This is a genomic window from Yoonia maricola, assembly GCF_002797915.1.
Lineage (GTDB): Bacteria > Pseudomonadota > Alphaproteobacteria > Rhodobacterales > Rhodobacteraceae > Yoonia > Yoonia maricola.
This window is the reverse complement of sequence record NZ_PGTY01000004.1, coordinates 224,527-329,373: the sequence shown is the minus strand read 5'-3', so window position 1 is coordinate 329,373 and position 104,847 is coordinate 224,527. Positions and strand designations below refer to the sequence as shown.

Genomic DNA, 104,847 nt, shown 5'->3' with positions numbered 1-104,847 from the left:
CGAGATCGTGATACCACGGGCTTTTTCTTCGGGCGCGCCGTCGATCTGGTCATAGGCCTGGAAGTCACCAAAGTACTTCGTGATCGCCGCTGTCAGCGTCGTCTTGCCGTGGTCAACGTGGCCAATCGTGCCAATGTTCACGTGCGGCTTGTTACGTTCAAACTTTTCCTTAGCCATGAGAGGCCTCCTTCAATTTTATCGGGGCGGTGGGTTTCACCCACCCTACGGGTTGTGGTGGTAGGGCGGGGCCTGCCCCGCCGCACCGCTTATGCGTATTTCGCTTGGATCTCTTCCGAGATGTTGCTTGGCACTGGCTCGTAGTGGTCAAACTGCATCGTAAACTGCGCGCGACCGCTCGACATGGAACGCAGCGTGTTGATGTAGCCGAACATATTCGCCAACGGCACCATTGCGTCGATTGCAATGGCGTTACCGCGAGTGTCCTGACCCTGCACCTGACCCCGACGCGATGTCAGGTCACCGATGATGCCACCGGTGTATTCTTCAGGTGTGATCACCTCGACCTTCATGATGGGCTCAAGCAGTTTCGCACCAGCCTTGCGCATACCTTCACGCATACACATACGGGCTGCGATTTCGAACGCCATGATGGACGAGTCAACATCGTGGAACTTACCGTCGATCAAAGCCACCTTAAAGTCGATCACGGGGAAGCCAGCCAACGGGCCGTTATCCATGACAGACAGGATACCTTTTTCAACGCCCGGGATGTATTCCTTGGGCACAGAACCACCGACGATGCGGCTTTCAAACGAATATCCTTCGCCCGGCTCTGTCGGGGAAATGATCATCTTCACTTCGCCGAATTGACCAGACCCACCAGATTGCTTCTTGTGGGTATAGGTGTGTTCAACTTCGTGGCCGATAGTCTCACGATAGGCCACTTGCGGCGCACCGATGTTCGCCTCAACTTTGAACTCACGCTTCATGCGGTCGACAAGAATGTCGAGGTGCAATTCGCCCATGCCCTTCATGATGGTCTGACCGCTTTCAAGGTCAGTTTCCACGCGGAAGGAAGGATCCTCGGCAGACAGACGCTGCAACGCGATGCCCATCTTTTCCTGGTCACCCTTTGTCTTTGGCTCAACGGCGATCTCGATCACGGGATCAGGGAACGTCATTGTTTCAAGAACCACAGGCTCGGCAACGGAACACAAAGTGTCACCTGTCGTTGTGTCCTTCAGGCCGCCCAGCGCGATAATATCGCCAGAAAACGCTTCCGAGATTTCATCACGGTCGTTGGAGTGCATGATCATCATACGGCCAACACGTTCTTTTTTGCCTTTGGTGGAGTTCAGAAAGGTATCACCCTTTTCCAGCTTACCAGAGTAGATCCGTGTGAATGTCAGCGAACCAACAAACGGGTCGTTCCAGATTTTAAACGCCAGCGCAGAGAACGCCATGTCATCGTCCGCACGGCGGGCGATGTTACGCACTTCGTCTTCGTCGCCGGGCTTAAAGCCCATATAGTCAACCACGTCGAGCGGGCTTGGCAGGTAGTCAACAACAGCGTTCAGCAGTGGCTGAACACCTTTGTTCTTGAACGCAGAGCCACCCAGAACAGGTACGAAAGACATGTTCAGTGTCGCCTTGCGGATCAAGCTGCGCAGGGTTGCGACGTCAGGCTCGTTGCCTTCCAGATACGCTTCCATTGCATCGTCGTCCTGCTCAACCGCACCTTCGATCAGCTTTTCGCGCCATTCAGCCGCAGTTGCCTGCAGGCTGTCGCGGATAGGAGCTTTGGTCCAAGATGCACCAAGGTCTTCACCCTGCCACAACCACTCTTCCATGGTGACGAGGTCAACCAGGCCTTCCAGCTCGGTTTCCGCACCAATTGGGAATGCGATTGGCAGTGCGCGTGCGCCTGTGCGGTCTTCGACCATTTCGACACATTTGAAGAAGTCAGCGCCAATTTTATCCATCTTGTTGACGAAAACCATACGCGGAACTTTGTAGCGGTCAGCCTGACGCCATACAGTTTCTGTCTGCGGCTCAACACCAGCGTTGGCGTCAAGAACACATACAGCACCGTCAAGCACAGCCAAGGAACGCTCAACTTCGATTGTGAAGTCAACGTGGCCGGGTGTGTCGATGATGTTCAGGCGGTGCTTTGGGCTGTCGGCAGTTTCACCATCTTCTGTGCGTTCCCAGAATGTGGTTGTCGCAGCGGATGTGATTGTAATGCCGCGCTCTTGCTCTTGCTCCATGTGGTCCATGGTCGCCGCACCATCGTGCACTTCGCCGATGTTATGCTCTTTACCTGTATAGTACAGGATACGCTCAGAGCATGTCGTCTTACCGGCGTCGATGTGCGCCATGATGCCGAAGTTGCGGTATAGATCGAGGGGGTACTCGCGTGCCATCTTGATACTTTCCTATTACCAGCGGTAGTGGCTGAACGCTTTGTTCGCGTCGGCCATCTTGTGAGTGTCTTCACGTTTCTTAACGGCTGTGCCGCGGCCGTTGACCGCATCCATCAGCTCGCCTGCAAGACGCTCTTCCATTGTGTTTTCGTTGCGCTTTTTCGCAGCAGCGATCAACCAGCGGATGGCCAGTGCTTCGCGGCGCTCGGGGCGCACTTCAACAGGCACCTGATATGTCGCACCACCAACGCGGCGCGAACGCACTTCGACGGCTGGCTTGATGTTATCAAGGCTCTCGTGGAAGACCTCAACCGGGGACTTCTTCAACTTGTCTTCAACGCGGTCAAAGGCGTTGTAGACGATCCGTTCGGCGACGGATTTCTTACCGTCAACCATCAGGTTGTTCATGAATTTTGTCAGAACCAGATCACCAAACTTGGCGTCTGGCAGGACTTCGCGTTTTTCAGCGGCGTGACGACGTGACATCTAATCTCTTCCTTACTTAGGACGCTTCGCGCCGTACTTCGAACGGCGTTGCTTACGGTCTTTGACACCTTGTGTATCAAGCACACCGCGCAGGATGTGGTAACGCACACCTGGAAGGTCTTTGACACGGCCGCCACGGATCAGAACCACTGAGTGTTCCTGAAGGTTGTGGCTTTCACCTGGGATGTAGCTGATGACCTCAAAACCGTTTGTCAGGCGCACTTTGGCAACCTTACGCATGGCCGAGTTCGGCTTCTTAGGTGTCGTTGTATAAACGCGCGTACAGACGCCGCGTTTTTGAGGGCAGCCTTCCATATGCTGCGACTTCGACTTTGTGACTTTTGGCTGGCGCGGCTTGCGGATCAGCTGCTGAATCGTTGGCATCGTTTGATGTTCCCATCTATTCACATGTTGCGTCCGGCAAACGCGGGTTTCAAAAATGCTTCCAATTCGGAAAGCACAAAAATTCCGCAGTCGAACCCTTACCGGAGGTTCGGTGCGGTGAGCTCCAGAGGAACAAAGCTATAAAAGCGCTCGGTTCTTGGCCACGACGTGGTATGATATCGGGACGGCGAGGGTTCCCCCTCAGCCCGGATGAGCGGCGTATAGGGGGAGTCTTTGAGCCTGTCAACAGCAGGCCGAAAGACCAATTGCAGCATTACTGCACTTCTGCCGATCACCCCAATAATACCAACCGATATCCTATAACAAAGAGCTTTTATTGCTTAACAGCGGTGCCCTGCCCCACCTGTTGATCCCAAGGCGTCAACCCCACGCCACCCCATGAAACCCATCAAGATGGAAACCCCCATGACCCGGATCACACTCAGCATCATCACGCTGGCCGCTCTGTCAGCCTGTGCGACGACACCCAATGAACCCACAATCAGCGCTTCGGATGTAAACCGGGCCTTTGACGAAGCCACAGAAATCAGCAACCTGCCACTCACCGCCACCGCGAACCTGCCAACCGGAGCGGTCACCTACACCGGTCAACTCGGCGCAGATGTCAGCGGTGATGCGCAAGGCAGCATCCTTGGCGACATGACCATGCGGGTTGATTTTGCCGATAATGACATTGATGGCAGCGTGACCAACATCAACCTGATTGATCCCAACGGCATGCCAAACCAGCGTTTCGACGGCAGGCTTGATATCGACGGGGTGGAAAGCAGCGGGCGGCTGGATGCCTTTGCATCGGGTGAAATCACCGGCGTGGATAACGATGGGTTCGAGGTGGACAGCCAGATGCTGCTGACGCTGGACGGCGATGTTTACGATGATTTCGACAATGGTGACGCGGTCTTTGGGTCAGCCGAAGGCACCGCGCGGGGCGATTTCGATATGAACGTTGATGGCGTCTTTTTCGGCACCGCCGACTAAGCCTATCTAACCCGGTCCGGTACAACACTGTGCCGGACCTTCAACTGCGTCTCGCGGTAAAGGGTGAAAAGTCCCGTCGCCACAACAACAGCACCCCCCGCAAGCGCCAGCGCATTGGGCCATTCACCAAAGACCAGCACACCCAGCACCAGCGCCACCAGCAGGCTGGTATAACGGAACGGGGCGACAAACCCGATTTCGCCAGAACGCATCGCACTCACCGAGGCGATATAACCAAAAATCAGAAAACTCATCGCACCTGCCAGCTGCAGACCCGATGTGACGGTAAAGGGCTGCCAGTTGATAAACAGCGACCCAACGCCACCAAGGCAGGTCACACCCACGGCGGCGACCAAGGCCACAAACACAGACGGCACCTCGCGCGACATGCGGCGCACGGCGATGTCACGCATCGTGATGCAAGCGACCGCACCAACGGCATAAAGGCTGTAGATACTGAAGTCCGCGCCACCGGGTTGAATGATCAGGATCACACCGACAAAGCCCACAAAAATCGCCGTCAACCGGCGCCAGCCCAGCGCCTCGCCCAAAAACAAGGCGGCGGCAAGGCTCACGCTCAGGGGCAGCACCTGCAAAATCGCACTGACATTGGCGATAGGCATATTGAACAGGGCCGTCAGGAAAAAGAACGTGCCACCCAACTCACCCGCCGTGCGCAGCAAAAGAAAGCCCCAGTCACGCACCGCAAACCGAAATCGTAGCTGGCCCAGCACCCGGCACATCAGCGCCAGAAAAATGACGGCGCCGACACCGCGAAAAAAGATCGCCTGAAACAACGGAATTTCATCAGACAAGGCCTTCATGAACGCGTCGTTGACCGTGTAGGCGCACATCGCACCCATCATGAAAAGCGCACCGCGCATATTGTCTGAAAGAACTGGCATTGCTGAGGCGTATCAGCGTGCTCTTGGCAAGGCCAGTGCTAGCGCAAAACATGCACCGCGCATTTCGCGTGTCTTACCACCTTGGCCGCAGTCGACCCTAATAGATAATCCTGCATACCGGGCTGGTGACTGGCCACGATGATCAGATCAATATCGTTATTATCGGCATGGGTCAGAATAGTGCGGGAGGAATGGCCTTCGACAACGCGGGTGGTGGCACCGTCAACACCTTCCACCAGCGCTTTCAGGCTCGCGACGATATTGGCTTTGGCTGCTTCCAGATGACCTTCCGGCAGATATTCAGTGGCATATTTTGGCAATTGCTCCATCACATGAAGGCAGGTGATTGAACCGCCCTCCGTACAAAGTGCCTTGGCAATCTCCATGGCACCTTGTGCGTTCCGGTCAGCTTCGTATGAAACGGGAACGAGGATATTCTTGTACATCTGAGACTTCCTTCTTTGGTTGTCCCAAGACTATTCCAATGACCGCCCTCGCGCTTTGATCTACGTCACTCTTTTCTAATGCTGCTCCGGCACCAAAATCTCGCGCTTGCCAACATGGTTCGCCGAACTCACAACACCTTCATCTTCCATCTGCTCCACCAGACGCGCGGCTTTGTTATAGCCGATCGCCAGTTTGCGCTGGATGTAAGAGGTGGAACATTTGCGATCCTTGATCACAATCGCCACAGCGGTGTCATACAGCGCGTTTTCGCTATCGGATCCATCACCAAGACCCAGCACCAGATCAATGCTGCTTTCCTGATCATCAGCCGGGCCTTCAACAACGCCTGACATATACTCAGGCGGACCAAAGCCTTTCAGATGGTTGACGATCTCCTCAACCTCTTCATCGCTTACGAACGGCCCATGCACGCGGGTGATCTTGGAGCCACCAGCCATATAAAGCATGTCACCCATGCCCAACAGTTGTTCGGCCCCCATTTCACCCAAAATCGTGCGGCTGTCGATTTTTGAGGTCACTTGGAAAGAAATCCGGGTGGGGAAGTTCGCCTTGATCGTGCCGGTAATGACATCCACAGATGGACGCTGTGTGGCCATGATCAGGTGAATACCCGATGCCCGCGCCATCTGTGCGAGGCGCTGAATACAGGCTTCGATCTCCTTGCCCGCAACCATCATCAGGTCGGCCATCTCATCTACGATAACGACGATGTAAGGCAGGATTTCCGGCTGGAACTCTTCGGTTTCAAAGATCGGGTCACCGGTTTCATCGTCAAACCCGGTCTGCACCGTCCGGCTGAACATCTCATTCTTGGCCAGCGCATCTTTCACCCGGCCATTGAAACCATCAATGTTACGCACGCCCATCTTGGACATTTTGCGATAGCGTTCTTCCATTTCGCCCACGACCCATTTCAGGGCAACAACCGCCTTTTTGGGGTCAGTCACAACGGGCGACAGAAGATGCGGAATGCCGTCATAGACGGAAAGTTCCAGCATCTTGGGGTCAATCATGATCATCCGGCATTCTTCCGGCGTCAGCTTGTAAAGCAGCGACAGGATCATCGTGTTGATCGCCACGGATTTACCCGAACCCGTCGTACCAGCGATCAACAGGTGAGGCATCTTGGCAAGGTTCGCCACAATCGGATCACCGCCGATATCTTTGCCCAGCGCCAATGGTAGTTTCTGATTGCCGTCGCCGAAGTCACGGTGGGACAAGATCTCGCGCAAGACGACCTTCTCACGATTCTCATTTGGCAATTCGATACCAATAACGGACCGGCCGGGCACGGTGGAGACACGTGCAGAGAGGGCCGACATCGAACGGGCGATGTCATCCGACAAACCAATGACACGAGAGGCCTTCAAACCGGGTGCAGGCTCCAGTTCGTACATCGTGACCACAGGACCCGGACGGACAGAGACGATCTCGCCCTTCACGCCATAGTCATCCAGCACGCTTTCCAGCATGCGGGCGTTTTCTTCTAACGCTTCATCACTCAGATGATGGCGCTGAATATCGATCGGGTTCGACAGCAGGCCCAGCGGCGGATGCTCGTAGGACGCATATTTATCTTCAAACTTCAGCGCAGGCTGCGCCTCGGCCTTGGCCTGACGCGACGGCGCAGGCGCCCGTTTCGGCGGGTGCTGCACCACACTGCGCGGCTCTGGTGCCGGGGCCATGCTGGGCGGCGTAGGCACATTGACCTCTGGGATCGGCGTATGTGGCGCTGCCATACGCGGGGCCTCTTCGATGCCCTCGACCAGTGGTTCATCCTCATCCAACGGCTCAAACACCAATGGCGCAGGACCGCGACCTGCAGTCAACGATGGTTCAATCCGCACACCCGTAGGCGATGGCGGCACCGAGCGGCTCTTGATTGCATCCGCAATACGCGCACTCACGCGATCAGTATCCGCAGGCAGCGCATCAGCAACAGGCTCGGGCGTCACCAACTCTGGTTCAGGCATCGCCTCATTACGCTTAAGCAACCCGGACAAGAACCCAGCCTGCGGTTCAGGTGTTGGGGTCCGCGCAGGTGCAGAAAGCGGCGGGGCGGGTGGCATCTTAGGTGCGGTCAACGGCGGTTCACTCGTTGGGACAACAGGGTTGGCACGCACAACCGCTGCGGCGCGGGTGCGGGGGTCTTCCTGCAATGGCGGCACAGTGAAAGCATCTTCGAAAACAGGCTCGTCTTTGCGCGCTGCACGCGTTTCAGCGAACTGTTCACGCCGTGCCTGAACAGTCGCGTTCATGCCCTGAGCGGCTTGTGCTGACATCGCAGCCCCTTTGCCCAGAAGGCGCAATAGCGTCGCATAAAGCATCACCGTACCAAGCAAGATGAAGCGCCCTGCAACCCTCATCTCAGGCTTGGTAAAGCCCAACACAAACGCCATCAGCGCAAGCAGCCCCACACCCGTCAGCAAGGAAAAAAGCTTCACCCCAAAAATCGGGCCCAACGGCACAACCGTCAGGATCACCCCCAGAACAGTATCGCCAAACAGGCCACCCAAACCAAAGTTAGCAGGCCAAGACAGGCCGGGGGTCAAGGTCGCGGCATGCACCGAGGCCAAAATGATTGCAACGGGGGCGAAAATCAAACGACCAATGGCGCGTTCCTGCCCATGATGCAGCACAAAGCGGGCACCCCATGTCAGCAACACGACAGGCACAACCCAGATGCCCAGACCAATGACCATCATCAAGGGTGCTGCAGCCGAAGCGCCAAAATGCCCCAGCCAGTTCTGCACAGGGGCATCCGTCGCGGAAATCCAGCTTGGATCGTTGGGGGAATAACTGCCCACCATCGCGGCAATCAGCAGGCCGACGAAAATCAGACCAAGGCCCAAAAGCTCTTTGGTGCGTTTTTCAATCGCTGCCTGCGTTGTGCTGTCCAAAAGCGGGTCGCGCCGCCGGGATTGGTAAGATGCCATACTGCTATTCCTCAATCGTACAAACAGTCGCGGATCAAGGTCAGACCGCGCTGCATTTCTTGTGTTGGGGCCACCATGGCGACCCGAATGTAATTCTTGCCGGGGCTATGCCCGTCTGTCTCTTTGCTTAGGTAGGCACCGGGCAGCACACGCACGCCGGTGTCCTGCCACAGCTTGACGGCTGCCGTTTCACCGTCCGCGACAGGCAACCACAAAAAGAACCCCGCCTCGGGGGATTTGTAGCCAGCGACGTGACCCAGAATATCGTCCGCAATCTCATACTTGCGATGATACAGGGCACGGTTTTCCACAACATGCGCCTCATCATCCCAGACGGCCGTCGCGACCGCCTGCAAAGGTGCGGGCAGCGGCGTACCGGCAAACGCCCGCAACTGACGCATCCGGGCGATAGACTGCGGACCACCGGCACAAAAGCCAGAGCGCAAACCGGGCAGGTTTGACCGCTTGGACAGAGAATGAAAAATCATCACCCGCTCAGGATCGGCACCCATCTCGGTCGCGACTTGCAAAGCACCCGGTGGTGGCGTCTTGCGGTAAATCTCGGAATAGCATTCATCGGCGAAGATGATGAAATCATGCTTCTCGGCCAACGCGATCAGGTCACGCCAGTAGTCTTTACTGGCAACCGCGCCCTGCGGATTGGCTGGCGAACAAGCATAGGCAATCGCAGTTCGGTCCAGCACATCCGCTGGGAGCGCATGGTAATCCGGTAAATGCCCGGTCGCTTCGGTCGCAGGCACAAAGACAGGTTCCGCGGCAACCGAAAGGGCCGCCACTGCATAGACCGGGTAAAACGGATTGGGGGTCAGAATAACAGGCTTGCTGTTCTTTTCTTCGGGGCAAAGCGCCATCGCCGCATTATAAAGCCCCTCGCGGGTGCCATTGAGGGTCAGGATTTGTGCGTTGGGCACATCCAGCCCGTAACGACGGTTCAAAAACCCACCAATCGCGGTCAACAAAGGCTCTTGCCCGTTGTTGTCAGGATAGTTGCCAAATCCGGCCAGATTTTCCGCCAGAATATCCCCCACAAACGCAGGAAACGCATGGCGCGGTTCGCCAATCGTCATGTTGATCGTCTCGGACGCTTTCGTCGGCACGTCCAATAGTGCACGCAAGCGTGGCCACGTCGCTGCCGGAAGGTCCGAAAACCGCTCAGGAAATACCATAACTGCCTCAATACGCCGGATCATTTGCGCCCGGCTTTTTTACAAACTAGCGCGGGAGAGGCGGGCCTGTCCAGAAGAAGGGGCAGGTCAGGGGGTTTTTGTGGCTTTTTGGCCAGTTACCTAAGGGTTGCGGCATTGGTCATGGGCTGCAATCATTCACTATCAAAAGGGGACAAAGATCAATTGCCAACAATTGCATCCAGTGCTGACGATATGATTCCAAATATGTCGCCTGAGGTTCAACCGGGCGAGTATGCCTTCATCTCGACGCAAGACGCGGGCTTGATTGCCAAACTATCGCCCGAAGCCGTAGGCACATTCAAAGAAGCTGAAGGCCTTTCGATGCTGGTACCCGCGGCCTTTGCCGATGATACATCCGTGCCGATGAAGTGCATCACGCTCAACGTCTATTCCTCGCTTGAAGGCGTGGGGCTGACGGCAGCAGTGTCATCAGCTTTGGGCGAACATGACATTCCGTGCAACATGGTCGCTGCCTGCCACCACGACCATGTATTCGTGCCTGCGGATAAGTGCGATCAAGCAATGGCAGTGCTTACGGCATTGCAACAACGCGCGGCGAACAAAGCTTAGGCTAGCGCCCGCTCCGCTGCAGCAGCGACTCTTAACAACGCCTCCTCTGTCCCATTTTGCCCATTCAGCATGATCCCACACGACGGCACCCCAGTCGGCAGCGTCACCGAACACACATCCATCAGGTTCGCGACCCGCGTGTTGCGCAGCGCCAACAGATTCTCGGATTTGTAGTAGTCGTCATCGTTCAACAACCGCTCCGCATTGGGCGGCAGGATCGGCGCTGTTGGCATGATCACCGCGTCGAATTGCGCAGTCTCGGCATGGTACTGTTTGCGGATGTCGCGCAGCAGGTTCCAGCCTGCGCAATAGTCGGCCCCGCCAACCGATCTGCCTCCCCGCACCCGTTCCAAAATCTGCGGGAACATTTTTTCGGGATGCGCCTCGACCAGATCACGCCACCAGCCATAGCTGTCGGCGGCATAAAGGTTACCTGCCTGCGCGAAAGCATCAAAGAACTGCGCAAAGTAGCGATGTTCGATCTGCGCGCCCGCCGCTTTCAGGCGCGCCACGGCCCCTTCAAACGCCGCGCGCGGGGCCTCGCGCACATCGTCGGGCACAATCGTATCCAGCACCATCAGACGGACACCTTCGAGGGAGTTACCAGTCAAATCCGCAAGCTTTCCACCCTCCAAGATCGCCAACAACAGGTTGGCATCCTCGACCGAGCGGCACAAAGGCCCGACCGTATCAAAGGTCAAACACAGCGGCACGACCCCATCCAAGGACAACCGCCCATGCGTCGTCTTCAACCCCACCAGATCATTCCAAGCTGACGGTATCCGCACCGACCCGCCCGTATCAGAGCCGATCCCAGCGGCGGCCAATCCAAACGCGACCGAGGCCGCGGCCCCGGACGACGACCCGCCTGGCACGGCATCATGATCATTCACGCACGGGGGCGTCGCGGTGATCGGGTTCAGGCCCAGCCCGGAAAAGGCAATCTCGGACATATGCGTTTTACCTAGACAAACCAGCCCCGCAGCCGTTCCAGCCTGCAACACCACTGCGTCATGCTCGGGCACACGACCTGCCATCAACGCCGTCCCGGCTTCTGTCCCTATACCAGCCGTATCGAACAAATCTTTCCATGACACAGGCACACCATCCAACGGCCCACGGCGCAGGCCCGCTTTTGCACGTTCTGATGCCGCCTTTGCCTCGGCGCGTGCCCGCTCATGCGTCACGCGCGCATAAATCCGGTCGCGGAATTCATGGGCGTCGATAGCGTCCAGATACACCTCTGTCAGCGCAACAGGATCAATGTCCCCTGCCCCAATCCCGCGCCCTAGGTCCGCGGCTGTCATCCATCGCCAGTCTTGCATGTCATTCTCCCGGTTCGCGCATGACGGTAGCGGCCATGAGGCGCATGGACAATCCCGCCCGGGCGCGCATATTGCGACGTATGAACACAGACCTGATCATCGTTGGCGGCGGCCTGAACGGACCCGCCTTGGCACTGGCCGCAGCGCAAGCCGGTTTCACAGTGACCATCATCGACAGCTTGCCGCTGGACACCCGCAAGCGCGTCAACTTCGACGGGCGGTCATATGCGCTCGCCCACGCGTCCATGCGGCTGCTGCGCGGGATCGGCGTCTGGCCCAAGATCAGCGACAAGGCCCAGCCGATGCTGGAGATAAAAGTCACCGACGGGCGCGCAGGTGAAGGGCCTTCGCCTTGGATGATGCACTTTGACCATGCCGAAATCGAAGAAGCTCCTATGGGCTACATGGTCGAAGACCGGCACCTGCGGCGCGCCTTCCTTGATGCGATGGCGAAAGACAAACGGATCACCCATCTGTCTGGTGAAACGGTTGTGGCGCAGTCGGTGGATGCAGCCGAGGCCACAGTTACACTTGCCTCTGGCAAAGACATCTCCGGCAAGCTTCTGATTGGTTCCGATGGACGCAAAAGTGGCACGGCGGAACGTGCCGGGATCAAGCGTACCGGCTGGGGCTATGGGCAAACAGCCGTCGTCTGCGCGGTCAAGCATGAAAAACCACACGGCGGCATCGCGCATCAGTTCTTCATGCCGGGTGGTCCGCTGGCCATCCTGCCCCTGACCCAAGACCGCAGTTCCATCGTCTGGAGCGAGACTGACACGCGGGCGCAGGCCCTCATGGCGATGAGTGATACAGATTTTCTGACCGCCCTGCGCCCCGCCTTTGGCAGCTTCCTCGGGCAGATCAGCCTCACTGGCGCGCGGTTCAGCTATCCCCTCGGCCTCACGCTGGCCAACAGCTTTATTGCCGACCGCGTGGCCTTGATCGGTGACGCCGCCCACGGCGTGCACCCTATTGCCGGACAGGGGCTGAACGCCGGCCTGCGCGATGTAGCGGCCTTGGCAGATGTGCTCGAAAACGCACGCGGACGGGGCGAAGACATTGGCGGCGCGCAGGTGCTCGCGCGCTATCAGCAATGGCGGCGGTTTGACACAACGACGCTGGCATTGGCGACCGATACGTTCAACAGGCTCTTTTCGAACGACAACCCGTTGCTACGCGCCGCGCGCGACATTGGCATGGGGTTGGTCAATGCCGCACCGGGGTTGCGGCGCACGGTCATCCGCGAAGCGGCCGGGCTGACCGGAGACTTGCCCCGCTTGATGCGTGGCTAACCGCACGCGTCGAATCGGCGGTCGTTCACAAGCGCGCGGGGCAGAAAACCACGCGCAACGCATGTGTTGCGCGCTTTGACTATGCGAACAAGACACCATTACGCATCGCAACCAGCAACACGTAAATGACACCAAAGCACTGTTGAATAAGGCGAAATTGCGGCAGATATCGCAATATTAACATATCGCCCATGTAGATTGTAATTTTATTTACATTAAAATCAAGCATGTTCATATAGTTGCGAAAAGTTCTTTCTGTATACAATAGAATAAATTTACAAATCTATTAGTGGCGCGCTGGTCGGGATAGGTGACCGCCGCGCCGCGCAAACACAGTGTGGTTGCCGCCCACAGGCGCCCACACCTCAGATAGCAATACAATAAGGAGGAGCACCACATGGCAGAGGAAACAACAAACGCAAGGGCTGCAAAGGCTGGGGCGGACTATTGGAAGGCCAATGTCCGCATCATTCTGGTCAGCCTCGTCATATGGGCCGTCGTGTCCTTTGGTTTTGGCATCCTGCTGCGCCCGATGCTGTCCGGCATCGCTGTGGGCGGCACTGACCTTGGGTTCTGGTTTGCCCAACAAGGCTCTATCCTTGTCTTTCTCGCGCTGATCTTTTTCTACGCTTGGCGGATGAACAAGCTCGATCGCGAATACGGCGTAGAGGAGGACTGATCGCATGGAACAGTTTACCATCAATTTGCTGTTTGTCGGCGCATCCTTCGCGCTCTACATCGGCATCGCGATTTGGGCCCGTGCGGGGTCCACGTCAGAATTCTATGCTGCGGGCCGGGGTGTACACCCTGTCACCAACGGCATGGCCACCGCGGCAGACTGGATGTCTGCGGCATCTTTCATCTCGATGGCGGGTCTGATCGCTTTCACAGGCTATGACAACTCCACCTATCTGATGGGTTGGACGGGTGGCTATGTGTTGTTGGCACTGCTACTGGCACCTTACCTGCGCAAGTTTGGCAAATTCACCGTGTCCGAATTTATCGGTGATCGTTTCTATTCCCCAACAGCGCGCATGGTTGCTGTGATCTGTCTGATCGTGGCCTCGGTCACTTACGTGATCGGTCAGATGACGGGTGTGGGCGTAGCCTTTGGCCGCTTCCTTGAAATCTCGAATACGGCTGGTCTGCTGATCGGTGCTGCCGTGGTTTTCGCCTATGCGGTGTTTGGCGGCATGAAAGGTGTGACTTACACCCAAGTGGCGCAATACGTCGTGCTGATCATGGCCTACACGATCCCTGCTGTGTTCATCTCACTACAGCTGACAGGCACCCCAATCCCGGCGCTGGGTCTGTTCTCTGAGACCGCATCGACAGGGGCGGAAGGCAGTGTTTACCTGCTAACCAAGCTTGATCAGATCGTCACCGACCTTGGTTTTGCAAGCTATACTGAGGCACATAAAGACAACCTCAACATGGTTCTTTTCACGCTGTCGCTGATGATCGGTACGGCGGGTCTGCCGCACGTCATCATGCGCTTCTTCACCGTGCCAAAAGTGTCTGACGCACGTTGGTCTGCCGGTTGGGCGCTGGTGTTCATCGCTTTGTTGTACCTCACAGCCCCTGCTGTTGGTGCCATGGCGCGCCTGAACATCACCGAACTGATGTGGCCAAACGGAACGTCGGGTGAGCCGGTATCAGTGCAAACGATTGAAACCGCACCAGAGTACGACTGGATGCTGACATGGCAGAAAACCGGTCTTCTTGATTGGGAAGACAAGAACGGCGACGGCCTGATCCAATACTACAACGACGAGACCGATGCGATGGCTGAAACGGCTGCTGCAAACGGTTGGGAAGGCAATGAGTTGACCAACTTCAACCGTGACATCCTTGTGCTCGCGAACCCGGAAATTGCCAACCTGCCGGGTTGGGTGATCGGTCTGGTGGCCGCTGGTGGTCTGGCGGCAGCGCTGTCCACGGCTGCCGGTCTGCTTCTGGCGATTTCCTCTGCGGTCAGCCACGACTTGCTGAAAGGGCAACTGACACCAAACATGTCTGAAAAGGCAGAACTACTGTCAGCCCGTATCGCCATGGCAGTCGCCATCGCCGTGGCAACAGTCCTTGGATTGAATCCCCCGGGCTTTGCCGCGCAAACCGTGGCGCTGGCCTTTGGTCTGGCGGCAGCGTCGATCTTCCCCGCCTTGATGATGGGTATCTTCTCAAAGCGCGTGAACAACGTGGGCGCTGTTTGCGGGATGCTGTCGGGTCTGATCTTCACACTGGTCTACATCTTCCTGCACAAGGGGTGGCTGTTCATCGCCGAAACGAATTCCTTCCCCGACACCGTTGATGGCTCCCTCTTCGGGATTCAGTCCACTGCGATCGGCGCGATCGGTGCTTTGATCAACTTTGGTGTCGCCTACGGTGTCTCGTTGATGACCAAAGACACGCCGCAAGAGATCAAGGAACTCGTCGAAAGCGTCCGGATCCCCGCGGGTGCCGGTGGTGCCGTCGATCACTAGGACAAGCGGGCCAGCAGCGCATGTTGCTGGCCCATCTCCGTTATTGCGAGGCATCTGAATGGCCGACACAGCACTTGCCTTCCTCAAACAACTGCACCCTTACGACGCCCTGCCTGAGCGGGCGTTTCATGCGTTGTGGAAAGAGGTGATGTTTCGGACGTATCCCAAGGGTACAGCGATATATGACCTTGGCGAAGAACTTGACGGTCTGTTCATCATCGAAAGCGGTCAAGTCACAATCCGCGACGAAAACGAAAACCAGATTTCACAGCTTGGGCGCGAAAACTCCTTCGGCGAACGTGGGCTGATGAAGGGCGGCATCGCCGTGACCTCCGCCCGTGCGCAAGAGGATGCGCGCCTGATCTGTATTCCACCCCCCGTGTTCCACAAGCTGCGCGCGGACCACAAGGCCTATCGCCGCTTCTTTGACCGGACCCGCGAGGCAGAGACAACAGATGCACTCAGCCAGTTTGACCTGACACGCGTGCAGGTCGAAACGCTGATGGTGCCGAACCCGGTGACCTGCGCACCAACCATGACCATCCAAGACGCTGCGCGAAAGATGCAGGAAGATCGCATTTCCTGCCTTTGCGTGGTCGAGAAGAAGAAGCTGACAGGTATTCTGACCATCCGTGATCTGTCCGGCAAAGCACTGGCCCAAGGGTTGGCCCATGACACGCCGGTCAGCGAAATCATGACACCCGACCCTCGGGTTCTGTCGCGATCGGCCATCGGCTCTGACGTGCTGCATATGATGATGGAATACCGCTTGGGCCACCTGCCTATCGTCGAGGCGGGCAAGCTGGTGGGGATTGTCACCCAAACCGACTTGACGCGTTTTCAGGCGTCCAACACCGCTGGCTTCGTGTCCGAGGCCGCGCGCGCCAAGACCGTTGATGACCTTACCGCCGTCACCAAACGCATCCCCAACCTGCTGGTCCAACTGGTCTCTGCCGGCAACCGGCACGATGTCGTCACACGCATGATCACCGATATTGCGGACGTCGTGACCCGGCGCTTGCTGGCGTTAGCGGAAGATAAATACGGCCCACCCCCGGCCCGCTATGTCTGGCTCGCTTGCGGGAGCCAAGGGCGGCAGGAACAAACGGGGGTGTCCGATCAGGACAATTGCCTGATTTTGGAGGACGATCTGAGCGAGAAAGAACTGGCTTACTTTGAACCTTTCGCGCAATTCGTCAGCGACGGCTTGGACGCCTGCGGATACGTCTACTGCCCCGGCGACATGATGGCGACGAACCCGCGCTGGCGGCAGCCCGTTTCAGTTTGGCACGACTACTTCCAGCACTGGATCAGAAGTCCCGGCAAAGAGGCGCAGATGCTGGCCTCGGTCATGTTCGATTTGCGGCCCATCGGGGGCGACTTTAGTCTGTTTGATGGGCTGCAGGCGGAAACGCTCAAAGCTTCCGCCGCCAATTCGATCTTTACCGCCCATATGGCCACCAACGCGCTGACCCACGGCACACCGCTGGGGATGCTCAAAGGGCTGGCGACCATCCGTTCAGGCGAGAACCGCAATACGGTGGATATGAAACTCAGCGGCGTCGTACCCGTAGTGGACCTTGGCCGCATGTATGCCCTGCAAGGTCAGCTTGTCCCGGTCAATACCCGCGCGCGTTTACAAGCGGCTATCGCGGGCCGCGTCATCAGCGAAAGCGGCGGGCGTGACCTGCTGGACGCCTACGATCTGGTCGCCCAAACACGGCTGGAGCATCAGGCCCGCCAGATCAAACAGGGCAAAGCGCCGGATAATTTCTTACCACCAGCGGACCTGTCCGCCTTTGAACGCAGCCACTTGCGCGATGCGTTCGTGGTGATCAAAACAATGCAATCGGCCTTGATGCAGGGACGCGGCGTTTTGGGCTAACATGAAAAACAGGGAGGAGACCTGATGTTTTTCGAATTGATCGGCACCATCGTGGCCGGCGCTACCGCCGCGTTGCTGGTGTGGGCGTTAAACAGAACGCTGAAAGGGCGACTGCCGAAATGGCTGATCCCGGCGTCGGCGGGTGCTGCGATGCTCGCTGCGACGATCAGCAGCGAATACAGCTGGTACGACCGGACCGTGGCCACCATGCCCCAAGGCATGGTCGTCGCGCAAACAATCGAAGAAACCGCGTTTTACCGTCCGTGGACCTACACCGCGCCATTCGTTTCGCGCTATGTGGCGGTGGACCAGCAAAGCACCCGCACGCATCCCAACCAACCTGACCAACGCCTTGTTGATCTGGTGTTTTACGGTCGCTGGACGCGCACCGCCAAAGTGCCCATGCTGTTCGACTGCGCCGAAAGCCGCCGCGCCGATGTGGTTGATGGGATCATCTTTGCCGAAGATGGCACAGTAACTGACGCAACGTGGTTCCCGCTTGAAGCGACCGACCCTCTGCTGAAGGTCGCCTGCGAGGAGACGTAACATGACCCACCTTAGTCTGCGCTTGCGCGTCTTCCTCTTCTTTGGCCTCATCGGCATCGGAGGCGGTGTCGTTATTCTTGGCGCATTGGTTCTGGGGTATCGGCAACTGGGGATGCCAGAAGCGTTTTCGTCTTTCACGACCGTCGGGGTTGTCGCGTTTCTGGGCGTTTTGGCGCTGGTCACCTTTGTCTGGCGGTTGTTCGACGAAAACATCAGCAAACCCATCGAAGCGTTAGCCGCACAAATCCGGGTGCGCGCGGATTCCGGCATTGAGACCACGCTGGATGAAAAAGCCGCCCGATACCTTGGTGACCTTGCCCCTGCCGCTTGCGCGATCAGCGACAAGCTGGGCCAAGCATCGCTGGCCACAGCCGAAACCGTGGCGCAAAAGACCGCCCGCCTCGAACGTCAGCGCGCGCAGCTTTTGCGCATCCTGTCGGATATACCCGTCGCAGTGATCGTCGCGACGCAGGACGACCAAATCGTGCTCTATGACGGGCAGGCCGCCGACCTGATGGAGAACGAGGCACCCGCCCGATTGAACGCCTCGGTCTGTGACTATCTGGATGAAGGCACATTGCACGCCACGCTCGCCAAGATGAAAAAGCAAAAAGAGATGCGCCGCCCGATCACCATCAAGGGTAAGTCGGAGGCGATTTACTCTGGCCACATCCGTGTCTTTGACGACAACAGCGGGTATATGGTGATGCTTGAACCGCTGGACCCGGATGCAGCGCGCCCCTTGGTCTATGACTTTGATCTATTCGATCAGGTGCCAGCCACCGACATCACCGAAACCGCCCTGCGCGATCTGACGTTCGTTGTGTTTGACAGCGAAACCACCGGGCTTGACCCGCAGAAAGATGATGTTGTGCAATTGGGTGCCGTGCGGATCGTAAACGGGCGGGTCATCACCTCAGAGACGTTTGACGCGCTCGTTAATCCGGGGCGACCTATTCCTGCGCAATCAACCAAAGTGCATGGGATTACTGACGAAATGGTCTCAGACGCACCCGCGTTTGGCGTCGTCCGCGAGAGCTTCCAAAGCTATGCGGCAGATGCTGTTCTTGTAGCCCATAACGCACCATTCGACATGGCGTTTCTCAACCGTGGTGAAACGACTTTCCAGAACGCCGTGATGGACACGGTGCATTTGTCAGCCATCGTCTTTGGCGGATCGGCGGTGCATACGCTGGATGCCCTGTGCGACAGGCTTGAGGTCATTATTCCTGAAGACTTGCGGCACACTGCATTGGGCGATGCGATGGCAACCGCCAAGGCTTTTGCCGCCCTCTTGCCCATCCTCGAAGCACGGGGATTCCAGACGTTTGCTGAAGTGCGTAAAGAAGCGCTCAAGCATCGCCGCATTCTTGAGGTGCACGCATAAAGCAGCGCAAAGTGCCCGGCGGCCCATCTGGGGCGGCCCGGCAATCGGCTATAGAGAGAGAGGAAGATCAAGGGGGGCGGGCCCGCCTGCACGGTTCTCACTCTCGGCATGCCATCACTGACTTGCCGAAGCGTTGCTGTGGCCCTGCACCCTGTTGGGGGTGGTCTGTGGGCCAACGAAAACCTGATCTTGACCGGGGCGGTGTGACGCGCCCCGTGGGTGGATATCCGAAGATGACATTACCCGCACAAGGCTTGCGAAAGCGTGACGTGACCGTGCGGTGGGGTCAGGTGCCGGGTAGCCCCAGATCGAAACCATCCAGCGATTTCATCATCAGAAGGTCAGTGCGCGGCTGATCTGCGACAATGACCGATCTTGGACGCCGCCCAAAGGTCTGAAAGCCAAGGGACTGATAAAGGCCCAGCGCCGCCGCGTTCGTTTCGTCCAAAGTCAACTCAACCTGAGAAACGCCATCATTTACCAGCCAGTCAAGTGCGGCTTTCATCAAGCTGCGACCAACGCCGCGGCCTTGCATCATGGGTACTACGTAAAGCGGGCCAATGTCAGCGGTATGCCGGAGCCTTTCGACACTGCCCCGACGGAAAACAACAAAGCCTTGCAGGATGTTCCGCTCAAAAGCACCGAGGTAAACCGCGCCACAAATACGTTGTGCAAAATCTGCATCAGAGATCGCGCGCAGCTCGTCTTCGGTCAATAGAAACAAGTCCGGGGTCCGCTGTAGACCGTCAACCCAAAGGGTGCGCAAGAGGCTTGCATCATCAGGTGTCAGGCGGCGCAGCTCCAGGTCAGGCATCACCCCAACGGGCGCGCCTCATCCATCAGCATTACTGGAATACCATTGCGGATCGGAAAGGCGACTTTGCCCGATTTGCTGATCAGTTCCTGCTTATCTGCATCATAGGTCAGCGTTTCTTGGGTCATCGGGCATACCAATGCCTCAAGCATCTTGGGGTCAAATGCTGTTGCGCTCATTGCATCACCTCTTCACCTGATCCGCCACGCAGGGCGAATTCGATCAATGTCATGAGCGTTTCGCGGCGGGTGGTCAAGGACGGGGCCTCGAGCAGCGCCTGCTTATCCTCAGGTTCAAACGGACAGAGCATAGACAGGGAATTGATAAGCAACTCATCCTCGGCCTCGCCCAGGCTTTCCCAATCTGTGGACAGCCCTTGGTCAACCAGATAGCGGCCCAGCGCCTCCATGAATTTTTCACGATCAAAGCTGGTGTCTTTTTCAACCGGTCCCAGATCGCGTTCGAACCCACTCCAATCCACATTGCAGCGTCGGTAAGGCGTGAACCCTTCCACCTCTTGCGTGATGCGAAAACGCGAGGCACCGGACATGGTAATCATATAGCGCCCGTCCTCGGTTTCCGAAAAGGCAGTTACCTTGCCCGCGCAACCGATGGTATGCAGCTTGCTGTCCCCACCGGGCGCATCATAGGGCTGCACCATCCCGATCAGCCGACATGGGGTTTTCAGGACATCATCCAGCATTGCCAGATACCGCGGCTCAAACAAATGCAGCGGCAAGCGGGCACGCGGCAAAAGCAGCGCACCGGGCAACGGGAAGACCGGAATAGTGTCCGGCAGATCGGTCTTTGATATCATATCAGTGAACGTAGGTCGAACCTTTGATCAGGCAAATATCATTGACGAGAGCTTGCGACGGCCATTGAGCACAATGGGGTCTTTGGCATCATGTGCATCGAAAATGGTGAAAAGCTGGGTCTTTGCCGCGCCATCATTCCACTCGCGATCCCGGCGGAACAGTTCGAGAAGTTGGTTAACAGCCTCCTCGGCCTGCCCACTGGCATGCAAGGCTGTCGCCAAATCAAAGCGGGCTTGGTGGTTGTCTGGATCAGCCTCAACCGCATCCTGCAATTCAGTGACGGGGCCAGCGTTTGCGGCCTCGCGGGCAAGCGTGATCTGTGCATGGACCGCTTCCAGCAAAGGATCGGTCGAAATCTCGGCAGGGGCGCCGTTCAGGATCGCCTCGGCCTGATCCACATCATCAAGTGCCAGATAAGACCGCACAAGGCCCGCATAGGCGGGAGCATTGTTGGGTTCTTCCTGCAAAATCGCAGCAAAGGTTTCTGCCGCATCCGCAGCGGCCCCTTCTTCCAGCATCTGATCTGCCGCTTCAATCGCCGCACTCAGTCCTTCTGCCTCTGGATCACCGGCAAGGGCAGCAATCTTATCGACAAAGGCGTCAATTTCGGACGGCGGCAAAGCCCCCTGAAAGCCATCAACAGGCTGGCCATTGAAGAACGCATAAACTGTCGGGATCGACTGCACCTGCAGCTGGCCCGCATAGGCCTGGTTGGCATCAACGTCGATCTTGACCAGCTTGACCCGGCCTTTGGCTTTGGTCACCGCTGCTTCAATGGCTGGACCCAGTGTTTTACAAGGGCCGCACCACGGTGCCCAGAAATCCACGATCACCGGTACTTCTTTGGACGCTTCGATCACATCTGCGGCGAAGCTTGCGTCGGTGCCATCTTTGATCAGATCAGCGGCGGCACCTGCGGTTGCATCCAATTCCAGCATGTCTGTCTCCTTCAACATCTCGTTGCGTCCTATATGTGCGCTCAAGACGGTAAGGCCAAGGGGCAAAGCGGCTTTACCATTGCGCAAACGCCACATAGCGTGGCGGCATGACAAAAACACTGCTCACTTTCGGCGACAGCAACACCTATGGGACACCACCGGCACAGGTCCACAGCGAATATCGGCGCTGGGGGCCAGAGACGCGTTGGCCAACTGTGATGCAGGCCGCACTTGGCGCGGATTGGGCTTTGGTTGAAGAGGGCTTGCCCGGACGTACGACCAATCGAGCGGACCCTGTGATGGGCGCGCATATGGACGGGCAGTTGGGGCTGCGGATCGCGTTGGAGAGCCACGGACCGATTGATCTATTGACGATCATGCTGGGTACAAATGATCTTCAGGCACATCACGGCGCGACGGTTAATCAGGTGGTCGGCGGCCTTGCAGGGTTGCTCGCCATTGCCCGATCAGAGCCTTACCAACTGCGCCACAAAGGGTTCGACATTCTGCTGATCGCACCGCCACTGGTTCTGGAAGAAGGAACCTACCGCGATACGCTGCTGGGCGCCCACGAAAAGTCACGCAATCTGCCTTTTGCGATTGCGCAATTGGCCGATCATTGGGGGATCGCGTTTCTGGATGCGGGTGCGCATGTCAAACCCAGCCCGATCGATGGGCTGCATCTAGCGGCAGAGGACCATGTGACGCTTGGCCAAGCCATCGCCGCGAAAATCGAGGCGATGTGATGCAGCCCAAACTTGGCGCCATTGCAGTGGTGCAGCACGAAGAACGGTTTCTATTGGTCAAGCGCAAGAAGGAACCCAACGCCAAGACCTGGGGCTTTCCCGGCGGGCATGTGGAATTGGGCGAGACCGCGCTTGAAGCTGCAGTGCGCGAACTGGCGGAAGAGACCGGCGTGGTTGGGCGTGCAGAGCGCTACCTCACCAATGTTGATGCGATTACACGCGATGACGATGGGGAGATCCTGTTTCACTACCTTCTGGCAGTGGTGATCTGCACTTATCAAAGCGGCGCGCCGGTTGCGGCAGATGATGTGAGTGATGCGGGCTGGTTTACGCCTGATCAAGCTGCCAAGCTAAAGCAGAGCCCAAACCTGCAACAGATCATCGCGCAGGTCGTCGGCACATGATGGACCCAAGACGTGGTCAGCCCCTGCACAAACGCCCGGAATGTGGACTGACAGTATGACTACCTAGGTCACAATCGGTAGGGAACGGTGATCGGACCGGAGCCAATGATCGGCCTTGGCAGCACGTCTTGCAGGTTTTCAGGTGGCAACCACTGTCAGGCGCCCCGCACCTCAGCAATAGAAGTCTCGCCCAATCGCTGGACCAAGTTCTCTTCAATCTCCTCAAGAACGCTGGACACGCGTTTATGCAAGGCATGTTCGACAGAACAGGCCGGCGCTTCGCTTTTTTCTTGCGTTGCAACCATCCGTTCGTCCAAGGCGAGGTAGACATCTGCCAGAGTAATGTCCTGTGGTTGGCGCGCTAAACGCCATCCACCGGCATGCCCTTTTTCGGATATCAGCAGGCCCGCCTTTCTGAGTTTGCCCAAGACACGACGCACGACGACAGGGTTGGTCCCTGCGTGGTCAGCGATGTCGGATGATGTGCGCAGCCGATCAGGGCCCCCGGCCATGTGGCTCAGGGTATGCAGGGCGAGGGACAGACGCGAGTTGCGCTTCATGTGCAGTTTTTCTCCATACGACTATCATCTGTAACTTTTGCGGTTGCATTAGTAAAGTAACTGCGTAAGTTACGTGATCTAACGGATCAGATCAGGAGAGAGCTATGTCAGATAACCGACTTCCCGTCACAGTGCTTTCCGGCTTTCTGGGCGCAGGCAAGACGACGCTCTTAAACCGGGTTTTGAATAACCGCGAAGGCCGCCGCGTCGCGGTCATTGTGAACGACATGTCTGAGGTGAACATCGACGCCGATCTGGTGCGGGCGGATACGGCACTCAGCCGCACGGACGAAACGCTGGTGGAAATGTCGAACGGCTGTATTTGCTGTACGCTGCGCGATGACCTTCTGGATGAGGTCCGCAGGCTTGCCGCCGAGGGTCGCTTTGACTACCTGCTGATCGAATCTACCGGGATTTCTGAACCGCTTCCGGTCGCCGCCACCTTTGATTTCCAAGATGAACTTGGTGACAGCCTTTCAGACGTTTCGCGGCTCGACACGATGGTCACCGTTGTTGATGCAGTGAACCTGTTGAATGACTATTCAAGCCATGATTTCCTGCGTGACCGTGGCGAAACACTCGGGGAAGCGGATGATCGGACACTGGTCAACCTGCTTGTGGAACAGATCGAATTTGCCGATGTAGTGATCCTGAACAAGGTGACGGATGCAGGTCCAGAGCGCACGGACGCCGCCCGCAAGATCATTCGCAGCTTGAACGCTGACGCAAAGATCATCCAGACAGATCATTCGGATGTTGCTGCCGCGGCAATCCTTGATACCGGCATGTTTGATTTTGAGAAAGCGCATGAGCACCCGATGTGGGCCAAGGAACTCTATGGTTTCGCCGATCACACCCCCGAAACAGAGGAATATGGCGTTGCATCTTTCGTATATCGTGCACGGCTTCCTTTCATTCCGGAAAAAATTCTCAGTGTTCTGAACGGTGATCTGCCCGGTGTGATCCGCGCCAAGGGCCATTTCTGGATTTCGACACGGCCCGGCTGGGTTGCCGAATTCTCGCTCGCCGGGGCCCTGTCCAGTGTCAAACCGCTGGGCACGTGGTGGGCCTCGGTGCCCAAGGACAATTGGCCTGACCACGAAAGTGCGCGCGCCTATATGCAAGAGCATTGGCAAGAACCCTGGGGCGACAGACGGCAAGAGATCGTCTTTATTGGTGCCGGAATCGACTGGCCAGCGCTGAAAGAACGCCTTGATGGCTGTCTTGTCCCTGCGCTGGTCGCCACCGGGATTGATAGCCTGCCAAACTATCCCGATCCGTTTCCTGTCTGGCGTCGCGCGGAGCAAGCGGCATAATGCTCGCGCGCACTATGGTCAGGGACGCAACCGCCGGTGTTGCGATCGCTGAGACGCCAGAAGACCTGACAGCGTTCCTGAAACCCGGCTGTGCCGCCGCGATCTGGCGCAGGCAACCGGCACCTGGATTCCAGAACTGGATCGACACCCTGGATCCCACAAGGCTGCCACAAGGACGCATCATCTTGCGCCCCCACGCGGTGACCATGGCAGTGACGGAGCTGTGCGACATCGCCAAGACCCCGGCAGGCCCCGAACGTGAACAGCTTGTCGGCGATATCGGGGCGCTCGCGGATATCTTTGCGGGGCTCATACAGGCGTCTTATCTGCGCCTCAGGCTACAGCCTGTTACGTCAAACACCTGTCGCAAATTTCATATCGACGCTATTACAGCACGGCTGGTTTGCACCTATCGTGGCCAAGGCACGCAATACGGGATTTCGTCCGCTGGGCAGGACCCTACCCGCATCTTTTCCGTAGCGACTGGCGCACCGATCCTGCTGCGCGGCACGCGATGGCCCGCAACACCCGCCACCGGTCTGCTACACCGGTCTCCGCCGATCGAAGGCACGGGCGAGACACGGCTTGTGCTGGTGTTGGACGCAGTTGACCGCATGGAGGATGCGATATGAGCCGCAACCTTGGTGCGACCTCTCTGCGCCGTAAACACCGTGCGGCTGATCCAATGCGCAGCTACGATGCCTTGCCTGCGCCGTTGCGCCGCTGGCTGGCTGAGGCGGCTTTGCCGTGGTCGCCAGCTTCGGCGCGTCGCGTTTGGAACCGGGCCTGCGCAAGGGGCCTTGACCCCGAAGCCGCGCTATCTGCTTTGTCAAAGGCCGAGGCGCGCACGCTTTCGCGTGACCGTTTCGCAATCACCAACCAACTTCCAACGAAGACCTGAAGGACCTGTTATGTCACGACTGACCCGCATTGCCGCTGCCGCGTTGATTGCACTTGGCACAACGCTGCCCGTTGCAGCACAGAACGAGACGTTCACCATTTCCGTTACCTTTGATCCCACGGCCGAGGTGCCAAACCCGCGCGTGGGGTACAATGGTTGGATGTCCAACCAGACCGGCGTGACCGAGACCCTGATGGGCATTGATTATGACCTCAACCTCTATCCCCGGCTAGCCGAAAGCATCGCACAGACCGCGCCGACCACGTGGCAAGTCACATTGCGTGAGGGTTTGACATTCCATGACGGCACGCCTGTGACGGCGCAGGCTGTGATCGACGCCATTGCACCGATCTTTGATGAAAACCATCCAGCCCATAACGCGCGCATTGCGGGTGTGCTCGACCTCGCGGATATGTCCACGGACGGCGACGGCGTTGTCGTATTCGAAACCAACAGCCCGAATGCAGCGTTCCAATGGGGACTGTCCGACCCCGGTGTGGCCATTCTTGGCGTCCCTTCGAACGCTTTCCCGATCAACGCAACCGGCCCCTATATCTTCCGCGAGGCTGTGCCGGAGCAACTCTACCGGGTTGAAGCGGACATAGATTACCGTCAAGGCGCACCAGGGTTCGCGGAAGTCCGCGTTGTTGCTTCTCCTGATCCGGCCTCTGCCGCGCTCGCGTTTGAGGCGGGCGATGTTGATATGGTCATCAACTATCCTGAAAGTGATTTCGCGCGTATTCAGGAAACTGGCGCACTCGGGTTCACGGCGCCGACGGCGCGGCTTTATTTCTACTCGATGAATACTGCATCGGGGCCGTTGGCAGAGCCGCTCATCCGACAGGCGGTTTCATTGGCGATTGACCGTGACGGCATTGTCGAGGCTGTGCTCTCTGGGGTTGGTGGTGTCCCCGCAGGTACGGTATATCCGGCAGGTAAAAGCTGGGCTGCCGACATCGCACCCACCTATGATCCCGTGCAAGCAGAGGCGTTGCTGGCTGAGGCGGGCGCGGTCAAGCAAGGGGGACGCTGGATGCTGGATGGCGCGCCGCTTGAAATTGAAATCTTGACCTATTCCTCGCGCGCGGCCCTGCCGCCAACGGCCGAGATCACGCAAGCGTTCCTGCAGCAGATCGGCATTACGTCCAGCGTCCGCGTGGGGGAATACGGGGCCAGCAATGAGGCGCTGATGGCAGGCGACGGGGATATGTTCCTGCAGGCCTGGGTGATGCTGCCGCAGGGCGACCCAGGTTCTGTTCTAGGGTTCCTTCTGGCCAGTGACGGTGGATCAAACGCGGGCCGCTATGCGAACCCCGACATGGATCAGCTTTTGGTACAAGGGCAGACAACTTTTGAGCCGGCAAAGCGCGCGGCGATCTATGATGAAATCCAACAGATCATTGCGACGGATGTACCGCTGATGCCGGTTTTCCATGTCAGCCAGCCTGTGGTGGCCCGTGCCGGTCTCATTGGTTATCAGGTGCATCCGACCGAAACCTATTGGATCACACACGAGACACGCTTCGCTGAATGACAATCACGGCATATAGCCTAAGCGTGCAGCGCGCGGGTCGCACCATCTTGCATCCCACGACTGTAGACATCAGGCCCGGCGAACGCGTCGGGCTTGTCGGCGCTTCGGGGTCCGGCAAATCGACCCTTGGGCATGCGTTGATTGATGCCTTGAGGGCTGCAGGCACGGGCGTTGCCCACGTCCCGCAAAGCCCTGATGAGGCGCTGGACCCACTGCGATCGATGGTATTCCACTGGCGTGAGACCGAGCAGGCTTTGGGCCTTGCCGCAGATGATGCCCGCAGGAAAGACCTGTTTGATGCGCTGCATATTGGCACCGGCGACTTACGTAACCGCCCGTGGGGGTGGTCACGCGGCATGCAGCAACGTTTTGTTATTGCAATGGCTTTGATTGGGTCGCCAGACTTGCTGGTCATGGACGAACCTACGTCTGCTCTAGACCCGGTTGTGGCCGCAGACACCATGGATTTGTTGGACACCTATCTGAAAACGCGCAAGACCGCTCTCTTGCTCATTACGCATGATCTTGGGCTTGCTGCCCGTCGGGTATCACGACTGCTTGTCATGGATGCTGGACGCATTGTCGAAGATGCCCGCACAGCACGCATTCTGTCCACGCCGGAAACGGCGGCGGCCAAGGCGCTTTGCGCCCATCGCAATTGGTTGGAGTTGCCATGCTGAGGGTCGAGAACATCTCGGTCAGGTGCGGTGTCGCGACCACCCTTCAGGATGTGTCGTTCTCGCTGGGGTCAGGCCGGGCATTGGCCGTCGTCGGAGAAAGCGGTGCGGGCAAATCGACGCTCATCGGTGCAATCCTTGGGCTGGTGCCCTGCGCGTCAGGTCAGATAAGCTGGCATGGCGCGCCGGTGTGTCAGTGCCACCCCGCACTGGTGATGCAAGAGCCGCGCGCGGCTTTTAACCCGCGTCTTTCCCTCAGACGTTCGGTGATGGAACCCGTTGTGGCGCAAAAGATGCAACCGGACCTCAATCGACTTGACCAGCTTTGCCAAGGTCTGGAGCTCGACACCGGCTTGCTGGATCGCCATCCATCCGAGGTATCCATTGGTCAGGCGCAACGCGTCGGCATCCTGCGTGCGCTGATCGCCGCACCGCCGCTGGTCTTGTTTGACGAACCGTTGTCGGCCTTGGACGCAGTCACGCAAAAGCATACCGCCCGCCTGATTGCCCAGATGCAAATGCAAGAAGGGTTTGCTGCACTGATCGTGACACATGATTTGGGTTATGCTGCCGCCTTTGCGGACGACATTGCCGTGCTGCGCGCAGGACAGGTCGCAGAATACGGTGCGGCGCATGCTTTTGTCGCAGCCCCGCAAACCGCTTATGGGCGCAAGCTACGCGATGCGGCATTCGCCCTAGGCGCGTTGGAGCATGTCGCGTGATGCGTATCTTTGCCGAGCTTGTGTTGCGCGCTGCCGTGGTCCTGACGGGTGTGGCGTTGGCAACCTTTGCACTTTTGTGGCACGCCCCCGGTGATCCCGCTCTTGCCATCGCCGAGGCACGGCACGGTACGGTGGTCTCGAAGGAGGTTCTGGATCTTATCCGCGCCGAAGCTGGCTTCGACACAGGGTTCTGGACTGCCTTTTGGGCATGGCTTTCACCGCTCCTGATCGGTGATTTTGGCCAGTCGTCCGTCACAGGTCGCCATGTCTGGCCCGATCTTGTCACTGCGATGTCATACACGTTTCCCCTTGCACTCATCAGCCTCGCAATCGGATTGGTCGTTTCCGTGCCACTCGCCCTGGTTGCGACGCGCAAGCCCGGCAGTTGGATGGATCGCGGGGCAGTGGCGCTGGCCTCCATCGGTGTTGCCATACCGGCCTTTTGGCTAGGCTTGCTTCTGATCCTGCTCTTTGCGGTGCACCTTGGCTGGCTGCCCGCGATGGGCGCCCAAACCAAGGCACATGCCGTTCTGCCAGCGCTCACGCTGGCACTGGGCATTGCGGCGTCGCTCACGCGCATTCTGCGCTCTGGTATCCTTGAGGCGCGTACGCAAACCTTCTTACCGGCCTTCTACAGGCGCGGTGTTGCCGCCGGTGATGTCGCGCGAGATCATATTGCCCCCCATGCTGCCATTCCTGTTGTCACAGTCCTTGGTCTGGAACTTGCCTTCTTGCTGGAAGGCTTGGTCGTCGTCGAAGTCATTTTTGCACGCCCCGGTCTGGGCAGTTTTCTTGTTAATGCGATCTACGCCCGCGATTTTCCCAAGGTACAGGCGGTCGTGATCATTGCCGCCGTGATCTTTGTAACTGTGAACCTGTTGATTGACGTGATCTATCGCAGCCTTGATCCAAGAATGGACCGGCGCGATGCGTAGCGTTGGTGTTCTGGTTGTGCTGTTTTTGCTGCTGATGCTGTTTGGCCCGATCATGGCGCCGCATGACCCGACAGCCATCAACATTCCAAACAGGCTGCGCCCACCTGGCGACGCATGGATGCTGGGGACAGACGCCCTTGGCCGCGATATCCTGTCAAGGTTGTTGCATGGCGCGCGTTGGTCGCTGGGGCTGGCCTTTGTCGTCTCGGTTCTGAGCCTGATCATCGGCACCTGCATCGGCTTGATCGCGGCACAAGGCGGCAGGCTGGCCGACTGGATTGCAATGCGCACCACCGATACATTTCTGGCCTTTCCCGAACTGATTGCCGCCGTCGTGATTGCGGGTGTTCTTGGCGCTGGCACAGGAACGCTCATCTTTGCGCTGACCGTGACCGGATGGATGCGCTATGCCCGTGTGGCGCGCGGCATTGGTTTGTCGGTCGGCACCAGAGGATACGTTGTGCAAGCCCGACTTGCGGGCCTGTCGCCGTTGGCGATTGCACGGTGGCACTATCTACCGTCGCTTTTGCCGTCGCTGACAGTGGTATGGACCGGGATGTTCGCACGCGCGATCCTTGGCATTTCCACACTTGGCTTTCTAGGCTTCGGTGTCCAACCGCCACTGCCGGAATGGGGCACAATGCTGCTGGACGCACGCATTCACATGCGCTCTACCCCGCTGCAAATGATCTGGCCGGGCCTTGCCGTTGTCGTGTCAGTGCTGGCCATCAATCTTGCGGGCGATGCCTTGCGCGACGCGCTTGCCGAACAGAAAGAGACCGCATGACACGCGTTGATCGTCCAACGCTTGGGACTGCCTTGCGCATTCTGTCTGGCGTCTTGTTCACCGGGATGATCGTCTGCGTCAAAGCCGTGAGCGAAGCCGCGCCCCTTGGACAGATTGTCTTTTTCCGGTCCGTCTTTGCGCTCATTCCGCTGTTGATTTTTCTGATGCTGCGGCGCGAATTTCCGACCGGTCTGCGCACGAAACGCCCGCTTGGGCATCTTGTACGCTCTGCCTTTGGTGCTGCTGCAATGTTTACATCATTCGCGACGGTGGCCTTGTTGCCGCTGGCAGAGGCGACGTTGCTCGCACAGCTTTCCCCTGTGCTGACGGCGATCATAGCGGTGCTGGTCTTGTCGGAACGTTTAACCAAATGGCGCGTCTTGGGACTTGCCCTTGGCCTTGCTGGCGTCATCGTGCTGGTATGGCCGGACCTTGGTGGTGGGGCCGTGGATCAAGCGCGTTTGATTGGCATTGGTCTTGGGCTTTTGACCGCGCTCCTCACGGCTTTCGCGCTGATCATGGTGCGCCGCCTGACACGCACCGAAAGTCCGGGTGCGATTGCCTTTTATTTCGTGGTCGCATCCATGGCTAGGGGGCTTTTGACGCTGCCTTGGGGCTGGGCGCTGCCTGATGCACGGACGCTGATGTTGCTTGTGCTCGCGGGGCTTTTTGGCGGTTTTGCTCATATTGCGATGACAGTGTCGTTCAGCTACGCCGAAGCCTCGCGTCTTGCGCCCTTCGAATATGTCGCCCTGCTTTGGCCCATCATCGCAGACCTGCTCATCTTCAGATTGCCGCTTTCGACCAGCTTTTTGTTCGCGCTCCCCCTTGTCTTGGCGGGTGCCGCCGTTGCAGCGTTAGAGAGCAAACAAAGGGCCCGAAATGCCGCCTGAGACCGCGCAACAGCTTTCGACCGTGTCCAGCCAATTCATTGCGGATTGGCTTACAGCGTTGCGGCCTTTGTGCAGTGACGACCATTATCGCTCTCTTTTGGCGCGGTCGGACTTGCAGGACCAACCCCGGTCCCATGGTCGGATCACCCTGAATCAAATTGTTCGCCTGTACCAAATGGCAGCGGTCGAAACCGGGGATGAAATGATGGGCCTGTGGTGCCGTCCTGTGCGCCCTCGTGCGCTGCAGCACCTGTTGACCTCAGTGCGTGAGGCGACTTCATTATCCTCGGCACTTTACCGGTTCTCCACCTTCTGGAACCTGTTGCTTGATGACTACCAGTTTGCGCTGACGCAAACCGACGGTGCCTTGGTATTGCAGCTTGTGCCGCATACCGATCAGGCCGCACAGCGGTTTGGCCACATGCTGATCCTCAAGCTGGCCCATGGTCTGATTTCATGGTTGGCGCGGTATGAGGTGCCCGTCAAAGCCGTAGACTTTGTTTTTGAGCGGCCCGCCTTTGAGGAAGACTATGCCGTGATCTTTCCTGTGCCTGTGCGCTTTGGCCAATCCGAAACCTCGATTACCTTCGACGCGAATGTGTTGGGGCCGGTTCAAGTTCGGAGTTCTGCCGATCTGGATCTCTTTTTGGAAACCGCACCGCGAGACTGGATCTTTACGCGGTCCAGTGAGCACACCCAGTCTTTGCGGGTCCGCAATTACATCAGCCAAACGGACTGGCGCATCGCAAACCTGACAGAGACCGCGCGCGCCATGCACATGACCCCGCGCACCCTGATCCGTAGGCTGGACGCGGATGGCACATCGTTTCAGGCGATCAAGGATGCCCTGCGCCGGGATATTGCGATCGGTCACTTACAAACAGGTCGGCAGAGCATTGAGGCCATCGCGCATGAGGTCGGTTTTTCCTCAGCGGCCAATTTTCACAAGGCCTTTCAAAGGTGGACAGGCAATAGGCCCAGTGCATATCGGCGCGGGCCCGCCGCTGATGGATGATCTGTCACTTTCGGACAGTAAACTGTCACATCATGAGATGGAACAGATAACGCCAATATACTAACCTACCCTCAACAATATAAATTCAATCTGGGCGCAAGTCAGCTTCTCTATTTTACCGGCCGTTTACTTGAAAACGGCAGGATACGACAATGCGCGCGCATCCGAAGGATCAATCATATGTCAGACAAGTTGAACATCATCCTCACCGCGGCTCAGGATCATGCAACACAGATCGTTGCCCCAAATGTCGATGCTTGGAATGCAGCAAAGGCATGGCCGCGTGATGCGTCTGACAAGGCAGGCGTTGCAGGCCTGACAGGTCTTTATGCCCCCGAAGAATGGGGTGGTCAGGGGTTTTCGCTGGCGGATGGCATTCAGGTGTATGAGCAATTGGGTTTTGCGGATGGCGCTTATGCCTTCGCGCTGTCCATGCACAACATCTGCACCTTTGCGGGGTGCGGATACGGCACCGAAGCCTTCAAAGAAACATGGGCGCGTGATCTAACGTCGGGCCGCAAGCTCGCGAACTTTGCACTGACAGAGCCGCAATCAGGCTCTGACCCGATCAAGATGTACACCCGCGCCACAATCAATGGTGATGGTACTTGGACCATCAGCGGATCAAAAGCGTGGGTAAGCCTTGCGACTGAAGCCGACGTTTATTTTACCGTTGTCAAAACCAGCGACGCGCCAGGCCACAAGGATATGGCGATGATCGCCATTCCCGCAGATGCGCCGGGGATCAGCTTTGGGCCGCTTTACGACACACCGTCATACAACTTTCTACCTATGTCCGAGATGTATCTGGATAAGGTGGTGGTGAGTGAGGACAACATCATCCTGCCTATTGGTCAGGGGCTTCAAGGGTCTTTGATGGCCATCGACATCGCGCGCGTTTCCATCGCGTCAGGCTGTTGCGGGTTGATGCAGGCAGCACTTGATACCGCATTGTCCTATTCCAAAAACCGCAAGATGTTTGGCGGCAAGAACCTTGATCTGGACGGCATCCAATGGATGCTGGGCGAGGTGGCCACCGATCTTGAGGCATCCAAACTGCTCTATCGCAAGGCAGCAGAGGCGCTTGGGACGCCAGAGGGTCCGTTGATGGCGGCACATGCAAAGCGCTTTGTCCCAGATGCGGCCGTGAAAGCCGCCAATACCTGCACGCAGGTGCTGGGCGGCATGGGGTTGTTGCAGCCTTATGGCCTTGACCGTTTGTCACGCCTTGCACAAATGCTGCGGATCGTCGACGGCACAACGGAAATCAGCCGCGTGGTCATTGGGCGTGCCTTACAAAAACGTGCAGCGGGTTTGCCTGACCTGCCTGTCCCCAAAGGATTTGGCGAAGCCGATCAAGACACCGCTGCTGTAGCGGCTGAGTAAGTCAGTTGCTTGGCTGGTTACGCGCGTCACCCAAGCGACACTGAGGGGCTGTTTCGTCCACTCAGACATCCTGATGCCCGCAGGCCGGCATATATTGCGCGGCAATGGCCTTCTTGCGCACTTGAAGTCCGCGCGCGCGTGTAACAGGTTGAGGCGAACAGTGCGCTTTGATCCGGACACCCTTCGTCGATGAACTTAAAATATTCTTTTGCTGGTCTTGCCCTTATCGGCACCGTTGGCATGGCTGCGCTGCTCATTTTGCCTATGCAGAATGCGGTGTCAGAGACCGAAAAATTTAACGCACCCGGCCTTGACCCCATGACCATCGAAGAAGCCCGCACCGAATTCTGGCGTTTGACCCCTGCGCTGCTTTTGGTTGTGTACGAGGCATTCGGGGAAACCGAAGAAGACCGAATTTACGACACTCTGGCCAGCGTCACCTATGGGGACGCATTGGAATACCTCTATCTGGAACGGGTTGGCGCGATGGCTGGTGGCGGGCTTGAGGAGGCGGACCAGACCATCCACGAAATCAAGCTGTTGAATACCCGTGTATCGCGCGACGGTGGAACGCTTGCGATCGACGCATCATGGCAGGTTATCGGCACGGTCGGACATGCCGAACACCTTCACGTACGCGGCAACACATACAGCGCTGATCTTTCGGTTTCGCCGGTTGAGGGGGCTTGGCGCATCACCGACTTTGAACTGCTGGACGTTAACCGGGATACAGCGGGCGAAACCTTTCTTGCACCGCAGACAAACTGATGATCACAGTCGAAAACCTCACCTTTCGGTATAGCGCGACAAGCTTTCAGTTGCGTGTGCCTGAATTCACCCTGCAAGACGACGAACGTGTCGCCATTGTCGGCCCCAGCGGGAGCGGCAAGACCACGTTACTGAACCTGATCGCCGGCATTCTGACACCGGAGGCCGGGCGCATAGATGTCGCTGGCACCGATGTTGCTGCCCTGTCAGATGCGGCGCGCCGCCGTTTCCGCGCCAGTACCATTGGCTTTGTCTTTCAGGATTTCGCACTGCTCGACTATCTGTCGGCGCGGCAGAACATTCTCTATCCCTACCGGATCACACCCGCATTGGTTTTGGATGCAGAGGCCAGGGAACGGGCCGAAGCACTGGCCCGGTCATGCGGGATTGGCGACAAACTGGACCGGCATCCTGCGGCGCTAAGCCAAGGGGAACAGCAGCGTGTTGCAATCTGCCGGGCGCTTGTGACGCAACCAAAGTTGATCCTGTCGGACGAGGCCACAGGCAACCTCGATCCAGACAGTAAATCACGCATACTCGATTTGCTGTTTGAACAGGCGACAGAAGCTGGCGCCGCCGTTCTGGCGGTGACACATGACCATGAATTGCTACCACGGTTTGGACGCGTGCTGGATTTTGCACAGTTCCGCGAAGAGGCCGACGCATGAACGCTCTCTACCTCGCCTTCGCCTATCTGCGCTATCACTGGGCGCGTAGCCTTGTTCTGACATTGGTGGCAGCTCTGATCCTGTTTGTCCCGGTCGCAACACAGATATTGCTATCAACCAGCGAACGCGCGCTTGTGGCCCGTGGTGATGCGACACCGCTCTTGCTGGGCAGCCGTGGGTCGCAGCTGGATCTGACCATGGCCGCCCTTTATTTTTCCGATGAACGGCCCGATCCGGTGCCAATGCACGAGGTCGAAACGATCTGGGACAGCGGCTTGGGCATACCAATCCCGGTTCATACGGCCTTTTCATCCAGCGGGTTTCGGATCGTTGGCACCACATTGGACTATTTCGATTTCCGTGACCTGACCGCTTCCGAAGGGCGCGGCCTGTCAATGCTTGGCGATGCGGTCATTGGCGCTGACGTCGCTGAAACACTCGGCAAGGGCGTTGGTGACACATTGGTCTCATCGCCTGAAAACCTATTCGACCTTGATGGTGTCTATCCTTTGGAAATGCCCATCGTCGGCATCCTTGCGCCAAGCAATTCGCCCGATGACCAGGCGATCTTTGTTGATATCAAAACGGCCTGGGTCATTCAGGGGATCGGTCACGGGCACGAGGATGTTGTGACAGCCGCAGAGGTCGCCGCAGGCAGTGAAGCCGTCGCCAATGCGGCTGTTGTACAATACCAGCGGATCACAGACGAGAATATCGAGAGCTTTCATTTTCACGGAAACCAAGATGACTTTCCCGCCTCTGCGGTGATCGTGGTGCCGAATGACACGCGGTCTGGCACCATCCTCAAGGGACGGTATCTTGACAGCGAAAACCCGACCCAACTCATCGAACCGGCTGGTGTGATCCAAGGGCTGGTTGACCGCATCTTTCGGATCAGGTCGCTCTTGGATGTTGTTACGACAATCATCGCTGTTGCAGCGCTGGCGGCGATCGGGTTGGCGATCTTTCTCAGCTACCGGTTGCGGGCGCGTGAAATTGCCACGGCGGTCAAGTTGGGCGCGCGGCGCGGTATGGTCCTGCGCCTGTTGTCGGCCGAGACAATTACATTACTATCTTTGTCAGGAATCATCGCGGGGCTTGGTGCCGCCATCGTCTCGCGCAATGCCGATGCTTGGGTAAGCTGGCTGCTTGCCCTTGGTTCATAATCAACAGGAGGTCTTATGAAACGTCATTTTGTTACTGCATCTCTGGCCGGTCTTATTGCTGCAACACCAGCACTGGCACATTACGGGATGATTATTCCAAACGATCCGATGATCAGCCAGGAAGACGGACGCAGCGTCGCGCTGACCATGTCGTTCTCGCACCCGTTTGAAATGGACGGGATGATGCTGGACACGCCCGTCGCTTTCTCTGTCACGCATGAAGGCACTACGACAGATCTTTTGGGTGATCTGCAAGACGCCACCGTAATGGATGATCAGGGCTATACCCTTGATTACCCTTTGGACCGCCCCGGCACCTATATCTTCGCGATGGAGCCGCAACCCTATTGGGAACCGGCAGAGGACGCCTTTATCATCCACTACACCAAAACCTATGTGACCGCTTATGGTGACGATGAAGGTTGGGACACCGAACTGGGTCTGAAGACCGAGATTGTCCCGCTGTCCAAGCCCTTTGGCCTGTGGGAGCACAATGTGTTCCAAGGTATTGTGAAGATGGACGGTGAGCCGGTGCCCTATGCCGAGGTTGAGGTTGAGTTCTTTAATGATGGCGCGGGAGCGACGGCGCCAGATGATCTGATGATCACTCAGACCGTGAAGGCAGATGCCGATGGTGTCTTTACCTACGCACCGCCCTCGGACGGTTGGTGGGGCTTTGCTGCACTGAACACTGCTGATTACACCCTGCCGCAAGATGGCGCAGACAAGGCCGTTGAGTTGGGTGCCGTCATCTGGGTTCACTTCGAAGAGTGGACCGGACAGTGATCCGGAAAATCGCCTTGGCTGGCCTTATTGCTGTCGCCCCAATAGGGGCGTCGGCACACCAGTTGATCGTCTTCGCATCGGTCGATTGCGAGGCAGTGACAGTCGAGGCGAAGTTTTCCAATGGCAATGCCGTCCAGCAGGCGGATGTGCGGGTGCTGGATGGCCAGAATAACGTGTTGACGACCCTACCGATCAATACAGACGGCACCGTAACCGTACCACTTGACAGCGTAGACCATTCCGAAGGGCTGGTGATCGAGGTCGATACCGGCAGCCACGACAATTATTGGATCGTGACACCCGATGATATCACGCGGAGTTGTCAGAGTTGACTATACTGCGCACCTTTCGAACACTGTTTGCCGCTGGGTTAATCCTGTTTGTGGCCGGTGTCGCTATGGCGCAGGACCGCCCCCGCGTCGTTGCTGTGAACTATCCGCTACAATACTTTGCCGAACGTCTGCTGGGTGACGCGGCAGAGGTCGTATTCCCGGTGCCAGCGGACGTCGACCCCTCGTTCTGGCGCCCATCCATCTCTGATGTCAGCATGATACAGTCAGCTGACCTGATCTTGTTGAACGGTGCCGGTTTTGCCGCTTGGGTTGATCGTGTGTCCTTGCCGCGGTCCAAACTGGTCAACACGTCCGATGCGATCGAAGAACAGTTCATTGTCACTGAAAGTATGACACACAGCCATGGCGATGGTGGTGAACATTCTCATGAAGCGCTTGCCTCATACACTTGGCTGGACCCGACCTTGGCAACCTCTCAGGCAGATGCAATCGCGGCGGCAATAGTCTCGCGTGGTCTTGCGTCACAAGATCAGGTCGATGCCCGGTTAGAGATACTGCGGGAGGATTTTCAGGCTTTGGACACACAGGCAGCGACCGCATTAGGCGCGCTGGAAGGCACTGACATCATCGCGACGCATCCACGGTATCAATATCTGGCCAGACGCTATGACCTAACGATCGCATCACTTGAGTGGGAAGCTGGCGCCATGCCAACAGACGCCGAGATTGCTGATCTTCAAGCACTTGTAGACGAAACAGGCGCCCGCATTCTGCTATGGGAAGCCGATCCGCCTGATGCAGCATTCGAGATCACCGCCGCTCTTGGCCTGAAAAACGTGGTATTTGCACCGCTTGCGCATGGGGTTGAAGGGCACAGCTATTTTGAATCCTTCACGGATGCGCTTTCTGAGATGGCGGAGGCGGGTGTCCCGTAGCCAAGGCAACTCTTTTTGCCATCTGGCTCTTCCGCCAAAAAGATTTGTCAAAGTATGCACGACGCGTAAAGACCCACTTTCCGCCTGCCTGACCTGCTGCGTCGACGTTTCGACGGACGACGGCTCATTCTATCACAGCTACCATCGGCCCCAGTTGAAAGCCAAAATCGCTCCGCCCTTGATCATGGGCATGCAAGCGCGAGACTTTGCCGTCAAAATAAAGTGCGCTGGGCAGATCAAGATAATCCCGGAAAAAACTACCGAATTCATGAAAGGTCACGCCGCCGTTGGAAATCACGAAAACCGCCGTAGTGCCATCGGCACTGGTCCCCACCCCGTTGCGGATAAACCGCGAGGTGCTGTCGATCAGGAAACGGGGGTGTAACGCCCCATCAATCACCAGCATCGGGCCTGATTGTGTCGCATCGCGGCAGGCAGGCGCGCGCGCCACATAGTCCAATGTCTCATATACCTGCGCTGATCCATCATTGATGCAGAACACCCCGTTTGGCAGCAGCCCGAAATTCCCCGGCCCGGCATTGGTGATCACGCGCATCACCTCGGTCCCGTCTTCAATGTAATGCCCCACGGGCGAACGATCGTCGTGATACATCCCCGCATTCATCGCAAAGGCCAGCCGGTTCACCCCCGGCTGGCTTGCCAGCCTTGTAAAGCCGCCGATTACCGCGCCGTCGGCATCTTGGTAAAACAGGCGCAGGTTCTCAGACGTCGCATCAACTGTGCAGGCGGTATAGCTGCGACCCAGATAATCCACATCCTCGCAGGTCACCGCCGCTGCAGGCACAGCCCAAAACAGCAGCGCGACCAGACGCCAGCGCATCAGTCGTCCAGATCCTGACGCACATGATCCTCCGCCAAAAGCGCGCGTGTCGCGTCGATCTGATCAAACGTCCCGTCAATTTCGAACCGCAGTTCAGGCGCGAACTTCATCGTCCCACCTTTCACCACCAGATGCCGGATTTCGTGCTTATTGCGGCGCAGCGCCTCTAACGCCTCTTCCTTGCCCTGCCCACCCAGTGGCAGCACAAAGGCTGTCGCGATGCGCAAATCAGACGTCATACGCACTTCGCCCACAGTGATGGACATGCGTGCCAGTTCATCATCATGCACGTCGCCACGTTGCAGGACTTCGGACAGGGTCCGGCGGATCACCTCGCCCACGCGCAGCATGCGCTGGGTGGGGGCCTTGCCGTCTCGGTTTGATTGCTTTGCCATATGGGTCATTTAAGCGCTATGGCGCGCGATGCCAAGCAAGGCTTTGCGTCAGCGGCGATCCGGCGCTAAACGGGGGGCAAGACAAAGGGAAATGACATGACAGAGACACCAGGCATCGTGATCACCGGCGGTTCGGGGCGGATGGGGCAGATGCTGATCAAATCAGTATTGGCGTCCGATAAATGCCGTCTGGTCGGCGTGTTGGAACGGTCTGGCCATGACTGGATTGGCCAAGATGTGGGCAACATGATGGGAGGCCAGCCCGCTGGTGTAGATGTGACGGGCGACGCGGTTGAGGTATTCGCCAGGGCACAGGCGGTCATCGACTTTACCTCACCTGCCGCAACGGTCGGATTTGCAGGCCTTGCCGCGCAAGCGCGCGCTGTGCATGTGATCGGCACGACCGGACTGTCTGACGCTGATCTGAAAGCGATTAACGCCGCATCACGCCATGCCGTGATCGTGCGGGCAGGCAATATGTCATTAGGTGTGAACCTGCTGGTGCAACTGACCAAGAAGGTGGCCGCCGCCCTTGACGATGATTTTGATATCGAAGTGATCGAAGCGCATCATAATCAAAAGGTCGATGCCCCCTCAGGCACAGCTTTGATGCTGGGCGAGGCTGCGGCCGAAGGGCGCGGTGTTGCTCTGGCGGACGTTAGCGACAGCGGGCGTAACGGGATCACAGGCGCGCGCAAACGGGGTGATATCGGTTTCAGCGCCATTCGTGGTGGCGATATCGTGGGCGAACATGACGTGCTATTCGCTGCAGCGGGCGAGCGGATCGTGCTCCGCCATCTTGCGACGGACCGGGCGATCTTTGCCCGTGGTGCGCTGAAAGCCGCCCTTTGGGGGCAGGACAAAAGCCCCGGTGAATACGACATGATGGATGTTTTGGGCCTTTGATCCCAGACAACACAAGGACAAAGAATATGACCAACAAACGCATCGTCCTGTCCAGCGACCACGCCGCGATTGAGCTGCGTCAGCAGATTGTCGATCACGTCACGGCGAAAGGGTGGGAGGCCGTCGATATCGGCCCCAAGGCCGGTGAAAGCGCAGATTACCCGATACAGGGTGATGCAGCCGCACGGCGCGTTGCTTCGGGCGATTGCACTTTCGGGATCATCCTTTGCGGCACCGGTCAGGGGATCATGATGGCAGCCAACAAGGTCAAGGGTATCCGCTGTGGTGTCTGCTCTGATGTGTTTTCGGCGCAGATGATCCGCGAACATAACGACGCCAACATGCTGGCGATGGGCGCACGCGTCATCGACAGTGCCAAGGCGATTGAGCTTGTGGATGCCTTTCTTGACACCGCGTTTGGCGGCGGACGGCATGCACCGCGGGTCGAGATGATCAAGGCACTGGAAGGCTAGGGGCAGGCCCCTAGCAAAAAAGCGCCAATGGGTCTGGGCCATATGCGTCCTAAGTGAACCAAAGCCTGTATCACCGCGTAAGAAGGGTATCCTGCTGAAAACGGAGGCCCAGATGAAACACGTGATCCTGTCTTTGATCTTTGCGACTGCTGCCGCACCAGCAGCGGCTGAAAGCTATGTTCCCGTGAAAGATCAGGCGACGTTTCTGTCGCTGATTGAAGGGAAAGAACTGCGCAATTTCCTTTATGGTGTCCGGCTTGAGGTCTTTGCTGATGGCGGCATTGACGGCTCTGCCGTCGGGTGGGACATCGACGGCAACTGGAGCTGGCAGGATGGGTACTTCTGCCGCGAACTGAGCTGGGGTGGTGATCCAATCCCCTATAATTGCCAACTTGTCGAAGCACGTGGCGACGACAGGTTACGCTTCACGGTTGATCAGGGGGCGGGCGACTCAGCTTCGTTCCGGTTGCAGTAAACACTGTCGACGATAGACATATTCTCGGTTTTGGCCTGGACCTGAAGCGCAACAAAGCGTCATTTCGCCGATCATAATACGTAATTTCTAGTGTGTTTGGCCTAGGTTTTGGACAAGCAATGAACTGTCGTGGGGTCAGCGTGCGATTGGCCTTGCCAATCTGACTTTCACGTCAAAAGATATCTCATCAACGCAAAATGCGTCCTTTAGCCAATGATTGTATCGTCATCAGATACAACAACAGGGAGATATTACATGACATTCAGATCCAGACTGCTCATCACCACCTCGGTCGTGCTGATCGCGACCAGCGGTATGCTGTCGGCCAACACACATCCTGTGACCGGCGAAACGCTCGCCGCGGATCAGTCTTTTACCTATCGTGTCGGTGACGAAAGCCCATCGATTGATCCGGGTCTGGTTGAGGACACGGATGGCGCAGATGTCGTGCGCGATCTTTTTGAGGGGCTTTATAATCAGGATGCCACAGGTAATCTTGTGCCCGGTGTCGCACTTAGCCATGATGTGAGCGATGATGGCCTGATCTATACCTTCAACCTGCGCGAAAATGCGAAATGGTCGAACGGTGATCCGGTCACGGCTGGCGATTTTGTCTATGCTTGGCAGCGCGCTGCATCGCCTGAACTGGCATCCCCGTACAGCTGGTACATCGACCTGATGTCGATTGAGAACAGCGGCGCTGTCATCGCAGGTGACATGGAGCCGTCCGAACTTGGCGTGACCGCCATTGATGACCTCACGCTTGAGGTGCGTCTGTCACAACCATTGCCGTATTTCCCCCAAATGCTGACGCATGGCACCACGTTCCCGGTGCATCAGGCAACGGTCGAAGAACATGGCAGCAACTGGGTTTTGCCTGCAAATATGGTGTCCAACGGTGCATATGTGCTGACCGAATTTGTCCCGCAAGAGCGGCTGGTGCGCACCCGGAACCCACTGTACTGGGACAACGAAAATACGATCATAGAAACGGTGACCAAGCTGGTTATCACCGATGAAAACGTCGCCTTGACCCGCTATCTGGCTGGCGAATTGGACCGCACGGATGTGCCTGCGGGACAGTTCCCGCGCCTATCAGCGGAATTCCCTGATCAAGCTGTTTCGGTACCAGAGGCATGTTCTTACTACTACATGTTCAACCTGCGTGATGGCGCACCGGAAGAGCTGCAAAATCCCGATGTTCGCAAAGCACTCAGCCTTGCTGTTGATCGCGATATCATTGTGGAAAACGTCCTCGCTGCCGGTCAGAAAGCGGCATATACGTTCACGCATTGGGCCGTGGCCGGATTTGAAACGCCCGATATTCCCATGGCGTCTATGACCCAAGAGGAACGCAATGCAATGGCACAGGAGCTGCTGGCCGGGGCGGGTTACGGCCCTGATAACCCGCTCAGCATTGATTTGGTCTATAACACCGATGACGGCCACCGCGCCGTGGCAATTGCGATAAGCCAGATGTGGAAGCAAACGCTGGGTGTGGATACCTTACTATCAAATCAGGAATGGCAAACATTCCTAGACGCGCGCCAGAACGGCGACTTTGATGTCGCCCGCGGTGGTTGGTGTGCAGACTATAATGAAGCGTCAACCTTCCTTGACTTGATGCAGTCACAGTCAGGTTACAACGACAGCAAATACAACAACCCCGAAGTTGACGCGCTATTGGCTGAGGCCCGGACATCTGACAACCCACAGGCCAACTATGACCGGGTCGAAGAGTTCATCGCCCAAGATACGCCGATCATCCCAATCTATCACTATGCGGCCGACGACATGTTTGCAGAAAACCTTGAGGGTTGGCCCTATGAGAACTTCGAACAGCAATGGTACTCAAAAGATCTGTACAAGGTCGCTGAGTAATCACGTGACATGATAGGCCGCGCCCTTAAAGCGAGGGCGCGGTTTTCCCATTCTGTAAGGACACCTGACAAATGCTGAGCTTTGTTATCCGTCGCCTTGCCGTCGCCATACCGACCCTTTTGATATTGGTCGTGCTGTCGTTCATCCTGATGTACGCAGCCCCCGGCGGCCCGTTCAATTCCGAACGTCCCTTGCCGCCCGAAGTATTGGCGAATATCGAAGCGAAATACGGGTTGGATCAGCCGTTCTGGCGCCAGATCGTCAACTATGTTGTCAGCGTCGTGACCCAATTCGATTTTGGTCCTTCATTTCAATATAAAGACCGCAGCGTGAATGACGTCATCGCGCAGGGTTTTCCGGTAACGCTGACCTACGGTTTTTGGTCCTTCGTTGTCGCCGTCACTGTTGGCGTGTCTCTTGGCGTCGCAGCGGCCATCAAGCAGAATTCGTGGATCGACTATTTCGCCGTCGGCGTCTCGATCGGCGCGCAGGTGTTGCCGAACTTTGTGATGGCACCCATCCTCTTGCTGATCTTCACGCTTTGGCTGGGGTGGTTGCCGGGCGGTGGTTGGAACGGGGGCCAATGGCAGTTCCTGATCATGCCGGTGATCGCACTTTCCACATCCTATATGGCCTCCATCGCGCGGATCACGCGGTCGTCGATGCTTGAAGTCCTCAACACCAATTTCATCCGCACCGCGATAGCAAAGGGCCTGCCCATGCGCCGTGTGATCTGGCGGCATGCGATGAAGCCAACGATCCTGCCGGTGCTGTCCTACCTCGGGCCCGCCTTCGTGGGCATGATCACCGGGTCGGTCATTATTGATGTGTTCTTTTCCACCGGTGGCATCGGGCAGTTCTTTGTGAACTCTGCCTTTAACCGTGACTATTCCGTTATCATGGGGATCACCATTCTGGTGGGCACCCTGACAATCCTGTTCAACCTTGTGGTCGATATCCTCTACGCATGGATCGACCCCAAAATCCGTTACTAGGGGGACGCGCGATGTTACCGAACAGAGCAGCCGTCGAAGGTGCCGCCGACCAGATGGCCCTAGCCGAGGTCAAGGGCCGGTCCCTTTGGGCCGATGCCCGCATACGGTTCTTCCGCAATCGCGCCGCCGTCATTTCCCTCATCATGCTGGGTCTGGTGGCCGCATTCGCCCTCTTCGGCGGGATGCTCGCACAATACGAGCCGGATTTCGTGAACTTCAGCCTGATCGGCAGCAACGCCTATCTGGGCGTGCCATCGATAGAAACCGGGCATTACTTTGGTACTGACAGCAACGGGCGCGACCTGTTTGCGCGGACGGTGATGGGCACCGGCATATCGCTCATGGTTGGCGTTGTGGGGGCTTTGGTCGCCGTGATCGTCGGCACGCTTTACGGGGCAACGGCGGGGTATTACGGCGGCCGCGTCGATGGGGCCATGATGCGGATCGTGGATGTGCTGATGTCCATCCCCTTCATGTTCGTCCTGATCCTGATGCTGGTGATCTTTGGCCGGTCAATCTTTATGCTTTTCCTCGGGATCGGGCTGATTTCATGGCTAGACATGGCGCGGATCGCGCGTGGGCAGACATTGACCATCAAGAACAAGGAATTCGTCGAGGTCGCGGTCGCCACAGGTGTGCGCCCAAGCAAGATTATCCTGCGCCATATTGTGCCGAACCTGTTGGGTATCGTAATCGTTTACGCGACCCTGCTGGTCCCAAATATGATCATCTTTGAAAGCTTCATCAGCTTTCTGGGTCTCGGCGTTCAAGAACCTGCCACATCGCTGGGCGCGCTGATCAACGAAGGATCACGCACCATGCAATTCGGGTTCATGTGGCAAATCTCTTTCCCGCTTTTCTTCTTCGTCGTCACCATCTTTGCCTTCTTCTTTGTGGGCGATGGTTTGCGCGACGCGCTAGACCCCAAGGACCGCTGACCATGCCCCTTTTGGAAATCGAAGACCTGATGGTCACCTTTGACACAGCCGACGGCGACGTACATGCGGTGAATGGGCTGACGTTCAACATCGACAAGGGCGAGACCTTGGCGATTGTCGGCGAAAGCGGATCGGGCAAAAGCCAGACCGCCTTTGCCGCGATGGGTCTGTTGGCTAAGAACGGGCGCGCCACTGGCGTCGCGCGCTTTGACGGCAACGATTTGTTGGCGATGTCTCAGAAGGATTTCAACAAGATCCGCAGCAAAGACATGGCGATGATCTTTCAAGACCCCATGACATCGCTGAACCCCTATCTGCGGGTCAGTGATCAGATGGCCGAGGTTCTGATGTTGCACAACGGGATCAGCAAAAGCCAGGCGGTGACAGAGGCTGTCCGTATGCTCGATGCGGTGCGCATCCCCGACGCTCGCGCACGGGTCACGATGTACCCACATGAGTTTTCCGGCGGTATGCGCCAGCGGATCATGATCGCGATGTCGCTGCTCTGTCAGCCCCGCCTGCTGATTGCCGATGAACCCACGACCGCGCTTGATGTGACGGTGCAGGCGCAGATCATGCAGCTTTTAGGCGATATCCGGCAGGACTTCGGCACAGCCGTTATTTTGATCACCCACGACCTGGGTGTTGTTGCCGGTTTCTGTGATCGCACGCTGGTCATGTACGGCGGTCAGATCATGGAGGAAGGGACGACCGAAGGTATCTTTGGCAATCCGACGCACCCTTATACCAGCGGATTGCTCAAGGCTGTGCCGCGACTGGACGTAGATGAAGGCGAGTTGGTGACCATCGCGGGTGAACCACCCGATATGTCCAACCTGCCCAAAGGCTGCCCATTTTCCCCGCGCTGCCCTGTACAGCTGGAGAATTGTCGCGGGGAACGACCACCCCTTGAAACGCATGATGGCCGCCGCCGGTCGTGCCATTTAGCCGTCAGCGAGGTGGCGTGATGAAACCGCTTTTATCCGTTCGCGATCTATCGGTCACTTTCGACGTCCGTAGACCGGGATCATGGCCATGGACGCCGCCGCGCAAGCTGCATGCGGTGTCGGATGTATCATTTGATATTCAACCGGGTGAATGTCTTGGGATTGTCGGCGAGAGCGGGTCAGGCAAATCCACCATCGCCCGTGCCGTCGTCGGCACGATCCCGTCTTCTGCCGGGAACATCATGTTCGAAGGGCATGATCTGGCCAATATGAGCACAAGCGAACGCCGCGTGCACCGGCGCGACGTGCAGATGATCTTCCAAGACCCGCTTGCCGCGTTGAACCCACGCATGACAGTGGGCGAGATCATTGCCGAGCCGCTGATCACACATGAACCACATACGCCCCGCAAGGACGTAAAAAAACGGGTCGGTGCGCTAATGGAACGGGTCGGCCTGCTGCCCAACCTGATCAACCGCTATCCGCATGAATTTTCCGGCGGGCAATGCCAGCGGATCGGGATTGCGCGGGCGTTAATCTTGAACCCCAAACTGATCATCTGTGATGAACCTGTCTCAGCTTTGGACGTGTCGGTGCAGGCGCAGGTCATCAATCTGCTGATGGAATTGCAGCGTGATATGGGGCTGTCGATGATCTTTATCGCCCATGACCTGAGCGTGGTGAAACACATCAGTGACCGCACGTTGGTGCTTTATCTGGGGCGAGTCATGGAAACAGCGGATAGTCATAAGCTAACCACGCTGCCAGAGCACCCCTATAGTCAGGCGCTGATCGCGTCAGTACCGATCCCCGATCCTATCCTTGAAAAAGCACGTCCACGTCCCATTCTGAAAGGGGAACTCCCTTCACCACTCGCCCCGCCATCGGGCTGCGTGTTCCGCACGCGATGCCCCAAGGCGCAGGCATCCTGCGCACAGGCCCGGCCCGTGTTAGAGGATATCGGCGGCAACCATCTGGTCGCGTGTCCTTTCCATCAGGCAGAACATGTGCTGGCAGTGGGCACATGATTAAGGCCAACTAGCGTGGATATTAGTAATGCAAGCTACATACTCTTTTCGCTGCTTTGAAGCGGTCCGACTATGACGCGAAATCTTTAACTCCTGCATATGGGAAACTTTTACTCAAGCGGCCTGCGCGGGCGGTAAAAAGTAAAGCCGCCACTCTCACATGGTAAGAGCGGCGGCCTTTACGGGAAATCAAAACGACGTTCAGGCGATGGCGGCTTGCCGGCGTTTGGGCAGATCAAACACCAACCCACGCATCTCAATCACTGCGGCGGCGACTACCGCAAAGACGATATGGCCCCAAAGTGCGACCCATGTGATGCCCGAAAACCCAAGGAATGCTGGCATACCCGCAACCAAATGCGCCATGATGTAAAGTGCAAAGACCCAAAGCACGACACCGTATGCCACGGCTGTCAGGCTCCAATGTAGCTGGGGCAATACGGCGCGCTGCACTGGACGGGCAATCAGGAAGTAGCCTAACGTATAGAACACCAGCCCGGTCATGGAATGCAGAAGGTAGGCCGCCCCAGGGGGATTTGCGCCAAAGACAGTTTGTAGCGTTGACCCGGCCAACCCCACGGGAGCAAGCTTGGCGTAGCCAAAAAGCGGACTAAGCGCCTGACCAAATGTATCGAAGGCGACGGTAGCCAATGCGCCCGCGCTGAGAAGGGTGAAGAGAGTGCGTTTCATGAGAAAAACTCCGTAAAGTGTGACGACGTATTGCGCCTAACATGCAGGTTTCGCGCCGGTTGCGGGAGTAGCCTCACTGACAGGTGACGGCATAGGCCGAAATTGAAGCATTCATTGAAACACTGCCGCTGATTTGGTGACGCCAGTGTGAGAAGGGTGTCACTTTGAAACATTGGCGGGTGTATCGCATTGCGTCATGATTGCTTTAGCTCTTGGATAGACGCGGTGACCATTTTGTTTCTTGCCACGTCCCTGAATCTGAACGCGCGCTTGGATCATCCGATACAAAGAGCGACGGAAGTTCCGTTACAGCCCGTTAGACTCTTATCCAAGCAGCCGGAGGATATTATGAAGACATTGGGAACGACGCTCGCTCTCACGCTTTTGACCGCTAGTGCCGTTCAGGCGCATGTTACGATCACAATGGAAGGGGGTCAGCGCTGCATCACATCTGATGGTGTGCCCGATCACGATACAGGCCCATGGCGAGAAGGGGCCACGGTGGAAGCACAAGACCACAGGTTCTGCATGGACGCCACGCCAGAACTGACCGACACCGTCACCCAAAGGGTTCGTATCTCGGGTATTACGGTGACGGGAATTCCATTGCGTCCGGGCACGGCAGAATACTATGACCCATCTTCTGATCGTGGCTACTCGCGCGATCCGTCTTCGGGATGGAACGTCGAAGGGATCGGCGGGCTCATCATGGATGCACAGAACGCACATGTGGACGGTAACGGGATGTACCACTATCACGGCATTCCTTCTGCAGTGACCGGCGAACTCGACAGCACCCTCTTTGGCTATGCAGCCGACGGGTTTGAAATCCACTATATGGGCGATCAAGCGCAATCGTCATGGCAGCTGAAAGGTGGCGAGCGCGAGTCCGGTCCCGGCGGACCACATGACGGCACCTATGTACAGGACTACGAATTTGTTGCGGAATCCGGTAACTTGGACGAATGCAACGGCGCAATGCTCAACGGGCAGTATGTCTATTTCGCAACCGATACCTATCCGTTTTTCCCGCGCTGTTTCAAAGGAACGGTGTCGCCCGACTTCATCGGCGGACGCGGCGATCGGCCACCAAGGGAATTCATCGGCGGACGCGGCGATCGGCCACCAAGGGAAGACGGCTGAACGATAAGATAAGTATCTGGTTTGAAAAAGACTGCGTGGTACGTCCCATCGATACGCCCACGCAGTCTGCCGCACACTGCTACGCGACCGGGATCCACAGTTCGACAACGCCACGCCCTGTCGTCACATCAAACCGGTGGTCGTAGAGTTCGAACTCCGGCGCCTGACGCGGGGTCAGCCCTGCATCTGGCAATGCTTTGTTCCAGACAGTATAAACCGTCTTGGGAAAGTCGGCGATATGTCCTTTATGGACAAACACGGCGTATTTGCCGGCAGGGATCATCACATCATCCATGCCCTTCGGAATTGCTGTGTTCGCGATACCCGCAAACCCCGCAACATAGCGGAAATTGCCGTGCCCATCAGCATCGCAACACACGCCATAGCCCACGGCGAGGGCACGTTCATCAAACGCCCCCACACGCGCATTCAGCGTTTGCCAAAGCGGAGGGATAGGGGCGTTGTTGCCAAAACTACATCGTGCGCTCATTCCGATCACACGAAACGCATCACGCGTCTTCAGTTCCGGTGCGGGTACGTCGACGATCATCTCTTGTTGCATTTTCAAGGGCTCCATCAGGTTCAGGTTTTGCAAAGACCGCGCCTTGCGCACGCTATTGGGCAAGACCCGGAAATAGCTTGCAAAAGCACGGGTGAACGCCTCGTGAGAATTGTATTGCGCATCCAAGGCGATGGTCAGGATATCCCGGTCGCCATCCGCCAGTTCTGCGGCTGCGACAGACAAGCGCCGCGCCCGCAGATAAGCCATTGGCGACAGACCCGTCGCCTGCCGAAAGCTGCGCGCCATGTGGTAGGGGCTGACGGCGCAGACGTTGGCCAAGACCTCTAGTTGCACGGGTTCGTGTAGGCGCAGTTCCATCTGCCAGATGAGTTTATTGATCAGTGACAATGCCGTCTCCACTTGGTGTTCACATGGCACATGTCATACCGACCTGACCCACCGATACTTGATCAAGATTGCGGAACTGGATCGGCGTGGCGTCTATGGGTCAGGGAGGTCTAGTAGTCCCGTTCAAAGAACAGACCGATCCCAGTCTCACCCTCCTGATCCACGCTGCCTTTGGCTGTGATCTCATTGGTGATATCGAGGTTGAGGTTGATCTCGGTGTCGCCTTCGCTGGTGACAGTCACGTCCGTATAGACGTTTTCGGATAGGTATGCGCCTGCCCGCACCGCAGCATTGCCTTCGTCATCAGTCGTCACGTCAAAATCATCCAGACCGATGCTTTCACGCAGATTATTCAGCGTACCACCACCGCGCCCCGCCAATGTGCTGATCGCCGAGGCCAGTTGCACCGCCTGCAAGGGGCTGATGCTGTCCAGATCACGTCCGAAGATCAATTGCGATAGGACCTCATCCTGCGGCAGTTCAGGGATGGAAGTGAAGGTCACCTCTGGCTCGCCTGCAGGACCTTCAACGATGATGCTGATCACCGTGCCCGTGTCAGTTTCGGTTGTGGCAACCAGCCGGATGAAAGGATCAAAATCCCCCTGAAGGGTCGCGATCCCTTCGTCCAGTTCGAACCGTTGTTGCAGAATATCAATCCGCCCGCGCACCAGTTCAAAGCGGCCTACGGGGATCACATTGTCGCTTGTTCCACCGATGGTCAGCCGCCCGCCCAGTTCCGCATCCAGGCCGCGCCCGCGAATAAAAATACGCGAAGGTGCATCAATGACGATATCCAGCGGAAAGGCCCGTCCACCGCTGCTGCCACTGCTGTCACCATCATCGCTATCGCCCCCCAGAAGTCCGGCACGCACCAAAGTCTGTCGCACCCCTGCCGTTTCCCCCACATGGGTCACATCCGGCAAATCGCCCAGCGCGCTGATCGAAGAGGACGGCACCTGCACATTCGTCTCACCCAATTCCAGCCGTCCCGCAATGCGCGCACCCCCTTGCAACGGTCCATCAAGGTTGATCGTGCCGCTGATCTGCGACGAATAAAGCTCTGGATCCTGCAACACTACGTCATCCACGGTCACGCTGATATCAGCCTGATTTTCACCAGTCAGCGCCACTGGCCCGTTGATGCTGATCCGGCCACCGCTTTCCACGCGGGTGCTGAGGCCGATTTGCGCATTGCCGTTCGTCAGGCTGATCTGACCGCCAATATCGGTCAAAGCCTCGCCTAACGTGGGTGCGGCCAGCCGTCCGTCTGTAAAGGTCACGTTACCACTCAGCGATGATAATTCGGGCGGACCATTCACGCTTAGATCAAAGTTTGCCAGTCCGTTGAGCCTGCGCGGATCAAGTGCCGCGTTCGCCAGCGCCAGCGGCGCGCTGCCGTCCACATCAACGGCCAAGTTGCCCTCTTGGCTGACAGTCCCCACAATCTGCGCGGCCAGCCCACCGGGGCCAGTGCCTGTGGCGTCAATCCCCCAGTTTCCGTCTTCATCAAGCGATGCCGCCCCATTTGCGCGGATCGGCCCGCTGATCTGGTCGGTCAGGACACCCACATCGCGCAAACTGGCGTTGAACCGACCTTGCCCAAAACCAGAGGCCCCGTTCAAAGCCCCCACGATCGAGACTTCACGCGTGGATACCTCTAGCGTGCGCACGGCCAGTACCTCATCGGCAAGACCAATCGTGGCGTTTACCCGCCCGGTGCCTGCAAGTAACGGATCAAGCGTCGGGTTCCCGATGCTAAGGCTTTCGCTGCGCAGGTTGACCTGCGTGTCAAAGCGGCTCAGATCCGGCAAGAGACTGCCCGAAGCGGTGAGGTCAATGCTGCCCGCAATGGTCTGCCCGATCAGCGGGGCAAAGGTGGCCAGGCTTTCAACCTGTGCAGTCAGATCGCCCGTCACTTCGCGATCATCGGCAGGCGATGCAACACGCGCATTGAGTGCGACATCCGTCCCCGGTCCTTGCACGCGCAAGGAGACATCCGTCGCCTCCGCCTCTGCCGGGGCGGCGTCCAGATCAAGTGTGATCGGCCCGCTCAGGCTGGGGTCAAGCAATGCCGCATCATTGATGCGGAACGATAGATCGGCGGTGTTCGCACCTTCCAGAGACACATCTGCACCACCCCGCAGCGCCATTGCCGGTGTCTGCATCAGCAGATCAGCAACATTCACGCGCGTCGCACTGACGCGCGACACATCGGCGGTGAAAACGCCGTCACCCGCCAAAAGCGGATCAATCCGGGGCACCCCTGTGACCAGATCCTGCGTTTCACCGCTGAGATTGACGACAAAACGCTGACCATCCCCAAGTAATACGCCGTTCGCCTCTAGCTTCGCGGCCCCCGATAAGGGCTGTCCGGCCAGTGCGGCATAGCGGCTGAGGTCACGCACGTCGGCGGATACAGCCGCGTTCACGGTGCGCCCGGTATCAGATGCGTTCACCGTGCCGGAGGTATCAAAGGTCACAGCCGGACCAGTGCCGTTGAGCGCAAATTCAATCGTCCCATCCGTGCGCTGAGTCAAGTCACCTGCCACAGCGGCAGGGCCAGACAGATCGGGCAGAACCCTTGCTACGTCGCGCAGGCTGGCGTTCAGACTAGCTACGGCACCATCGTTTGTCAGATCGGCACTGGCCCGGACGCTGGCCGCATCAGTCTGCACGCGCAGGTTTTCCAGACGTGTGCCATCGCTATCGCGCACTGCCGTTGCTGCGATTGTACCGCGCCCGGCCAGCACGCGGTCAGCCTCGGGAACGCCCACCGACAGATCGTTGGTTTGACCAGACAGAACAACATTGAACAACCCATCAAGCGGTGTGGCATCGGCCTGCATAGCGACCTCGGCCCCGCCGCCAATATCCTGACCAATCAGGGTCGCGAACCGTGCAAGGCCTGCAACCTCTGCTGTCACATTTGCCTGCGTTCTAAATCCTGCGTCAGGCCCTGCAATCGTGGCTTCGGCCAGCGCGTCCAGCCCGGCACCGCGCAGGGTAAATCGCGAAATATCGGTCGGAGCGCCTTCGTTGCGAGACGCCACAAACACACCCCCAATGTCATTGCCAAAGGCCTCTGACGCGCCGGTCGTCGTCAATGCAAGGCCAGAGGCCCCGTATTGCAGGTCAACCGTGACCAGCCCCTCTTGTGCGCCCTCGCCGGATCGCAGGATACCACCACCCGCAAGGCGCAATTCTTCAATTCCAAGGCCGGGGCGGTCAAAGCCGTCTACCCTGATATCGGCTTGCCAATCTTCTGACAGAGCGGCGTCATAGGTGATGGCGATATCCATCCCATCGACAAAGGTGCGCGGCCCGGTCAACGGCAAAAGCACCGGTTCATTGCCAAGCGGCGTGATGCCCCCCGTCAGATCAATCATTGTGGGCCAGCCTTGGCTGCCAATCTCAACCGCGCCGTTCAGGGATACCCGGCCTGCATCCAAGGCCAGTTGCGGAATATCAATGCGCCCATCGGCGGTTTGCACCACGCGGGCGGCCAGACTGGCGTCGGTGCCAAAGAACCCTTGGTATTCAGGTGTAAACAGGGGTGACACATCGCCGTTCACATCAAGCGTGATCTCTTGCTCACCGTCGCTATTGGTCAGGCCGAATGTCCCTGCAAGCCGGTCTTCGCCGTCAGTCGCGACGGCCAATGTTGCCTCAAAGTTATCCAAGGGCGCGTTGCCCGCGACCTCTAGCTGCACCGCAGGCGCACCGGGAAGATCAAGGACACGTGCGGCAATGCCATCGGGGCCTTCTTCGAGGTTTAGCAACAGATCAAGCACACGGGTTTCATTGACAAAACTGCCATTTATTTCAAACACGCCCTCTTTGCCGCCGATGCGTTCGGCGATCACATTCGCCGTACCCTCTCCGCCACCCAATTGCGCAGAACCGTTGAGCGAGACCACAACCGGCTCGCCCAGAAACGCCTCGCCCAGTTCCACACGGTCGATGCGCAGCACATCAAGGGCGACACTGACAGGCAGTTCCGGTAGGGAAAACGGCGTTGCTTCGGCGGATGGTCCGGTATCTTCGGACACGGGCGCGCGCGATACGACAATGCGCGCCGCACTCAATTCCTCAACATCAATGGCGCCGCGCAGCAAAGCGCCCCGGTTCCAATCCAGCACGATATCTTCAAGGGTCAGCCACACGCCCTCGGCGTCAGCCACCGTCAATACATCAATCGTGGCCTCAGAGCTAAGCGCGCCTTCAAACCCCTGAACGGTGACTTCGCGGCTGACGCCAGAAAGGTTGTCTTCGATCAACCCGGTCAGATAGCCCCTGTCCTCATCCTCTTGCGTTTGGGCCGTCGTCATAACCGGCGCAAGGCACAACGCACCTATGATCAAAAACTGTTTCAAAACGCCTGTCCGATCCCGATGTAGACTTGCAGATCATCGCCCGCATCATCACCGCTGGCCTGCGTACCCAGATCAACGCGGATGGGCCCGATGCCTGTATCATAGCGCAGGCCGAAACCGGCACCGGCATGCCATTCTGCATCCTCGCCCGGTACGGCCGTCGCGCCAACCTGACCCACGTCATAAAAGCCCACCAAGGCGATGTTGTCGCGCACGCTATAGCGGGCCTCCAACTGCGCGCCGAGGAATGAAGTCCCCCCCGTTGTCACCGTCTCACCCGCTTCGGTCGTATCGATACCCAGCGATTGATACGGTTGCCCGCGCACAGTGCCGCCACCACCTGAGTAAAACAAAAAGTCGGCCGGTGCTTGTGATATGTCAGCCCCCATGACGCTGCCAACCTGCACTCGTGCGGCGAAGGTCAGTGCCTCTTGTTCGCCCACGGTCACATATCCGCGCGCATCGCCAAAAAGGCGCGCGCCACTGATATCACCGTCCGTGCTGATAAAGGGCGTCGCATCAAGATCGATGTAGTAACCATTGCTGGCATTTGTTGGTTCATCACGCCGGTCCAATGTGGCCTCAATCGGCAGGGTCAGCAGCGTATATTCGCGTGTTTCAAGCTCTGTTTCTTCGCGCGCGCGAAGAATACCGACACCGGCGCGGACCGTCAGATCATCGCTGAGGATACGGGAAAAACCGGTTTCCAAGGCGATCTTGTCCAGCAGATACTCTGGCTCATCCTCGCGCGAAATTTCACCGGTCAGGTAATACTCGGTATCCGGGCCAAAGCTGGCGGGCCGGGTGAAGGTCGCACCCAACGAATAGTCGACGCCCCCGGTTTCACCCGTGATCCCCGAGACTTCGCCATCGACGCGAAACCGTTCAGCACCACCCAGAAAGTTCCGGTGCAGCCAAAAACTCGACACTGTCAGACCCTCAATGGATGACAGTTCCAGCCCAAAGCCGAAGCGGCGCGGTCTGATCTCTGACAGTTGCGCGTTGATCGGCAGCGTATCATCCGCACCGATCGTATCACTTTCGGTCAGAGCCACGCTTGCAAATGTGCCGGTGCGCCGCAGCCGCCTTTCCGCTGCTTCAAGTTCAGACGGGCTGTAAACCTCGCCTGTGGGCAGGCCTGCAATTTGTCGGATGCGGGCATCACTGACGTTTTCGTTGCCAGAAATGGTCAAATCCCCAAAGCGCAGGCGTGGGCCGGTATCAAGTGTCACATCCACATCAAGCTTCGCATCCGCGTGGCGGGCGATGATGGATTCATTGCCGACGCGGGCCTTTGCATACCCCAGATCACGCCAACTGCTCAGGCTGCTGGAGACGGCTGATTGAATCCGCGCAGATCGCGCTGTACGGCGTGGCCCCACATCTTCAGGAAGGATGGTTTGTGGCGGCAGTGGCGCGATCTGGACTGTCCCAAAAGTGAAACGCCGCCCCGGATCAACCCTGATCACCACCTCGCCAATGGTGTTGGGGGCCGCAAGCGGTGCGATATTCGCGGCTTCGACTCCATCCACTGTGATCGAGATTTCGCCTGCGTAATATCCCGCCGCATAAAGCGCTGTCAGCAGGCGACGATAATCTGCGCGCGCCGCAGCAACATAATCTTGCGGCGCGGCCGTATCATCGAGCTCACGCAGCAAGGATGCATCGCTTAATTCATCACGCACCACATCAGATATCAAACGCACGTCTTGTGCGGCAACAGGTGTGGCGCTGATAAGCAGTGCAACGCACCAGCGTTTGAACATTTAATCGCGCCTCCTTTTACCGACAACGCATGCGAACCGGTTTTGTTCCCCAGTGTTTATCCAAGCCATCCGGAATTTACTAATCACTTCCTCAACCTGCGTCGTTTTTGTGCTATGTCGCCAACGCGCTACAGGCTAGATTGTGCTTATGAAAGACACCGTGCCCCCGCCACAGATGCCCCTGCGCCCGCCATCAGCAGTGATGCGCTTGCGCCGGATGGGTGCTGCCTTTCCCACCCGGTTGTCGTTCTTGCGCACGTTGATGCGCGCCCTTGCCACCGATAACGTGAAAGTTGCCCGCCCGGTCTGGCACGTGGACGAGGCTGGGTTTGGCCATGCCGTCTATACCCTGTGCTTTGGTGGATATGATTACGCATTGGTTGCCGTTTCAACGGATCTGCCCCCCGATATGCGCACCGACCGCGTGATCGCGACCGCATGGGACACGGCCTATGTGCTTTATGATGGTATTCCTGACCAAACCGAGATCGACCGGATCGTCGCCACTGCACCCCTTCAAGAAGCCGCCCGCTTTACGGCCCGTGATCTGGTGTTGAGCCGTGCAAACAAATCAGTTCGACTGTTTGACCATGTGACCGATGCGCTCAAGGCAGGCAAACAGCCAGACCCGACCAAGATCCGCGACACCGGCTATCTGATGCGCACTACAGCCGTTTATGGCAACGGCAAATTCGGCATTGCTGATCGGGGGCATATCACCGACCGCCCCGGTATGGGTGGCCCCTTCATGGCCGAGATGCTGACCGTGTGGCTGATCCGTGGATTCACCCATGATCTGGCCGAACATGTCGGCGGCGGCACCCTGTCGCGCGAGGCAAAGCGCCACCTTGGGATCGGCAATTCCACCGGTCTTGGCATGGCACCTTTCTTGGTGAACCATCCGCTGTTACTTGATGCTTGGATGTCTGTCCGGGAAACCGCCATAGCGCGGGTCCGGGCGATTAAACGGCTTAATGAAGATCAGATTGGTCGCATCTATGATTTGGTTATCCGCACCGCACAGTATCTGGCCGAATGGAATGTACCCGATAAGATCGCAGCCGACCGCATCGATATAATGCGCCGTGAATGGCCAGAATTTGCGGCGACTTTGACGCCAGAGGCGCTATCAGCCGACCAGCCCATAGACCGGATTATCACCGAAAGCGCGCGGCGGTCCATTGATACGCAAGAGCTGATCGCAGCGCTCATGTTGGAACCCTTTGGTGATCTGATTGACGGGCTGACCGAATGTATGGCGACGCCTTTTGTGCCGGAGTTGGACCCAGCGATGTCCTGCGCGGACCTCGCGACTTTGATAGATTGCGATTGGGATTGGGCATGCGACGTCGACTATGACGCCCCTGCGGAATGCGCCCAGTTTTGGTACGTGTCAGAAGAAAAACTGGAACCGCGTTTGGGCAACCGCCACGCAGAGCCGGGGGCAGAGCTTGAAACACCACTTGATATTGGGCGACAGGTAAAAGCCTTGGCCGGTGAACTGACCGCCGATAACACCCTCGTCGGCCAATTCTTGGCCCAGCATCCACAGCACCGCGCCGCTGCCCGGCGCGTGCAATCACTGGCCAAGCATCCTTATGGCGAAATTCGCGATAACCTGATCGGCGCTGACTGCCTGCCCATCGATATCCTGCGCTGCAAACTTGCGTTCTTTGGCGCGGGCAAATTTGACCCCAAGTCGGACCGCTGGACCCGGATTACGTTGGCGCAGGGTGCCCCGCTCTTTGATGAGTTGGACAATGCCGACGACTGCTGGCTACCGATCGCAACCATCTGATGCGGGCGCTGAACGAAGTGGAAGGGCTGGTCAAAAAGGCCGCACGCGGTGCGGGCTTTCCTGTTGGACAGTCCGAAGATCTTGGGCAGGTGGCAGCTTTCCTCGCCGGGACTGGGGGGAGCGTCGCGCCGGTCACCACTGCACTGCAAGAACCGATTTGCGAAGTAGATGTCAGATGGCGAGACAACGGTGTTGAAGTCATTCAAGGCCCCGCAGCCCTGATCGCCCCGATCATCAGTGATGCCTTTGCGATGGGACGCACGACCGCCACTTTGGCTGACTTGGCACACGCCCCTTTGGTCAGTGCGTTTTTGGCACACTCTGGCATCGCACAAAGATGGGACGGTCCAAGCGTCATCCCCAGCGATACAACAGTCCTGAGGCCTACCTGCAACGCAGTCACAATTCCAGAAGCCGATTGGCAGATATGGCTGGAACTGGCAGGAAAAACCTACGTGCCAGAGACCAACGCTTCACGTCTCGCGGGCGCGGGCGCTGGTTTGACTGACAACGACTAGGTGAACGGGTCGGTCGGGTATTTGACGCCCGCCAGATACAATCCCTGCGGCGGGCACACCGGACCACAGGCGCTGCGATCTTTCGCCGCCAATGCCTTGCCTACATCATCGGGGGTCCATGCGCCTGCGCCGACACGTTCCAACGTACCGACAAAACTGCGCACCTGATTGTGCAGGAACGACCGGGCGCGAACGTGGAAACGGTATTCTGTGCCGCTGGCATGCGGTACCGCCTCGACCTGCAACGCATCCAGCGTTTTTACCGGGCTTTTTGCCTGACAGATGGACGACCGAAAGGTCGTGAAATCGTGGTTCCCGATCAACTGATCCGCCCCGGCCTGCATTGCGTCTGCATCCAGCGGATGGTTGACCCGCCACATCTGCCCTGCCTCAAACGTCAGCGGCGCGCGGCGCGACATAAGGCGAAAAAGGTACTGCCGTTCGACCGCATCAAATCTGGCATGCCAGTCGTCTGCAACCATCGCACAATCCAAAATCGCGACGGGTGCGGGTTTGAGATGATAGTTCAGCGCCTCGGACAGCCGAAAAGGATCCCACTCTTTCTCCATATCGCAATGGGCGACCTGCCCTTTCGCGTGCACACCTGCATCTGTACGCCCCGCGGCTGCAATCGTGTGTTCGCGTGGTTCCAGTTTCGCCAATGCCGCCTCAATCGCGCCTTGCACGGAGGGCTGATCATTTTGCCGCTGCCACCCTGCAAAGGGCGCGCCATGGTATTCAATAAGAAGGGCATAACGAGGCATCCGCCCCGATTAGGGGGAGCATCGCACAAAATCAATCCCTACACATCCTGAACGACCGCACCTATCTTGCCATAAAGCATTGAAAGGGCCCGTTTTGGTCATCTCTACCATAGCCGACCAGATCACCCGTACGGTTGAGGGGATCAGTGACACGCTAACATCACCCTTCACCGATCCGGTGATCCGACTGGGCGTGACAGGTTTGTCACGAGCGGGCAAAACGGTGTTTATCACCTCGCTCGTTGCCAATCTGATGGACCGGGGGCGGATGCCGCAACTGGAAGCAGCGGCGACCGGCGCGATCCGCACAGCGTATCTGCAACCACAGCCCGACGACACGGTGCCGCGGTTCAATTACGAGGCTTATCTATCGCAACTGACTGCGCCAGAGCCGACGTGGCCTGACGGCACGCGTCAGATCAGTGAATTGCGCCTGTCTTTGCGTGTTCAGCCCAGCGGGCTGCTGTCTGGTATTTCCGGCCCGCGCACGGTGCATATCGACATCGTCGATTATCCCGGTGAGTGGTTGCTAGATTTGGGACTGCTCGACCAAACCTACGCGGAATGGTCGGAGGCGGCGTTGAGCCGTGCGCGCGGGCGACCCGGCGGCGAAGACTATGTAGCACTCGTTGCTGGCGTTGACCCAACTGTCCGGCTTGACGAACCCGAAGCGCAGGTACTGGCAGAACGCTTTACCGCGCATCTGCGCGAGGCACGCGAGGCCGGGTTTTCGGACTGTTCACCGGGGCGGTTCCTGCTGCCTGGCGATCTTGCCGGCTCACCAGTGCTGACCTTCGCCCCGCTGCCTACGACCCGTTATCCCCGCGGATCATTGGGGCGCGAATTCGAGCGGCGTTTTGAAAGCTATAAACGCAATATCGTGCAGCCTTTCTTCCGCGATCACTTTGCCAAGATCGACCGCCAGATCGTGCTGGTGGATGTGCTGGGGGCGATCCATGGCGGCCCCGCGACGCTGGACGATCTGCGTGGTGCAATGGCGCGTATCCTTGGGACGTTCCGTCCCGGCAAGAACGCGTTTCTGACCCGCATTTTCCAAGGGCGCAGGGTTGAAAAGATCCTCTTTGCCGCCACCAAAGCAGACCATTTGCACCACAGCCAGCACCCGCAATTGACCGCAATCACCGAGGCGCTGTTGCGCGAAGCCAAGGACCGGGCCGACTTTGCCGGTGCACAGACAGCCGCCATGTCGATTGCGGCCTTGCGCACAACAGTTGAGGAAACAGTGGATCACAAGGATGGCCCGTTAGACGTCGTGCGTGGTCGTTTGCTGGATACCAACAAACAAGCCGCCTTTTATCCCGGCAAGTTGCCGTCCGATCCCGCGCATTTGCTGGCTCCGGCGCGCGAAGGCTCGGACAGTTGGCTGGACGCGGATTACAGCATCATGAATTTCGCCCCCGCCCCGCTCACCCGCAAACCGGGCGACGGGCCGCCGCATATCAGGCTCGATAAGGCGGCACAGTTTCTGTTTGGAGATAGGCTATGACACGCGGCCCCGTTCTGATTGATCTCGAAGGCAGCGAGGCGGCGCAGCCTGACACGGCACCCGCCGTGCGGGATGATATCGATGCGCCTGAGGGCGTGGCCATGCAACAGGTTGCGGCTATTGCTGCACGCCGCCCATCGCGTTTGGCCCGCTGGTTTTGGTCCATCATACTGACGCTGATTGGCTTTATCGTCTCGCTTGCGGCATGGGATTATGTGACGGGGCTGTTGGCACGCTCGCCCGTTTTGGGCGGAGTCGCAACCGCGTTGATTGGTTTGTTGCTGTTCGTTTTGCTGATCATCGCCTTGCGGGAATTGGCGGCCTTTGGACGTTTACGTAAGCTCGACACTATCCAGCATCATGCGAAAGAGGCGCTGACTTCGCTTGATCTGAAACAGGCGCGAAATGTCGTTGGTGACCTTGAAGCACTTTACAGCAATCGCGAAGACACAGCATGGGGTCGGGCTGAACTCAAATCGCGTCAAGGCGACGTGCTGGATGCAGATGGGTTACTGGGCCTCGCAGAAACCGCGTTGCTGACCCCGCTAGATGCACGTGCCCAGCGCGAGATCGAAGCCGCTGCGCGGCAGGTGGCGACAGTGACAGCCATCGTGCCTCTTGCATTGGCTGATCTCTTTACGGCCCTCACTGCCAACCTGCGCATGATCCGGCGGATTGCCGAAATCTATGGCGGTCGGTCGGGTGCTTTGGGCAGTTGGCGGCTGACGCGCAGTGTGCTGACACATCTGGTCGCGACCGGTGCGGTGGCGGTCGGAGACGATCTGATAGGATCGGTCGCAGGTGGCGGGGTATTGTCCAAAGTCTCGCGCCGGTTTGGCGAAGGCGTGATCAACGGCGCATTGACCGCGCGCGTTGGCGTTGCGGCAATCGAAGTCTGCCGTCCCTTACCCTTTCATGCCGTCAAGAAACCATCCGTCAGTGGGCTTGTCGGCCGCGCGATGAGCGGGTTGTTCAACAGAGGCTAGTCAGCCCGCTTTGCTGAGGCGACGGGCAAACGCATCTGCACCTTCAGCCCCCCCAATGCATCATCTTTTGCAAGCTGGATATCTCCGCCATAGGCGTGGATCAGATCATGTGCAATCGCCAGCCCAAGGCCCGTCCCCGGCTTGGAGGTATCAAGACGCTGGCCGCTTTCGGTGGCCTTTGCGATCTCCTCTTGCGCGATGCCGGGGCCGTCATCGGCGATGGTGATCATGATCTGGCCCGCGGCACATTCTTCCGCGTGAAGCCGCACCTCTGAGGCAGCCCATTTCAGGGCATTATCCAACAGGTTCCCCAGCACTTCTTCAAAATCACTTTGATCCATACGGACACGCAAGCCTGCCGTAAAACTGGCCGAAAATGTCTTGCTCTCATTGCGGGCAAGCGCGTTAAACGCGCGTTCCATCCGGCCCAAGGCGGTATCCAGCTCGGTCACGACACCCGTGGATGCATCAGTCCCATCGGCCCGCATCCGCGCGAAAGACCGCTTGAGCTGTGCATCAAGCCGATCCAGCGCATCGACCGCATCCTGCACATCTGCGCCTTGCGTCATCAGATTGTCCAACTCATTACGCATGATCGCGGATGGGGTTTTGATCGCATGGGCCAGATCAGCGGCCTGACGGCGCGAGCGGCGCATGATATCGCGGTTTCGCTCCATCAGTGTGTTGATGTCATTGACCAGCGGAGCCACCTCAATCGGATAGCTTTGCACCTCAAGCCGGTCATCTTTTTCCCAACGGCCAGTGACTTCGTGCCGTAACTTGTTCAGCGGCTGCAAGACAACGGCAACCTGGGTCAAAGCGCCCAAGACACCAATGAAAGACACGAATGCAAAGGCAGTCAGCAGGGTATTGCGCAGGACGACCTGATCTTCCTCAAAGCTTCGCAATGATGACGCGACCTGAACATGCCACGTTGCACCATCGGAGACGGTCACCCATTGTCCGATGGTAAAGACAGATTCACCGTTCGGTCCAGCAATTTCACGCATCTGCCGCTCTTGTATGCGGATGCGGGGCCTTGGAAGCTGATCTTTATCCAAAGAAGGCGATCTGATGATGGTGCCGGTATCTGTCTCAACCTGCCAATATTGACCCGAAAACGGCACCTGATAGGCCAGATCACCGATCGCCGCGACAAGGTCACTGGCGCTATCACTGTTGTTGGACACCGCCACAATGGCTTGGGCATGGCGGGTTTCCAGCACTTCGATAAAGCGCGCCTGCGTTTGCGACGACAGATAGGACGACACGCCAGCCAACCCCAGCACAATGATCGCAACGGTCCATAAGATACCGCCCGTTACCGCGCGGGCGCGCAGCGATGTCATGCGGTTGCTTTGATCACGTAGCCCCTGCCGCGTACGGTCTCAATCAGGTCACTGCCCAGTTTCTTGCGCAACCGGTTCACAAAGACCGCAATCGTATTGGAATCGCGATCACCCTCATGCTGATAAATATGGTCCGATAATTCGTTGCGCGACACAAGGCGACCAGAGTTGTGGAAAAGATAAGACAACACCGCAATTTCCTGTGAGGTAAGGTTGGTGGGAATGCCGTCCACCATAACCTGATTGGTGCGGGTATCAAAGGTCACGTCATCCTTGGAAAAGACGGGGGTCGTCTTACCCGCCTTGCGGCGGATCAGGGCGCGCACGCGCGCGGAAAGTTCCGGCATATGGAACGGTTTGGTCAGATAGTCATCCGCCCCCGCATCCAAACCGTCCACGCGGTCGGTCCAGTCATTGCGCGCGGTCAAGATCAGGATTGAAGTGTCATTGCCCCCGCTCCGCAGGTTTTTCAGCACCGTCAGCCCGTCCCGGATCGGCAGACCAAGGTCAAGGATAATCAGATCATAGGGTTCAGTTTCACCAAGATACTGTGCTTCGGCCCCGTCGACGGCAACATCAACGGTGAGCCCTTCGGCCATCAGTGTTTTCTTCAGTTGGCTGGCGAGCACAGGCTCGTCTTCGGCTATTAAGATACGCATGTAAGATTGCTACTTTAGCGAGGTGGCAAAAGTTTGACGAATATGCGACAGGATGCTGTGGAACGTCAGGTAAATTTGACCTTCACGTCATAGATTGACCCAGAATGGCAAAGCGGGTCTTCGCGAAGAATGCGGCGAAGGTGCCAAATGAGCCCAATCTGACAGATGCCGCACAGTGTTCGAACGTCTGGATTCAGGGTGTGCTGTTGACTTCGTGCAGCCCATCACCGTACACAAATCCTATGATAAAGCCGTTCTTTTCCGTCACTAACTATTACCCACAGCTAAGATAGCTGCGGACGACTTTGTCGTGAATTTTCCGCTGCGCAGACAGCGGTTCAAATTAAAAATGACCTCCTGCCTGGCGGCAAGTAAGAGGTCATTAAAATGAAAATAAAGATGTCAAATGTAGCCCAAAGGTCCGTGGGGATCGTTGGGTTTGGAGCCTTCGGAAAACTGATTGCTCAGAACCTGTATGGGCATTTTGATTTGAAGGCCTACGACCCACGATCAGACCAACGCGATGTCGCTGCCGAACTTGGTGTCACTTTCACTTCTCTACAAGCCGTCGCACGTTGCGACGTGATCGTGATCGCGGCACCAGTATCGAGCTTCGAAGATGTTTTGACATCGATTGCCACCGTCTGTCATCCTGGAACGCTGGTCATTGATGTTGGGTCTGTCAAAGTACACCCTTCCGATCTCATGGAGAAATACCTTCCAGATTACGTCGATATTGTCGCGACCCACCCGTTATTTGGCCCTCAGAGTGCGTGCGACGGGATCGAAGGACTGAAAATTGCCGTTTGTCCAATTCGAGGGCTGCAACATTGGCCACTGGCAGCGTTTTTTCGCAAACATCTTGGCCTCCAAGTAATCATGACGACCCCCCATGATCACGACCGGGAAGCGGCAACAGTTCAGGGTTTGACGCACCTGATTGCCAAAGTCTTGCACAGAATGGGGCCTATGCCTTCTAGAATGACAACCCGCAGCTTTGATCTGCTCGTTGAGGCCGTTTCCATGGTACAAAACGATGCTCCGGAAGTATTTGATGCCATAGAGAACGCGAACCCATATTCGGCGGGCATCAGGCGAAAATTTTTCGACTTGGCTCATGAACTTGGTGTTGAATTGGAAAACAACGCATAACTTGAACGGCTTTTCCCAAAGCGGCCTCTCGCGGGGCCAATATTATGTGACGTGGAGCAATGATAAGGCGCAGAAAATCATTGGCATCGAACCAAGTGCTTCGACCTTCGGCAAATGCGGTTTGTTGGGGTACGGTTCCGCCGTTTAAGCCGCACGCGTAACGCACCGAAACCCGATATGCCCCGCCGTTTCATTTTGCGCCAATCCGATACGTGCCGATGGGCGGTAACGTCTGCAGTAATTATCGGCACAAAGATACGATCCGCCTTTTAAGGTCATGACTGTCTGGGCCGAAGGAGCATCGGTCTCTGGGGTCGCGCAACAGCCACCTTTTGCGTGGGATGCCTGATAGGGTGTTGCTGTCCACTCCCATACATTTCCCAACATGTTGGAAAGACCACGCCCCGATGGTTGCCCTGCGCCGGCGGGTACGGTGAAAGGATGCCCGTTCACCCGATGATGGCGATAGGGGAATGCATCGCGCCAAATATTCAGCTTGGGATCACAGGGCGATGATTGGGCCGCTGCATATTCCCATTGTGCTTCGGTTGGCAGCGCTTTTCCGGCCCATGTGGCATAGGCCAAAGCATCATCGCAGGAAACGTGCACCACAGGATGATCTTCGCGCGCTTCGATGGAAGAGCCCGGCCCTTCGGGACACCGCCAATACGCACCGGGCACGAATGTCCACCATTGGCGCGGGTCCGTGAGCCGGACAGGCTGCCGTGTCATTTGAAAAACAAGGCTGCCGGGTATGCAAGCGACATCAGGCAATGCGGATTGGTCCCCGGCATCATACGGGCGTTCGCAGGAGGTGACATAGCCGGTGTCTGCGATAAAGGCGGCGAATGCCGCGTTACTGATGGCGCTGGCATCCATCTGAAACGCAGGGACATCGACATGCCTTTCCGGCGCCTCTTCGGGGTAATGCTGGTCAGACCCCATAACAAATCGCCCGGCTGGGATATCAACCAGCGCCGCTGAGGTCATATCGCGGCCATTGACGCCACGCGGTTTCCGGTCGCTTGGTCAAAGATATGTACCGCTGAGGTGTCATAAGCCAGACGGATATGCTGACCCGGTGCCGCATCAGTATCTGGAGCGGCGATCAGCCGAAGCTCTGTGTGGCCAAGCATGCAGGTCACATGCGTTTCAATGCCCATCGGTTCAACCACCTCAACCACAGCCCGCAGCACACCTTGCGGATCAAGGCTCAGATGCTCTGGCCTGATCCCCAGAACGACCTCTTGGCCTTCGTCCAGCGCGACATCGTCGGGCAACCCTAGCGTGACGTCGGCATGTGCCAAAACAGTCTGGCCTTCTGTGGTTGTCACACGACCCTGCAACATGTTCATCTGCGGCGCCCCGATAAACCCGGCCACAAAAAGGTTCTCTGGCCGGTTATACAGTTGCAGCGGTGTGCCTGCCTGCTCAATCCTGCCTGCGTTCATGACCACGATCCGATCCGCCATGGTCATGGCTTCAGTCTGATCGTGCGTCACGTAGATTGAGGTTGTCTTAAGCCGTTGATGCAGGCGCTTGACCTCTTTGCGCATGACAGTACGGAGTTTGGCGTCAAGGTTTGACAAAGGTTCGTCAAACAAGAAGACCTCCGGGTTGCGGACAATGGCACGCCCCATTGCAACCCTTTGACGTTGGCCACCGGACAGGGCTTTGGGCCGACGATCCAGAAAATCATTGAGCCCCAATATGCTGCTTGCCTCATTGACCGCCTTGTCGATGTCCGGTTTCGGGCGCTTTTCAAGTTCAAGCGCGAAGGACATGTTTTCGCGGACGGTCATGTGCGGATAAAGCGCGTATGACTGGAACACCATCGCGATATCCCGATCCTTTGGCAAAAGGTCGTTCACGACAGTCCCACCGATACTGATGGCGCCCGCGGTAGGGTCTTCAAGCCCCGCAATCATGCGCAGCAACGTCGACTTCCCACAGCCAGACGGGCCAACAAGGGCGACGAATTCGCCCTGTGCTATATCAAGGGACACCCCGTGAATGACATCAACAGACCCAAAGGATTTCTTTATTCCATCGAGCAAAACCGTCGCCATATCTGTACTTCCCCGCACGAGGCAAAGTCCGAAAAGCAGCTTTCCTGATTGACTCGTATTTCATTATTGGTATTTATAATATCATTAATGAAATATTGAAAGTGAAAACTGTGGGGCCAAGCGATCGACTTCTGGCGGTGATGGAGTATTTGATGGCCGCAGGTCCTGAACCTGTGAAGCAGGTTCAGATATCGCGTGACCTTGGCATACCAACGGCAACAGTGAACCGTATCGTGCGCACTTTGGCCGAGCGGGGGTATTTATTTCAGACAAGTGAAAAATACTGCATCCCGAACTTTCGATTGATCCGCAACGTACCAATGTCTGAGGGCTATCTTTCTGTCCTGAGTGAACTCATGACCGAGATTACAGCGACGCATAAAGTGTCTGTTGAAGCCGTGGTTGTGACAGGTTTTGATCTTTTCTGGCACTCACGCACGGAACTGCCCGATGCAAGCGTCGCCATTCGGGCTGTGCGTGGGTTTCGCCGCAGCCTTTGGGAACTTGATGCAATGTCGCGCCTTTATCTCAGCCGTCTTGGCTGGGACGAAGTCAGCTATCGCTTCTTTACGGGCGGTTTTTTCAGATCCGGCCTTGAAATGGGCGGGCTCGCCCCGACCGAAGCGCGCCGCATCATCGAAAGCGTCGCGGACACGGTCTTTGACTATGATTTTGATGGGAACCACGTTGGCGTACGCCGCTTTGCCACCATCATCGAAGACGAAAACGGCAAATTCCTGCACCTGCTCAGCATCGCAGAGGCCGCAGTGCCGGTACGCGACAAGGACAAGCATATCGCTGAAAAACGCGACATCCTGCGCGATGCGCGGGAACGGCTCAAGGCGCAAATCAAGGCGGAGGCATCAGGCGCGAGACCGCATTACCCAAATCTGAAGGTCGTAAAATAAAGAGAACCGTTTCTAGGGAGGAAACCATGAAACCATCAATGCTAAAGAACGCAACGCTTGGCGCAGGCCTTGCAATGTCGGTTGCTTTGCCGACAGTTGCCGTTGCGGATGAAATTAATGTCGTCCTGTTTGCAATGCCTTACACACAAGGGCTTGCGAAACTTGAGGCCGATTTCGAAGCAGCAACCGGCCACACCGCTAATATCGAGGTGATCGGTCAGGACGTTTTTGAAAACCGGATCACCCTGTCTTTCACAGGCCAGACTGGCGATGTGGATGTGGTGCATACGCCTGTCATTCAGGTCCAGCGCTGGATCGAAGCGGGCTGGCTGCGGCCCATCACGGCAGAAGTGGATGGTATGGCAACGAAAGATGATATCCTTGCCGGACCGCTTGATGCCTATCTGGTCAACGGTGACCGCTGGGCGCTGCCGTTCTTTGCCGAAACCGGCATGATGGCATATCGCACCGATTTGTTGGCAGCAGCGGGCTATGATGCGCCGCCTGCAACATGGGACGAAATGCTGGAAGTCGCAGCGGCCGTAAAGACCGATCAGGTGGGTGCGCTTGCCATGCGTGTGGCACCGGGTCAGGGCTTTAACATGTTTGTCTTTCCGATGATCATGCGGGCCTATGGCGGTGCGTTCTTTACGGATTATTCCGGCGGTGATCTGACGCCAAACATGAACACACCAGAGGCATTGGCCGGCCTTGAGGTGTATTCACAACTGATGAACGACTATGGCCCCGAAGGCATTGGTAACTTCAACTTTGGCGAAGTTGCAGCTAGCATTCAATCTGGTCAGGTGGCCATGATCGTTGACGGCACATCGATTGCGGCGCGTGCGCTTGACCCAGAGCAAAGTCAGTTCGCTGATCAAATCAGCATTGCTGCGGTGCCAAGCGGACCCGCCGGGCGTTCGCCCGCAATTGCCGTACATGGCTTGGGCATTCCCGCAGACGCACCCAACCCCGAAGCATCATTCGCGTTTATTGAATGGGCCACCAGCGCGGAAACCCTGACCAAGATTGCGCTGTCGGAGCCGTACCCCGATTTCATCCGCGCATCGGTTGCCGAAAACCCCGAAGTTGTGGCGAAATATGAAGGGATTCATCCCGATTTTCTGAACCTCAAGGTGGAAATGCTGGGTGACGCGATTGGTCACTACCGCCCCTTGCTGCCGCAATGGCCCGAAATCGGCCAAATCGTTGGTGAAAACATCAATGCGGCGGTGAATGAGATCATGTCAAACGAAGACGCTTTGGCGCAGTCAGACGCCGATATCGCCGATATCATGTCTGAATAGACCAAAGCAGCGGTCTCGCCGGGCCTCCCCTCGGCGAGACATCTTTTTGCCAAGCAAAGTCGAGGCCAATGGGCGTTCAAACCCTCTTTCAGCGCAGCTACAACCAGATGCTCATGCCAGCTGTGTTGGCCGTTATCATTTTTGCTGTTCTCCCGCTGGTCGGCATGTTTGGCCTGTCGTTCACGGATTTCAACCTGATCAAAGGCTGGGGGGGCGAGGTTGGGTTACACAACTTTTTCAAATTGGCTGATGACAGACGGTTTATCGCATCAATCAATGTGATGCTCATGCTCAGCGTTGGCGGTGTGATCTTTCAGGTCGTCATGGGCACGCTGATCGCCGTTGGCTTGGAAAAAATCGTGCCCCGGTGGAAATTCATGCGCGGGATATTCGTGGTCCCCTTCGTGGTCCCCGCGATTGCCGTCGCCCTGATCTGGCTAAGCCTGTTCACACCAACACTCAGCCCGATCAACGCTTTTTTTGATATATTCGGGATCACGGTTCCCGCATTTCTGACAACGCAATACGGCGCAATCGCCGCGATTGTTATTGCCGACACATGGGCCAGTTTTCCGTTTGTTATGCTGTTAATCCTTGCGGCATTGCAGGGGATATCAAGCGATTTGGATGAAGCGGCATCAATCGATGGTGCCACAAAGATGCAGATCTTCTGGCGGATCACGCTCCCGTTGCTCAAGCCCGCCCTTTTGATGGTTGCCTTGTTTCGTTTCATCGAAACGCTCAAACATTTCCCTCTGATTTTCGTTATGACAAACGGCGGACCGGGGCGGTCGACGCAAGCCACGAATTATTATGCCTATATCCAGACCTTCCAGTCCTCGAACGTCTCTTACGGTGCGGCAATTGCCGTGTTCCTCTTCCTGTTTGCGGCCATCATCAGCTTTTATGTCGCCCGCGCAAACGCGAGGATTTCCGGTGCCTAGATCCAAGCACAGCTTTAGTTTGAAACAGGCCGCAGGCGTGGCCATGATGCTGGCCTTTGCCTTCTTTGCGTTGCTGCCCATCATCTGGGCTTTGGTTCTGTCGTTTCGCCCGACAAGTCACTTGTTCGTACCGATCTGGGAAGCGCCGACGGTTCTGACGCTTGATAACTTCAGCACCCTTGCGCGATCAGATTTTCCCTTTGCTTTGTTCAACAGCCTGGTGACGGCAGGCGCATCGACAGCGCTGGCCATGCTGATCGGGGTGCCGGCTGGTTTTGCGCTGGCAAAGGGCCGGTCGCACCGCAAGTTCATTGCCTCATGGCTGTTGTTGTTATTGCGGATGGCACCGCCGGTTGGTTTTGTGATCCCGCTGTTCCTGCTTTATCTGAATGTCGGGCTGATCGACACTTGGGCCGGTCTGATCGCGGCCTATATGGTGCTCACGCTTCCGCTTGTTGTCTGGTCTTCGTGGACATCAATGGCACAAGTGCCCGATGAACTGATCGAAGCCTGCCTGCTGGACGGGGCAACCCTGTTTCAAACGCTCACAAAGGTCGTGATCCCCGCAGCCCGCCCCGGCATTATTGCCACCGCTGTTCTGGCGTTCCTGATCGCCTGGAATGACTTTTTCTTTGCGCTGATCATTACCCGGTCCGACACGGTCACCGCACCAGTAGCGATCATGAACTTCGTGTCCTACGCCAGAGTAGACTGGGGCAGCATCGCGCTTGCCAGTGTCGTTCTGACAGTGCCGACAGTGCCGGTCATCATTTTCGCCAACAAATACATCGTCCAGTCAATGGGCGGCGCCGTGAAGGGATAAACATGTCAGAACGTCCGAATATTGTCTTTATCCTGACCGATCAGCAACGGATCGATACGATTGCGGCAAATGGCTTTGACCATATGGTGACCCCCAACCTTGATCGACTTGTCGCACAAGGGGCTGTGTTCGAAAATATGTACGTCACCGCCCCATCCTGCGCACCTTCGCGCGCGTCTTTGTTCAGTGGCACATATCCGCATACAAACGGCGTTTTCCGCAATGATGAACCGTGGAACTATTGCTGGGTCACCGAACTGGCCAAGGCGGGCTATCGCTGTGTGAATGTCGGCAAAATGCATACCATGCCGATTGAAGGCGACTTTGGCTTTCACGAACGGCATGTGGTGGAAAATAAGGACCGCGATCACCCGAATTTGCCGTTCTACCTCGATAATTGGGACAAGGCGATAAAGGCGCGCGGCGCGTTCAAACCATCGCGCGTGTCCTACAGCAAACGCCCCGATTATCATGACGCAATGGGGGCCTTTATCTGGGAACAGGACGAAGATTTGCACCCGGATGTATTTGTCGCAGATACCGCGTGCTGGTGGCTGGACCGCTATCCCGGACAAGAGCCTTTCTTTTTGCAAGTGGGATTTCCGGGACCGCACCCGCCCTATGACCCGACGCAAAGATATCTTGACCTTTATGAAGGCAAAGATCTGCCTCAGGCGATCCGCGATTATGACCTGTCAACGCAGCCTGCACCGCTTAGGGCGCTGCGCCAGAACCATCTGGAAAGCGGCCATGATGCGGTTCATCATCAGGAAAATCCCACCGCTGAACAATTGCATCATCAGCGCGCACACTACTATGCGAACGTAACCATGATTGACGATCAGGTGGGCAAGATCATCGCGGCGCTCGACGCGCGTGGGGTGTTGGAAGACACGTTGATCATCTTCACCTCAGACCACGGTGATTGCCTAAATGACCACGGCCATTCGCAAAAGTGGAACATGTACGAACAATCCGTTCATGTGCCCGCTGTGGTATCATGGCCCAATATGATCACGCCGGGTAAGCGGCTTTCACACCTGGTATCACTGTTTGATTTCGGCCCAACGATCCTTGAGGCCGCAGGCATTGCCCCCCCCGATTGGATGGAGGCACGATCCTTGCACGATGTATTGTTTGATGCCCCCACCACGCCGCGTGAACAGGTGTTTGCCGAACATGCGGATGACGCGATCCTGACGGGGACGCAATTCATGACCATGATCCGAAAGGACCGTTGGAAGTTGGTGCATTTCGTGGACACCGAAGAAGGTCAACTGTTTGATCTTGAGGCTGATCCGGGTGAGCGGATGAACCTTTGGGATGCCCCGGACCACCAAAATATCAAGGCTGAGCTGACAAACGCGATCCTGATCTGGCGCATTGAAAGCGCGCGAAAAACCCAAGGCTTCGTGCGCATGTTGTCTGGCAATACCGCAGGCTAGGTCCTGTTGCCTGTCCGATGTTTGACACCACAGCAATTGACACAAATTGAACATGCGTTCATTTTTTGCGCTGTAATGCTGGTCAGACACCCAACCCTTGCACTAACGCGCGATAGCTTTGGCTGGGTGATCCCTGATGCCTATAATATCGGCGTGGATATCTGCGACAAACACGCGGATGCCACACCGGAACACTGTGCGATTGTTGATATCGATACTGATGGTGCGGCAACCACATATAGTTTCCAAGACCTGAAAGACCGGTCCAATCAGCTGGCCAATGCGCTTGCACAATCCTGCACCACGGGTGACCGGATTGCCGTTCTGCTGCCGCAATGTTTTGAAACCGCGATGGCCCATGTGGCCATCACCAAGATGGGCTGTATTGCGCTGCCGCTTTTTACCCTGTTCGGGCCAGAGGCATTGCTGCACAGGCTAAAGGATTCAGGTGCAAGGACCGTCATCACCAACGCAGCCAGTGCTGCGGTGATCGCTGAACTCAGACCGCAGCTGCCTGATCTGAAGCGTGTTCTTTGTATTGATGGCATGCCGGACGCGGCAGACGATTTTCAGGCTCTTTGCGACAGTCAATCCACTGCCTTTACACCACATCCCACAAAAGCCGATGATCCTGCGATCCTCATCTATACCTCTGGCACGACCGGCGCCCCCAAGGGTGCGCTGCACGCCCATCGCGTTTTACTGGGCCATTTGCCCGGTGTTGAAATGAGCCACGATTTCTTTCCTCAACCGGGCGACAAAATTTGGACACCTGCGGATTGGGCCTGGATCGGCGGTTTACTGGATGTGCTGATGCCTGCGCTGCATCATGGCGTCCCTGTCGTCGCCTGCCGTTTTCCCAAATTCACGGCCAAAGCCGCGTTTGATCTGATCCGTGCGCATGGGATCACAAATGCTTTTTTGCCGCCAACTGCGCTGAAACTGATGCGTTTGGACACACCCGATACGCCGGTTCCCATGCGCTCTGTCGCGTCCGGGGGTGAAACTTTGGGCAAGGAACTGATCGCTTGGGGTCAGCAGGTTTTTGGCACCACCATCAATGAATTTTACGGGCAGACAGAATGCAATATGATCGTGTCGTCCTGCGCCGCCTTGCAACCGGCCGAGCCGGGTGTGATGGGCTTTGCCGTGCCCGGCCATCACGTTGATATTATCGATGAAGAGAGTGCCATGGTCTGCAATGTCGGCGCAGAAGGCAGCATCGCAGTGCGCGCGCCCGACCCGGTCATGTTTCTGGGGTATTGGAACAACCCTGATGCCACTGCGCAGAAGTTCATTACTGTTGCAGGCAAAAAATGGCTCCTGACCGGCGACAAGGGTTGCAAAACACCGACGGGCCGCATCCAGTTTATTGGCCGCGATGATGACATCATCAGTTCCGGCGGCTACCGCATTGGCCCTGCCGAAATCGAAGATTGCCTTTTGACCCACCCCGCCGTGCAATTGGCGGGCGTTGTGGGCAAACCTGACCCCGTGCGCGGGTCTATCGTGGCCGCCTATATCCAGCTTGCGGCAGGGTTTGAGCAGACAGATGGGCTGGCGGCGGACATCGCAGGCCATGTGAAAACCAAACTCGCCGCCTATGAATTCCCCCGTGTCGTGCGTTTTATAAACGATATGCCAATGACCACGACCGGCAAGATTATTCGCGCTGACCTGCGGGCGCGCGCAGAAAAGGAAGCTGAACATGAGCGATGAAGTCGTCCTCTATCACGTAGAAAACGGGGTCGCGACGGTCACGCTGAACCGCCCCGATCAACGCAATGCGATCAATCCAGAGGTCTGTGATGCGATCCGCGCCGCCTTTGATCAGGTTGAGGCGAACCCGGATGTGCGGGTCGCGATCCTGACCGGAGCAGGGACGTTGTTTTGCGCAGGGATGGACCTTAAGGCCTTTGCGGGTGGTGCTGGCGATACCATTCTTTTCGGCGAATACGGCTTTGGTGGTTTCGTCAAACGCTGCCGTACCAAACCCGTTATTGCCGCCGTCGAAGGGGCAGCCCTTGCTGGCGGGTTCGAAATGATGCTGGCTTGCGATATGGTTGTGGCAGGTGCCTCTGCCCAATTCGCCCTGCCCGAAGTCCGCATCGGCCTGATCCCGGGTGCGGGTGGGGCGGTGCGCCTACCTGTCGCGATCCCGCGTGTGCGCGCCAATGAAATCCTGCTGACAGGCAAACCCTTTACCGCGCAAGAGGCCGCCGATTGGGGCGTGATCAACCGCGTGACCGCTGATGGTGATGCGCTGATGACCGCAAAAACCATCGCCGCTGATATCGCGTCAAACGCCCCTTTGGCAGTCCGCCATACCCTTGCGATTGCCACTGCGGCCCATGCCGAAAATGATACGGCACATTGGCCCGCAAACGACCGTATCATCGCCAAGATTGGTCAAAGTGCTGACGCTGCCGAAGGCGCGCGCGCTTTCGTCGAAAAACGCGCGCCCGTCTGGCAGGGCAAATAAGGTACCGCGTAAGCCGGGTGGATGGGTTTATTCATTCGCCTCTGGCGGCAAGAAATCAACATCATGCGCGGCTGAAATCCGCACGACTTCCTCAACATCAGCCATATCATGCAGCTGCTCAAACAGCTCTTTCAACTGCCCCGCAGGCGAAACCCAGAAAAGCGCGCGCGTGGGTTTATCGGATTTGTTGAAGTATCCATGCGGTATGCCCTTTGGCATCCGCACCAGATCACCAGCTTTCGCCGTGGACCAGACGCCGTCCAGTTTCAGGTCCAGCTCACCCTCTTGGACCAGAATGAATTCATCTTGCGTGGGATGGATATGGACCGGAACGAATTCACCCGGTTGCGAATTGGCTTCAAATGCAAACGTCGTGTCGCAATGGGCCTTGATGTAATATGTCTGCCCCAGAATATTGAGTTTCGTACCTTCGCCGTTGCCTGTGATACCACCGCTTAATGCGTGCATATTGGATGTCCCCCTGTATAAATATCCGCTGATCTTGATAGTCGCATTCCAGGTTCGGAACAACATAATGTGGCCCAAACAAGCATCACCGGGGTTTCGCATGACGCAACGCTTGAATTGACATCCTCCTTGCGCCTGCAAAGATGTGTAGGAACAAAAGGGTGGTCTCATGCAAAGTGATGTTGTCATTATCGGCGCAGGTCTGGCCGGGTTGGTTGCTGCGCATGAACTTATCGCGCGCGGCAAGACCGTCACGATCCTTGATCAGGAAGGGCGGCAAAATCTGGGCGGTCAGGCGTTCTGGTCACTGGGCGGGCTCTTGATGATCGATACCCCCGAACAGCGGCGTCTGAAAGTGAAAGACAGCGTCGCATTGGCCACGAACGACTGGATGGGATCGGCGCAATTCGATCGGGCCGAGGATCACTGGCCGCGCCAATGGGCGCAGGCCTATCTAGAGTTCGCAGCAGGTGAGATGCGCCCCTGGTTGCATGAATTGGGCATGCGCTGGTTTCCCGTGGTCGGCTGGGCCGAACGGGGCGGTGGTTTTGCCAATGGACATGGCAATTCACTGCCGCGCTTTCATATCACTTGGGGAACTGGGCCGGGCGTCTTGCGTCCCTTTGAAGAACGGGTGTTGGAGGCGGAAAAGCAAGGCAAGGTGACTTTTGGGTTCCGGCATCGGGTCACTGGGTTTGACATCACAAATGGCAAGGTCGCTGGCATCACAGGCGATGTTCTTGCCCCCGATGACGCGATCCGAGGGGCCGCGACAAACCGCGATGTTGTTGATCAGTTTGATATCCGCGCGACCCAAGTCATCGTCACCTCTGGCGGGATTGGTGGGAACTTTGATCTGGTGCGGCGCAACTGGGATGCATCCAAATCGGGGCCTTTGCCGGACAAGATGGTGTCGGGTGTGCCAGAGCATGTGGATGGCTTGCTGCTGGATATCGTCAAGGATGCGGGTGCCGAGCTGATCAACACGGACCGTATGTGGCATTACACCGAAGGCGTGCAAAACTGGGATCCGATCTGGCCGCATCATGGCATCCGCATTCTGCCGGGGCCGTCGTCGATGTGGTTTGATGCAACCGGTGACAGGCTGCCTGCCCCATGTATGCCCGGCTTTGATACCATGTCGACCCTGCACGAGATTTGCAGGCGCGGGCATGATCATACGTGGTTCGTGTTGACCCAGAAGATCATCGAAAAAGAATTCGCACTTTCGGGGTCAGAGCAGAACTTTGACCTCACCGAGGGCGGTTGGAAAGATGTCCTCAAGGCACGCTTGGGCAAAGGGGCCACCCCTGCGGTTGAGGCGTTCAAGGAAAAAGGCGAAGATTTCGTCGTTGCCAATGACTTTGACACGCTGGTGGCAGGTATGAACCAACTGGGTGGTAACCTGATTGATCCTGCCAAACTGCGCGCCCAGATCGAAGCGCGCGATGCGCAGATCGACAATCCATTTACCAAGGATGCTCAGGTCAGCGCCATTCACACCGCACGCAAATATCTGGGTGACAAGCTGATCCGCACCGCAAAGCCGCATAAGATCCTTGATGACAGCAAAGGACCGCTGATTGCAGTGAAATTGCATGTGGTGACACGCAAGACGCTGGGCGGCATCCACACCGACCTGGATACGCGCGTCTTTGCACCCGGCGGACAGACGATCGACGGGCTTTATGCTGCCGGCGAAGCGGCGGGTTTTGGCGGAGGCGGATACCATGGCAACAACGCGCTGGAAGGGACGTTCCTTGGCGGTTGTATCCACTCAGGACGGCGGGCCGGGCGGGCCGCGGGCTGAGCCGACCTATTTTGCACCAAAACAGGGTCTATTTGGCGGATTAGTCACAACTTGCCTACTCTCGCTTTACGGGCTTGGAAGCTGGAAAAACACGCATATAGTGCAACTGTCAGACGAACAGGTGAGCAATATGAGTGATACAACAACGGTCAGCCGAACCCTTTTACCGGGGAATGGCGGGCAGAACACTGCAGCGATGGCTGTACCATGACACCAGAAAAACTGCTGAGTTACGATCTGCCACTGTTTCAAGGGATCGTAGCCGCCGATCTCGCCGATATCACCCTGAGCGTAAGCGAACAAAACCTCCAGCCGTGGCAGACGATCTTTGAACAGGAGGACACGTCGTGCGATCTTTACTTTTTATTGTCGGGATCACTGCTGGCGGTTTTATGGACTAAACAAGGGCGCGAGATTGTCTTCTCGCGGTTCCAGATTGGGGCCTATTTTGGAGAGCTGGCGGCCTTTGACGGCATACCGCGGTCATTGGCGGTTGTTGCCAAGACCGATGCGCGGGTACTGGCCATGCAGCGTGAAAGCTTTTTGCAATTGTTTGATAAGGTGCCCGTCATCCGCGACAGGGTCACGCGTAATCTGATTGACCGCATCCGCACATTGACGCGGCGCAACCTGGAAATGACGACGATGTCGGTCGAACAGCGGGTTGTTAAACATCTGCTCCGCTTGGCAGTCGAACAGGGCAAACTCTCGCGGGGGGCGGTGATCGAGGACGCGCCGACGCACGCCGAAATTGCGGGCTTTGTCGGGGCCAATCGGGAAATGGTGAGCCGATCCATCAGCAAGCTGGCAAAGCAAGGTGTGATCAAATCGGCACGCCAAAAGATCGAAATACTTGACCCGGAAGCCTTGTCAAAAGGCTTCGCCCATTTTTAATCCCATTTTCATCTTTTTCGTCAAAACTCGGACATGATCATGGATTAACCCTGCATTAACGAAACTTGAAGGTGAGCAATTTGACACGTATTTTTGGTATCTTAGGTGGTGAAGTAACATTGCTGCTGGCGGGCGGCACAGCTGGGCTGATCTTTTTGATCATCGGCTAAGGTCGCACCAAAGGCATTGCGGCGACTGCGCCGCATCCCAGCAATACGGCAAAGGCCGAATTTCGCAAAAATCCGACACTGTCAAAAATTACCCTTGGGTAAACCGCAACCCTTGGGTTAAACGACACGGACGTGATTCCGAATCAAGGAGACTGCAATGATAAGAAAGGTTCTATTTCTCCGCTGGTGCTAGCCACCGCGTTGCAGTGCTGTGGCACCTTTGTGTGCTGCGCAATTCTCTCCTACAGATTTCAGATCGGATACGTTCATGCATCCCCCGTTCTATACTGTCGATCACAAGATCGGCCCCGATATCCATCACCATGGTGATGCAAAGCCAGTCACGCGGCGCAGCCTGCCAGCGCGGCTGTCGTTGCGGCCAAGCGCGGCAGGCTGGCCACCCGTTCCGCTGCAAACAGCGGCGTTCACAGACAATGGCCCGCTGCATTTGCCAAGTGGTGCGATGCTGCCAGCACAAGCGACCTTGCGGGTCGTCCCGCCACCACAGCGGACCTGGCGTGATATCGTCGGGCGGCTGTTGATCCGGGTGGGGCAGCGTCTGATCCTGGAAAACCGCGTCTGAGGGAATTGACCCTCGGCGCGGAATCCTTACCTGTTAAGGAACCGCATCATATATAGGACAGCCGATGTTCCTTCGCACAGCAGCCACAGCATTCTTTGCACTGACCGCCCTGCCCGCCGCAGCCGCCTGCGTCGGCGAAAGCTATCTGGACCGGATGACACCCGACCAGCAGACACAGCTGTCTGCCGCTGTCGCCGATATGCCCTATGCCGAAGGGTTGATCTGGACCGCCACCAAGGACGACGCGACGATTACCGCTGTTGGCACAATGCACATCTACGACCCAAGGCTGGACGCGCTACGCGCAGAACTGGCAGACACCATCGCCGGCGCTGATCTGGTCATGCTGGAGGCAACGCCAGAGGAAGAAGCCCTGCTGCAACAGCTGATCACGACGGACCCCAGCCGCCTGTTTATTGTCGAGGGTCCCACATTGCCAGAACTGGTGGATGAAGACACATGGCAATTGATCGCCGCGGCCGCCACAGAACGGGGCATTCCGTCTTTCATGGCAGCCAAGATGCAGCCTTGGTATTTGTCGCTGACCCTCGCGGTGCCGTCCTGTGCAATGTCGGATATGATGCAGGGGATGCGCGGCCTTGATCACATGATCATCGAAGATGCCCAAGCCGCTGGCGTTCCGATGCAAGCTGTTGAACCCTATACGACACTGTTTGATCTGTTCGACGACGACAGTTTTGACGAACAAATCGATATGCTCCGTGTCAGCATGCTGGTGCCGGAGTTACAGGAACAGATGTTTGTCGCAATGCTGGATCGCTATTTTGCCGAAGACGTTGGGCGGCTTTGGGAGATGTCACGCATCGCCATGACAGATGTACCTGACCTCGCCCCCGCAGAGGCCAACGCCATGTTTGACGAAATGGAAGAATCCCTGCTGATCACCCGCAACCGCAATTGGATACCCGTGATCACCGAGGCGGCAACCCGCCATGATGATATCATCGTGGCCGTTGGCGCAGGCCATTTGATTGGGAATGATGGTGTGCTGCAATTGCTTGAGAATGAAGGCTGGGCCATCGTCCGCGGCAACTGAGACGAGCAAAGGAATTTCTAGAAATTCCTTTTGAGAGGCCAACAATTTTCGTCGAAAATTGTTGGCCTAAGCGTCTCCGTAATCGATCAGCCCTTTGCGCCCTGCATCCGTCAGTTCATACACACCCCGCGACACCCGGCGGAACCAACCGTAGTGGTCTGCCGCCATGATCTGTGTTGCCTGCGGCACCTCGGCCCAGTCTTTGACCGTTGCCCCCTTTGACGCCCCATGCACCGCCAGAAACCGTGCGCAGCGCAGCGCATCCTGACGATACCCGGTGATGATCCCGTGCCGGGTCGCCCCGCCATCGTTGGGGTCGCCTTGCAACCGGTCAAAAGCGCGCAAAAGCCGCGTTTTCTTTTTCTTTGATTGCCGGGCGGCGTAAGCGCCCGGATCGGCCAAGACCTCGACATGCCCATCGCGCAGGCGCACGGTCATAACGCCCAAACCAGCACGGCGGGCGAGTTTGACATTGGCTTTCAGCGCCTTGGCCTGCCCACCTGCCGGAACCGCCAGATAGACATGATCGGTGGTCAAAAGCCGCTCTACCCCTTGGTGAAACAGTGCCAGTGAAAATCCCAGTTTCAGCTCAATGACCACCAGGTCATTGCCACGACGGCCCACGACATCAGCCGCACCCACCTCGCCTTTTACCTCATAGCCTTGTCTTTGCAGATAGGCTTTGATGGGGGGGTATAGGTCGGCTTCACGCGGCATCAGGGTTCCTTTCCCGCGCAGCCAAATGGAAAAACACATCGGTGACAAGCCCCGCCGCCATATGGCAGCGGGGCGCCTTTACTACCGTCCGCCCAAACGACCGGGAAACTTGGGCGGTCGGCGATCAAACCGTTTATCACGAGCCGGGCCTGCAGGCGCATGCGCCGGCACGCCCTTGGGGTCAGGCCTTGCGGCGCGGCGGCTTTTGGGTGCGGGCATAGGGTTTAGACCCGGCTTGCGGGGTTTTGGTGTTTTACGGGGCATCTGATGCACCTCTCATCTGAGAATTGTCATGTGGCCAAACGGCCAAGCGGTTCGCCAAAACGGCGTTACGGCGTCATATCCATTGTCAGGGTGCTCCTCTTTGGAAAACGGGCGGGCCTTCATGGCCCATGGGATCAATGCGTGCTGGTTAGGCTTGGTTGTCCATTGTCAGCGTCCTCCTTTTGAGTGCTCACAAGATACATCACCGCCGCCTTTGGGTCAAACCGCTGCGATGGGGTGACACGCCCCACGCGCGCTTCTATATACGGGCTAAGTTTGATCCCTTTGAAAGTGATACCCATGACAACGCTCGTATTTGGCCATAAGTCCCCCGACACCGACAGCACCGGATCGCCCCTGATCTGGGACTGGTTTTTGAACCACACCGGCATTGAGGCAAAGGCAGCCCTGCTGGGTGAACCAAACACCGAGGCTGCATTTGTCGCCAAACGCTGGGGCTTTGATCTGCCAGACGTGATCGTGGATGTAGAAGACGACCAATCCTGCGTCATCGTTGACACCAACAACCCCGCTGAACTGCCTGCAAACATCAATAACGCCGATGTGCTGGCAATTATTGACCACCACAAACTGGCGGGCGGACTGGAAACCAAGAACCCGATCAACATCACGGTGCGCCCTTTGGCCTGCACAGCGACGATCATGCATCAAATGATGGGCGAACACGCGGGCCATATGCCCGAAGGGATCAAAGGCTTGATGTTGTCTTGCATTCTGTCAGACACTTTGGCCTTCCGTTCCCCAACGACGACCGAGATCGACAAGGATCTGGCCGAGGCGCTGGCCAAAGACCTTGGTGTCGATATCGAAACCTATGCAGGTGAGATGTTTGAAGCGAAGTCCGATGTCTCTGCCTTCTCTGACGCTGAACTGCTGCGCATGGACAGCAAGGAATACGCAGTGGACGGTAAGAAATTCCGCGTCTCTGTGTTGGAAACCACATCGCCGGGGATCGTATTAGACCGCAAGGCATCCTTGATGGAAACCATGCCGAAGGTCGCCAAGGAAGATAAGGTCGATGAGGTGCTGCTTTTCGTGGTGGACATCATCAAAGAAGAAGCCACGATGCTGATCCCCAATGATCTGGTCAAAACCGTTGCCGAGAAGTCCTTTGACGCAACCGTTGACGGTGACAGCGTCGTGTTGCCCGGCATCATGAGCCGGAAGAAACAGATCATCCCCGCACTCAAGGTCTGATCTAGCGCGGTCCCGGTTACTCCGGGACCGGCCAATTCTGTACAGCTGTACATACAGCATATGTACAGCGTCTGTACGCGTTCCATACCGTTCATAAAGGTAAATATATGACCCAGATTATCGACCAATTCGCCGACATCTCGGGCCAATATGACGCCGCTTTTGTGGACCTTTGGGGGTGCATGCATAACGGCATCACTGCCCTGCCTGACGCCGTGACCGCCATGCAGAAATACCGCGCGTCCGGTGGGATTGTCGTACTTGTGACGAACTCTCCCCGTCCGTGGGATTCGGTCGCGCACCAGATCAACGGGCTGGGCGTTCCGGATGATGCATGGGACGCGATTGCGACCTCTGGTGATAGCGCGCGGGCGGCGATGTTCCGGGGGATTGTGGGTGAGAAAATATGGTTCATGGGGGAAAGCCCGCGTGATGATGATTTCTTCAAGCCCCTGAAAATCATTGATGATCCAGTGAATATTCAGAAAGTGCCACTGGAAGAGGCCGAAGGCATCGTCTGCTGTGGCCCCTTTGACCCGCTGGCGGATGTTGATGTGAACCGGCCTGAGTTTCTTTATGCCAAACAAAAGGGTCTCAAGCTATTGTGTGCCAACCCCGATATCATCGTGGATCGAGGCGAGGTACGCGAGTGGTGCGCGGGCGCATTGGCCGCGCTTTATACCGAAATGGGCGGCGAGAGCCTGTATTTCGGCAAACCGCACCCACCGATTTACGACCTCGCGCGCCGTAGGCTCGCTGCATTAATGCATGCGCCATCTGATCCGCGTATTATGGCCATCGGCGATGGGGTCGGCACTGATATTCTGGGTGGCATGCAAGAAGACATCGACACGCTGTTTATCTCTGGTGGTTTGGCGGCGAAAGAAACCAAGACAGACCACCAGCCTGATCCAGCGGCCTTGAAAGCATATCTAGACGGGGCGCAAACCACCGCGACCTACACAATCGGGCAATTACGCTAGAGGAATCACTTGATCTTTCTGCATCCGCGAAGTAATAAAATTTTAATAACGCCGTGATATCGGAATTTTTGTTACTTTATGGAGCCCGACATGTTAGACAACGCACCCCGCGGCACGATCTGCATCGAAGATATCGAAATCGGCATGGTCCGATCACTCCGTAAAATGATTACGGATCGGGACATTGAGATGTTTGCCGAGGTCTCAACCGATCGGAACCCAGTGCATCTGGATGAAGACTATGCGCAAGATACGATCTTTGGTGGCCGTATCGCGCATGGGATGCTGACTGCTGGTTTGGTCAGTGCCGTGATTGGTGAGCAATTGCCGGGGCATGGGACGGTTTATCTGGGGCAGAACCTGAAATTTCTTGCCCCCGTACGCCCTGGCGACATGGTGCTGGCCGAAGTTGAGGTGACCGAGATTGATCATTCCAAGCGGCGGGTCACGATGAATACGCGCTGTATTGTGAATGATAAAAAGGTGCTGGTTGGTGATGCGACTGTGTTGGCGCCATCGCGGAAATTCGACTAGCACTTATTTAAGCCTGCGACTTTCTGCGCGCAGAAGCCCGTAAGGGGTGATAAGCGGTGCTTGCACGGCCCTGCGGCGTCGGCTACCCAAAGCCATGCATATCATTCGTGACACCGTTTTTATTGATCCATCCGACCGTGGTGCTGCGGCGGCGATTGGCAATTTTGATGGTGTGCATATTGGGCATCAAGCGGTCATCGACCTGACGCGCGAGGCGGCGAAAGCCACGCGCGCGCCTTTAGGCATCATGACGTTTGAACCGCATCCGCGCAGCTATTTCTCACGCGATCCCAAGCCCTTCCGCTTGATGAACGCAGAGGCACGCGCGAACCGTTTGGCCAAGCTTGGTGTGGAAAAGCTCTATGAGGTGCCCTTCAACGCCGCTCTTGCGAGCCTCAGCCCCCGCGATTTTGCGCAGACGATCATTGCCGATCAACTGGGGCTTAAGCACGTCGTTGTCGGGGCTGATTTCTGCTTTGGCAAAGACCGTACCGGGACGGTTGAAGACCTGCAAAACTTTGGCACCGAAATGGGTTTTGGCGTCACCATCGCGCCAATTGTCGCCATCGACACCGCCAACGTGTCCTCAACCGCGATCCGCCAAGCGCTGACCGACGGCAAGCCACGCGATGCTGCTGCGATGCTGGGGCATTGGCACCGGATCGAAGGCGAGGTTATTCGCGGCGACCAACGCGGCCGCGATCTGGGGTATCCTACTGCGAATATGTCGATCAGCGGTCTCCATCCGCCGAGGTTTGGCGTTTATGCTGTGAAGGTTGATGTGCTAGATGGCCCACACAAGGGGACATATGATGGCGCGGCGTCTATCGGGGTTCGCCCCATGTTTGGGGAAAACGTGCCGAACTGCGAGACTTTCATTTTTGATTTCAAGGGCGACTTGTACGGGTCCACCCTTTCGGTCGCTCTTGTCGATTTCCTACGCCCTGAGCTGAAGTTCGAAGGCGTTGATAAGTTAGTCACCCAAATGGACGCCGATTGCGTGACTGCCAGAGATATCCTCGCCGATGTCCGCTGAAATTCCCCGTGATGGCCTGACCTCTCGGTTCTGGGAAACCAAGCCGATGAAGGACCTGAACCAACAGGAATGGGAAGCGCTGTGTGATGGCTGCGGCAAATGTTGCCTGAACAAGCTGGAAGATGACGATGGGACCGTCGCCCTGACCCGCATAGCCTGTCGTTTGCTGGATGGCGAAAGCTGCCTGTGCAGCAACTACACTGACCGCCACAAATACGTGCCCGAATGCATCGTGCTGACGCCCAAAACCATCGAGGACAACCTGTATTGGCTGCCTATGACCTGCGGCTATCGCTTGGTTTATGAAGGCCGCCCACTTTATGACTGGCACCCGCTGATTTCGGGCAATCCGGCGTCGGTGCATCAGGCGGGTGTGTCTGTCAAAGGTATGACCATCCCTGAAATCAACGTCGATGAGGACGATTGGGACGACCATATAATTGAGGAGCCACTTTAGATGTATTTCGCCTCAGACAATGCAGGCCCCGCCCATCCAAAGGTGATGGAGGCGCTGGTCGCGGCCAACGCAGGCTATGCCATGGGCTATGGTGCTGATCCGATCATGGACGCGGTACGCGCGCAGATACGCGCGATTTTTGAGGCGCCGGAAGCCGCCGTTTACCTGATCATCAACGGGACCGCCGCCAATTCTGTCCTGCTCTCTGCGATGACAAAACCGTGGGAGACGATTTTTTGCACAGACTGCGCCCATATCCATGAGGATGAGTGCAACGCCCCGGAGTTTTATACTGGGGCAAAGCTGACCTTGGTACCAACCGCCAACGGCAAGATGACTGCGGATGGGTTGCGCGAGAAAATCCTTGGGGAGGAAAATCGCGGTGTGCATGGCCCACAGCGGGGGCCACTATCGATCACCCAGGTGACCGAAAAAGGGACGCTCTATACCCTTGATGAAATCCGGGCGTTGACCGCCACGGCGCAAGAGTTCGGCATGCAGACCCACTTGGATGGTGCGCGCTTTGCGAATGCGCTGACTGCTTTGGACTGTTCCGCCGCTGAGATGACGTGGAAGGCCGGTGTCGATACCGTCAGCTTTGGCGGCACCAAGAATGGCCTGCTGGGGGTGGAGGCTTGTGTGATTTTCGACCCCGAAATCGCATGGGAATTTGAATTGCGCCGTAAGCGGGGTGGGCATTTGCTATCAAAGCATCGTTATCTGTCGGCGCAGATGCAGGCGTATCTGGCCGATGGGTTGTGGCTGGATATGGCACGATCAGCGAACGCACGCTGCGTTCAATTGGCCGAAGGGCTGCGCAGGCACAATGCGGCGACGATGCTGTTTGAACCACAAGCCAACATGATCTTTTTTGAGATACCTCGTCGTGAGCATAAGCGGATGCTGGATGGTGGTGCGGTCTACTATGTCATGAATGGCGACCACAACGTAGGCGACCCCGATGAACCGCTGATTGGGCGTTTGGTCTGTGATTGGTCGATGACCGAGGATGGCGTCAGTCAGTTTCTGGATCTGCTGCGCGGATAATCGCGGCGACCTCATCACTGTGGGTCAGCGGTAGCATATGCGCAGCCTCTGCAATCTCGTGATCTGTCGCATTTGGGATACGCTTTACCAACACGCGGTGGATTTCCGTGATCACTGGCTGCGTGTCCGCCCCGCGGATCAAGGTCACGGGGATGTTCAACGCCCCTAGCCGCTCGGCTGAGGTAATCCCGGCGGCGTCTTCTTCAATTGGTGCTGCACCTGCGACGATCAAATGAATGCGTTGGGCCAGTTTGGCCTGCATGCGCGCCGGGATATCCGCCCAAGGGGTCGCCCCCCACAGGCTGTTAAAGACCTCTGCCGCGCGTGCTTCGTCGCCGGTCAACATCGCGCCCACGAAAGGGCGGAAGTTTTTGGCATGCTGCGCGTGCGCCGGCGTGCCTTTGGCAGCGGCGAAATAGACCGGTTCGATCAAGGTCAGCCGGTTGACCAGATCGGGGCGTTCAATAGCCAGCCGCAAAGCCGCAGTCGCACCAAAGGAATGGCCGATCAAATGCGTTGGACCATCGCAGCACGCGGCGGCGGCTTCGAAAACAAGCGTTTGATAGTCCCGCTTGCCGTCCCAATCATCGCTGCGCCCATGCCCCGGCATATCGATCAAACTCACCTGCCCGCCGACCGCTTCGGCCAAGGGCAGCAGAGCTTTGTGATTAGACAAGGCACAATGCACCATCACGGCGGGCGCACCTGCACCCACCGTGACCGCATGCACATGATGGCCTGAGACGTCGGGCACTAAAGCTTGCCAGACAGATACGCATCCAGATCGTCGATCCGGTCTTCGCCCCAGAAACGCTCATTCGTATCGGTGATAAAGAAGGGGGCGCCGAATGCCCCTGCGCTGACCGCATCTTCGAGGTTTTTGGCAAAGGTATCGGCTGCGGTGAGCATGTCCTTATCGGCCAATGCAGGATCGAGCCCGGATTCTTTCAAGCAGTCGCGGACGACATCGTCCTGGCTGATATCACGTTCTTCCGCCCAGCAGGCAGCACCGAAGGCTTTCACCAATTCTGCCACATCCTCACCCGCGTTTTGGGCGGCGATAATAGCATAGGCGGATGGCGCGCCATTCGTCGGCCAGAACATTGGTTTGAGGTTCAATGGCATGCCCAATAGTTTGGACCGCCGCGCCATGTCTTGCAGGCGGTATTCCTGCCGGTTGGGGTGACGGTCCTTGGGTGGGGTGCCGCCGGTACGCGCGAACAGCGCCATGATATCGAGTGGTTTATAGGTGATCGTGGCCCCATGTTTCTTTGCAATTTCCGCCGGGCGCGTGCCGCTGAGGTAGGTAAATGGCGAAAGGGTAGCGAAGTAATAGTCGATATGGGGCATTTTGCGGCTCCTTTGGCTGCTGAATTCTTTGCGAGACGGTAAGCTTGTGCTACCCGGTGTCAACGCCACGATTCTGTTACATTTGTGTAAACGCCCCTTCTGCCAAAGGACCCCTTCTTATGCCCACAATGATCGAGCCCAAGCTGATTTCCGGTAACGCCAATCAGCCCCTCGCCACATCAATCGCGCGCCGCATGTCGATGCACCGCGGCATGGAAGTGGGCCTGTGTGATGCGCGGGTCGAACGGTTCAACGATGGTGAGATCTTTGTAGAGGTGTTTGAGAACGTGCGCGGTGAGGACATGTATATCGTCCAGCCCACGTCGAACCCCGCCAACGACAACCTGATGGAGCTGCTGATTATCGCCGATGCGCTGCGCCGTTCCTCGGCTGCGCGTATCACGGCAGTCATTCCTTACTTTGGCTATGCCCGACAGGATCGCCGCTCAAAGGCCCGCACCCCGATCACGGCCAAGCTGGTGTCGAATATGATCGTAGAAGCCGGTATTGAACGCGTTTTAACCCTGGATTTGCATGCCACGCAGATTCAGGGTTTTTTCGATATTCCGGTCGATAACCTCTATGCCTCGCCCATCTATGCGCTGGATGCGATGCATAACTTCCGGGGCAAGATGGATGAGGTGATGGTCGTATCCCCCGACGTGGGCGGCGTGGCCCGCGCCCGTGATCTGGCGCAGCGCATTGGAGCGCCCCTTTCCATAGTCGATAAGCGCCGGGGCAAACCCGGCGAGGTCGCAGAGATGACCGTCATCGGTGATGTGAAAGACAAGGTTTGCGTGATTGTGGACGATATCGTTGATACGGCAGGTACGCTTTGTAAAGCCGCCGAGGTGCTGATGGAGAACGGAGCGAAAGAGGTTCATTCCTATATCACACACGGTGTGCTGTCCGGCCCGGCGGTAGAGCGGGTATCGAAATCCGTGATGAAAAGCCTCGTGATCACCGATACGATTGCCGCCACAGAGGCCGTGAAAGCCTGTAAGAACATCCGTATCGTGCCAACAGCGCCGATGTTTGCCCAAGCCATCCTGAATACGTGGAACGGCACCTCTGTCTCGTCATTGTTCGACCACAAGACGCTGGGGCCAATCTATGAAGGGCTTTATGCGGCAGAGTAGGCCATTGATGTCGCGTCAATGATGACCCAATCCGTTGATCCCGGATTGGGTCTGTTCTTCAGGCTCAGAAAAGGTATGTCGTCTTTAGTGAGACCGATTCAAACGTCGGCTCATACACGTCATCTGGCAGAGTGCCCGTATTCTCGAGATTATCGTAAATCAATTCAAGACGCATCGATCCCGAACCAACAGGGATCTGCGCACCAAAACCAACAGTCGCACCAGATGCCGTACCAGTATCAGTCTCGCCCGTCGGCTCAATCGCACCCTCGCCAGACATAAACGCAATACCAATGGTGCCAAACACATCAATTCCATTGCTAAGTTCGACACCTGCCAAACTGCGCAAACGTACGGTCGATGTATGCGTACAGAAATACGGGCCATCCGCAAAACCATCGTCGCATGTTACATCTTCAAACGACAGTTCTGCATCCCCGACGGGAACATCAATATCAATTTCGCCAGCATAGAAGTAGTTGCCTTGTTCCCGTTTATATCCAAGGGTCGCGCCGATGGTTGGATATCCACCACTACTGTTATCGCCAAATTCCGGCTCAGAAGTTGAGTCCGCATAGCCAAAACCAACGCCATAATAGACCCCATCGGCATGTGCAGCTGGCACCGTAAGCAAAAGCGCTACGGCGATTGCATTCACTCTTATTGTCATCTCAAATTTCCTATTCAAGTCAGGTATGTTGCGCCCGCTTATTGATTGGAATCCACATAAATTAGGCACTGAAGTGTATTGATTATGGTTTACGAACGTTGGTGTTACCAAAAGGTTAACGCGCTCAGTAAAGTTCCCAACCGTCGTCATTGGGCAACTCACCATAGGATGTCCAAGCGACGCGCACGCGCGCGACTTGGGTGTCAGACCATGTGCGGAAAACGATTGTGAAACCAACCTCAGTGATTTCTTCGGCCTGCACATCAGCACGGATGTTGGTGTTGTTCGATATATCCCACATCGACATCGATACCTGCACATGTGGCGGGGTCGCATAGGCCTGCGCAAAACTGACGGCTGCCCGTGACTGTCGCGGCCCTTCGCCACGCCACATCTGGCCGTCGTCTTCAAAATCAGAGAAAAGCACCACATCACCGTGGTCAATCCCGATTGTGCCACTCTGAAATCGACGCATTATCAATCCAACGTTTTCTTAACCCATAATAACACTTGGTTAATGAATCACTGATAGCTCAACCTGTACGGTTTTTAAATGTCAGGTGAGTTGTCGCTGTGAAATACCCATTTATTATAAGGTCTTTAACAACTTACGCGCTGGTTTTGGCACTGTCGGCTTGTGGCGGTGGTGGAGGTAGCGGCGGTGATGATACTGGCGGAGGAGGAGGCGGTGATGGTGATACTGGCGGCGGTGGCGACGACGGCGGAGATGGTGGTGGTGGTACGCCAACCAGCCCATTCACCGCACCAACCGAGGCGCAGGCGCTATACTTTGTCACCCAGATGCCGGATGAGTTCGCTGCCGTTAAAAACGCCTACAACGTCGGTGGCCTGACACCCTTTGCGGATCTGCCCGCACCAAGCACGCTGAATTATAGTGGCTTTATGGAACTTGCCTTTACCAGCACACCGAACGCGAACATCACCAGCCAGGCCTCTCTGTCGGTTGATATGCAAACTGGCGCGACCACCGGCAGCGCGTCAGAGTTCATGGGATGGGTCGCCAACCCCGAAACCGGACTGGAGGATCTGGCGCTTTATGAAGGCGATGTCGTGATGTCGGGTGGGAACATTTTTGCGGGCACGAGTGGGCAGACACAGTACAACATGCAGATCAACGGGGCGCTTAATAACGGCGAACAGGCTTTCACCGTCAATGGGCAATTGAACGGTTTCATCTACGGGCCGACCGCCGATGGGGTGTTTGTGTCGGGCAGCGACTTCGGGACGAACAGCGATCTCGATTTCACCGCTGACGGACAGGGTGTGTTCGGGACGGCAGCGCTTTGGGGGCTGAAAGACTAGCGGCAAAGGGCGTGGCCAGAAAGGCAGGCAATCCTGACCGCGGCCAGACGTTCAGAGCGTCGCGTGAGTTGACCGTTCTGCGGAACAAAGCGGACACTGGTTAATGTCGATTGAATGCCCGCCTTCTAGTCGTCAAATATGATCAATCGACAACTTCGGTGTCGAAATCAGAGATAGACCAAAATCTACAACCTCGACCCTGTTCAAACGTTGGACAGCGCCGATCGAGAACCAGGCAGCCGCGGCAGTTGTATCATCGTCCCTGAAATCGGTCTTAAGTTCACCAGATAAGTTCCGTGCTTTGAATATCAGGCGGAGTGCGAGGCCGCGCTGTCCTCGCTCGGACGTTCTTTCGTCAAACCACTCTGACTGTGCCCCCAACAAGGTGCCGATATCTGCGCTAAGGCCGGTCTCTTCTCCCAGTTCACGGAGTGCTGTCTCGTGTGCCTGCTCACCCCATTCCATACCCCCGCCCGGCAACGTCCAAGCTCCCGATTTGGGATGACCCGGTTTGCTAAATTGTGTCAGCAAAATCTGTTGTTGGGCGTCAACGGCCACCACATAGGCGGCTGCCCTTTGCCAATCGATACTCATTCCAGCGCCTGCTCAGTTTTCCGAGAAGGAGACTTTGGCCGCAATGCAGCAATCTTGCAAGTTGGGCTCATTCAAGACCTTTGCCGCCGCGCGTATCAAATGCCGCTTCACCACTCAGTGTTCGATATGTGTGCCGTAAAGTTTAGCCACGCCGGGCTCTACACGGAAAAGGCCCCGCGCAAGCGAGGCCTTTCTATTCACTTTTGGAACGCTTAGTTCTTCGCGGTCAGACCGATGTGTCCGCCAATAGCCACCATATCAGACAGCAGCTTGGCTGCGTCATCTACTGGACCGGGTTCGTTCTTGAAGGTCTCTTGCGCACGCCCGTAGGCTGCTTTCGCATCTTCGACCATCTGGTCATAGACCTCTTGCGTCACTTCGTCCTTGGGCAGCGCCTGTTCGGCCAGAACCGACACGCCTGCCGCTGTAATCTCGGCAAAGCCACCGGAGACAACGTAGGCATCAGACCCGCCGCTGTGCACCACTGTCAGGACGCCGGGGCGCAATGTCGTGATCGTTGGCGCATGGTCAGCCATGGCTGTCATGTCGCCATCTGCGCCGGGGATCTGAACCTCGGACGCCTCGACCGACGCCAGGCGGCGTTCGGGCGAGACCAGATCGAATTGTAGGTTTGCCATGATGGCTTCTCCTTAAGCTGCGTCGGCAGCCATTTTCTCGGCTTTGGCTTTCACTTCTTCGATGCCGCCAACCATGTAGAAGGCGCCTTCAGGGAAGTGATCGTATTCGCCGGCAACAACAGCCTTGAACGACGCGATTGTGTCTTCCAGTGGCACCTGAACGCCCGGCGAACCAGTGAACACCTGCGCCACGTCAAACGGCTGCGACAGGAAGCGTTCGATCTTACGTGCACGGGCAACGGTCAGTTTGTCTTCTTCTGACAGTTCGTCCATGCCCAGAATGGCGATGATATCCTGCAATGACTTGTAGCGCTGCAACATCTGCTGCACGTCAGCCGCAACGGCATAGTGCTCTTCCCCAACAATCGCAGGGTCCAGCAGACGCGATGTGGAATCGAGCGGGTCAACCGCCGGGTAGATACCCTTTTCCGAAATCGCACGGTTCAGAACGGTTGTCGCGTCCAAGTGCGCAAAGGATGTCGCTGGCGCAGGGTCGGTCAAGTCATCCGCAGGCACGTAGATCGCCTGAACGGAGGTAATCGAGCCGTTCTTTGTCGATGTAATCCGTTCCTGCATCGCACCCATATCTGTCGCCAGTGTTGGCTGGTAACCCACGGCGGATGGGATACGACCCAAAAGTGCCGACACCTCGGAACCCGCTTGTGTAAAGCGGAAGATGTTGTCGACGAAGAACAGAACGTCTGTACCGGACTGATCGCGGAAGGATTCTGCCATTGTCAGACCAGACAGGGCCACACGCATACGCGCACCCGGAGGCTCGTTCATCTGACCGTAAACCAATGCCACTTTGGATTTGGTCAGGTCTTCGGCGTCGATAACACCGGATTCGATGAATTCGTAGTAAAGGTCGTTGCCTTCACGTGTCCGCTCGCCCACGCCAGCGAAGACGGAGTAGCCAGAGTGCACTTTCGCGATGTTGTTGATCAGTTCCTGAATAAGAACGGTTTTACCAACACCCGCACCACCAAAGAGGCCGATTTTACCGCCCTTCGCATATGGCGCCAGCAGGTCGATCACTTTGATGCCTGTTACCAGAACCTCAGACGCTGTAGACTGCTGTTCAAAAGCGGGCGCATCCGCGTGGATGGAACGGCGATCTTTTTCACCGATGGGGCCTTTTTCGTCCACAGGCTCCCCCACAACGTTCATGATGCGGCCCAATGTGGCGTCGCCCACGGGCACAGTGATGGTTGTGCCGGCGTCTGTGACGTCCTGACCGCGGACCAGACCTTCGGTTGAGTCCATCGCAATCGCACGAACCGTATTTTCACCAAGGTGCTGGGCCACTTCCAACACCAGCTCTTTGCCGTTGTTGTCAGTTGTCAGCGCGTTCAGAATCTCGGGCAGGTGGTCATCGAACTGCACGTCGACGACAGCGCCGATGACCTGCGTGATCTTGCCTTTTGCATTTGCCATTTTCGTATTCTCCGGGGTCTAGAGCGCTTCCGCGCCCGAAATAATTTCAATCAGCTCGTTGGTGATCACGGCCTGACGTGAGCGGTTAAACTGGATCGTCAGCTTGTCGATCATCTCGCCTGCGTTGCGTGTCGCGTTGTCCATCGCTGACATACGTGCACCCTGCTCGGACGCGGCATTTTCCAGCAGCGCGCTGAAGATTGCCGTGGCCACACCGCGTGGCAGCAGGTCAGCAAGGATTTCTTCCTCACCAGGCTCGTAGTCATAAAGCGTGACGTCAGCATCTTCTTCCTGCTCAAACTTGGCGGGAATGATCTGCTGGGCCGTTGGGTGCTGTGTCACGACGTTTTCAAAGCGCGCAAAGAAGATCGTCGCGACATCGAATTCTTCGGCGTCGAAACGGCCAAGGATGTCTTTGGCGATGCCCTGTGCGTCGGCGTAGCCCACGCGCTTGACCTCTGTCAGGTCAACGTGCCCGACAAAGTGATCGCCCAATTCACGCTTGATCGCATCGCGGCCTTTCTTGCCGACCGTGATGATTTTCACGGTCTTGCCTTCGCCGATCAGCTTTTGCGCATGCGTCTTGGCCAGCTTGGCAATGTTGCCGTTAAAGCCACCGCACAAGCCACGTTCAGCGGTCATTATGATCAGCAGTTGCACCTGATCACTGCCCGTTCCGGACAACAGTTTCGGTGCGCTATCTGATCCGCCGACCGACGCAGCAAGCCCGGCCATCACGGCGTTAAACCGTTCTGTGTAGGGGCGCGATGCCTCGGCTGCATCTTGGGCGCGGCGCAGTTTTGCGGCCGCGACCATCTGCATGGCCTTTGTGATCTTGCGGGTCGATTTGACCGACTCGATCCGATTTTTCAGGTCCTTAAGACTAGGCAAAGCAAAGTCTCCTTTGTCTCAAAGATTAAGCGAAGTCTTTTGCGAAAGAGTCGATTGCCGCTTTGATTTTCTCTTCGGCTTCACCTTTGATCTTCGGGTCTTCCTTGGTGATCATGTCGAGCACTTCAGAAGCGTTTGTCCGCAGGTGGTTCAGCAAACCAGCCTCGAAGCGGCCAACCTCTTTCACGTCAACCTTGTCGAGATAGCCGTTCGTACCTGCATAGATGACGCAAACGATCTCGGCGTTGGTCAGCGGCGAATACTGGGGCTGCTTCATCAGCTCGGTCAGGCGTGCACCACGGTTCAGCAACTGCTGTGTGGCGGCGTCCAGATCGGAACCAAACTGCGCAAAGGCGGCCATTTCGCGGTACTGCGCAAGCTCAAGCTTCACAGGACCCGCAACCGATTTCATCGAGTTTGTCTGCGCGGCAGAACCCACACGCGAAACGGATAGACCAGTGTTCACCGCAGGGCGGATGCCCTGATAGAACAGCTCGGTTTCAAGGAAGATCTGACCGTCGGTGATCGAAATCACGTTGGTCGGAATAAACGCCGAAACGTCACCACCTTGGGTTTCAATGATCGGCAGCGCCGTCAACGAACCGGAACCGTTGTCTTCGTTCAGCTTTGAAGACCGCTCCAACAGGCGAGAGTGGAGGTAGAAAACGTCACCTGGGTAGGCTTCACGCCCGGGTGGGCGACGCAGCAGCAGGGACATCTGGCGATAAGACACAGCCTGCTTGGATAGGTCATCATAGATGATCAGCGCGTGGCGGCCATTGTCGCGGAAATGCTCGGCCATCGCGGTTGCAGCGTATGGTGCAAGGAATTGCATTGGTGCAGGGTCGGATGCGGTTGCAGCCACAACGATGGAATATTCAATCGCGCCGCTCTCTTCGAGCTTCTTCACCAACTGCGCAACGGTAGAACGTTTCTGACCAACGGCAACGTACACGCAGTACAGCTTCTGACCTTCCTCGGTCGCTGCGTCGTTATAAGACTTCTGGTTCAGGATCGTATCAAGTGCCACAGCAGTTTTACCTGTCTGACGGTCACCAATGATCAATTCGCGCTGGCCACGGCCAATCGGGATCATCGCGTCAACGGATTTCAGACCAGTCGCCATCGGCTCGTGTACCGATTTACGTGGGATAATGCCGGGGGCCTTACTGTCAGCAACGGCGCGTGTCTTGGTCTTGATCGGGCCTTTGCCGTCCAGCGGGTTACCAAGACCATCAACAACGCGGCCAAGCAGTTCGTCACCCACAGGCACGTCCACGATGGACTTGGTGCGCTTAACGGTGTCGCCTTCTTTAATGTCACGGTCGGAACCGAAGATAACAACACCCACGTTGTCAGCTTCAAGGTTCAGGGCCATCCCGCGGATCCCACCGGGGAATTCAACCATCTCGCCGGCTTGGACATTATCAAGACCGTAAACACGGGCGATACCGTCACCTACGCTCAATACGCGGCCAACTTCGGCCACTTCGGCTTCTTGACCGAAGTTTTTGATCTGGTCCTTCAGGATCGCAGAAATTTCAGACGCTTGGATCGCCATTTATCCGACCTCTTTCATTGTGTTCTGGAGTGCGTTGAGCTTGGAGGCGATCGACGTGTCGATCATCTTGGAGCCCACTTTGACAATAAGACCGCCAATGATGCTTTCATCGACGGTTTCTTTGATGGTGACAGATTTGCCCACTTGGGCTTTGAGCGTTTTCGCCAGCTTGTCCGCCTGCGCCTTGGTCAGCGCCTTGGCTGTTGTGACCTCTGCGGTCACTTCGCCACGCTCTTCGGACAGCATGTCCTGCAGAACGGCCAGCAGCTGTGGCAACACAAACAAACGGCGCTTGCTTGCGAGCAGCGCCAATACATTGCTTGTGGTGTCTGAGAGTTTCATTTTCTTGGCGATTGCGGTGATCGCGCCAGACTGTTCATCACGGCTATACAGCGGTGAGGTCAGCAAAGTGCGCAGATCGGCGCTTTCGGCCATCGCTGCTTCTAAAGTCGCAACATCTGATTCGAGTGCTTTGATCGCCTTGCCTTCTTTGGCGAGGTCGAACACGGCAGTTGCATAGCGCGCGGCGATGCCTGTCGAAATACCAGCAGTTTCGGACACGTGGAGCCTTCCGATATCTTGGGCCCGGTTCCGCACCCCCGATGAACGGGTGGCGAAAGGGCAACTTCTTTGGCCCTCACGAATGCGAGAGCGGCAAAATCTTGCGCGATGTAGCAGAGCCCTTCTGGTGCCGCAAGCACCCTGCGCTAAGAATCCACCGCACTGACCCGCATATGGGGCGTTCATGACAGATGAACAGGTTCTTGAGCCTAATTCGCAGTCAATTTCCAAAGATTTCACAAGAAACGGAAAAAGCGCGGAACCCGAAGGCCCCGCGCTTTTGTGAATCTTCATCCGATTGTTCGGATGAAGGGAATCGTTGGTCGTTCTTTAAGTCCCTACGCTGGCCAGCGTGGCCCATGCCGTGCCGGTAAAGACCTGCAATTCTGCGTCATCCTTGACCCAGGCCATCCATCCTTCGCGCGGTGTAACAAAAAGCCAGCCGCCACCGCGCCATGTTGCGATTTGCCCGCCTTGGCCCGCCCAATCGCCTGTTGGCGACGCACTCAGCGCCCAGGCTTCGCCTTCGCTTGGCAGCACGGGCGGGGTTACTGCATCGCTGTCTTCCAGCGTCAATTGGACAATCGTATCAAGCAGTTCGATCGCTTCGTTATGGGTGACATGCTTTTGGGCCTGTGCCGGCATAATGAATGGCATCGCAAGATTTGGGGTCTGTTCTGACATAAGGGTGCGCCTTCCGCTGAGAAATGGGATCGCGCGCAGTATTTGGGTCAAAGTGTCAGAAAAATCTTACATTAATGTACGTAACGTTAACCTTACATTAAGGGCTTCCACTTCATGACTGGTTAACAACTACTTTACGAGTCGAGTGAAGACCCATGTCAAAACGCGCGCTAATTACCGGGATTACCGGACAAGATGGTTCCTACCTTGCTGAACTTCTACTGGCGAAAGGGTATGAGGTGCATGGGATCAAACGCCGCTCATCCTCGCTGAATACCGAACGGGTTGATCACATCTATCAGGATCCGCAGACCGATGATGCGCGTCTGATCCTGCACTATGGCGATCTGACCGACAGCTCGAACTTGACGCGCGTGTTGTCAGAGGTGCAGCCAGATGAGGTCTATAACCTTGGTGCGCAAAGCCATGTCGCCGTCAGTTTTGATACCCCCGAATACACCGCCGATGTCGATGCACTTGGTACCCTGCGCTTGCTGGAGGCGATCCGCTTTCTGAAGCTGGATCAGACAACGCGCTTCTATCAGGCATCAACCTCTGAGCTTTATGGTCAGGTCCAGCAGACACCCCAAACTGAACTCACGCCTTTCCACCCCCGCAGCCCTTATGCCGTGGCCAAACTTTACGCCTATTGGGCCTGCGTGAACTACCGCGAAGCTTATGGGATGTATGCCTGCAACGGCATCCTGTTTAATCATGAAAGCCCACGGCGGGGAGAGACCTTTGTGACCCGCAAGATCACACGCGGGTTGTCGCAGGTGGCACTTGGCTTGCAGGACTGCCTTTATCTGGGCAACCTTGATGCGAAACGCGACTGGGGACATGCGAAGGATTTCGTCGAAATGCAGTGGCTTATGCTGCAACAAGAGCGGGCTGAGGATTATGTGATCGCAACCGGTGAGCAGCATTCGGTGCGCGATTTCGTGAAGTGGACCGCTACAGAGCTGGGCATGAAGCTGGCTTTCAGTGGCAGGGGCACGCAGGAAATAGCGACGGTTGTTGCAGTAAACTCTAACCGCGCCCCGCACGTGCGGCCCGGCGATGTCGTCATGCGCATTGACCCACGCTATTTCAGGCCCGCCGAGGTCGAGACGCTCTTGGGTGATCCGACCAAAGCGAAAAAGCAATTGGGTTGGGTGCCGACGACAACACCGCAGGACCTGTGCGCCGAAATGGTCGCAGAAGACCTAAAAATCGCCCAGCGCCATGCGCTTTTGCGGGAACATGGCATGGATATGCCCGTGGCGCTGGAGGCGTAACCCATGCGGATTTTTCTGGCAGGCCATAACGGCATGGTAGGCAGTGCAATCATGCGCAAGCTGGTGGCGACAGGCGATCATGATGTGGTCACTGTCGCGCACGCAACGCTGGACCTGACAGATCAGGCCGCCGTGCGGTCTTTTGTCTGGGCGAAAAGGCCTGATCTGGTGATCATCGCCGCTGCAAAGGTTGGGGGCATTGTCGCCAATCACACCCGTCCTGCCGATTTCATCCAAGACAACCTGATGATCGCCAGCAACCTGATCCACGAGGCCCACGCGGCAGGTGTGCAGCGTCTGATCCAACTGGGGTCGTCTTGCATCTATCCCCGCGACACGCCGCAGCCGATCCCTGAAAGCGCGCTGATGACCGGGCCGCTCGAACCGACGAATGAGCCTTATGCCTTGGCCAAGATCGCTGCCATCAAACTGTGCGAAAGCTATAATCGGCAGTATGGGCGCGACTACCGTTCACTGATGCCGACGAATCTCTATGGCCCCGGCGATAACTTTCACCCTGATCATTCCCATGTCCTGCCAGGCCTGCTGCGCCGCTATGATGATGCCGTCCGCAACCATCAGCGTGCTGTCACGATTTGGGGCACCGGCACGCCGCGGCGCGAATTTTTGCATGTCGATGATCTGGCCGATGCAGTGCTGTTCACGATGGGGTTGAGCCATGCGCAATACACGGCTGCGACCAAGCCCATGCAAAGCCATCTGAACGTGGGCACCGGCAAAGACATCAGTATACTGAAATTGGCCCATATGGTCGCCGATCTGACCGGGTTCCGTTGCGATACAGAAACCGACCCCAGCAAGCCGGACGGGACGCCGCGCAAGCTGCTTGATACATCCGTGATGCAGAGCCTTGGCTGGCAGCCGAAGATATCGCTGCGCGACGGTCTTGCCCAGACGTATGACTGGTACTGCGCGATGCAGGAGGCGGGCCAAATCTTGCGCGCCTCATGAAGATCACACCCGTTATTCTATGTGGCGGATCAGGCACCCGGCTGTGGCCTTTGTCGCGCAAAAGCTATCCCAAGCAGTTCTCGCCCTTTATTGGCGAGCACAGCCTGTTTCAGACCTGTGCCAAACGTCTGAATTCCGAGGCTTTCACCGCACCGGTGATCGTCACCGGCGACCCGTTTCGCTTTATTGTGCTGCAACAGTTACAAGACGTCTGCATTGAACCTGACACTGTGCTGATTGAGCCCGTGGGGCGTGACACGGCCCCTGCCATTATTGCAGCCGCATTGCAGGTCGCTGAAAGCGATCCTGACGCGCTGCTGTTGGTCGCGCCGGCAGATCATCTGATCCCGGACGAGGCCGCCTTTCGCGATAGTATCGAGGTCGCTATCCCTGCCGGCCGCGCAGGTCAGCTTGTCACCTTTGGGATCAAACCGGACCATGCTGAGACCGGCTATGGCTACCTTGAACTTGATCCGATGACGCAAGGCTGCACCGCGCCGGTCCCGCTGCGCCGCTTTATTGAAAAACCGGATGCTGACGCAGCGGTTAAGATGCTATTGTCAGGTCATTACCTGTGGAACGCCGGGATCTTTCTGTTCACGGCCAAGGCGATTATTGATGCTTACCGCACCCATGCCAGCAATACCTATGCTTGCGTGAAAGCCGCCCTTGATGAAGGTATGACCGATCTGTCGTTCATGCGACTTGCACCCGGCCCCTGGGCTGAGGCGGATGCGACGTCGATAGACTATGCCATCATGGAAAAGGCCACGAACCTCAGTGTCGTACCCTATCACGGCACATGGTCCGACCTTGGCGATTGGGCTGCCGTCTGGCGCGAAACGCAGGCTGACGGTGTCGCCACAGCGGGCGATACCACAGCGATTGATTGCCAGCGCGTGCTGTTGCGCAGCGAGGTTGAAGGACAAAGCCTTGTCGGGATCGGGCTGGAGGATATCGTGGCCGTCGCCATGCCGGATGCTGTGCTGATCAGCCACAAGGACCGGGCGCAGGATGTCAAACTTGCAGTGCGGACATTGCAGGAGAATGGCACCAAACAGGCAGAGGTCTTTCCCAAGGACCACCGGCCATGGGGTTGGTTTGAAAGCCTTGCCATGGGGGATCGGTTTCAGGTCAAGCGCATTGTAGTCAATCCCGGTGCTGCCTTATCCTTGCAATCCCACCACCACCGGTCGGAACACTGGATCGTTGTGCAAGGAACCGCAAACGTGACCGTAGGCAACAAAATGGACCTCGTGACCGAAAACCAATCGATCTACATCCCTCTTGGCACGCGCCACCGTCTGGAAAACCCTGGCAAACTGCCCATGGTCCTGATTGAGGTCCAAACAGGCGCCTATCTGGGAGAAGACGATATCGTAAGGCATGAAGATATGTACGCCCGCGCCTAAGGCGGAAGACCGGCGATCTTTGACCCTCCGGCAGGGGCCGTCGAGTCCCGACAGCGGGTGACTTCGAACAATACGAGTGCAAAGGTCAAACATTTTTGACGCAGACCGGACTTTCACTGCGACCCAGGCCAAGGGCGATAGTGCGGGACGAAGCGGACTTTAAGGTTGTCTGCTGCAAGGTCTGCTTAGTGCAAAATCGATGATTGAGTTGTTCCTAGACTTGCTGGCGCTGTTGTCTGTTGGTGTTGTCTTTGGGCGACGAGAATTAAGGATCACTGGCACTGTTCCAATGTGAAGGTTCATGTTAAACCATGATGATGACTGGCTTATCTACGCAACCGCCAGCTATTGCTGTCATCTGCCGTATTGCTTCGAAGAAGCTATGGCATAGCTGGCCGAAACTCCGGCTGGACGATTAATCCTTTGTTACTGCTGTTTTCAGCATCTTTCCTTCAGGGCTTCTTTCATGTTCCGCTTCAATAGGTCCAGGCTTCAACAGCGACTACAAAATGCACCGACCAGTCCACTTGAAGAGCTTCAAGCCCGCCTGAATGCCAGACCTGAAAAGACGTCGCTCGGTGGTGCGCCGATGACGGATGCTGAGCGCCAATGGGTACACTTGGCGCTGCAACAACGGCGGGCGCTGATTGTATGGCGCTACGTGGCAACTGCACTGACGTTACTTCTCGTCGCGTTTTTGCCGATATGGATTATTACGCTTGGTTACATGACCACAGACAGACCCTTAGTACCGGTAACGCGGGGTGGCGCTGCGATCTTTTTTGCTGTTGTGCTGTTTTGCGTTGGTTTGTCGGTCATGACGATCTGGACACAACGCGTCGCCTTTCAAAATCTTAGGCACGGCTTGTTCGCGCGTGTACCGAAAGACCTCGCTGCAATCACGGCCACCGGTCAGCTTCACCTTAGGGGCGATGATGAAGAAATCGTGGTCGCGATGGCCATCTCTCGACCTGGACAATCCGTGCGGCAGGACATCTACGATGTCCAGATACCTGCCCATTGGGCCAAGTATGTCACGGACAAACCGTATGAGCTTCGTCTGGCCAAGGTCTCGGCCAGCGATATCAGTACAACCATAAGATCACTGATCGTATTCCGGCATGGAGACATCGGTGGCATCAATCACTTAGCTTTGCAGTATGCGACTTATTCGGACGCTCTATATGTCCTGCTGGCTGCGGGGCCTTTCAGTGTTGATTCCGAGGTGAAGGCAGGGCTTGGAATGCCAAGGCTGCGCAGTGGGGCCGCTTTGCAGATCTACATCAGCAAGCCAATCGTCTGTGCCTTTATAGCCATGGGCGCTTGGATTTGGTTGGATGTGTCGAACGGTGTTCCGCCCGCTCTTCAGGCGGTCTTCGCAGTTTTTACCGCGGCGCTTCTTCCCTTGACCTTTACAGTTCTATCTCGTCGCGCAATCAACCGTCGCACGGTTCAGTATTATGAACTTCAGCGGTGACTGGTTCTTCCAAAACAAGTGGCCCACTTTGCGTACAGTCTTACCAGTCGCACGCCGCATCTTCGGCGCGATAAAGTAGGTAGCGGGTCGGGGAGCCCGGAACTTGCTCGCTGAGGTCGGTTTCCACAAATTCATCAACACAGGTCATGTCGTCGCCAATTAACCGAAAGCCGGTTGTCTCGATTAAGACACTCTCGAGACTAAAGCGGATGACGGCAAATGAGCCCCCATCACAATCGGTGTGAAACTCCAGCGGAGACATAAAGTTGGCCGCTGATTGAAGGACCCGTTGCCCGCCGTAGCCTTCACGGGCCGCGTGTCCCTGATCGGCCAGCAGGACCTCGACATCTACGGCTGTGATGTCCCTGGTGAGATCATCCAACTGCGAGAAATCGAGGCTGATGCGATCCACAACTTGATCGGGATGCGCTTGAAGGTGTTGCAAGGAATAGTCCCGCACGTAACACCCCAAAGGCAAACGTTCGGACATCACAGGAGTCGCCAAGCAGATTGCCGTGCAAATTGCGACGCGGACTTTGGAAATGATGTGCACCTTGCGCTGTCTCCTTCACCGAACCAACGACGCCGATGGCGCGAACCGTCGCGCGCAGCAGGACGTCACATACTACGGCAAATATACCTTCGGCAATGCACATCTCAGCAAGAGTGAAGGTTGGCTATAATCTACATTTACGACCCAAATGAACCGACAGGGTGCAATGAGGCCGCTGACGCACATCGTCGGAAAGGACATTTGTGCGCTGCACAGCATCCGTCACTTTGGGCTCCTTTTCCTCCTTTTCTACATGATGTGCGAAAGTCCAGTTTGCCGTTTTGGGTCAGTTGATGACGCAAAGGTCAAAGTCGTATGACGCCCGACACCTCAGTACAGTTGAACCTATGCGCCTGACTGCATAGACACGCATTACACATTTGGAGGTCGTCATGCGCGTATTGGTCACCGGCGGCGCCGGGTATATCGGCAGTCATACATTGTTGGAACTGATGGCGCAGGGCCATGAGGTCTGTGTGCTGGACAACTACAGCAACGCCACACCAGAGGTTTTGACGCGTGTGCGATCGCTCTCAAACGGGGTAATGCATGACTATGTGGGTGACGTGCGTGACGCAGATAAGCTTGATGAGGTAATGCAGGATTTTCAGCCAGAGGCAGTAATCCATTTTGCCGGGCTCAAGGCTGTGGGCGAAAGCACGCAGAAGCCGCTGCATTATTATGATGTGAATGTGTCTGGCACGCTCACTCTACTACATGCCATGGGCCGTGCGGGCTGCAAGCGTATCGTGTTTTCTTCATCCGCGACGGTGTATGGCGAACCCGTCTACCTGCCTTATGATGAGGCACACCCCACCAATCCCACATCTGTTTATGGACGCTCCAAGCTGATCGCAGAGCAGATCCTGACGGATTGGACCGCCGCCTATCCTGAAAGCACAGCAGTTCTGTTGCGTTATTTTAACCCGGTTGGCGCCCATGCCTCTGCCCAGATCGGCGAAGACCCCAAAGATATCCCCAACAACCTGATGCCCTTTATCGCGCAGGTTGCTGTGGGCAAGCGCGATGCATTGCAAGTATTTGGCGATGATTATGATACGCCGGACGGCACCGGGATGCGCGACTATATCCATGTGGTTGACCTCGCCCGCGCGCATGTTGCGGCGATCACTTACGCCCAAGACGCCACCGGCGCGCGCCCTTTCAACATTGGCACCGGCCAAAGCTATAGCGTGCGCGACATGGTGGCGGCATTTGAGCGTGCTTGCGGCAAGCCCATTGCGACAAAACAGGCCCCGCGGCGAGAAGGTGATATTGCGGCCATGCAGGCGGATTCCACGCGCGCGAATGAGGAGCTGAAATGGGAAGCGGCACATGATCTGGATGCAATGACGGCAAGCACCTGGGCTTGGCAGTCCAAGAACCCGAATGGCTACGACGGTTCCTGATACGAAAAATGCCTTGCACCTAAGGTGCAAGGCACAATGAAGACGAACCGTTGAAACCTCACCACTGAAAAAATCCCCAATTATTTAAATAGATAACTACCACTCTGTCTTCTGTGCGTTTTGTCACAAAGAAAACCTCGTTACCTGCGACAAAATGGTACCTGCCAAAATCGGCAAAAGCGTTGTCAGCACCTCATATGCGTCGTCTTTCGAAGGCGCCTCGACATAAAGCCGCAATTCAGGCGCGTTACCTGACAACCGCAAGTGCACAACCAGCCCATTTTGCAGGGTCATGCGGAGCCCGTCAGTTTCATCAACCTCGGCGCAGGTGCTATCAAGGGATGCCAGAAAGGCCTCCCGCTCAGTCGCGCTTTGGCGTAGCTGATCAATGAAGGCGACAGCAGCATCGACATCAACATCCTGCAACCTGTCGGCTGCCGTGAAACGCGCTGGCTGCTGGGCGACTGACGCCTTTACACCGGTCTTCGCGCTTTGCGCTAAAACTGCGAGAATGGGAAGCACCGCGTCACGGGTCATCAAAGGCGGCAAATCCCCGGTGGGCCCCTGCGCTGTGAAACCCAAGAGAAAACCCCCGTTCGCCTCATACCCGACCACGGCCCCTGTGCTGGCTTGCATGCCCGCGATCACATGCGGCGATCCAATCGCGGTGCGCAAGACATGCGCAAACCGGCCAGACTGGGCTACGCCTGAGTTGGAAGAGATCGGGGTGACAACTGTATCCGCGCCCAGCGTTTCGGCAGTGATCTGGCCCAGGATATCCCCCGGCACAACTGTCCCACCCTCATCCGTCAAGAGCGGGCGATCACCATCGGCGTCGGTCGAGACAATGGCATCAAGCCCATGCCCTT

General features: G+C 56.9%; 105 protein-coding genes (1 of these 105 only partly in view). 65 read left to right on the top strand and 40 right to left on the bottom strand.

What is annotated here, in order from left to right; translation table 11 throughout:
- From BC777_RS18470 to rpsL, 4 genes are all read right to left on the bottom strand, one after another.
- A partial coding sequence (locus tag BC777_RS18470) for a GTP-binding protein (RefSeq protein WP_245834379.1) occupies positions 1–177 on the bottom strand: 177 nt, incomplete at its 3' end.
- 89 nt (positions 178–266) lie between these two features.
- The gene (gene fusA, locus BC777_RS18465; RefSeq protein WP_100369681.1) at positions 267–2,384 is read right to left on the bottom strand and encodes an elongation factor G; all 2,118 of its coding nucleotides are present in this window, start codon (positions 2,382–2,384) and stop codon (positions 267–269) included.
- 15 nt (positions 2,385–2,399) lie between these two features.
- The gene (rpsG, locus tag BC777_RS18460) at positions 2,400–2,870 is read right to left on the bottom strand and encodes a 30S ribosomal protein S7 (RefSeq protein WP_100369680.1); all 471 of its coding nucleotides are present in this window, start codon (positions 2,868–2,870) and stop codon (positions 2,400–2,402) included.
- Positions 2,871–2,882: 12 nt separating this feature from the next.
- Entirely contained in the window at positions 2,883–3,254 is a 372-nt protein-coding gene (gene rpsL, locus BC777_RS18455) for a 30S ribosomal protein S12 (RefSeq protein WP_008232574.1), read from the bottom strand.
- A gap of 426 nt (positions 3,255–3,680) precedes the next feature.
- Between rpsL and BC777_RS18450 the strand changes: the two genes are divergently transcribed.
- A complete protein-coding gene (locus BC777_RS18450) occupies positions 3,681–4,253 on the top strand; it encodes a hypothetical protein (RefSeq protein WP_168769220.1) in 573 nt (190 codons plus the stop codon).
- 2 nt (positions 4,254–4,255) lie between these two features.
- Here the strand turns inward: BC777_RS18450 and BC777_RS18445 are convergent, their stop codons facing one another.
- From BC777_RS18445 to BC777_RS18430, 4 genes are all read right to left on the bottom strand, one after another.
- On the bottom strand, positions 4,256–5,158 hold the full coding sequence (locus BC777_RS18445; protein ID WP_100369678.1) for a DMT family transporter: 903 nt from the start codon (positions 5,156–5,158) through the stop codon (positions 4,256–4,258).
- A 38-nt stretch (positions 5,159–5,196) separates the two neighbouring features.
- Positions 5,197–5,604 (bottom strand): universal stress protein, encoded by a 408-nt coding sequence (locus tag BC777_RS18440; RefSeq protein ID WP_100369677.1) that lies wholly within the window; start codon positions 5,602–5,604, stop codon positions 5,197–5,199.
- 75 nt (positions 5,605–5,679) lie between these two features.
- Entirely contained in the window at positions 5,680–8,562 is a 2,883-nt protein-coding gene (locus tag BC777_RS18435) for a DNA translocase FtsK (RefSeq protein ID WP_100369676.1), read from the bottom strand.
- An 11-nt stretch (positions 8,563–8,573) separates the two neighbouring features.
- Positions 8,574–9,773, bottom strand: coding sequence for an aminotransferase class I/II-fold pyridoxal phosphate-dependent enzyme (locus BC777_RS18430; RefSeq protein ID WP_245834481.1), 1,200 nt, complete (start codon positions 9,771–9,773; stop codon positions 8,574–8,576).
- A 117-nt stretch (positions 9,774–9,890) separates the two neighbouring features.
- Here BC777_RS18430 and BC777_RS18425 point away from each other — a divergent pair, with 117 nt between their 5' ends.
- Positions 9,891–10,340, top strand: a complete 450-nt coding sequence (locus BC777_RS18425; protein ID WP_100369675.1) for an ACT domain-containing protein — start codon at positions 9,891–9,893, stop codon at positions 10,338–10,340.
- Here BC777_RS18425 and BC777_RS18420 read toward each other — a convergent pair.
- A complete protein-coding gene (locus BC777_RS18420; RefSeq protein ID WP_100369674.1) occupies positions 10,337–11,665 on the bottom strand; it encodes an amidase in 1,329 nt (442 codons plus the stop codon). The genes BC777_RS18425 and BC777_RS18420 overlap by 4 nt on opposite strands.
- 44 nt (positions 11,666–11,709) lie before the next feature.
- On the opposite strand from BC777_RS18420, the gene BC777_RS18415 reads away from it, so the two are divergent.
- The 6 genes from BC777_RS18415 to BC777_RS18390 all read left to right on the top strand — a co-directional run bounded on the left by BC777_RS18415 (position 11,710) and on the right by BC777_RS18390 (position 19,258).
- The gene (locus BC777_RS18415; RefSeq protein ID WP_100369673.1) at positions 11,710–12,957 is read left to right on the top strand and encodes a UbiH/UbiF/VisC/COQ6 family ubiquinone biosynthesis hydroxylase; all 1,248 of its coding nucleotides are present in this window, start codon (positions 11,710–11,712) and stop codon (positions 12,955–12,957) included.
- Positions 12,958–13,354: 397 nt separating this feature from the next.
- Positions 13,355–13,636, top strand: a complete 282-nt coding sequence (locus tag BC777_RS18410) for a DUF4212 domain-containing protein (protein WP_100369672.1) — start codon at positions 13,355–13,357, stop codon at positions 13,634–13,636.
- Between the two features lie 4 nt (positions 13,637–13,640).
- Complete coding sequence (locus tag BC777_RS18405) at positions 13,641–15,440, top strand: sodium:solute symporter family protein (protein WP_100369671.1); 1,800 nt, start codon at positions 13,641–13,643, stop codon at positions 15,438–15,440.
- A gap of 58 nt (positions 15,441–15,498) precedes the next feature.
- Positions 15,499–17,325: a DUF294 nucleotidyltransferase-like domain-containing protein gene (locus BC777_RS18400; protein ID WP_100369670.1), complete on the top strand. Its 1,827-nt coding sequence runs from the start codon at positions 15,499–15,501 to the stop codon at positions 17,323–17,325.
- A 24-nt stretch (positions 17,326–17,349) separates the two neighbouring features.
- On the top strand, positions 17,350–17,871 hold the full coding sequence (locus BC777_RS18395) for a hypothetical protein (protein WP_100369669.1): 522 nt from the start codon (positions 17,350–17,352) through the stop codon (positions 17,869–17,871).
- 1 nt (position 17,872) lies between these two features.
- Positions 17,873–19,258 carry a 3'-5' exonuclease gene (locus BC777_RS18390; protein WP_100369668.1) on the top strand — a complete coding sequence of 462 codons (1,386 nt, stop codon included), beginning with the start codon at positions 17,873–17,875 and terminating at the stop codon, positions 19,256–19,258.
- Positions 19,259–19,544: 286 nt separating this feature from the next.
- Here the strand turns inward: BC777_RS18390 and BC777_RS18385 are convergent, their stop codons facing one another.
- Genes BC777_RS18385 through BC777_RS18370 form a run of 4 tightly spaced genes read right to left on the bottom strand, consistent with a single transcriptional unit; the run spans position 19,545 to position 21,828 of the window.
- Entirely contained in the window at positions 19,545–20,072 is a 528-nt protein-coding gene (locus BC777_RS18385; protein WP_100369667.1) for a GNAT family N-acetyltransferase, read from the bottom strand.
- Positions 20,072–20,251 carry a Trm112 family protein gene (locus tag BC777_RS18380; RefSeq protein ID WP_100369666.1) on the bottom strand — a complete coding sequence of 60 codons (180 nt, stop codon included), beginning with the start codon at positions 20,249–20,251 and terminating at the stop codon, positions 20,072–20,074. Before BC777_RS18380 ends, BC777_RS18385 begins: the two co-directional genes overlap by 1 nt.
- Positions 20,248–20,889 carry an LON peptidase substrate-binding domain-containing protein gene (locus BC777_RS18375; RefSeq protein ID WP_100369665.1) on the bottom strand — a complete coding sequence of 214 codons (642 nt, stop codon included), beginning with the start codon at positions 20,887–20,889 and terminating at the stop codon, positions 20,248–20,250. The genes BC777_RS18380 and BC777_RS18375 overlap by 4 nt, the downstream gene beginning before the upstream one ends.
- Before the next feature lie 27 nt (positions 20,890–20,916).
- Entirely contained in the window at positions 20,917–21,828 is a 912-nt protein-coding gene (locus BC777_RS18370) for a thioredoxin family protein (protein ID WP_100369705.1), read from the bottom strand.
- A 107-nt stretch (positions 21,829–21,935) separates the two neighbouring features.
- Here BC777_RS18370 and BC777_RS18365 point away from each other — a divergent pair, with 107 nt between their 5' ends.
- Both BC777_RS18365 and BC777_RS18360 read left to right on the top strand, forming a co-directional pair.
- Positions 21,936–22,574: a GDSL-type esterase/lipase family protein gene (locus BC777_RS18365; protein ID WP_100369664.1), complete on the top strand. Its 639-nt coding sequence runs from the start codon at positions 21,936–21,938 to the stop codon at positions 22,572–22,574.
- Positions 22,574–22,978 (top strand): NUDIX hydrolase, encoded by a 405-nt coding sequence (locus tag BC777_RS18360; RefSeq protein WP_100369663.1) that lies wholly within the window; start codon positions 22,574–22,576, stop codon positions 22,976–22,978. The genes BC777_RS18365 and BC777_RS18360 overlap by 1 nt, the downstream gene beginning before the upstream one ends.
- A 155-nt stretch (positions 22,979–23,133) precedes the next feature.
- On the opposite strand, the gene BC777_RS18355 is transcribed toward BC777_RS18360, so the two are convergent.
- Positions 23,134–23,538, bottom strand: coding sequence for an RrF2 family transcriptional regulator (locus BC777_RS18355; protein WP_100369662.1), 405 nt, complete (start codon positions 23,536–23,538; stop codon positions 23,134–23,136).
- A 104-nt stretch (positions 23,539–23,642) separates the two neighbouring features.
- Between BC777_RS18355 and BC777_RS18350 the strand changes: the two genes are divergently transcribed.
- The 17 genes from BC777_RS18350 to BC777_RS18270 all read left to right on the top strand — a co-directional run bounded on the left by BC777_RS18350 (position 23,643) and on the right by BC777_RS18270 (position 38,320).
- Positions 23,643–24,854 carry a GTP-binding protein gene (locus BC777_RS18350; protein WP_100369661.1) on the top strand — a complete coding sequence of 404 codons (1,212 nt, stop codon included), beginning with the start codon at positions 23,643–23,645 and terminating at the stop codon, positions 24,852–24,854.
- Complete coding sequence (locus tag BC777_RS18345; protein WP_100369660.1) at positions 24,851–25,486, top strand: DUF1826 domain-containing protein; 636 nt, start codon at positions 24,851–24,853, stop codon at positions 25,484–25,486. The genes BC777_RS18350 and BC777_RS18345 overlap by 4 nt, the downstream gene beginning before the upstream one ends.
- A complete protein-coding gene (locus tag BC777_RS18340; protein WP_100369659.1) occupies positions 25,483–25,755 on the top strand; it encodes a DUF6525 family protein in 273 nt (90 codons plus the stop codon). The genes BC777_RS18345 and BC777_RS18340 overlap by 4 nt, the downstream gene beginning before the upstream one ends.
- Positions 25,756–25,765: 10 nt before the next feature.
- Entirely contained in the window at positions 25,766–27,289 is a 1,524-nt protein-coding gene (locus BC777_RS18335) for an ABC transporter substrate-binding protein (RefSeq protein WP_100369658.1), read from the top strand.
- Positions 27,286–27,969, top strand: a complete 684-nt coding sequence (locus tag BC777_RS18330; protein WP_100369657.1) for an ATP-binding cassette domain-containing protein — start codon at positions 27,286–27,288, stop codon at positions 27,967–27,969. Before BC777_RS18335 ends, BC777_RS18330 begins: the two co-directional genes overlap by 4 nt.
- Complete coding sequence (locus BC777_RS18325) at positions 27,963–28,688, top strand: ABC transporter ATP-binding protein (RefSeq protein WP_100369656.1); 726 nt, start codon at positions 27,963–27,965, stop codon at positions 28,686–28,688. Before BC777_RS18330 ends, BC777_RS18325 begins: the two co-directional genes overlap by 7 nt.
- Positions 28,688–29,623 (top strand): ABC transporter permease, encoded by a 936-nt coding sequence (locus tag BC777_RS18320; RefSeq protein ID WP_245834485.1) that lies wholly within the window; start codon positions 28,688–28,690, stop codon positions 29,621–29,623. Before BC777_RS18325 ends, BC777_RS18320 begins: the two co-directional genes overlap by 1 nt.
- Positions 29,616–30,410 carry an ABC transporter permease gene (locus tag BC777_RS18315; RefSeq protein ID WP_100369654.1) on the top strand — a complete coding sequence of 265 codons (795 nt, stop codon included), beginning with the start codon at positions 29,616–29,618 and terminating at the stop codon, positions 30,408–30,410. The genes BC777_RS18320 and BC777_RS18315 overlap by 8 nt, the downstream gene beginning before the upstream one ends.
- Positions 30,407–31,303, top strand: coding sequence for a DMT family transporter (locus BC777_RS18310; protein ID WP_100369653.1), 897 nt, complete (start codon positions 30,407–30,409; stop codon positions 31,301–31,303). The genes BC777_RS18315 and BC777_RS18310 overlap by 4 nt, the downstream gene beginning before the upstream one ends.
- Positions 31,293–32,318: an AraC family transcriptional regulator gene (locus BC777_RS18305; RefSeq protein WP_100369652.1), complete on the top strand. Its 1,026-nt coding sequence runs from the start codon at positions 31,293–31,295 to the stop codon at positions 32,316–32,318. Before BC777_RS18310 ends, BC777_RS18305 begins: the two co-directional genes overlap by 11 nt.
- Positions 32,319–32,498: 180 nt before the next feature.
- Positions 32,499–33,704 carry an acyl-CoA dehydrogenase family protein gene (locus BC777_RS18300; RefSeq protein WP_100369651.1) on the top strand — a complete coding sequence of 402 codons (1,206 nt, stop codon included), beginning with the start codon at positions 32,499–32,501 and terminating at the stop codon, positions 33,702–33,704.
- A 240-nt stretch (positions 33,705–33,944) separates the two neighbouring features.
- Positions 33,945–34,472 carry a hypothetical protein gene (locus BC777_RS18295; protein WP_133122594.1) on the top strand — a complete coding sequence of 176 codons (528 nt, stop codon included), beginning with the start codon at positions 33,945–33,947 and terminating at the stop codon, positions 34,470–34,472.
- Positions 34,472–35,140, top strand: coding sequence for an ABC transporter ATP-binding protein (locus tag BC777_RS18290; protein WP_100369649.1), 669 nt, complete (start codon positions 34,472–34,474; stop codon positions 35,138–35,140). Before BC777_RS18295 ends, BC777_RS18290 begins: the two co-directional genes overlap by 1 nt.
- On the top strand, positions 35,137–36,306 hold the full coding sequence (locus BC777_RS18285; RefSeq protein WP_100369648.1) for an ABC transporter permease: 1,170 nt from the start codon (positions 35,137–35,139) through the stop codon (positions 36,304–36,306). The genes BC777_RS18290 and BC777_RS18285 overlap by 4 nt, the downstream gene beginning before the upstream one ends.
- A 15-nt stretch (positions 36,307–36,321) precedes the next feature.
- Positions 36,322–37,092, top strand: coding sequence for a DUF4198 domain-containing protein (locus tag BC777_RS18280; protein WP_100369647.1), 771 nt, complete (start codon positions 36,322–36,324; stop codon positions 37,090–37,092).
- Entirely contained in the window at positions 37,089–37,424 is a 336-nt protein-coding gene (locus tag BC777_RS18275; protein WP_100369646.1) for a hypothetical protein, read from the top strand. Before BC777_RS18280 ends, BC777_RS18275 begins: the two co-directional genes overlap by 4 nt.
- Entirely contained in the window at positions 37,421–38,320 is a 900-nt protein-coding gene (locus BC777_RS18270) for a metal ABC transporter substrate-binding protein (RefSeq protein WP_133122593.1), read from the top strand. Before BC777_RS18275 ends, BC777_RS18270 begins: the two co-directional genes overlap by 4 nt.
- Positions 38,321–38,444: 124 nt before the next feature.
- Here the strand turns inward: BC777_RS18270 and BC777_RS18265 are convergent, their stop codons facing one another.
- Positions 38,445–39,161, bottom strand: a complete 717-nt coding sequence (locus BC777_RS18265) for a phosphodiester glycosidase family protein (protein ID WP_100369644.1) — start codon at positions 39,159–39,161, stop codon at positions 38,445–38,447.
- On the bottom strand, positions 39,161–39,556 hold the full coding sequence (gene rbfA / locus BC777_RS18260) for a 30S ribosome-binding factor RbfA (RefSeq protein WP_100369643.1): 396 nt from the start codon (positions 39,554–39,556) through the stop codon (positions 39,161–39,163). The genes BC777_RS18265 and rbfA overlap by 1 nt, the downstream gene beginning before the upstream one ends.
- Positions 39,557–39,652: 96 nt before the next feature.
- Here rbfA and dapB point away from each other — a divergent pair, with 96 nt between their 5' ends.
- The 8 genes from dapB to BC777_RS18220 all read left to right on the top strand — a co-directional run bounded on the left by dapB (position 39,653) and on the right by BC777_RS18220 (position 47,199).
- A complete protein-coding gene (gene dapB / locus BC777_RS18255) occupies positions 39,653–40,462 on the top strand; it encodes a 4-hydroxy-tetrahydrodipicolinate reductase (RefSeq protein WP_100369642.1) in 810 nt (269 codons plus the stop codon).
- A gap of 26 nt (positions 40,463–40,488) precedes the next feature.
- Positions 40,489–40,935: a ribose 5-phosphate isomerase B gene (rpiB, locus tag BC777_RS18250; RefSeq protein WP_100369641.1), complete on the top strand. Its 447-nt coding sequence runs from the start codon at positions 40,489–40,491 to the stop codon at positions 40,933–40,935.
- Between the two features lie 112 nt (positions 40,936–41,047).
- Positions 41,048–41,410 carry a dihydrodipicolinate reductase gene (locus BC777_RS18245; protein ID WP_100369640.1) on the top strand — a complete coding sequence of 121 codons (363 nt, stop codon included), beginning with the start codon at positions 41,048–41,050 and terminating at the stop codon, positions 41,408–41,410.
- 255 nt (positions 41,411–41,665) lie between these two features.
- Positions 41,666–43,291: a peptide ABC transporter substrate-binding protein gene (locus BC777_RS18240; protein ID WP_100369639.1), complete on the top strand. Its 1,626-nt coding sequence runs from the start codon at positions 41,666–41,668 to the stop codon at positions 43,289–43,291.
- A gap of 71 nt (positions 43,292–43,362) precedes the next feature.
- Positions 43,363–44,286: an oligopeptide ABC transporter permease OppB gene (gene oppB, locus BC777_RS18235; RefSeq protein ID WP_100369638.1), complete on the top strand. Its 924-nt coding sequence runs from the start codon at positions 43,363–43,365 to the stop codon at positions 44,284–44,286.
- Positions 44,287–44,297: 11 nt separating this feature from the next.
- Positions 44,298–45,224 carry an ABC transporter permease subunit gene (locus BC777_RS18230; protein WP_100369637.1) on the top strand — a complete coding sequence of 309 codons (927 nt, stop codon included), beginning with the start codon at positions 44,298–44,300 and terminating at the stop codon, positions 45,222–45,224.
- 2 nt (positions 45,225–45,226) lie between these two features.
- The gene (locus BC777_RS18225; RefSeq protein ID WP_100369636.1) at positions 45,227–46,192 is read left to right on the top strand and encodes an oligopeptide/dipeptide ABC transporter ATP-binding protein; all 966 of its coding nucleotides are present in this window, start codon (positions 45,227–45,229) and stop codon (positions 46,190–46,192) included.
- Positions 46,192–47,199 carry an oligopeptide/dipeptide ABC transporter ATP-binding protein gene (locus tag BC777_RS18220; RefSeq protein ID WP_100369635.1) on the top strand — a complete coding sequence of 336 codons (1,008 nt, stop codon included), beginning with the start codon at positions 46,192–46,194 and terminating at the stop codon, positions 47,197–47,199. The genes BC777_RS18225 and BC777_RS18220 overlap by 1 nt, the downstream gene beginning before the upstream one ends.
- A gap of 201 nt (positions 47,200–47,400) precedes the next feature.
- Here the strand turns inward: BC777_RS18220 and BC777_RS18215 are convergent, their stop codons facing one another.
- Positions 47,401–47,889 carry a hypothetical protein gene (locus tag BC777_RS18215; protein ID WP_100369634.1) on the bottom strand — a complete coding sequence of 163 codons (489 nt, stop codon included), beginning with the start codon at positions 47,887–47,889 and terminating at the stop codon, positions 47,401–47,403.
- Between the two features lie 348 nt (positions 47,890–48,237).
- Between BC777_RS18215 and BC777_RS18210 the strand changes: the two genes are divergently transcribed.
- Positions 48,238–49,032: a YHYH protein gene (locus BC777_RS18210; RefSeq protein ID WP_245834477.1), complete on the top strand. Its 795-nt coding sequence runs from the start codon at positions 48,238–48,240 to the stop codon at positions 49,030–49,032.
- A gap of 79 nt (positions 49,033–49,111) precedes the next feature.
- On the opposite strand, the gene BC777_RS18205 is transcribed toward BC777_RS18210, so the two are convergent.
- From BC777_RS18205 to BC777_RS18195, 3 genes are all read right to left on the bottom strand, one after another.
- Entirely contained in the window at positions 49,112–49,942 is an 831-nt protein-coding gene (locus BC777_RS18205) for an AraC family transcriptional regulator (RefSeq protein ID WP_100369703.1), read from the bottom strand.
- A 110-nt stretch (positions 49,943–50,052) separates the two neighbouring features.
- Complete coding sequence (locus BC777_RS18200; protein ID WP_245834476.1) at positions 50,053–54,315, bottom strand: translocation/assembly module TamB domain-containing protein; 4,263 nt, start codon at positions 54,313–54,315, stop codon at positions 50,053–50,055.
- Positions 54,312–56,081, bottom strand: a complete 1,770-nt coding sequence (locus BC777_RS18195; protein WP_100369633.1) for an autotransporter assembly complex protein TamA — start codon at positions 56,079–56,081, stop codon at positions 54,312–54,314. Before BC777_RS18195 ends, BC777_RS18200 begins: the two co-directional genes overlap by 4 nt.
- A 148-nt stretch (positions 56,082–56,229) precedes the next feature.
- On the opposite strand from BC777_RS18195, the gene BC777_RS18190 reads away from it, so the two are divergent.
- The gene (locus BC777_RS18190) at positions 56,230–57,879 is read left to right on the top strand and encodes a hypothetical protein (RefSeq protein WP_100369632.1); all 1,650 of its coding nucleotides are present in this window, start codon (positions 56,230–56,232) and stop codon (positions 57,877–57,879) included.
- Positions 57,879–58,397, top strand: coding sequence for a DUF3726 domain-containing protein (locus BC777_RS18185; protein ID WP_100369631.1), 519 nt, complete (start codon positions 57,879–57,881; stop codon positions 58,395–58,397). Before BC777_RS18190 ends, BC777_RS18185 begins: the two co-directional genes overlap by 1 nt.
- Here BC777_RS18185 and truA read toward each other — a convergent pair.
- The gene (gene truA / locus BC777_RS18180; protein WP_100369630.1) at positions 58,394–59,161 is read right to left on the bottom strand and encodes a tRNA pseudouridine(38-40) synthase TruA; all 768 of its coding nucleotides are present in this window, start codon (positions 59,159–59,161) and stop codon (positions 58,394–58,396) included. The two genes, BC777_RS18185 and truA, sit on opposite strands and share 4 nt — an antisense overlap.
- A 94-nt stretch (positions 59,162–59,255) precedes the next feature.
- Between truA and BC777_RS18175 the strand changes: the two genes are divergently transcribed.
- The gene (locus tag BC777_RS18175) at positions 59,256–60,668 is read left to right on the top strand and encodes a YcjX family GTP-binding protein (RefSeq protein WP_100369629.1); all 1,413 of its coding nucleotides are present in this window, start codon (positions 59,256–59,258) and stop codon (positions 60,666–60,668) included.
- On the top strand, positions 60,665–61,654 hold the full coding sequence (locus BC777_RS18170; RefSeq protein WP_100369628.1) for a YcjF family protein: 990 nt from the start codon (positions 60,665–60,667) through the stop codon (positions 61,652–61,654). The genes BC777_RS18175 and BC777_RS18170 overlap by 4 nt, the downstream gene beginning before the upstream one ends.
- Here BC777_RS18170 and BC777_RS18165 read toward each other — a convergent pair.
- Positions 61,651–63,003, bottom strand: a complete 1,353-nt coding sequence (locus tag BC777_RS18165) for a sensor histidine kinase (RefSeq protein ID WP_100369627.1) — start codon at positions 63,001–63,003, stop codon at positions 61,651–61,653. The genes BC777_RS18170 and BC777_RS18165 overlap by 4 nt on opposite strands.
- Positions 63,000–63,662, bottom strand: a complete 663-nt coding sequence (locus tag BC777_RS18160) for a response regulator transcription factor (protein WP_100369626.1) — start codon at positions 63,660–63,662, stop codon at positions 63,000–63,002. Before BC777_RS18160 ends, BC777_RS18165 begins: the two co-directional genes overlap by 4 nt.
- Positions 63,663–64,049: 387 nt before the next feature.
- Between BC777_RS18160 and BC777_RS18155 the strand changes: the two genes are divergently transcribed.
- Positions 64,050–64,814, top strand: coding sequence for a prephenate dehydrogenase/arogenate dehydrogenase family protein (locus BC777_RS18155; protein ID WP_100369625.1), 765 nt, complete (start codon positions 64,050–64,052; stop codon positions 64,812–64,814).
- A 144-nt stretch (positions 64,815–64,958) separates the two neighbouring features.
- Here BC777_RS18155 and BC777_RS18150 read toward each other — a convergent pair whose 3' ends face one another.
- Together BC777_RS18150 and BC777_RS18145 are read right to left on the bottom strand one after the other, a co-directional pair.
- Positions 64,959–65,804, bottom strand: a complete 846-nt coding sequence (locus tag BC777_RS18150; protein ID WP_100369624.1) for an SUMF1/EgtB/PvdO family nonheme iron enzyme — start codon at positions 65,802–65,804, stop codon at positions 64,959–64,961.
- Positions 65,801–66,883, bottom strand: a complete 1,083-nt coding sequence (locus tag BC777_RS18145) for an ABC transporter ATP-binding protein (RefSeq protein WP_100369623.1) — start codon at positions 66,881–66,883, stop codon at positions 65,801–65,803. Before BC777_RS18145 ends, BC777_RS18150 begins: the two co-directional genes overlap by 4 nt.
- A gap of 101 nt (positions 66,884–66,984) precedes the next feature.
- Here BC777_RS18145 and BC777_RS18140 point away from each other — a divergent pair, with 101 nt between their 5' ends.
- The 7 genes from BC777_RS18140 (at position 66,985) to BC777_RS18110 (ending at position 74,792) form a co-directional block, all read left to right on the top strand.
- Positions 66,985–67,791, top strand: a complete 807-nt coding sequence (locus BC777_RS18140; protein ID WP_100369622.1) for a helix-turn-helix domain-containing protein — start codon at positions 66,985–66,987, stop codon at positions 67,789–67,791.
- Between the two features lie 26 nt (positions 67,792–67,817).
- On the top strand, positions 67,818–69,098 hold the full coding sequence (locus tag BC777_RS18135) for an ABC transporter substrate-binding protein (RefSeq protein WP_100369621.1): 1,281 nt from the start codon (positions 67,818–67,820) through the stop codon (positions 69,096–69,098).
- A gap of 68 nt (positions 69,099–69,166) precedes the next feature.
- Complete coding sequence (locus BC777_RS18130; protein WP_245834474.1) at positions 69,167–70,042, top strand: carbohydrate ABC transporter permease; 876 nt, start codon at positions 69,167–69,169, stop codon at positions 70,040–70,042.
- Positions 70,035–70,865 carry a carbohydrate ABC transporter permease gene (locus tag BC777_RS18125; protein WP_245834472.1) on the top strand — a complete coding sequence of 277 codons (831 nt, stop codon included), beginning with the start codon at positions 70,035–70,037 and terminating at the stop codon, positions 70,863–70,865. Before BC777_RS18130 ends, BC777_RS18125 begins: the two co-directional genes overlap by 8 nt.
- 2 nt (positions 70,866–70,867) lie before the next feature.
- Positions 70,868–72,310, top strand: a complete 1,443-nt coding sequence (locus BC777_RS18120) for a sulfatase family protein (RefSeq protein WP_100369619.1) — start codon at positions 70,868–70,870, stop codon at positions 72,308–72,310.
- A 75-nt stretch (positions 72,311–72,385) separates the two neighbouring features.
- Complete coding sequence (locus tag BC777_RS18115) at positions 72,386–74,029, top strand: AMP-binding protein (RefSeq protein WP_100369618.1); 1,644 nt, start codon at positions 72,386–72,388, stop codon at positions 74,027–74,029.
- On the top strand, positions 74,019–74,792 hold the full coding sequence (locus tag BC777_RS18110) for a crotonase/enoyl-CoA hydratase family protein (RefSeq protein ID WP_100369617.1): 774 nt from the start codon (positions 74,019–74,021) through the stop codon (positions 74,790–74,792). The genes BC777_RS18115 and BC777_RS18110 overlap by 11 nt, the downstream gene beginning before the upstream one ends.
- Before the next feature lie 27 nt (positions 74,793–74,819).
- On the opposite strand, the gene BC777_RS18105 is transcribed toward BC777_RS18110, so the two are convergent.
- On the bottom strand, positions 74,820–75,260 hold the full coding sequence (locus BC777_RS18105) for a cupin domain-containing protein (protein ID WP_100369616.1): 441 nt from the start codon (positions 75,258–75,260) through the stop codon (positions 74,820–74,822).
- A 169-nt stretch (positions 75,261–75,429) separates the two neighbouring features.
- Between BC777_RS18105 and BC777_RS18100 the strand changes: the two genes are divergently transcribed.
- The 4 genes from BC777_RS18100 (at position 75,430) to BC777_RS18085 (ending at position 79,774) form a co-directional block, all read left to right on the top strand.
- Complete coding sequence (locus BC777_RS18100; RefSeq protein ID WP_100369615.1) at positions 75,430–77,070, top strand: FAD-binding dehydrogenase; 1,641 nt, start codon at positions 75,430–75,432, stop codon at positions 77,068–77,070.
- A 207-nt stretch (positions 77,071–77,277) separates the two neighbouring features.
- Positions 77,278–77,964, top strand: coding sequence for a Crp/Fnr family transcriptional regulator (locus BC777_RS18095; RefSeq protein ID WP_100369614.1), 687 nt, complete (start codon positions 77,278–77,280; stop codon positions 77,962–77,964).
- A gap of 438 nt (positions 77,965–78,402) precedes the next feature.
- Positions 78,403–78,717, top strand: coding sequence for a hypothetical protein (locus BC777_RS18090; protein ID WP_100369613.1), 315 nt, complete (start codon positions 78,403–78,405; stop codon positions 78,715–78,717).
- A 64-nt stretch (positions 78,718–78,781) separates the two neighbouring features.
- Positions 78,782–79,774, top strand: a complete 993-nt coding sequence (locus BC777_RS18085; protein WP_100369612.1) for a TraB/GumN family protein — start codon at positions 78,782–78,784, stop codon at positions 79,772–79,774.
- Between the two features lie 66 nt (positions 79,775–79,840).
- Here BC777_RS18085 and BC777_RS18080 read toward each other — a convergent pair whose 3' ends face one another.
- On the bottom strand, positions 79,841–80,491 hold the full coding sequence (locus BC777_RS18080) for a DUF2161 domain-containing phosphodiesterase (protein ID WP_100369611.1): 651 nt from the start codon (positions 80,489–80,491) through the stop codon (positions 79,841–79,843).
- A 564-nt stretch (positions 80,492–81,055) separates the two neighbouring features.
- Between BC777_RS18080 and BC777_RS18070 the strand changes: the two genes are divergently transcribed.
- The 6 genes from BC777_RS18070 to BC777_RS18045 all read left to right on the top strand — a co-directional run bounded on the left by BC777_RS18070 (position 81,056) and on the right by BC777_RS18045 (position 86,030).
- A complete protein-coding gene (locus tag BC777_RS18070) occupies positions 81,056–81,973 on the top strand; it encodes a manganese-dependent inorganic pyrophosphatase (RefSeq protein WP_100369609.1) in 918 nt (305 codons plus the stop codon).
- A gap of 107 nt (positions 81,974–82,080) precedes the next feature.
- Positions 82,081–82,956, top strand: coding sequence for a TIGR01459 family HAD-type hydrolase (locus tag BC777_RS18065; protein ID WP_100369608.1), 876 nt, complete (start codon positions 82,081–82,083; stop codon positions 82,954–82,956).
- A gap of 90 nt (positions 82,957–83,046) precedes the next feature.
- Positions 83,047–83,490, top strand: coding sequence for a MaoC family dehydratase (locus BC777_RS18060; protein WP_100369607.1), 444 nt, complete (start codon positions 83,047–83,049; stop codon positions 83,488–83,490).
- Between the two features lie 94 nt (positions 83,491–83,584).
- Positions 83,585–84,526 (top strand): bifunctional riboflavin kinase/FAD synthetase, encoded by a 942-nt coding sequence (locus BC777_RS18055; RefSeq protein ID WP_100369606.1) that lies wholly within the window; start codon positions 83,585–83,587, stop codon positions 84,524–84,526.
- Positions 84,516–84,983 carry a YcgN family cysteine cluster protein gene (locus BC777_RS18050; protein WP_100369605.1) on the top strand — a complete coding sequence of 156 codons (468 nt, stop codon included), beginning with the start codon at positions 84,516–84,518 and terminating at the stop codon, positions 84,981–84,983. The genes BC777_RS18055 and BC777_RS18050 overlap by 11 nt, the downstream gene beginning before the upstream one ends.
- Positions 84,984–86,030 (top strand): threonine aldolase family protein, encoded by a 1,047-nt coding sequence (locus tag BC777_RS18045; protein ID WP_100369604.1) that lies wholly within the window; start codon positions 84,984–84,986, stop codon positions 86,028–86,030.
- On the opposite strand, the gene BC777_RS18040 is transcribed toward BC777_RS18045, so the two are convergent.
- A complete protein-coding gene (locus BC777_RS18040; protein WP_100369603.1) occupies positions 85,999–86,784 on the bottom strand; it encodes an alpha/beta fold hydrolase in 786 nt (261 codons plus the stop codon). The genes BC777_RS18045 and BC777_RS18040 overlap by 32 nt on opposite strands.
- On the bottom strand, positions 86,784–87,380 hold the full coding sequence (locus tag BC777_RS18035; protein ID WP_100369602.1) for a 2-hydroxychromene-2-carboxylate isomerase: 597 nt from the start codon (positions 87,378–87,380) through the stop codon (positions 86,784–86,786). The genes BC777_RS18040 and BC777_RS18035 overlap by 1 nt, the downstream gene beginning before the upstream one ends.
- A 119-nt stretch (positions 87,381–87,499) precedes the next feature.
- Between BC777_RS18035 and BC777_RS18030 the strand changes: the two genes are divergently transcribed.
- Positions 87,500–88,519 carry a ribose-phosphate pyrophosphokinase gene (locus BC777_RS18030; RefSeq protein ID WP_100369601.1) on the top strand — a complete coding sequence of 340 codons (1,020 nt, stop codon included), beginning with the start codon at positions 87,500–87,502 and terminating at the stop codon, positions 88,517–88,519.
- A 64-nt stretch (positions 88,520–88,583) separates the two neighbouring features.
- Here BC777_RS18030 and BC777_RS18025 read toward each other — a convergent pair whose 3' ends face one another.
- Both BC777_RS18025 and BC777_RS18020 read right to left on the bottom strand, forming a co-directional pair.
- Positions 88,584–89,189: an outer membrane beta-barrel protein gene (locus BC777_RS18025; RefSeq protein ID WP_168769217.1), complete on the bottom strand. Its 606-nt coding sequence runs from the start codon at positions 89,187–89,189 to the stop codon at positions 88,584–88,586.
- A gap of 124 nt (positions 89,190–89,313) precedes the next feature.
- Positions 89,314–89,664 carry an H-type lectin domain-containing protein gene (locus BC777_RS18020; RefSeq protein ID WP_100369599.1) on the bottom strand — a complete coding sequence of 117 codons (351 nt, stop codon included), beginning with the start codon at positions 89,662–89,664 and terminating at the stop codon, positions 89,314–89,316.
- Between the two features lie 98 nt (positions 89,665–89,762).
- On the opposite strand from BC777_RS18020, the gene BC777_RS18010 reads away from it, so the two are divergent.
- Entirely contained in the window at positions 89,763–90,512 is a 750-nt protein-coding gene (locus tag BC777_RS18010; RefSeq protein ID WP_211095399.1) for a hypothetical protein, read from the top strand.
- 132 nt (positions 90,513–90,644) lie between these two features.
- Here BC777_RS18010 and BC777_RS18005 read toward each other — a convergent pair whose 3' ends face one another.
- The 7 genes from BC777_RS18005 to BC777_RS17975 all read right to left on the bottom strand — a co-directional run bounded on the left by BC777_RS18005 (position 90,645) and on the right by BC777_RS17975 (position 96,878).
- A complete protein-coding gene (locus BC777_RS18005) occupies positions 90,645–91,106 on the bottom strand; it encodes an NUDIX hydrolase (RefSeq protein ID WP_100369597.1) in 462 nt (153 codons plus the stop codon).
- A gap of 212 nt (positions 91,107–91,318) precedes the next feature.
- Positions 91,319–91,744, bottom strand: a complete 426-nt coding sequence (locus BC777_RS18000) for a F0F1 ATP synthase subunit epsilon (protein WP_100369596.1) — start codon at positions 91,742–91,744, stop codon at positions 91,319–91,321.
- A gap of 12 nt (positions 91,745–91,756) precedes the next feature.
- Complete coding sequence (gene atpD, locus BC777_RS17995; protein ID WP_100369595.1) at positions 91,757–93,181, bottom strand: F0F1 ATP synthase subunit beta; 1,425 nt, start codon at positions 93,179–93,181, stop codon at positions 91,757–91,759.
- An 18-nt stretch (positions 93,182–93,199) separates the two neighbouring features.
- Complete coding sequence (locus BC777_RS17990; RefSeq protein WP_100369594.1) at positions 93,200–94,072, bottom strand: F0F1 ATP synthase subunit gamma; 873 nt, start codon at positions 94,070–94,072, stop codon at positions 93,200–93,202.
- Positions 94,073–94,097: 25 nt separating this feature from the next.
- Positions 94,098–95,633: a F0F1 ATP synthase subunit alpha gene (gene atpA / locus BC777_RS17985; RefSeq protein ID WP_100369593.1), complete on the bottom strand. Its 1,536-nt coding sequence runs from the start codon at positions 95,631–95,633 to the stop codon at positions 94,098–94,100.
- Positions 95,634–96,194 (bottom strand): F0F1 ATP synthase subunit delta, encoded by a 561-nt coding sequence (locus BC777_RS17980; protein ID WP_100369592.1) that lies wholly within the window; start codon positions 96,192–96,194, stop codon positions 95,634–95,636. It abuts the gene before it with no gap.
- Positions 96,195–96,524: 330 nt separating this feature from the next.
- Positions 96,525–96,878, bottom strand: coding sequence for a DUF2793 domain-containing protein (locus BC777_RS17975; protein WP_100369591.1), 354 nt, complete (start codon positions 96,876–96,878; stop codon positions 96,525–96,527).
- Positions 96,879–97,033: 155 nt separating this feature from the next.
- On the opposite strand from BC777_RS17975, the gene gmd reads away from it, so the two are divergent.
- The 4 genes from gmd to BC777_RS17955 all read left to right on the top strand — a co-directional run bounded on the left by gmd (position 97,034) and on the right by BC777_RS17955 (position 102,016).
- Positions 97,034–98,155 carry a GDP-mannose 4,6-dehydratase gene (gmd, locus tag BC777_RS17970; RefSeq protein ID WP_100369590.1) on the top strand — a complete coding sequence of 374 codons (1,122 nt, stop codon included), beginning with the start codon at positions 97,034–97,036 and terminating at the stop codon, positions 98,153–98,155.
- Between the two features lie 3 nt (positions 98,156–98,158).
- Positions 98,159–99,127, top strand: a complete 969-nt coding sequence (locus BC777_RS17965; protein WP_100369589.1) for a GDP-L-fucose synthase family protein — start codon at positions 98,159–98,161, stop codon at positions 99,125–99,127.
- Positions 99,124–100,539 carry a mannose-1-phosphate guanylyltransferase/mannose-6-phosphate isomerase gene (locus tag BC777_RS17960; RefSeq protein WP_100369588.1) on the top strand — a complete coding sequence of 472 codons (1,416 nt, stop codon included), beginning with the start codon at positions 99,124–99,126 and terminating at the stop codon, positions 100,537–100,539. The genes BC777_RS17965 and BC777_RS17960 overlap by 4 nt, the downstream gene beginning before the upstream one ends.
- Before the next feature lie 466 nt (positions 100,540–101,005).
- Positions 101,006–102,016: a hypothetical protein gene (locus BC777_RS17955; protein WP_133122591.1), complete on the top strand. Its 1,011-nt coding sequence runs from the start codon at positions 101,006–101,008 to the stop codon at positions 102,014–102,016.
- A 40-nt stretch (positions 102,017–102,056) separates the two neighbouring features.
- Here BC777_RS17955 and BC777_RS17950 read toward each other — a convergent pair whose 3' ends face one another.
- Positions 102,057–102,506, bottom strand: coding sequence for a hypothetical protein (locus tag BC777_RS17950; RefSeq protein ID WP_133122590.1), 450 nt, complete (start codon positions 102,504–102,506; stop codon positions 102,057–102,059).
- 455 nt (positions 102,507–102,961) lie between these two features.
- Between BC777_RS17950 and galE the strand changes: the two genes are divergently transcribed.
- Positions 102,962–103,978, top strand: a complete 1,017-nt coding sequence (galE, locus tag BC777_RS17945) for a UDP-glucose 4-epimerase GalE (protein ID WP_100369585.1) — start codon at positions 102,962–102,964, stop codon at positions 103,976–103,978.
- A 123-nt stretch (positions 103,979–104,101) separates the two neighbouring features.
- On the opposite strand, the gene BC777_RS17940 is transcribed toward galE, so the two are convergent.
- Positions 104,102–104,847, bottom strand: partial view of a phosphohexomutase domain-containing protein gene (locus BC777_RS17940; protein WP_168769216.1) — the 3' portion only. The gene runs 652 nt beyond the window's last position; only the last 746 of its 1,398 coding nucleotides appear in the window; its start codon lies beyond the right edge, outside the window; it ends in the stop codon at positions 104,102–104,104.

Excerpts from the sequence above, each read along its gene's own strand:
- fusA (WP_100369681.1), bottom strand. The coding sequence starts at position 2,384 with ATGGCACGCGAGTACCCCCTCGATCTATACCGCAACTTCGGCATCATG.
- rpsG (WP_100369680.1), bottom strand. The coding sequence starts at position 2,870 with ATGTCACGTCGTCACGCCGCTGAAAAACGCGAAGTCCTGCCAGACGCC.
- rpsL (WP_008232574.1), bottom strand. The coding sequence starts at position 3,254 with ATGCCAACGATTCAGCAGCTGATCCGCAAGCCGCGCCAGCCAAAAGTC.
- BC777_RS18450 (WP_168769220.1), top strand. The coding sequence starts at position 3,681 with ATGACCCGGATCACACTCAGCATCATCACGCTGGCCGCTCTGTCAGCC.
- BC777_RS18445 (WP_100369678.1), bottom strand. The coding sequence starts at position 5,158 with ATGCCAGTTCTTTCAGACAATATGCGCGGTGCGCTTTTCATGATGGGT.
- BC777_RS18440 (WP_100369677.1), bottom strand. The coding sequence starts at position 5,604 with ATGTACAAGAATATCCTCGTTCCCGTTTCATACGAAGCTGACCGGAAC.
- BC777_RS18435 (WP_100369676.1), bottom strand. The coding sequence starts at position 8,562 with ATGGCATCTTACCAATCCCGGCGGCGCGACCCGCTTTTGGACAGCACA.
- BC777_RS18430 (WP_245834481.1), bottom strand. The coding sequence starts at position 9,773 with ATGATCCGGCGTATTGAGGCAGTTATGGTATTTCCTGAGCGGTTTTCG.
- BC777_RS18425 (WP_100369675.1), top strand. The coding sequence starts at position 9,891 with ATGGGCTGCAATCATTCACTATCAAAAGGGGACAAAGATCAATTGCCA.
- BC777_RS18420 (WP_100369674.1), bottom strand. The coding sequence starts at position 11,665 with ATGCAAGACTGGCGATGGATGACAGCCGCGGACCTAGGGCGCGGGATT.
- BC777_RS18415 (WP_100369673.1), top strand. The coding sequence starts at position 11,710 with ATGGACAATCCCGCCCGGGCGCGCATATTGCGACGTATGAACACAGAC.
- BC777_RS18410 (WP_100369672.1), top strand. The coding sequence starts at position 13,355 with ATGGCAGAGGAAACAACAAACGCAAGGGCTGCAAAGGCTGGGGCGGAC.
- BC777_RS18405 (WP_100369671.1), top strand. The coding sequence starts at position 13,641 with ATGGAACAGTTTACCATCAATTTGCTGTTTGTCGGCGCATCCTTCGCG.
- BC777_RS18400 (WP_100369670.1), top strand. The coding sequence starts at position 15,499 with ATGGCCGACACAGCACTTGCCTTCCTCAAACAACTGCACCCTTACGAC.
- BC777_RS18395 (WP_100369669.1), top strand. The coding sequence starts at position 17,350 with ATGTTTTTCGAATTGATCGGCACCATCGTGGCCGGCGCTACCGCCGCG.
- BC777_RS18390 (WP_100369668.1), top strand. The coding sequence starts at position 17,873 with ATGACCCACCTTAGTCTGCGCTTGCGCGTCTTCCTCTTCTTTGGCCTC.
- BC777_RS18385 (WP_100369667.1), bottom strand. The coding sequence starts at position 20,072 with ATGCCTGACCTGGAGCTGCGCCGCCTGACACCTGATGATGCAAGCCTC.
- BC777_RS18380 (WP_100369666.1), bottom strand. The coding sequence starts at position 20,251 with ATGAGCGCAACAGCATTTGACCCCAAGATGCTTGAGGCATTGGTATGC.
- BC777_RS18375 (WP_100369665.1), bottom strand. The coding sequence starts at position 20,889 with ATGATATCAAAGACCGATCTGCCGGACACTATTCCGGTCTTCCCGTTG.
- BC777_RS18370 (WP_100369705.1), bottom strand. The coding sequence starts at position 21,828 with ATGCTGGAATTGGATGCAACCGCAGGTGCCGCCGCTGATCTGATCAAA.
- BC777_RS18365 (WP_100369664.1), top strand. The coding sequence starts at position 21,936 with ATGACAAAAACACTGCTCACTTTCGGCGACAGCAACACCTATGGGACA.
- BC777_RS18360 (WP_100369663.1), top strand. The coding sequence starts at position 22,574 with ATGCAGCCCAAACTTGGCGCCATTGCAGTGGTGCAGCACGAAGAACGG.
- BC777_RS18355 (WP_100369662.1), bottom strand. The coding sequence starts at position 23,538 with ATGAAGCGCAACTCGCGTCTGTCCCTCGCCCTGCATACCCTGAGCCAC.
- BC777_RS18350 (WP_100369661.1), top strand. The coding sequence starts at position 23,643 with ATGTCAGATAACCGACTTCCCGTCACAGTGCTTTCCGGCTTTCTGGGC.
- BC777_RS18340 (WP_100369659.1), top strand. The coding sequence starts at position 25,483 with ATGAGCCGCAACCTTGGTGCGACCTCTCTGCGCCGTAAACACCGTGCG.
- BC777_RS18335 (WP_100369658.1), top strand. The coding sequence starts at position 25,766 with ATGTCACGACTGACCCGCATTGCCGCTGCCGCGTTGATTGCACTTGGC.
- BC777_RS18330 (WP_100369657.1), top strand. The coding sequence starts at position 27,286 with ATGACAATCACGGCATATAGCCTAAGCGTGCAGCGCGCGGGTCGCACC.
- BC777_RS18325 (WP_100369656.1), top strand. The coding sequence starts at position 27,963 with ATGCTGAGGGTCGAGAACATCTCGGTCAGGTGCGGTGTCGCGACCACC.
- BC777_RS18320 (WP_245834485.1), top strand. The coding sequence starts at position 28,688 with ATGCGTATCTTTGCCGAGCTTGTGTTGCGCGCTGCCGTGGTCCTGACG.
- BC777_RS18315 (WP_100369654.1), top strand. The coding sequence starts at position 29,616 with ATGCGTAGCGTTGGTGTTCTGGTTGTGCTGTTTTTGCTGCTGATGCTG.
- BC777_RS18310 (WP_100369653.1), top strand. The coding sequence starts at position 30,407 with ATGACACGCGTTGATCGTCCAACGCTTGGGACTGCCTTGCGCATTCTG.
- BC777_RS18305 (WP_100369652.1), top strand. The coding sequence starts at position 31,293 with ATGCCGCCTGAGACCGCGCAACAGCTTTCGACCGTGTCCAGCCAATTC.
- BC777_RS18300 (WP_100369651.1), top strand. The coding sequence starts at position 32,499 with ATGTCAGACAAGTTGAACATCATCCTCACCGCGGCTCAGGATCATGCA.
- BC777_RS18295 (WP_133122594.1), top strand. The coding sequence starts at position 33,945 with ATGGCTGCGCTGCTCATTTTGCCTATGCAGAATGCGGTGTCAGAGACC.
- BC777_RS18290 (WP_100369649.1), top strand. The coding sequence starts at position 34,472 with ATGATCACAGTCGAAAACCTCACCTTTCGGTATAGCGCGACAAGCTTT.
- BC777_RS18285 (WP_100369648.1), top strand. The coding sequence starts at position 35,137 with ATGAACGCTCTCTACCTCGCCTTCGCCTATCTGCGCTATCACTGGGCG.
- BC777_RS18280 (WP_100369647.1), top strand. The coding sequence starts at position 36,322 with ATGAAACGTCATTTTGTTACTGCATCTCTGGCCGGTCTTATTGCTGCA.
- BC777_RS18265 (WP_100369644.1), bottom strand. The coding sequence starts at position 39,161 with ATGCGCTGGCGTCTGGTCGCGCTGCTGTTTTGGGCTGTGCCTGCAGCG.
- rbfA (WP_100369643.1), bottom strand. The coding sequence starts at position 39,556 with ATGGCAAAGCAATCAAACCGAGACGGCAAGGCCCCCACCCAGCGCATG.
- dapB (WP_100369642.1), top strand. The coding sequence starts at position 39,653 with ATGACAGAGACACCAGGCATCGTGATCACCGGCGGTTCGGGGCGGATG.
- rpiB (WP_100369641.1), top strand. The coding sequence starts at position 40,489 with ATGACCAACAAACGCATCGTCCTGTCCAGCGACCACGCCGCGATTGAG.
- BC777_RS18245 (WP_100369640.1), top strand. The coding sequence starts at position 41,048 with ATGAAACACGTGATCCTGTCTTTGATCTTTGCGACTGCTGCCGCACCA.
- BC777_RS18240 (WP_100369639.1), top strand. The coding sequence starts at position 41,666 with ATGACATTCAGATCCAGACTGCTCATCACCACCTCGGTCGTGCTGATC.
- oppB (WP_100369638.1), top strand. The coding sequence starts at position 43,363 with ATGCTGAGCTTTGTTATCCGTCGCCTTGCCGTCGCCATACCGACCCTT.
- BC777_RS18230 (WP_100369637.1), top strand. The coding sequence starts at position 44,298 with ATGTTACCGAACAGAGCAGCCGTCGAAGGTGCCGCCGACCAGATGGCC.
- BC777_RS18225 (WP_100369636.1), top strand. The coding sequence starts at position 45,227 with ATGCCCCTTTTGGAAATCGAAGACCTGATGGTCACCTTTGACACAGCC.
- BC777_RS18220 (WP_100369635.1), top strand. The coding sequence starts at position 46,192 with ATGAAACCGCTTTTATCCGTTCGCGATCTATCGGTCACTTTCGACGTC.
- BC777_RS18215 (WP_100369634.1), bottom strand. The coding sequence starts at position 47,889 with ATGAAACGCACTCTCTTCACCCTTCTCAGCGCGGGCGCATTGGCTACC.
- BC777_RS18210 (WP_245834477.1), top strand. The coding sequence starts at position 48,238 with ATGAAGACATTGGGAACGACGCTCGCTCTCACGCTTTTGACCGCTAGT.
- BC777_RS18195 (WP_100369633.1), bottom strand. The coding sequence starts at position 56,081 with ATGTTCAAACGCTGGTGCGTTGCACTGCTTATCAGCGCCACACCTGTT.
- BC777_RS18190 (WP_100369632.1), top strand. The coding sequence starts at position 56,230 with ATGAAAGACACCGTGCCCCCGCCACAGATGCCCCTGCGCCCGCCATCA.
- BC777_RS18185 (WP_100369631.1), top strand. The coding sequence starts at position 57,879 with ATGCGGGCGCTGAACGAAGTGGAAGGGCTGGTCAAAAAGGCCGCACGC.
- truA (WP_100369630.1), bottom strand. The coding sequence starts at position 59,161 with ATGCCTCGTTATGCCCTTCTTATTGAATACCATGGCGCGCCCTTTGCA.
- BC777_RS18170 (WP_100369628.1), top strand. The coding sequence starts at position 60,665 with ATGACACGCGGCCCCGTTCTGATTGATCTCGAAGGCAGCGAGGCGGCG.
- BC777_RS18165 (WP_100369627.1), bottom strand. The coding sequence starts at position 63,003 with ATGACATCGCTGCGCGCCCGCGCGGTAACGGGCGGTATCTTATGGACC.
- BC777_RS18160 (WP_100369626.1), bottom strand. The coding sequence starts at position 63,662 with ATGCGTATCTTAATAGCCGAAGACGAGCCTGTGCTCGCCAGCCAACTG.
- BC777_RS18155 (WP_100369625.1), top strand. The coding sequence starts at position 64,050 with ATGAAAATAAAGATGTCAAATGTAGCCCAAAGGTCCGTGGGGATCGTT.
- BC777_RS18150 (WP_100369624.1), bottom strand. The coding sequence starts at position 65,804 with ATGACCTCAGCGGCGCTGGTTGATATCCCAGCCGGGCGATTTGTTATG.
- BC777_RS18145 (WP_100369623.1), bottom strand. The coding sequence starts at position 66,883 with ATGGCGACGGTTTTGCTCGATGGAATAAAGAAATCCTTTGGGTCTGTT.
- BC777_RS18135 (WP_100369621.1), top strand. The coding sequence starts at position 67,818 with ATGAAACCATCAATGCTAAAGAACGCAACGCTTGGCGCAGGCCTTGCA.
- BC777_RS18130 (WP_245834474.1), top strand. The coding sequence starts at position 69,167 with ATGGGCGTTCAAACCCTCTTTCAGCGCAGCTACAACCAGATGCTCATG.
- BC777_RS18120 (WP_100369619.1), top strand. The coding sequence starts at position 70,868 with ATGTCAGAACGTCCGAATATTGTCTTTATCCTGACCGATCAGCAACGG.
- BC777_RS18115 (WP_100369618.1), top strand. The coding sequence starts at position 72,386 with ATGCTGGTCAGACACCCAACCCTTGCACTAACGCGCGATAGCTTTGGC.
- BC777_RS18110 (WP_100369617.1), top strand. The coding sequence starts at position 74,019 with ATGAGCGATGAAGTCGTCCTCTATCACGTAGAAAACGGGGTCGCGACG.
- BC777_RS18105 (WP_100369616.1), bottom strand. The coding sequence starts at position 75,260 with ATGCACGCATTAAGCGGTGGTATCACAGGCAACGGCGAAGGTACGAAA.
- BC777_RS18100 (WP_100369615.1), top strand. The coding sequence starts at position 75,430 with ATGCAAAGTGATGTTGTCATTATCGGCGCAGGTCTGGCCGGGTTGGTT.
- BC777_RS18095 (WP_100369614.1), top strand. The coding sequence starts at position 77,278 with ATGACACCAGAAAAACTGCTGAGTTACGATCTGCCACTGTTTCAAGGG.
- BC777_RS18090 (WP_100369613.1), top strand. The coding sequence starts at position 78,403 with ATGCATCCCCCGTTCTATACTGTCGATCACAAGATCGGCCCCGATATC.
- BC777_RS18085 (WP_100369612.1), top strand. The coding sequence starts at position 78,782 with ATGTTCCTTCGCACAGCAGCCACAGCATTCTTTGCACTGACCGCCCTG.
- BC777_RS18080 (WP_100369611.1), bottom strand. The coding sequence starts at position 80,491 with ATGCCGCGTGAAGCCGACCTATACCCCCCCATCAAAGCCTATCTGCAA.
- BC777_RS18070 (WP_100369609.1), top strand. The coding sequence starts at position 81,056 with ATGACAACGCTCGTATTTGGCCATAAGTCCCCCGACACCGACAGCACC.
- BC777_RS18065 (WP_100369608.1), top strand. The coding sequence starts at position 82,081 with ATGACCCAGATTATCGACCAATTCGCCGACATCTCGGGCCAATATGAC.
- BC777_RS18060 (WP_100369607.1), top strand. The coding sequence starts at position 83,047 with ATGTTAGACAACGCACCCCGCGGCACGATCTGCATCGAAGATATCGAA.
- BC777_RS18055 (WP_100369606.1), top strand. The coding sequence starts at position 83,585 with ATGCATATCATTCGTGACACCGTTTTTATTGATCCATCCGACCGTGGT.
- BC777_RS18050 (WP_100369605.1), top strand. The coding sequence starts at position 84,516 with ATGTCCGCTGAAATTCCCCGTGATGGCCTGACCTCTCGGTTCTGGGAA.
- BC777_RS18045 (WP_100369604.1), top strand. The coding sequence starts at position 84,984 with ATGTATTTCGCCTCAGACAATGCAGGCCCCGCCCATCCAAAGGTGATG.
- BC777_RS18035 (WP_100369602.1), bottom strand. The coding sequence starts at position 87,380 with ATGCCCCATATCGACTATTACTTCGCTACCCTTTCGCCATTTACCTAC.
- BC777_RS18030 (WP_100369601.1), top strand. The coding sequence starts at position 87,500 with ATGCCCACAATGATCGAGCCCAAGCTGATTTCCGGTAACGCCAATCAG.
- BC777_RS18025 (WP_168769217.1), bottom strand. The coding sequence starts at position 89,189 with ATGACAATAAGAGTGAATGCAATCGCCGTAGCGCTTTTGCTTACGGTG.
- BC777_RS18020 (WP_100369599.1), bottom strand. The coding sequence starts at position 89,664 with ATGCGTCGATTTCAGAGTGGCACAATCGGGATTGACCACGGTGATGTG.
- BC777_RS18005 (WP_100369597.1), bottom strand. The coding sequence starts at position 91,106 with ATGAGTATCGATTGGCAAAGGGCAGCCGCCTATGTGGTGGCCGTTGAC.
- BC777_RS18000 (WP_100369596.1), bottom strand. The coding sequence starts at position 91,744 with ATGGCAAACCTACAATTCGATCTGGTCTCGCCCGAACGCCGCCTGGCG.
- atpD (WP_100369595.1), bottom strand. The coding sequence starts at position 93,181 with ATGGCAAATGCAAAAGGCAAGATCACGCAGGTCATCGGCGCTGTCGTC.
- atpA (WP_100369593.1), bottom strand. The coding sequence starts at position 95,633 with ATGGCGATCCAAGCGTCTGAAATTTCTGCGATCCTGAAGGACCAGATC.
- BC777_RS17975 (WP_100369591.1), bottom strand. The coding sequence starts at position 96,878 with ATGTCAGAACAGACCCCAAATCTTGCGATGCCATTCATTATGCCGGCA.
- gmd (WP_100369590.1), top strand. The coding sequence starts at position 97,034 with ATGTCAAAACGCGCGCTAATTACCGGGATTACCGGACAAGATGGTTCC.
- BC777_RS17965 (WP_100369589.1), top strand. The coding sequence starts at position 98,159 with ATGCGGATTTTTCTGGCAGGCCATAACGGCATGGTAGGCAGTGCAATC.
- BC777_RS17960 (WP_100369588.1), top strand. The coding sequence starts at position 99,124 with ATGAAGATCACACCCGTTATTCTATGTGGCGGATCAGGCACCCGGCTG.
- BC777_RS17955 (WP_133122591.1), top strand. The coding sequence starts at position 101,006 with ATGTTCCGCTTCAATAGGTCCAGGCTTCAACAGCGACTACAAAATGCA.
- BC777_RS17950 (WP_133122590.1), bottom strand. The coding sequence starts at position 102,506 with ATGTCCGAACGTTTGCCTTTGGGGTGTTACGTGCGGGACTATTCCTTG.
- galE (WP_100369585.1), top strand. The coding sequence starts at position 102,962 with ATGCGCGTATTGGTCACCGGCGGCGCCGGGTATATCGGCAGTCATACA.